This window comes from Halobacteriovorax sp. DPLXC-1, from assembly GCF_036903125.1.
Taxonomy (GTDB): domain Bacteria; phylum Bdellovibrionota; class Bacteriovoracia; order Bacteriovoracales; family Bacteriovoracaceae; genus Halobacteriovorax_A; species Halobacteriovorax_A vibrionivorans.
In genome coordinates this window covers 57,672-173,014 of record NZ_JAYMCO010000001.1, presented here as the reverse complement: position 1 = coordinate 173,014, position 115,343 = coordinate 57,672, and the positions used below count along the sequence as shown (strand labels likewise).

Below are 115,343 nucleotides of genomic sequence, written 5' to 3'. Positions count from 1 at the left end.
ATGGGTGCCATGTATCGAGACATTAGAAAGGTTGTACTCGTAAATCCAATTGGCTTAGAAGCATATCTTGATTATGTCGAATATAAAGACCCTGAATTTTTCTTTAAAAGTGAAATGAATAAAACAGTCGATAAGGCCCGCGCCTATCAGCGAAAAAATTATTATGATGGAGCTTGGTCAGATTCATATGAAGCATTATTAACTCCATTTAAAGGTCAGTTAAATGGACCAGATTATGAAGTTGTTGCATGGAATGCGGCCTTAACTTATGGACCTATATTTGAAGATAATATCGTTGTTAAATTTCCTAAAATTAAGGCCAAAACAGTTTTAATATTAGGTACTCGAGATCGAACAGGTCCTGGACGAGGTTGGAAAAGAAAAGGTGTTAAGAGAAAGTTAGGACAGTATCAAAATTTAGGTCGAGAAATAAAAAAAGAAAACCCTAAGCTTAAGCTCATTGAGCTAAAAGGCTTAGGGCATATGCCTCAGTTTGAAGACTATAATCGTTTCTCTAAAGTGTTCTTTAGAGAGTTTTAATTTCTCTTAGTTAGGCAACGAGTTTAATACCTTGTTGCCTAGCATGATCTGCATACTTCGTATCAATTCCCATAATATGTGTGAATAGCCAGTTTTTAAGGAAGCTTGCAAGTTTATCTTTTTCAACTTGTCCACTCTTGAGCTGCGCTTCAAACTTTGCAACATTTGAAAGAAGCTTCTCGTGTACTCTCTTATGAGATTCATAAGATGGATAGTTTATTGAACGCATATATTCTTCTTCTTCATCAAAGTGAAAGACTACGTATCCTTTTAAATCCTCAAAAGCTTTAGCGATACCTTGTTGAGTATTCATCGCACGGATAAGAGTATTGATTCTTTTTAATAATTCCTCGTGCTCGCTATCTACCTTCGGTATACCAATTGCATATTTTTTATCCCAAGGAATCTCTTCAATTGCTGATGAAGTTACAATATGCTTTTCAGTCTTAGTTTTATGGATTGAGTGTCTTAAATCTTTTAGGTAATCATTAATAGTACTTGCTAGTTTCAGTGTTTGCGAAACGACAAGTGTACTTCTTTGAGTTGAGTTATTGATTAAGTGAATAGCATCTCTTAGTTCAATAACACCATTTTCTTGCTCTCTAGCAGCGACTGTAATTTCTTCGATCTGCTGATTCATTTTTAAAGTTTCTTCATTTGTTTGATTGAAGCTATTTTTAAACTCTAAAAGAGTGTGATCGCAAGAATTGGCCGTTTCATCTAATCTTGTTCCAAGTGATTTACTGCTTTCTTCGATCTTTTCAATAAGTGTATTTAGTTTTGTTTGTGCTTCAGAAAGAGTGTAGTTAATCGCATCCGCACTATCACCACTTGTTGTCGCAAGCTTTCCAATCTCCTCGGCTACAACAGAGAATCCCTTTCCATGCTCTCCTGCTCTGGCCGCCTCTACTGAAGCGTTAAATGATAAGAGCTTAGTCTGGAAAACAATGTCGTTGATAAGTTGTGCCTTACTTTCGACTTCGCTAAAAGTATGTAGAAAGCCATTTAAATTTGTGGCTATATCACTTAGTGACGCATTAATATCACGACTTGTGTCTAGGCTGGCTTCAATATTTTCTTCAAGCCTTTCAAGGGACTTATCACTATTTCCAATAAGTTGATTAATTTCTTTAATATTGCTTTCAAATGATGAAATTGATTCAGTTGTTCTTGTGATCATTGCACTAATTTCGTCACTGGTAGCACTCGTTTCTACGACAGCGCTTGCTTGTTCATTAGTACTATCTTCAAGCTGCTCACATGAATCAAAGAACTGAGAGTTTGTCCCAATGATGTTTCTTTGAAGATAATCAAGTTTCCCCATTAATTCGGTAAGTGAATCCCGATGCTTTTTTTGCATAATGTAGAACATGACCAATGTTGGTATTGTTGCGAGCACAAATGGTAGTGATGCAATGACACCTGAATTAGTTAAGTAACCAATTAAACAAGTAATAGTTAGTGATAAGGTAAATGTAGTGGCGATAATATTGTTAGTTTTCATATTAACAATATCGGGCAAGAATCAGTTTTTTGTTAGAAAAAATTTAATGACCTTCGTCACTTTTCGCTAAGAATTATTGTTTAATTTCAACAACTTCGATGAAAAATATTGAAAATTTTCGACTGTTCTATAGTTCTTGTTGAATATATAGCCCAAGATAATTGCTGCCGCCTTTAATTCTTCCAAATACAGATGAAGATTCGAAGATTGAAGAGCGATGGTGAATCAATAACCCGGCCCAAGAATGCTTGAGGCCAAACTTTTCAAGATTGAAGTCGATAGAGAAGTCGAGGTAGTTCATAAACTTGCTATCACGGTATCCCTTTCCAGCTATATCAATTTCTTCAATATAGGTAATTTCATCAACGTATGAAATACCTTCTGCTAATCCAAGTCGCCATTTTGTTGGCCAATTAAATGGAATGAATATTTTCACAGCGATCACGTATTCATTACTATAACCTTGTACTTCACTCTTTAGATGTCTTACATAATTTGGGAGTAAATATACTGGAATATCCCCACCCATAAATGTGTCTGAAAGAGGGATCCCGTAAGCTAGTGATACCATGTCATTGTTGTATTCATCAGTGGCAGTATGAAATGATAATATGTCGCTTAAGTTTGAAGGTGTTGCTTTGGTGTATGCGGCCCTAATGAACTCTTTGCTTTTAAGCTTTTTTCTTTTTGGAAATTCAATTGCATTACTCTTATGTAGTCTATCTGAAAGAAAAGCGATTCCAAGAAATGTTTCAGTGTTGACTTGGCTGCTTATAGCATCGGTACTAGCAGTGTGATTATCAAGAGTACTTACTTTTGCGTGGGCCAGGAGGTTAAAGTCTCTATGGATATGTATTGTCGTTTCAACACCAGCTCCGACTTCATAACCAGAGCCAGGCTTAGCAGTTCCATTATAGCCATAGTAACGGTTATTAAATTCTGTACTTCTAATTTGGGCATAGGCAAATGGTTCAAAGAAAAGACTCTTCCAACTGAAGCCCGCTTTTGTTTCGAAATTTATATAGGGCCTAGTAGAGCTATCAACTAGGATCTGAGCATTCGATTGCCAAAATGTGTTGTGAATAAATTGAAATTCAAGGCCGTAATCAAAGGCTGAGCCACGAACTTCATTTTGAAACTCTTTGGGAATATCAAAGAAACGATAGGTTGTATAAAGGTTGGCGCGCCATTTTTCATGTTTTATTAGTTTCCCTCTAGCGCTTAATCCATCTAGTTCGAAGTCTCCTCTTTTATAGTAAAATAGAGGAATGATATCTGAGACATATTTGTCATCTGAAGTGTATGGAATTCTAGCATTTCTATACCCAAACCCAATTCCCCAGTAATGAGGCTCCTTGCTTTTTGAAAGTACTTGGGAAGAGAGTATACATATAAATACAATTAGAATATTTTTCATCTAAAAAGCCTATAACCAATCTGTAAATGCGACACCTAATCCAATACGTGTCATCTTATAATTATAATCAATTAACGATTCACCATATCCATCAAAATATTGAACATATCCTTTAAGTCTGGTTTCAGGCAGAGGAAATGACCAAGATAACTCGACAGCACCTTTATTATCGCTTCTAAGATTATTTCTTAACATTAGAGAAAGTGTGTGACCATTAACTTTATGAATCGTAGTTAATTCAAAATTACCCATATACTCATTAATATCGGGATTATCATCACCAGTGTAGTCTGTAGGACTTGTCTTTTTTTCCTCTGGAATTCGATACCACACTTTCAACATGAAAAGTGTTTCACGGTAGTCAAAGAATGTTGTGAAGAAGATTCGATTCCAACTTCTTGATTGTGGGATATCTTTCCCATTAGATTGATGAGCAAAACCAAGGTGATAATAATTTCTAAAGATCGTCCAATTATCTTCAAATGGCATCATGGATAAAAATATCTCTGGTTCGTAATTCGTATCCCTAAATGCTGCTGAGTTTTTCTTGTTAAATAGTTGCCATACGGACTTTTGGGTATAGGCAAAGTTTAAGTCTGTATTTGAATTAAATAATTTTGAAAATACAGTAAATTTAAAGCTTAATTGAAACTTTGTTTCCTCGTTCTTTAATTCGTCGTCATCATTTATCGGAGACTCATTAGGGTCATGCATATAAGTCACAGGCAGGACATAATTTGGTCGATGGGCAGTTACAAGTGAAATGGTATTATTAGAGGCCTCATCTTCTTTTTGTCTCTTTTGTATCGTTTTCTCAAGTGAGTCCTGGGCAAAGATTGAGATCGTGAAATTGAGTAATAAGGCGCAAAAAATGCTTCTTTGAAAAGTCATAGTCGTTGTATATTAAAGGGTTTTTAGTTGAACGTATTGTCTAATGAATAGGGCCTCTCTGACAAATAATTTCCATAGACGAAATACTAGATTGACAATATACGACGTTAGGGGCTATAAATACCCCTACATGCGCACTCGTAGCTCAGCTGGATAGAGTGTCTGACTACGGATCAGAAGGTCGCAGGTTCGACTCCTGCCGAGTGCGCCATGTCTTAAGTATTTGTAATCACAAGCCTATGTCAAATCACGAACAAAGATTTAATGGAATTGCTGCTTTATTAGGGGAGCGAGAATTCTCTATTGTTAAAGACTCTCATATTATGGTCATTGGACTAGGTGGAGTTGGTACGTGGTGTGTCGAGTCCATTGCTCGATTAGGTGTGAATAAGATCACTCTCGTTGATCTTGATGATATCTGTGTTTCAAATACAAACCGACAACTTCATGCCCTTGAAGGAAATTATGGCAAAATGAAGGCCGACGCTTTGGCCGAACGAATTGCAAAGATTAATCCAGACTGTAAGGTTACATGTCATTATTGCTTCTTTAATGAAAAGAATATGGAAAAGATTTTTGCAGAGAAGCCTTCGATTATAATTGATACGATTGATGCCCCTCGTGAAAAAGCGATTCTTATTAATGAATGCTATAGGCGAGAAGTCAAAGTGGTGAGCTCTGGTGCGATCGGTGGAAAAGTCGATCCTACAATGATCACTGTTGCTGAGCTCTCAAAAACTAAGCAAGATATGCTGTATCGAAAAGTAAGGCAGGAGCTAAAGAAAAAACATCTCTATCCTCTAGGCAGATCAAAAGCAAAGGTTCAGTGTGTTTACTCGCCTGAGCCATCAAAGAAGATTAAAAAGTGCGATCTTGAGCAAACATCTAAGGCTTTAAAGTTAGATTGTAATGGTGGACTAGGAACGGCCACTTATATGACAGGAACAGTAGGTTTCTTGCTTTCTCATTTAGCTATCAAAGAGCTTTTAAAGTAATTTTTCATTGATTTAATCTCGTCGTAAAGTAAAATTAGTTGACTTTAAACAATCAAAAAATGGAGATATCTATGATCAGGCTCGCTTGTCTTTTGGCATTATTACTAACAATTACTTCGTGTTCATCTGGCCCTAAAGAGCGTGAATTTGAATTAGATTATAAAGTCATAAATGCTTCACAAAAAGTTGAACCAGTATGGTTAGAAGATATTAAAAAATATGAAGGAGATAGTGGTTATCATTATTTCTTATCTCAATCTGAAAATAGAAATAGAAGACTTTGTATTAAATCAGCTACCGCAAGGTCTACAGCAGTTATCGCAGCTGAAGTCTCTCAAGAAATATCAAATGACTATACTGAAGTAACAAGTCTAGATAATGACTCAGAAGAAGTTAAAACTTTTTATGAGAAGCTTACACAAACTGTTCGCACCAAAGTTTCTGGAGTACGTGTAAAAGAGCAATATTGGGAAAAGCGTCAGAAAAAATCAGGTGAGGAATTAACTGGTTCACCATACTATGCTTGTTTCTCAGTTGTGGGAATAAAAGAGGAGACTTTAGACCGCGCTAAAAAAGCAGCACAGGAAAGTGCAATAGTTTTAGCGCCATCAGATAAGAAAGAAGAGTTGAGAGAGAAGTTTGAAGACTAAATTATCCATTCTCTTATTTTTTGCCTTTTCTGGTTTCGCTCAAGTGAAATCATGTCCAGCTGACTTTTTGTGTGCAAAAGCTTGCAGTTTAAGTGAGGCGGAGGCTGTGGAAGATGCTCGAGTTGAAATTGCAAAAAACTTTCAAGTAAAGGTTAAGGCAAAGTTTCTTTCAATTGAGTCTTCTGATGGAAAGTTGGATGAATCTCAGTATTCTGATTATGTCAGTGAAGAAGTAAGTGAAACTCTCTTCGGTGTAGAAACAATTGAAAGTTTTGTTGATGAAGAAGATTATCATTGTGTTCTACTTGGATTGAATAAAAGTCGTTTTCGTCAAAAGCTTAAGAGTGACATCACTAATCTTAGGGCCGAGAACGAAAGTATCTATAAACAAGGTCATAATCTATCGATATTAAAAATCAATGCGAATAATAATATTATTAAAAAGCTTGATGTTTACTTAGCGGTATTATCAGACAAGTATAAGTCTAATGTTGTTCAATATAAGAAGAGAGCGAAAAAAGAAATTAATATCGCTATTTATTCACAGCCTAAGTTTGAATCAATTGATAAAATGTTGATAAGTGAACTTAATAAGGCAAATGTTTACGATAATAATGACATTGAGAAGAAACTAAACATCGCAATTGCGCTAAAGAACGAATATCTAAATGTTGAAGGCTTCGTAAAAAGAACTCTGGAAGTTAACTTCATTTACGGAAAGACAAATATAACTAAGAGATATACACAAACGGGTCGTACAGAGCAGGATATAATACTTGATTTACAAAAAGAGTTATCTGACGATTTACCAGATGTATTTTTAGAACTTAAAATTTAATAATGGAGGATATATGAAGAACTTACTTCTAATAACGCTTATGCTTTCACTGTTTTCATGTGGAGGGTTTCAGGCACAGAGAGTATCTGGAGATGAGTCTGATGAGAAGTCTCTTGAGATTACAGATGCATGGGTAACTCGTGATACAGAAAATGCTGTTGAAGATATCTTAAAGAAAATGAATGATCACCGTGGATTTAAGAATTATCGACTTAAACTAGGTCGAAGACCAAAAGTTTTTATTGCAGATTTTGGTAACCAAACGGCTGAGCCATATTTTCCAGTTGATGATATTTCAGACGAGTTCCTAACTCAGATCAGTGAAACAGGTGAGTTCATTCTGATTGATGCTGCTGCTAGAGAGTCTCTTTTAAAAGAAATTCAGTATCAAAATGACGGAATGGTAAGTCCTGCAGAAGCGAAGAAGATTGGTAATGCTGCTGGAGCGGATATCATGATCTTTGGAAATGTAAGAATGAACCCACGTAAGAGAAATGGGAAAACATTAAAGGAATATACCGTGAACCTTCGCATGACAGATATCTCAAGAGGGGTTGAGGTTATGAGAACAAGGACTCGTGTAAATAAATATTCGGAGCAATCTAAAGTAGGTTGGTAGATTGCATAAAATATCAAAAAATAAATTCCTAAGTTACACCTTCATCTTAATTAGTCTTGTTAGTATCTTTAGTTGTGCTGCAAGAAGAGTTCGAGATGAAGGTGATATCATTGCTTCTTTATATAAAGAAAAAAAATATCAGACTGTCATTGATCGAATCACTAAAAAAGAAGTTTACGAAAGGCAAGAGGATCGCTTTTTAAAGCAGGCCGAACTTGGAATAGCATATTTTAATCTTAAAGATTATAAAAAGGCCCTCTTTCATCTTAATAAGGCAAAAGAAATAGCTAATAGTTTATATAAGGTGAGCATTTCAAATAAGGTTGAGTCCTTATTTATTGGAGAGGCTACCGATATTTATTATCCAAATCAATTTGAACAAATAAGTATTCGCTTTTATGAAATCTTATCTCACTACATGTTAATTCAATCCTCAGAGTCTTCAAAAGATAAAAGATTTCATCAACAGGCAATGGTCTCGACTCTTAGAGATTGGAGCTCATATATTGATAATTTCAAAGAGCAAAATCGCGGAAGGGCAATATATAAAGGATCGACATTTATCGATTTAATGGGAGTTATTGTTCATGATGTTTATGATCGTTCTAAGGACCGATCTGTAATTAAAAGTTTTAAAAAATTAGGACAAAAAAACTTAGTGGAGCAGATGGGGATTTATCCAAGTTATAATGAATTACATGAGAAATATAAAGATGATTACAACGAGCTTCATCTTCTTTCTCAAAAGAAATTAGCAAACTATATCAGTGAAACACAAACCTCAAACAACATTAAAAAGTTCTTTCAAAATAAAAAGCGCTATAATACCTACATCATAATTTTAGATGGCCATGTTATAAAAAAGACGGCCAATGTATACGAGTTTCCTCTAGGTCTTCCTGTCGGTGTTTATATATATAATGATGAGGGTATGGACGACTTTGTAACCTTCTCTCTTAAAATGCTTTCAATCACAAGAGGAGCAGAGCCAAAGATTAGTTTTGAATTACCAAAAATAGATTCTGTACCGATTACGAATACTGAAAAAGTTACTCTCACAAATGCAGATGGAAATGAAGTTCTATCGGATAATCTAATTCTTATGGCCAATACATCAGAAGTATTAAGTGAATCATTAAAAACAGATGTTAAAACTTTAGAAGCAAAAGTAGGTGCTCGTCTAGCAGCCAAGCATATTGCTTTATTAACCTCTGCATACCAAACTTATCGATCTCTTTATAATAATGGTGCATTTATCGCCTACCTGTCGGCCAGTGCCGCCTACGCTGCCGGCAATAAAGCAATTGCTGAGTCTGAGTTAGCTGACCTACGTTCTTGGTATGGTATTTATGATCATGTGTATATGCTTCCAGTTGATCTTAAGCCAGGTGAATATGAAATAACTTATAAAGGAAAAAAATATAAGTTAACTCGATCAGATTCGCCTAAGCAAATACTGCCACTTGTACTCAATTAATTGTTCTTTATTCCGAATTTGCTTAAAATAAATATATGCTTATAGGAATTAACAAACTATCAATTAAAACAGATTTTAATAAGGCCCAGGCTTTATTTACTCTTCATTTCTTTTTGTTCTTTTTAGCGAAAGGATATGAATTCTTTAAATATCAGTTTAATTTCATAGCGTTATTTGGAATTATCTTCTTCATTTTTTTCTATCGCTTATATTATCGTACACAGAGAAATCTTAAGTATTCATTTTGGTCGCTAACGGCCTTATCTTTTTTTATTATCATTTTTCATATTTTAAGATCTCTTTATCATTATAATGATTTCTCAATTTTCTTTTTATATACAATGTCCTTTTTTATATTAGGGGTCCTTTGTTTCTCTCTATACTCACCTGTTTTTTTCCCGATTATTAATTGGTGGGAATATGACTTCCGTTATCGCAATGACTTAAAAGCAAGCGTGTATCTTGATGATGACAAGAAAGCAGACGCAAGGATTGTTGATCTTAGAAGACGCGCTGGTGGATTAAGTATGTTTGAAGAAGTTGAAATCGGTCAGCGTATTGATATTGAAATAGAATCTTCAGGACTTGATGGACGTTTACAGGTTGAGGTGCTATCAAAAAGACAATACTCAATTGGTCGTCCTTATACTTATGGAGTACGATTCGTCATTACAGATGATGTTGTAAAAAGAAAGTATAACGACTTAGAAAAATATTGGAACTTTGAGCGCAAGGCCAAGAAGAATAAAAAGTTTAAATCATGAAAATGAAGTCACATATATGGAATATGAAACTAGCTTTAGATGAAGCAGAACTGGCATTTAAGGCCGGAGAGGTTCCTGTTGGAGCAATTGTTGTCGATGAAAATGATAATGTTATTGCTAAGGCACATAATTTAAAAGAACAAAATAAAGATACGACAGCTCATGCAGAAATCCTTGCTATTAAAGAAGCAAGTGAGAAGTTAGGTGATTGGCGACTTATTAATTGTACTATTTATATTACGCTTGAGCCTTGTCCAATGTGTTTATATGCAATTTTACAAGCTCGTTTTAAAAATGTTGTTTTTGGTGCTTACGATCATAAAGCAGGAAGTATCTCTTTAGGGTATTCATTTCAAAAGGATAAGCGCTTCAATCATAAATTTTCTGTCATTGGTGGAATTGAACATTTCAAGTGCTCGAAAGTATTATCAGATTTCTTTAAATTGCGTCGAAAAACCTATCGAAAAGTTAAATCCTAACTATCCTATATTTACATTGTTTAAAATATTCTAGATCATTAATATATGATCAAATTACTAATACTATCACTAATCTCAACGATATGTGCCGCTAATTCTATGCTATTTGAAGTAGACTCTTTTGATTTGAAAAGAGAGGTGGGGCAAGAGTTTTTAGCAGGAAGTGCATACGCTCGCGATATTTATATAAAGTATGATGCTGTCGAGTTTGATTTAGCACAAGACGGTGAGCTATTTTTAGTTGATGCAGCTTTATATAATAATAAATTCAACTTCAGAAAAGATAATCTAAATTTAACAACGTATATCCCGCAAATAGATGAGATCGACTTTCTCGATTTTATTTATGCAAATCAAGCTTTAATTGAGTTTACAGAAACAGGATTCAATGCGAATGGACCTCAATTAAGTATCGGTGCTGCAAGCTTCTTGTTTGATATAAGAAATGTCCAAATTAATTGTGCTAGCAATGGCTTTACATTTAGGCTTGATCAAATTTGTTTAAAGAATATGCTCATTAATCCTAGTAAAGGAAGTGAGTTTGCTAAAGTTGAAATAAAGCAAGAAAGCCAAGATACATCTTTTATAAGTATACTTGGTAAGAAAGTTTTATTCACGAATGATCGAATTAATATTGATGCTCAAAGTATTAGTGGAAATATTCTTAATAGTGAAATTGGTCTTAAGGCCATAAATGTTGATTGTTTTAAAGATAGTGAACTTAAAAGTTTTAATCTAGATCTTATTTTTGCTGGTTGTTTAGAAGAGTCTTTAATTGCAGGAAGCGAGATAAGGTTGTTACGTGAAGGTCGCCCTTTTGAAATCTATGATGGTGTTGTTTATTTTAACGAAAATCATGTTGGGGTTGAAGCGGATAAATTATTAGCAGAAACACAAAAAGGTCTTTTTACATTTTTTGATATAGAAGCAAAGTGTTTAAAAACAATCAATGATAAGCGAATGATTTCAGCAGATGCTTTCTATCTTGGTTGTTTAAAAAGCTCTTACTTTAAAATAAATAAAATTAATGAAGATCAAATTGAAAAAGATAGCAATCGTATTAGTGACTTAAATATTCACGTTACTGATGGTGAATTTAAGTTGAATGCAAAGCTTCGTGCGCTATTTACACTGCATTTCAGAGCTAGTGGTACGTTAAATATCAATGAGACTCAAAGAGAAGTTAGGGTACAAGTGGCCAAGGCAAAGGTTGCGGGTATGACTGCTACAAAAATGGTTCTTAAATTTGTGATGAAGTTCATAAACTCTGACTCGGTGAGTCTGGAAAATGATACAATTATCATAAAATACTAGCTTTAATTGACATCATGCTTTGAAAAAAATATATTCATTTCGGTGGCCGGCCAGACAAGCGTAACGAGGTGAACTCCGCCAGGTCGGGAACGAAGCAACGGTAGCTTTTGCTGCGTTGTGTTTGTGTCGGCTGCCCCTTTCCAATGCCTATTATTTTGCCTATAGTTAATAAGTAAAAATTTAAAATCATATAAAGTGATGGTGCTCAATGTCATATCAGGTTCTGGCCAGAAAGTATCGTCCTACAAAGTTTCAAGACTTTGTTGGGCAAGAACATATTGTAAAAACAATAGTTAATTCTTTAAGAGAAGACCGTTTTGGTCATGCTTATATTTTTTCTGGTACACGTGGAATTGGAAAAACAACTATTGCAAGAATTTTTGCAAAGGCACTACGTTGCGAAAACCGTGATGAACAACAGAATCCATGTGGAGAATGTGGTGCTTGTCATGACTTTGATTCAGCTGCTTCAATGAATGTCGTTGAAATTGACGGGGCATCTAATAATAGTGTTGATGATATTAGAGAATTAATTAGTAATATTTCTTATCTTCCATCAAATGGAAAATATAAGGTCTATATTATTGATGAAGTACATATGCTTTCTAACAGCGCTTTCAATGCTCTTTTGAAAACACTAGAAGAGCCGCCTGAGCATGCAATCTTTTTAATGGCCACGACTGAGCCTGAAAAATTATTGGGAACTGTTCTTTCGCGATGTCAGCGATTTGATTTCATCAACGCAACAGTTGAAGAGCTAAAGTCACATATTATTAATATCGCTCAATTAGAGAATATTACTTTCAGTCAAGATGAGCTTATTGAAACACTTGCAAAACTTGGTAATGGATCGTTTAGAGATACTCTTTCTCTTTTTGATCAGGTTTTAAGTTTCTCTTATGGCCAAGATATAACAGAGGATATTTTTGCAAGAGCGTTAGGTATTGCAAAGTTGAGTTCGATTAAATCTTTAATTGATAATATCATTGCAGGTCAAACTCAAGAGTTAACTAATACTTTTAATATGCTTATTTCACAAAACATCGGTTTAAATAATATTGTTAAATCGATGTTAGAGAATCTTTTTTCTATTATTATCGCAAAAGACTTCAACGATAAAAACCGTATTCAATCTAAAGTAGATGGCGATCTTTTTGATAAGACAACTAGAGCAGAGCTTTATTGGATTTATGAAACTCTTGCTAAAGACTTTGCTTGGACAATGGAATCGATTATACCAGCAGATGCTACTCTACTTGCCATGAGAAAGGTAAGCTTAAGACATCAGTTAATAGCTGATACTGCTGAAGTAGCTGCAAATACCTCTACTGTGGAGGATGCTGCGGGAAAGCCTGAGGCCCCAAGGGCCGCTGAAGTTGAAGAAGTGGCCCAAGAAGAAATTATACCAGAGGAAAAACCAGCTCCAACTAAGATTATCTTTGATGAACAAGAGGTTGAGCAGAATACAAATTTCTCTGCTAATGAAAATACACCTGAAGAAGTTGCTATTGAGCCAGCTTCAGAGCCTGAAGAAGTAGTTTCACAAGAAATCACACCAACAATTATTCCTGAAGGGAATAAGACGTGGGATGGTTTCTTAGAGTTCTTATCGAGCTCATCTCCTGTTATGAGTGCGAATATGGAGCAGGGGAATCTCTTAGGGGAACTCGTTGTGGTAGGGAATAAGGCTACCATAGCAATTGGTTATCCTGTTAGTGCAAAAGTTTTCTTTGATCATATGAATAATCAAGAAACAATTGAAAAGGTTAAAGCAGAACTTAGAAATTACTTTTCTGTTGAAGAAATTGATTTAAAACTTGAGTTAGTTGAAAGAGAAAAAGCGCAAGAGACTCAATTTAAATCAAAATTTGACATCAATATTGAAAATGAAAATATTGAAAAAGCAAATATGAGAAAACAAATTGAAGAAGATGAGATGCTCAAAGTTGCAGGATCTCTTTTTAATACAAAAATAGATAAGATCGTTTTAAATAACGACGAATAAACGGAGTATATATGGCAAAAGGTATGCAAGGGCTAATGAAGCAAGCTCAACAAATGCAGCAAAAAATTAGCACTCTTCAAAAAGAATTAGAAAAAAGAGAACTAGAAGTTTCTTCAGGTGGTGGTGCCATTAAAATTACAATCACTGGAAAACAAGAAATACAATCAATTAAAATTGATCCTGAAGCTGTCGATCCATCTGATGTTGAAACATTAGAGGACCTTGTATTAACGGCCGTTAATCAAGCAGTTAAAGAATCACAAGATATGGTTTCAAATGCTATGGGGAAAGTAACTGGTGGTTTAAATATACCAGGCCTTTTCTAGGAAAGATGAATGAAACTACCTGAAAGAATCACAAATTTAATGGACTCCTTTTCAAAAGTTCCAGGAATTGGAGAAAAGAGTGCATTAAGACATGTCTTAAGTCTTACGAAATGGACAGCTGAAGAATTAGGTGACTTTTCAAATGCTCTAAATGATTTGGCAGAACTTAAAAAATGTAAGCAGTGTGGCGTTTTCGCAGATGAGGACATTTGTGATGTTTGTAGTGACATTCATCGTAAAGAATCTACTGAAATCTGTGTTGTGGAATCAATAACAGATTACATGGCAATTGAAAGAAGTGGCCAGTATCGAGGTCTTTATCATGTTTTGGGTGGTGTCCTAAATCCTTTATTAGGAGTTGGGCCAGCAGAACTGAATATCGACAAGTTAAAGAAGAGAGTTACTGAACTTGGAGTTACTTCGATAATTTTAGCGATAGGGCCATCAGTTGAAGGTGATGCAACTTGTAGTTATATCAAATCGACACTTCCTGAAAATGTAATGGTTGATAGAATCGGATTTGGGATTCCTATGGGTGGGAATCTTGATTATTTAGACACAATGACAATCTCTAAAGCTTTAGAGAATAAAACAAAAATGTAAGGAAGCATATGGATAACATCGAATACGTTATTCAAGAATTTTTTAAAGAGTATAGCGGTCTCGATTCTCTTGTGAATAGTGGCCTTGTTGTTTGTAGACAAGATGGTATACCTTTATATTCTTTTAAAAGCACTCAAACTGAATTTGATAGTGATACTGCAGGAGCCTTAATCGCTGGTGTATGGCAAGCTAGCTCTGTTCTATCTCAGTTCATTCCTGATGAAACAGAGGATGATTTCCGATTCAATTATGCGACTTCTTCTAAGGGAATTTATATAACAAAATTATCGGGGCCGTTTGAAGATATTTATCTCAGTCTGATTTATTTTGATGTAGATAACCCTGCTAAGCTTAAATCTCGTGTTAGGCTTATAGAAACAAAGCTAGCTGAGTTCATAGAGGCACATTTAAGTGATGACTTAAACCCAAATGATGTTTTCCTCTTTGATGATATTAGTGACAATGAAGTAGATGATCTATTTTCAGGTGTAATGGGATAGTGGGGGACTTATGTCTTTTGTAAATTATAATACGAAGGAAATTAACTGTAAGATCGTCTACTATGGGCCGGGCCTTGGTGGAAAGACGACTAACATTCAATATATTTATCAAAAAACTGCCGGTGGAAATAAAGGAGAGATGGTAAGTCTCGACTCTGAGAATGAAAGAACAATTTTCTTTGATTTTCTTCCTCTTGATCTTGGAGAAATACGTGGCTACCGTACACGCTTTCACTTATATACTGTGCCAGGTCAGGTCTTCTATGAATCTTCACGTAAGCTAATTCTTCGTGGTGTTGATGGTGTTATTTTTGTTGCAGATTCTCAACTTGAGAGAATGGAAGCAAATATTGAATCTTTAAAAAGTCTTGAGGAAAACCTTAAGGAGCAGGGATATGATATTGATCAAATTCCAATAGTGTTTCAATGGAATAAAAGAGATTTACCAAATGTTACACCAGTCGAAGACTTACAGCAGACATTAAATGCAGATGAGCGACCAGCTTTCGACTCTGTTGCTGTAAAAGGTGTTGGTGTTTTTGAAACACTAAAGGCGATGTCTAAATTAGTTCTTATGAATCTTAAGGGGGGACTAAAAGAGTAGTCCTTTGTATTTTAAGAAATGTATATGAGCTTCAATTAGTGCTTCCTGACAATAGAAGGATGATCTTCTTCCAACAAGATGATGTCCTTCTAGAATTCCTAAACTAATTCCTTTTTGAAAGTAATATGGAAAAAGGGTGCTTTCAGTATCAACGACGCCATCATTTTCATTCTTACTTCTGATGATGAGCTTCATAAGCATCATCCATAAGTGGCTGTCATACCATTTTGATGAAAACCCAATCGATGTATAAAAAAGATTTGGGTTTAGTTTCTCATGATTATTTCTAAGCCATGGCCTACGATAAGTAGATGAGAGTGATTTTTGCATTTCTTTAGCAAGTATATCTCTTCTACTATCAATTAATTTATATAGTTTTGAATCAGAGAAGTTATGAATGAGATTAAGAGTTTTAATTAATTTCTTATTAAAAGAATCTGAACCAAGAATTGGACTAGCAATTGTTGAGAGACCTAATATTGAATCTTGTTCTTCGCTATACTCACTTAAGTAGTGAAGAGTATCAAGACCACCTTTTGAAAATGCTACGAGCCATAATTTTTCATTAGGATGCTCTTTCATGTAGTCGTTGATTTGAATTTTTAAAGACTCTGCATTCTTATTACAATTGTCAAAACCATTAATGCTTGGAGTGAAGTATTTAATACCATAATTCTTTTTTAAATGAAGGCATGCCCTTTCAAAAGAAGGGGTAGAAAATAGTTCATTAAATACTCCTGGAATTAATATGATCGTTGCATTTGTTGTTGGAGCTTCTAAATTTGAAATATAATTTGGATGATATTTTGCATATTCAACTTCGTTGTAAATGATTTTGAAAATTTCATCATCTTCTAAATCAATTTCTTTTTTATTTTTTAGATCATTAAAAAAGCGGTAGTTGATAAAGTTGTAATCAAATTTGTTATCAAAGCTTTTAAAATTAGTTAGAGAGTGTAGGTAGCGTGCCGTTGAAAAACTGATCCACGCTGAAGAATTTAAAAGATTTCTCATTAACTTAAGAGTGTCATTTGGTGAGAGATTTTCTTTTGCCTGTAAAAAACGTTGTCTTATATCAGACTTTGTAAGTTCTTTAGCTGAATCAAGAAAAGTTTTAGAATAATTTTTACGTGCATTATAAGCATTAAAGCGACTTTTTAAGTTTAATACTTTTGATTCTATATATTTGTTTAAAAATAAATCAGTATCTCTCATAGTTCTTTCAAATTCCTTGTGCTAGATGTAAAATTTTGTCATTAGGTGCATGTCCAAGTCAAATAAATGAAAGACAATAAAAGATCGTTCATAAATAAATTAACATCTTTTAAGTAAACAACTGATTAATGCATAAATTGGATATAGATTGGAAGATTATAAAGAACACTATTCAGTATTAAAGAATGAATGCCTCGATTATCTTTATTTAAATAATGAAGATAAAGAAAGTTTAGTATTTGCTGACTGTACTTTTGGTGCGGGTGGTCACTCCATGGCCATCGTAGAGAGGAATCCGAATGCAAAATTGATCTCTTTTGATCAAGATCCAGATGCTCTTGCAAATGGACGAAAGCTTATCGAAAAAAATGGTGTTCAAGATCGACTTTTTCTACATGACTCAAACTTTGTTCACTTTCATGATGTCGTCACTGGAAACCATCAAGAGCTGCTTGATGAGAACGAAGGCCTTGACGGAGTACTTTTAGATTTGGGTGTTTCTTCCCATCATTTTGATGAAGGTTCTCGTGGGTTTTCATTTCGTGTTGATGCACCGCTTGATATGCGAATGGACTACGATAACGATGAGATAGAAACGGCAAAAGATATTATCAATAAGTATTCTAAGCAAGAATTAGCTGATCTATTTAGAGAATATGGTGAAGAGAAATTTGCATGGCGCATTGCGGAGAAGATTGAGGCCAAAAGAGAAAAAGAAGGCCCGATTGAAACAACTTTTCAATTAGCTGAGCTCATCAAAGATTGCTATCCAAAAAAACTACAATTTGGTCGAATTCATCCTGCAACAAAATGCTTCCAAGCACTGCGTATACAAGTAAATAAAGAGCTTGATGTAGTATCAGATGTAATTGCTCAGGTGCTACCATTATTAAAGATTAATGGTAGAATATTAATTATAAGTTTTCATTCTCTTGAAGATAGAATTGTTAAGAGATTGTTTAAAGAGTTTGAAAAAAATGGGCTTGGTGAAATGCTTTTTGAAAATGAAGTTAAAAAGCCAATTATACCAAGTGAAGAAGAGATTTCAGAAAACCCACGTTCAAGAAGTGCTAAGCTTCGAATTTTAAAACGAGTGAGTGAGAAGAAATCAAAGAATAAATACGAAAAGTTTTCGAAAATACAGAATTAAAAACAATAGGAGATTGTTTTATGGCCTCTAGGATGAGTCGATCAAAGTCTAAGAAGGAAAGTATTGGGAATAAAATTAAAGGGGCTCTATTAAGCTCACAAGGTTTACCAATTGTTCTTAGCTTAGTTGTGATTACAGTTTTATTTGTACTTTTTAGAATGAAAGGTATTGAGTTAAACTATGAGATTGCAACTGTAAAAAAAGAAGTTGAGAGAGTAAAAATTGAAGGAAAGGAATTAAAGGCCAAAAAGGCACGCCTTCTTTCAGTTTCAAATTTAAGGAAAATGGCCCGTCGTTATAATTTAGCACAGCCAAAACAACATCAAATTATTGTTGTTCCAGCTAAGAAGTAAATAAAGTGAATGAGAGTAACTTAAAGAATAGATTAAAAATAGTTTATGTCGTCTTTGCATTTGCTTTTGTAGCAATTCTTGTGAAGGCATTCCGCATTCAAGTTGTTGATCGCGGTCATTTATTGTCACAATCAAAAAAACAATTCTTCCGTGAACGCAAGGTTTTCCCAAGACGTGGTCATATCTATGATCGCAATGGGAATCCACTCGCAATTAACATAAGAACATACTCTCTTTTTACCATTCCAAAAAATATTAGAGATAAGAATGTCTTTAAGAAGTTAACGCAAATCATGCCAGAGGCCGAGATTGAAAATATTGGCTCTAAGGCAATGAAGCGAAACCGCTTTACTTGGATTGCAAGAAAGATCAACTTAACAGAAGAACAAGTTCATGCAATTAAAAAGCTCAAGGGTGTCTATATTGAAGAAATCCCAAAGCGTATTTATCCAAATCATGAATTAGCAGCGCAAACACTTGGCTTTGTTGGCCTTGACAATAATGGCCTTGCAGGAATAGAACACCGCTTTGATGATGAGCTTAGAGGTGAGCCACAAATTATAAAATACTTCAAAGACAATAAAGGAAGACCTGTTCGCTATGTGAGTCAAAATATTCCGACGGAAAGATCAAAAGATATCTACCTTTCTATTGATAAAGAAGTTCAGGCCGTTGCTGAGAAGGCCATAAAAGAGGCGGTCGAAAATGTCGAAGCGAAACGTGGTGGCGTTGGGGTTATGGACGCAGAAACTGGAGAAATCATTGCTGTTGCAAATTATCCTACTTTTGATCCAAACGATTTAGATGGATCTAGAAGTATTGACCGTAAGCTCTCTTTCATTTCAGATCCATTTGAGCCAGGTTCAACAATGAAAGTTATTACAGTAGCCTCGGCTCTTGAAAATAATGTTGTACGTCCGGATACAAATTACTACTGTGAACAAGGGCGCCTGAAAGTTGAAGATCATATAATTAAAGAAGCAGAGTCGAGAAAGAAATTTGAATGGTTATCTGTTGAAGAAATACTAATGCACTCTTCAAATATTGGAACGACAAAAATTGCATTTGACCTAACTTTTCCAAAACTAAAGTCAACTCTAACTAAGTTTAGAATTGGTGAGAAAACTGGAATTGAATTGCCTGCTGAGTCCCGTGGTATCTTTACCGACGATAAAAATGTTTCTCCTCTATCCTTAAGTAATATTAGTTTTGGTCAGGGAGTTGCAACGACAGGAATACAGATGCTTGCGGCATTTGCGGCCATCTCAAATGGTGGGAAATATGTTAAGCCTACAATTTTAAAAGTTGATGAATCTAATAAAACTGAAGCTGAACAGATTATCCCAGAAAAAGTTGCAAAATCACTTACGGATATGATGATTAAAACGGTTGAAGACGGAACAGCTCGTAATGGAAAAATTCCATATTTTAAAATTGCGGCCAAAACATCCACGGCACAAAGAGCTGATAATATGGGACGATATACAGGCTACATTCCTGGTTTCTTAGGTTTTCCAGTTGGCGTTAAAAAGAAGTTTGTCGTTTATGCCTATGTAGATAAGCCAGCAAAGGGAAAATCATATTATGGAAACTCTGTCGCTGGACCAGTGTTCAAGAAAGTCACAGAGTATTTATTGTATAAGAATAAAGAGTTTGAAGGTCTTGCAGAGAACGATCTATTTGAAAATGACATGGCCTTTGATTCTGTTAAAAGAGTTCATTCTGCTAAAAGATATACTGGTCGTGGACTAGTTCCTAACTTCGTAGGACTTGATAAGAAATCTGCTATGAAGCTTGCTCGAAAATTAGATATTGATCTTACTCATAGTGGTGTCGGGGTTGTTGATGAGCAATTACCGGAACCTGGAAGTGCATATACAAAAAACACTATCATTAAATTAAGATATGCCCCACCAACATATGAATAGCCTAATTTCAAAATACAACATTGTCACAGATCAATTTATTGATTTAACAGTCAATCTAGATCAAGCCAAAAAAGGTGATATTGTATTTTATCGTCTTTATGAAAACGAAAAATCAATTTCTCTCTTCAAGCAAAGATACGAAAAGGGAAATGCGGGTTTAGTAATAACAAATTTAGAAGTTGAAGGCCTTGATTGTCTTGTTGTTGAACTAGAAGACTTTTATCAATTACAAGAAGAGCTGGTAGAAGTTTTATATCCTTTAGACCGAGAAGTCTCATTAATTGGTGTCACTGGAACAAATGGCAAGTCTTCTGTAACTCACTTATGTCAATTAATCTTAAATCGAAATAATTTTAAAGCGTGTTGTATTGGCACTGTTGGTATCATTCGTGAAGATAAAGAGATTATGCCTTCATTATCAGCGACAACACCATCATATCTTGATTTGAGACGAGTTATATATCGATTAAACGATATTGATTATTTTTGTATTGAAGTTAGTTCTCACGCTCTAGAGCAAGGACGAGTTAAAGGAATGGACTTTAGCTCAATAGGTTGGACTAACCTGACACAAGATCATCTAGACTATCATGGGACAATGGAAGCTTATTTCAATGCTAAGGCAAAGCTTCTTAATTATTGTGAAAATGAAGTAATTATTCCAAGTTCACAGGCGGAATATTTTAAAGATAAAATTAAATATAAAGTTGCTCCCCATGTTGATAATAAATACGGTGAAGAATTTAACCTCAGTTATAATAAAGATAATCTTGATTTAGCTTTTGCCCTTTGTGATGAAGCTGTTGGTGAAGAATTAAATCGAGAAATAAAACTAGAGCTACCTAAAGGTCGTTTTAATTTAATAAGAGACCAGGAAAATATTTATATCATTGATTACGCTCATACACCTGATGCATTAATAAATATTTGTCGTGAGACTAAGTCATTATTTAAGAACCATCATTTAATCACAATTTTTGGATGTGGTGGTGATCGTGATAGAACCAAAAGGCCTCTGATGTTACAAGCGGCTCTCGAGTATAGTGACAGCGTCGTGGTCACTAGTGATAATCCTAGATTTGAAGACCCTGAAAGAATTATTGAAGATATTCTTAAAGATAATAGTAATGATGTTGATGTTATTGTTAGCCGAGAAGATGCAATTAAAAATTATGTAAAAAGATATAAAGATCCTACTGCCGTTATTATTGCAGGTAAAGGTCATGAAGAGTACCAGGATGTAAATGGAGTGAAGTCTTTCTTTAGTGATATTGAAATAGTGAAAAAGGCAATTGAAGTATTATGAAGATAACAGATTTAAAAAACATTAATGGTTTAATAAAAATAATCGGTACGGTAAGTGAAGATGAAATATCTTTATCGACAAATTCTAAGATGCCAAATGGTGAAAACTTATTTGTCGCGCTAAAGGGCGACAGGTTTGATGCTTATAACTTTATTGAGGATGCTATCTCAAATAAGGCAAAGGCTTTTGTCGTTACCAATGAAGAAGGGCGAGAGGAAAAGCTTAAGTCTTTATATGAAAGAGATAATGAGCTTATCTTCTTTCTTGTAAATGATAGCCTTAAATTTCTACAAGAAGCCGCAAAGTTTCGTATTCAAGAATGGAAAAATAAAGATGGTATCGTCTTTGGTCTTACTGGTTCTAATGGTAAGACTACAACAAAAGAGATCCTTTTTTCTTTGGCCAAGAGTTTCTTAAACGATGCTGTTGTTTGTACTCAAGGTAATTTAAATAATCATATTGGAGTACCACTTACAATATTCTCACTAAAAGACGAACATAAGTTTGCCATTATTGAGATGGGGACAAATCACTTTGGTGAGATTGAAACGCTCTGTGAAATTGCACAGCCTGACTTTGGTTATATAACTAATATCGGTCATGCCCATACCGAATTTTTAGAAAATCTTGATGGCGTTTTAAAAGAGAAGTCTGCTTTATATCGTTGGGTTTTAAAAAATGGTGTTAAATTTTATCTGAATTGTGAAGATGCCAAACTAGCAACTCTTGCGCAAGACGATAAAGTTGTGCTCGTAAATAAAGAGGTCGTACATCCTTTTGAAAGTGATATTATTAAAGAGTCATATAATCAATGGAATATTCAGGCTTCAGCTTTCATCCTAGAAAATATCTTTTCAGTGTCTTTGGCCCATGAATTGAAATCAGTACGTCTACCTAAGAATAAAAGAGCACAGTGGATTGATGTTGATAACACAAAGATATATTTAGATGCCTACAATGCAAATCCTACCTCAATGAATCTTGCGATAAGAGAATTTGCAAAAAATGTACCTAGCGATAAGAAGGTTCTTTTTGTTCTGGGTGATATGAATGAATTAGGTAGTGAAACACAAAAACATCACGAAGATATTTCAAATGTATTAAATTCTGTTAACGCAAAGCACGCTTTTTTTATTGGTCAATACTCTCAATATTATAAGAATACCTTTAAAGGTGAGGCTGAAATATATAAAAATCTTGATGATCTTTGCACAAAGTGGTTATCGGTATTAAATTCGTACGATTATATCTTTTTAAAAGCTTCTCGTTCTTTACAACTAGAGAGGCTAATAGATATAACTATGTAATATAATTTAAAACACGGATAATTACATGTTGTATCATTTCCTATATCCCTTAAGGGATGAATTCTTTGCATTTAATATTTTTAAATACATCACATTTAGAACAGTTGTGGCGTTTTTGTTGGCGACGGTGATCTCAATTATTTGGGGGAAGTATTTCATCGGCTTCATGCAGCGAAAACAATTCGGACAAGTTATTCGTGATGATGGGCCAGAATCTCATTTAAAAAAGGCCGGTACTCCAACAATGGGTGGAGTATTTATTTTAGGAACAATTCTTCTAACCCTACTTATAACAGGGAATTTCAATTCAATTCCTGTTCTAATCACTTGCGGAGTTACAGCATCATATTTTGTTTTAGGCTTCATCGATGATTACGCAAAAATTTCTAAAGGAAATACAAAGGGTGTGTCCGCTAAAGGTAAATTACTTTGGCAATTTGTGACAGGCTTAATTGCTGTCTATGCCATGGTTCACTTCGGTGTGATTGATACTCAACTTTTTGTACCATTTGTAAAAGGGCCAGTATTTAACTTAGGCATGTTATTTGTCTTATTTGGTGCAATTGTTATCGTTGGATCTAGTAATGCTGTTAATTTAACAGATGGACTAGATGGATTGGCAATTGGTCCAATTATTACTTCTGCTGCAACTCTAGGATTTATTGGTTATGCCACGGGGCACAGTGAAATCGCTTCATATCTTTTTGTGCCATATGTTGAAAATGTTGGTGAATTGGCCGTAATTGGTGCTGCAATCGTCGGTGCAGGCGTTGGTTTTTTATGGTATAACACATATCCAGCTCAGATATTTATGGGTGACGTGGGGTCCCTTGCCTTAGGTGGTACACTAGGGACGATGGCCGTTTTAACGAGAAGTGAATTACTTTTTGTCATTATTGGTGGTGTTTTTGTTGCTGAAGCTGTTTCAGTAATATTACAAGTTGGTTCTTATAAAACTCGTAAAAAGAGAATTTTTAAGATGGCACCGATCCATCATCATTTTGAGTTGATGGGATGGGCCGAACCGAAAGTTATTGTTAGATTTTGGATTATAAGTATATTTTTAGCGATTCTTGCTATCGCTACTTTAAAAATGAGGTAATAAATGGAGAGATTTAGAAACAAGAATATCCTAATCGTTGGTATTGGAAAAACTGGTTTCAAGCTCATCAATTTCTTTAACCGTCTTGAGTGTAATATTAGAGTTACTGATATCAAGCCGATTTTTGATTTAAATAAGGCCGTAAAAAAGCTACGTAAAATTAAGCCAGCAGTTGAAATGACTTTTGGTGAACATTTAGATGATGACTTTTTAAATGCTGACGTTGTTGTTTATTCAAGTGCAGTAGATCCAAACCTACCTCAGCTTGAATTAGCAAGAAGAGAAGGTAAGCAGGTTTATTCTGAATTTGCACTTGGTAATACTCTTTGTCGCAAGCCTATTATTGCTGTTTGTGGATCACATGGTCGTACAACTGTAGCACATATGATTGGTTTCACACTGAGACAAGATGGTAAAAATGTATTCGTAGGTGGTACAAGTGATAGTCCATTTATTGAATACTCAATGCTACCTAATAAAGATGAAATCGATTACGTTGTTGTTGAGGTTTCTGCCGTTCAAATGAGAAAACTTGATGACTTCCACCCTAAGATGGTTGTCTTTACTGATATTGCTGACACTTATCCACAGAATCATTTCACTTCTATGGGTGAGTATATGGAGACTAAGCTTAGTATTATTAAGACTCTTTCTCCAGATGATACTCTTATTGTTAACTTTGATAAGCTTGCAAATAATAGCTTCTTTAGAAATGCTAATTGCCAAACTTATTGGTACTCAAGAAGATCATTCGTTAAGCTTGGTGTAATGGAAGAGATTCAAGGAACGCATTTCCACGATCGTCGAATCCACTCAAATATTTCATACCATTCAGAATTTACAGTGAAGAAGATGAGAATCATTGGTCAAAATAACCGTGAAAACTTACTTGCTGCAATTACGGCATGTAAGGCCCTTGATCTTTCAGATGAAGCAATTCAAACATGTGTAACAAAGTTCCCAGGAATTCCACATCGAATTGAATTCTTAATGGAAAAGAATGGCGTTAACTTCTATAACGATTCAAAAGCAACTGATATGAAGACTCTTTGTGAAACAACAAAGTCTTTCAAAACTCCTGTGATTCTAATTGCAGGTGGTAAAGACATGGAAGAACTTGAGTACGAGCAATTCAGTGATGAGTTATGTTCAACTACTCGTATTATCGTTCTAGTAGGTGAAGCAAAAGAGCGTATGAATCGTGCTCTTGGCGAGCATCCACAAACTTTCATTGTTGGTTCATTTGAAGAGTCAGTTCTCTTTGCTTATCAAAAATCGAGAACTGGTGATACGATTATTCTTTCACCGGGGAATCCTGCAACAGACTTCTTTAGAGATTATGAGGAAAGAGGAAACTACTTCAAAAAACTAGTATATCAATTATAATTGTTTCAAATGCCTGCTTTATGCAGGCATTTTTTTTAGCACTAATACAGAACAAGTACACAGGCATATGATGACTGCATGAAAGTTGTCTTATTCTTTATCTTCGTCAGTATTATTACCTCTCACATTAAGGCCAATGAGTTCACGCATGATTGTCGTGAAGTCGTTGAGAAACGTTTATCTAAAATGAATCAATACCGCTTTAGAAAGCAGTGTGAACAGATTACTTCTTCCTATCAGCTAAATTGTATTACCGATGTCTTGAATACGAGAAGGGCCATTAGTCTTGTTGAATTTAATGCATGCACTTATGTGAAATCCTCTGTGGGACTTGAGGCCGTACGAGAGATTACAAGTTATTATAATTCACAGGTAAATAGCTTACATGTGACTCTTGCTGCGCTCGTTAAGAATAGAGGAGAGAAAGCATGTCTTTCACATATCGTACATCATGAAGGGATTACGCCACTTAATGTATATAATTGTTTTGAAAATCGAAAGATCGACTCTCTTCGTACTTTTGCTCAAATGTATATAAAGTAGGGTAACGCTGCACAGCTTCTTTATTTTCTAATGCATCGAATAGCAAATTCATATATGATAAATATATGAACTCATTGGAAAACACGGATCGTTTTGGCAAATTCTTCTTAATCATTACTTCAATTATTGTCGCATTTGGCGTGGTAATGGTTTATTCGTCATCGTATATGTTTTCAAAAGAAGTGTATGGAACAAGTTTACACTTTTTCTCAAGGCAAATTTTCTTCGCTCTTTTTGGAATAGGATTGGCCTTTATCGTCTCTAAGACTAAATATCAATTTTGGTATAAATTTTCATTTCATCTCAATATTGTAATCGGTTTTCTACTTATATTAACTTTTATCCCTGGACTTGGTGTTATCGCTAAAGGTGCAAATCGCTGGATCAATATTGGAGTGGGATCACTTCAGCCCGGAGAATTTGCTAAATACTCAACTCTTATGCTTTCTCTCTTTTTCTTTGAAAGTTATGAAAAGCTAGATCTTAAAAACCGTTTAAAATTCGCTGCCAATATTTTCTTCGTTTTATTGCTTCTTATTTTACAACCAGACTTTGGAACATTCTTTATCTGCGCCTTAGGAATCGGTTTTACATGTTTCATTTCAAATTTTAATCGTAAATACTTTTATATCTTGGCCTCAGTCGGAACAGTTCTTTCCGGTCTTATTCTTATTGCGCAACCTTATCGAGTAAAAAGGTTAATGGCCTTTCTTGATCCTTGGGCAAACCCTAGGGGAAGTGGATTTCAGGTTATTCAGTCATGGATTGGTTTTGCCAATGGTGGCTTTTTCGGTAAAGGGATTGGAAATAGTTTAGAAAAATTATTCTTCTTACCAGAGGCGCATAACGATTTTATCTTTTCTGTCATTGGAGAAGAATTTGGTTTTCTAGGTGTTATCGCATTTGTTGGCCTTTTTATGGCCTTTACTCATTTCGGTTTTAGACTTGCTCTTTCATTAAAAGATGTCATTGCAAGAAAGATGGTAACTTCAATTGTTTTCATTATCTGTGTTCAAGCATGTCTAAATATGGGAGTTGTTCTTGGACTACTTCCAACAAAAGGTCTTAACCTTCCGTTTGTAAGTTATGGTGGATCATCACTTCTATCAAACTTAATTGCCATAGGTGTTATTTTCTCTTGTGTGTCACGTCAACACACTGATAATGCTCAAAAGCCGTTTTTTTCTCAACAATAGCTCATAGATAGGCTAAATTTATGAGAGAAATTATTTTAAAGGATTAGAAATGAATATTAATATTCAAGATATCTCAGTTCATTTTATTGGGATTGGTGGTATCGGTATGAGTGGTATCGCTGAGATTTTACTTTCACTTGGCTACAAAGTAACAGGCTCTGATATTAGTGACTCGGCCAATGTTGTTCGTCTAAGAGAGTTGGGAGCACAAGTTTATATTGGTCATAATAGAGAGAACATAACAGATGAAACGACAGTTGTTGTTTATTCTTCAGCGGTAAATGATACTAATCCAGAGATGCAACAGGCCCGCGATAATCAGGTACCAATTATGAGAAGAGCAGAAATGCTAGCAGAGCTCATGAGACTTAAGCGTGGAATTGCAATTGGTGGAACTCACGGGAAGACAACGACAACAAGTTTTCTTGCGACGATTCTTCAAGCAAGTAACTATGAACCTACATATATTATCGGTGGAATTGTATCGAATCTTGCTGGTCATGCAAAAGTTGGTACAGGGGAATATCTTGTAGCAGAAGCAGATGAGTCTGACGGATCTTTTCTAATGCTTAATCCTATTATGTCAGTAGTTACGAATATTGATCTGGATCACATGGATCATTATGGAAGTGAAGACATTCTTATGGCAAGCTTTGAAGAATTCATTAACAAGGTTCCTTTTTATGGACTGTCATCTTTAAATGCAGATGATGATCGCTTAATGAGTCTTGTTCCTTTTATTAAAAAACCAATTGTTACTTTTGGTATTAAAAATGAAGCTGATTATCAAGCAACTAATATAACAATGGATGGTCTAAGTTCAGAGTTTGATTTAATCGTAGGTCCTGAGAACTTAGGACGTATTAAAATTAATCTACCTGGAAAGCATAATATTTTGAATGCTCTAGGTGCAATTTCTATTGCTCATAAAATGGGTGTACCAGTTGAAATGATTCAAAGCTCTATTAGAAGCTTTGAGAATGTTGGACGTCGTTTTCAGCTTCTTTATAAAAATGACAAAATTGAAATCTTAGATGATTACGGACATCACCCAACAGAGATTTCTTCCACACTTGGTACTTTAAAAGAGATTCGAGATCACAAAAAAATTGCAATTTTCGAACCACACCGTTTTTCGCGAACAAAAGATTGTTGGAATGAATTTCTACACTGCTTTAACGATGTTGACGAACTTTACATGTGTCCAATATATCCAGCAAGTGAAGAGCCAATAGCAGGTATTACTTCAGAAAGATTAGTAGAAGATATCAATCGTCTACATCCAGGTCTTGCTAAGAATATAGAATTAAAAGATTTAGATTCAATTATTAAGTCGAATGAAAAAGCAACTATTATGACTCTTGGTGCTGGTTCAATTGGTCGTGTTATCAGAGAGTGGGTTCTTGATAATGACAGAAATGAATAATCTTAAGTTATTACTTAAAGACATTTCAGATATTGAAGTTGAAATCAGAAAGGATCTTTCTCGCTATTCAACGATGAAAGTAAAGTCCTTTGGTAATTTAATTACTATAAAAAGTGTTAACGCCTTAAAGTCTGTTGTTAAAAAATTAAGTGATAATGGTATGACTTATCATTTGCTTGGTTTAGGTGCGAATCAACTATTAAATGAAGAAATAAAGAGGCCAATAATTCATTTAGATTTTTCATATGATAAGACTATATTTGATTCATATCATGACTCTTATATTTTACCCGCATCTATAAAGCTTTCAACTCTAACTTCTCATGCTTCGAAATTTGGAAACAAACGTTGGGAAGTCATTACGGGAATCCCGGCCACTTTAGGGGGCGCTGTTTTTATGAATGCAGGAACAGGTCTGGGCTGGATAAATGAGATCGTAAAGCGCGTCTGGTATATTGATAAAGAAGGCACTGAGCATATCTATGAAGTAGATGAAAGTAGTTTCTCATACAGGCAGAATAATTTTTTAAGGCCAGGTGATGTTGTTTACCAGGTTGAATTAGTTAGTCATGGACAAGATCCGGAACTTGGGAAAAAAATTAGAGATTATTTATTGGTTAGAAATAAAACACAACCTTTACGAGAAAAAACCTGTGGTAGTGTCTTTAAAAACATCACAAATAAAGAGCGAACTTGCACTGCTGGACGATTTGTTGATATACTAAATTTAAAGGGACTACAAGTTGGTGGTGTTAGAGTTAGCAATCTTCATGGAAATTTTATGGAAAATTTTAATGAGGCAAGCGCTTCTGATGTTAAAGAGCTGATAAAACTAGTCCAAGATGAATTACTACTCCAGTATGGATTAAGATTCGAACCAGAAGTCAGGATAGACAACTAATGAAAAAAGTATTTGGTATTATAACTTTCTTAATGATGAGCACGTCGATACTTGCGACATCACGTCCAATGGAGAAAATCAAATACAAAACGGCTTTTGGTAAATGTCCTTCTCGTGCAGCGGGAACCCTAACTCTTAAACTCGTAAAAGATTTCGAAAAAAATAGTTCATTACGAAGTATGAAGAACTTAATTGATCACGATAAGTTAAAAGAAAAACATTTCTTATCTGATTACACTATCAAGTACGATCCACTTCAAGGAATGCTAAATTTTATATACGAATGTCCATCTCCTCTTATGAAAGTACAAATTTATAAAGAGAATGGAATGGAATCTTATGAGGCGATTCTTGTTGAAAATGGTCAACTATTTGACCCAACTTATGAAATACTTCTTAGAACAGAAAAGAAGTTGAGTTACTCACTACCTTATCTTGCTATTCCAGTAGGAGAGATGGATAAGGACGTTCAAAGAAAAATAACGAAGATTGTCTCAGGACTTGATCTAGTATTTAGAAAACTAATTTCAGAAGTTATTGTTAGTGATAATAAAGAATTAACAATGATTTTATCGATTAAAGGCAAGCCATCAAGTGTCTTTATGGGTAAAGATGAATGGCCTCTAAAGGTTGATAAACTTACTCAGATTATTAGTTACATGAATAAGAAAAAGAAAGTTCCATCTGTAATTAATATTACAAATTCCAAAAAAGTTGTTGTCAAGTTCAACGACTAATCCTAAAATTTCATTATACACGGTAAAAATTGCCGTATTATTTCTTGAAAAAAAGCAGAATGATTCTGTAAGAAAAAACTAGAGAAAGGATTCTCAATGAAAGAAAAAAACATCGTAGTCGGTCTAGACGTAGGTACAACTAAAGTTTGTACAATTGTCGGAATTCAAAATAGCTCAAATACACAAACAACTATTTCTAATCCTTGTGAATTAGAAATCATTGGTATTGGTACACATCCAAGCCATGGCCTTAAAAAAGGTAGTGTTGTTAATATCGATAAAACAGTTCGCTCAATTCAAAACTCATTAGAAGAAGCGAGACTTATGGCCGGAGTTGATATCCATAGTGCTACTATTGGTATTGCTGGAAGCCATATTTATAGTTTCAATAGTTCAGGGGTCGTTGCTGTTAAGGGTAATGAAATCTCGGAAGATGATGTTGAAAGAGTATTAGAGGCTGCAAAAGCGGTCGTAATGCCAAGTGATCGTGAGATTATTCACGTTATCGCTCAAGAATACAAAGTAGATAATACAACAGGAATTAAAAACCCTATTGGAATGTGTGGTACTCGCCTAGAGGCACATGTACATATTGTTACGGGATCAATTTCATTAATTCAAAACCTTGTTAAATGTGTTGAGCATACAGGTGTTAAAGTTGAAAACGTAACACTTCAACCGATTGCTTCATCGGAATCAGTTCTTTCTCCTGAAGAAAGAGAAATGGGAACTCTTCTAGTTGATATTGGTGGTGGGACTACAGATCTTGCACTTTGGAAAGATGGTGCTCTTGTTCACACTCAGGTTATTCCAGTTGGCGGTAATCATTTTACTAATGACTTAGCGGTAGCTTTGAAAGTTCCTCACGCAGAAGCAGAAAGAATTAAAATTAATCATGGATCTGTTTTACCAGAACAAGTAAATCAGTCAGCGCATATTACAGTTCAAGGTATCTCTGGAACTAAGCCACGTGAAGTTCAATTAAATACTGTGGCCAATGTTCTTGGAGCTAGAGCTGAAGAATTATTTGATCTAATTAAAAATATTATTAAAGAAAAGAACCTGGGCGAAGACATCAGTGGTGGTGTTGTTCTTACAGGTGGTGGTGCAATGATTAAGGGTATGCCAGAGATTGGTGAGTACCTTCTTGATCGTCCATTAAAAATTGGTTATCCAATCGCATTTGGCGGGATGACAAACATAATGCAAAATCCAAAGTTTTCAACAGTGCTTGGACTTCTTCTTGAAGCTACTAAAGGTAAAGAAGTGGATGCGGAAGTTGAAGAAGATATTAATCAAATCGATATTGTCGGGAAGTTATCCGGATCGATTAAATCAGTATTTAGAGAAATTTTTTAAATAAGGGGGAACTTATGTTCGAAATTTCTGATAACAATGAATTAAAATTAACTGAAGGCGCGAAGATTCGCGTAGTTGGTGTCGGTGGCGGTGGATGTAATGCCGTAAACACTATGATCAAGGCTGGACTTACTGGTGTTGAGTATATTGTTGCCAACACAGATTCGCAGGCTTTATCTGTAAACCTTGCACCAACAAAAGTTCAACTTGGAGTTGAATTAACAAAAGGTCTAGGTGCTGGTGCAAATCCAGAAGTTGGTCGCAAAGCTGCTCTTGATGAGTATGAAATGTTAAGCCAAGTACTAGAAGGTTCAGATATGGTTTTCATTACTGCTGGTATGGGTGGTGGAACAGGTACTGGTGCAGCACCTGTTATTGCAAAACTAGCAAGAGAGCTTGGAGCTTTAACTGTTGGTGTTGTAACTAAGCCATTTATCTTTGAAGGTAGAAAGAGAATGAGACATGCCAAAACTGGTATTCAAACTCTTGAGGAAAATGTTGATTCACTAATCACAATTCCAAATCAAAGACTTCTTCAATTGGCAGGTGAGAGTTTATCTCTTGTTGAGACTTTCATGAAAGCAGATGAAGTACTACTTAATGCGGTTAGAGGTATCTCTGACCTAATTAATACAACAGGACATATTAATGCTGACTTTGCAGACGTGTCGACTGTTATGTCTAATAAAGGTTTAGCACTAATGGGAACAGGGCTATGTTCTGGACCAGATAGAGCAATTAAAGCTGCTAATGAAGCAATTTCTTCACCACTTCTTGAAGATATTTCAATCGATGGTGCAACTGGAATTATCATCAACATTACTGGTGGTTCTGGAATGACTATGCATGAAGTAAATGAAGCAGCTACTTTAATTATGGAAGCAGCTGATGAAGATGCTGAAGTTATCTTTGGATCAGTTGTAGATGAAGAATTAGAAGACGATATCAAGGTTACTGTAATTGCTACAGGTCTTGGTGGTGAAGACTCATCAACTAGAGTTGCTCCTCAACAAGAAATGAGAAGACCTGTTCAAACAGAAGCTCCACAAACATTTGCTAAGCCAATTGTTGAAGAGAGAACTGTTGAAGTAAAGCAAGAACAGAAAGTCGAGCAACCTATTGAGCACAGAACTGAAACAATTTCTCGTCCAGCTTACTATGAATCAACTCCACAACAAGATGAAAATCTTGATGCAATGAGAGAGATTCAAATGGAAGCTCAACGTGAATCAGTTAACTACGAAACTCAAGTTGAAGAAAAACAACAATTGAGATCGAATGGGTTTGATGGAGACACAACTGATACTTCAAGTCGTCCAAGCTTAACAGATTCAATTCGTGAGGCAGCTTCTCAATATGAAGCTTCAAAATCAGAAGTTGATCCTTGGGCAAATGAAAAAGCATTAACTGGTAATAATTCAAATGCTGAAAAGTCAGAGCGTCCTAAGTCAATTGCTGAGAAATTGGGATTTATTAACTTTGATGAAGAAGAACTAGATACTCCATCTTATTTAAGAAAAGATGAAGGTCAAAATACATCAAATGAAACTTTTCGCCAATTAGAGCGATAGGATTCCCCCGAGTATATTGATGGCAACATCAAAAAAAGGGCCCTGAAAAGGGCCCTTTCTTTTTTTCTATATATTAAATTTCTTTAAGATACTAGTTTTGCGATATTTGATTTAAAGGCATCGATTAGCTCGGCCGTATCTATTTTAAAGTCTTCTGGAAGTTTTATTAGTAATTTTGAGTTATCGTGAGGAATATTTCTAAGAACTAGTCGAAAGCTTCCTTCCCAGTCTTGCCAGCTAAGCTCATATTGCCAACGAGCAAATTGTCCAGAGCCAAACTTTTGCTCACGCTTTTGAGGATCAAGAGAGTCAATTGTGTAAGATACTTTTTGCTTAAGTCCAGATGCAGTGAGTTCTTTCTCGCATTCACGAATAACTCTATCGTACTTGGCATCGAAAATAACCTCAGGTTTATTTTCTTCAATGATTTGATTAATTTGACCTCTAAGAATCTCCATGTCTGTCATAATTACCTCTTACTTTTCGAGCTGTAGCCTTTCTCTTAAATCCAGCTCTCTTTCTTTTTGAACATATAACTGTACGTATGTTTCAATAAGATCATTTGTGACATCAATCTTATATTCACATAGTATGAATGTAGGAATTTTATCATCCTTCCAAACTTTTTTCTTAAAGTTATAAATGTAGACACCTTTTTCCGGGGTCTCGCTTGTCGTTCTTTCATTTGTTATGGGGATCCAGTCGCTTGCAGAATATGTGTCGAAGTGCTCACGGCAAAGGTGTAGAGACTCAACATTAAAATAATCGTTTTCAACAAGTTCTTTTTCACAAATACTACATAGTCCCAAGATTCTTTCTTTGGTTTTGTTTTTTTCAAGCATCTGACTTATCTTATTTGTAATATCACCATCTTTTTCTTCTTCATTCTGAAAGTCTCTTTTAAATACTAAATATGCAAAGAAGCCAATAAAGGCAAGTAAGGCCAATACGATGATTGTTAACAACGCTATAATGATGATTGAATTATCCATAATAATATTCTAGATGACTTAACAAATATGAACAATGGCCAGAGGCCTATATCCTAGAATATTTTGAAAATACCGACGTGTCGCAATCCTGATTTTCTCTGATCGTTGATCGAGAGTGCCTTTTTCTTGATAGATGCTAAAGCATAATTCTTTAAGTTGGTTAAGTTGATCTTCTTCGTATGGTATTCCAAGTGCCGTGATATGAACTCTTCCGCTTGCTTTCTTTATACTGTTATTAGCAATTGAAACAAAGACAGAGCCTAGGGTTGCCATCTTTCTTCTTTCTGAGATTTTTTCGCGCTCGATTTCAATTCGATTACCATGAATTAATATTGGTGGTACTTCTTCAGTTTTATTAAGTTTAACTTCTCCATTTGCAAATATCGTTACAACATCACGATTAGCAATCTCAAGAGCTTTAGATTTTGGAAGAATCGTATTTAAAAATTCAATATGCTTTCTTATAAAATAAGTTTCACCGTGAATGGGGATTGCGATCGTTGGCAGATATGCTTCGTAAACGTCTTTTAAGTCTTCTTTTCCAGGGTGACCAGAGGCGTGAATTAAACCATTGGCACTAGTGATAACTTCTGCACCAGAACTTGTTAGTTCGTTATAAAGAAAGGCAAGTTTCTTTTCATTTCCAGGAATTGCTTTTGAACTGAAAATGAATGTATCTTTTTCATTCACTTTAAAAAACTTATCGTTACCACTTGAGATTCGTTTAACAGTACCTCTAAACTCACCTTGGCTACCTGAGCAGATTATAATCTGTTTCTTTGAGAGGTCTTGTACGCTTTCTACTTCTCTAATAAGTCCATGATCATCAAATATCTCACATTCACTAGCAATTCGAGTGTATTTTAATAATGATCGGCCATAAGTGATAACTTTAAGATTCTGTTCTTTGGCGATATCAAATATTGTTTGAATACGATGAATGTTTGAAGCAAAGCAGGTGATAAAGACTCTTCCTGGCGCATCTTTTATAAACTTAGAAAGATCGCTTTTTAACTCAGATTCTGAAGTCGTTCTTAAGGTTGAGCTCGTTATATTTGTAGAATCAAGCATTGAAATTCTATTGGTATACTTTCTTGCTAGTGATTTCATTTGCTCGAGATCAATAGGACCTTCGTATGGGCAGTTGAAGTCACTTTTAAAATCAGAAATAAAAAGAATGCCAGTATCGATCTCTTTTATTCCCAGATGTAGTCCTTTTGTATTTGGAATAGAGTGATTCACATGGACTGCATTTATTTCTATTTTATCAATTATTAATGTGTCATCTAAACGATGGATTTTTTTTGAGAGATCGAGATAATTTAACTTATCTTCTATTAATTCTTTGGCAAATTTTGGTGCGTGTATTTGGGCCTCTGGAAATTTTTCTATATAGTGAGAAATCGCACCAATGTGATCTTCGTGTCCATGTGAAATAATAATATTTGAAATTTTTAATTTTACGTCAGAGAGATCAGGGATTAAATAATTAATGTCAAAGCAATCTTCTGAAGGAAAGAGGATTCCTGCATCAATGATGATATTTGTTTCTTCGTAAGATATCAGAGTTGCATTTGATCCAATTTGTCCAACACCACCAAGTGGAGAGATTGTTAATTTTGACATTAATTGCCTTTTGTCGAATTTAGTAAAAGTTCAAACTCTTTATTTTGATCAATAAATTGTAAGAGGCGTGCAGATAAGATCTCTGATGCAACATCAGTTTCTTCACCGACTATAAAGTCAGCGTGTTGTCGTTGAGGTGCCAGAAACTTTTCATACATTGGCCTAACACTATCGTAGTATTGATTAATAACACTTTCAAGGCTTCTGCCACGTTCCGCTACATCTCGGTTAAGACGACGTGTGAATCTTATATCTGCTTCAACATGTAGAAAGCACTTTATATCTAATTGATCGCGAATGATTTGATTGAAAAGTGTGAAGATACCCTCAAATAAGATAACAGGAGTAGGCGTTAATGTAGTTGTTTTATCAAGTCTTCGACTTGTTTTAAAATCATAGTTTGGAACTTCAATTGATTGTCCTTCTTTTAGTTGGACAATGTGTTCTTGTAAAAGATCCCAATCAAAAGCTTTGGGATGGTCGTAATTTGGACGCCCTGATTTTGTATAATACTCTTTTGGTTGTTCTGGTAAGTAATATGAGTCCATAGACAACATGGATACTTTTTCTTGAGGAAGTTTTGAAATAACTTTAGAGGCAAACGTTGTTTTACCCGAGCCTGATCCGCCTGTGATCCCAATTAGCTTCATAGATTACCTTTTGAATAATGTTTTCAGTAACTTAACACGGATTTATTTCACATCAAATAAAAGAGGTGATAATCTTATAATAATTACATTTCATGCTAGTTTGAGGAATAATTAATGCCAAGATATCTGCTAATATCCCTATTTTTTATCGTAACTTCAGTAGTTTACGCAGACCCATTGAAGATCGCTATTTCCTCTTCTCCAAATAGTTTAAGCCCATTTTTTTCTACTGATGCAAATTCGCAAAACATTAATCGCCTGGTTAATGGTTCATTGATAGATTTTGATATTAATATGAAGCCAATTTGCCAGCTTTGTGAAAGTTACGAAGAATTTAGAACAATCGATAGTTATAAGATCCGTTTTAAGCTCAAGGAAAATATTTATTTCTCAAATGGTGAGAAAATAACGGCAAGAAGTGTTAAGCAATCTCATTACTACTTCACTGAGACTGAAAAAATTAAATCGATATTTCGATTTGCTTTTTCAAATATTACAGAAGTTAAGATTTTAGATAAATATACATTCGAATTAATATACAAATCATATGGCCTTGATCATTTACCAAATCTTGTGCTTTTTAAGATAATACAGATACCTAATTATAAAACCTTAGACCAGGTTGAATTAAACGATATCGTAGGTGCAGGTGATTATCGAATTACCGATATTAAACCACTTCAAATAGACTTAAAGTCGAATATAGAAGGACGCCAAGACTTAAGCTTTGTGGTTGTTAAAGACGAAACAACACTTGCTCTTAAATTAGTAAAGGGTGAAATTGACTTATCTGTATCAAATATTTCACCACGTAAGGTTAATTATTTAATCAATAAAGGTAGTGTGAAGGTTAAAAAGGTTCTAGGTACAGATTATAATTATATTGGTCTAAATCAGCGCAAAGAACAATTACAAAATCTTAAGGTTAGAAAGGCATTAAGCCATTTAATACCTCGTGAAAAGATTATTAAGTATAAGTTTAAAAACTACGCAGTCGCTTCAAATGGTTTATTTGCTAAGTCTTTTGAGAAGTTCTATTTAGATTCTCCTGTTGATAATTATGACCCGGCCAAAGCTAAGTCTTTGTTTATTGAAGCAGGTTATAAGCATAAAAATGGTTTCTGGTATAATGGTGATGGTAAGAAGTTTAAGATTACTTTTAAAACGAGTAGTAATAAGTTTCAACAAGAGTTAGTTACAATCATTAGAAATGAATTCGTCGACTTTGGAATTGATATCCAAATTGTTCCTCAGGAATGGGGGACATTTCTTAGAGGAATAAAACGTGGTGAATACGATCTCTACCTTGGACGTTGGGTCGGATTTACTGGTCAAGATATGCTTAAATTTGCTTTTCACTCTGAAAATATGGCACCGAAAGGTGCAAATCGTGTTTTCTTTGATAATAAAGAGTTCGATAGTTTAATTGCTCAAGCGGAAGATACTATTAATAAAAGCAAAGAAATTGAAATTTATAAGAAAGCAAATTCTGTCGTTAATAGAGAATACCCTTATATAAGTTTATGGCATCCAGACGTTATTTGGGTCATGAATAAGTGTATTCATCTCGATCAGGTATATCCAAACGGAAACTTTCTAGTTCTAAAGGAAATTAAAAATGTCTGTAAAAACTGAAGTTTTTAAAATTGTGACAATTGAGTTTAAAACAAGTTCTCAATGTGAGGAAGTCAACAAAATCGCTCTAAATGATTTCGAAGTTGATGGGATTGAAGAATTCTCAATGGAAGAAGAGAGAGTAGATGAGATTCTAGGGGAAAGAGCATACTCTGGTGGTGATGTACCTGAATCTGTAATTGATGAAGTCGTAGATATTTCTGCAAATGAAGATGTGAAAAAGTTTAATTACTTCTTTTTCCAAGGTGACATCTCTAGAGCAGAGGAGTTTGCAAAAGCTCTAGATCAAATGGACCTTTCTTATGAAATAAAAGAAGAAGAATATTCAGATTGGAATGAAGTTTGGAAAAAGCACTATGCACCGATCGAAGTTACAGATGAGTTGAGTGTCATTCCAGAGTGGTTTAAGGAAGATGATTATAAAACAAATGATAACAATATTTATATAATCCCTGGGATGGGATTTGGTACTGGTGAGCATGAGACGACATATTTATGCTTAAAGCACTATATGGCCGTGAAAGATGATTTCAAAGATAAGGATCTTTGCCTTGATTTTGGTTGTGGTTCAGGGATCTTGGGTATAGGTGCAGTTAAAAAGAATAATATGTTGGTGGACTTTGTGGATATTGATCCAGCGGCCCTCGATAATTGTCATGAAAATTTAAAATTAAATCTCGTTGAAGATCGGTTAAATGGACATCGCCTTATTGCAAGAAAACGTTTTAGTGTAGATGATAAATATAAGCTAGTTTTTGCTAATATTTTAAAACATGTCTTGTTGTCTGAGAAAGATCTCCTTCTGGAGTCTCTTGATGATGGAGCTTATCTAATCTTATCTGGAATTTTAAACGAACAAGTTGATGATATTCTTGAAGAGTACAAGAGCTTGAAAAAAATTGATGTACTTTCTAAAGGGGATTGGTCTGCCATCTTAATGAAAAAAGATTAATCTCAAATATAAAGGAGTCCTTATGCGTGCGATTTACACAAGAGACGATTTATCACCATCTATTGATGGAATATTGAGAATAAATGATGATCGAAGCCATCATTTAATTAAAGTTGCGCGTGTGAAAAATGGGGATGAAGTACTAATCCTTGATGGTCAAGGTGGCCGTTATCTTAGTGAAGTTATTAATTGTACTAAGAGAGAGGTTTCACTTAAGGTGAAGTCTTTTGATAAGGAAGAGAGATATTCAAATATTGATTTGGCCCTTGGCCTACCCAAAAGAGAAGCTTTTGAAAGTGCAATCAAGAATGCTACACAAGTTGGTATTAGTGCAATCTACCCATTTCGTGCAGAGTATTCTCAGTGGTCAATTAAAAACTTTTCTAGAGTTGAAACAGTCATAGAAAGTGCTCTTATACAATCAAATAACTGTTACTTTCCAAAGATAAATGAAGAAGTTAATAGTTTAGATGCGCTATTTGAGATTTTTAGCAGTTATGACTATATCTTTCTGACCACACTTTCTGATGCTGCAAATACAACTAAAGAAGCAACAAATTTAAGGAATAAAAAAATATTAATTATTATTGGTCCAGAAGGTGGACTTTCACCCAAAGAAGAAGAACTTGTATTAAAACAAAGTAATGTTTTTGGTTTAAAGTTGTCGACACCAATTTTAAAAACAGAGACTGCGGTACCAACAATCGTTGGATACATACTCGGAAAATTTGATGTTAAATAAAAAATGTGTCATCCTATTATAAGAGGGATTTGGGATGAATATTGATACTGAACAACTAAATAAAAATAAGTACAACTCAATGAATATAAATAATTTAGATGATATCGATAACTTCGATATAGAAGACATTCCATTTAAACCAATAAATGAAGGCCTCGGTTTTCATCATGGGCAAAAAGAGAAGAGAACTCTTAAGCAAACGCGTGTTGAAGTTACACCTACGCAAGCTCATGTAAACAATTTTAATAAGGTCTTAGGTCGAGAAAAGGAAATGAGTGTTCCATCTGAATTGGAAGCTTTTTACCGTAAAGGACAAGAGTCTGATATCCCTCAAGTTAATCGTGAAATTGAAATTAAAAGTAAATCGAAAGAAGTTTCTATCGTTAGAAGGTTCTTCTCTTATGTAATTGACATGAGTGTATCGACAGTGATCTTTGCTGTTATTATTTCTTCAATGTTCTTCATGACATCAATTCCATTAGAATCTTTTGTTTCATTAACACTTAAAAACTCTAGCTACCGTTATTTGATCGCTCTATTTGTTTTAATTCATTTAATTTATAGAATCACTTCTGTTTATCGACCGACTCTTGGTCAATATATTTGTGGTGTTAAGCCAAAGCAATCAAATGAAGCAGCTTTTAATACGATAATTGAAAGAACGCTATTTGAGTTTTTATCAATACCTCTTCTTGGGATTCCATATATCTTTGGACTGGATAAGAAGTTCTTTGGTAACAACCTAAAGAAGAATAAGTAAGATGAGTTACGAAGACGCTAAAGATTATGTAAATAAACATTTCAAAGACAAGAAGGTTGTTTTCACTAATGGATGTTTCGATATTCTTCATCGAGGTCATTTAATGTATTTAAATGAAGCTCGAGCGCTAGGCGATGAGCTTATTATAGGGTTAAATTCAGATGCTAGTGTAAAACGTCTTAAAGGTGATGATCGTCCTGTTAATAATGAAGATGACCGTCTTTATATGCTTGAAAATCTAAAGGCCGTAAGTAAGGTTTTTATTTTTGAAGAAGATACTCCTTATGATCTCATAAAAGCAGTAGAACCAAATATTTTAGTTAAAGGTGGCGATTGGGCCGTTGATCAAATTGTTGGACACGATATTGTGACTGGCAATGGTGGTAAGGTTCTAAGCTTAAACTTTGAAGATGGTTACTCAACGACTAATCTAATTTCAAGAATTCAAGGCCGCTCATAGGTGTATCTACACAAGTTTACAGACCACTATCTGATATCAAACGAAGTTTCACAAATATTGATTCCCTTTGAACATTTATTAGTCTCAATAAAAGCTTCGTTAAAAACAGGCTTACCTGTAATTATCCTTTATCATCATCATGAATACGATTTAGCAAAACTTAAGAGTAAACATTTTATTCACAATGATAAACTTTCATTTATTAATACTTCTCTAAAAAATCGATTTGAGACACATTGTAAAATCAGTAACCTTAGTGAAATGCTCCAGTATATGCTTGAGTTGAACACTCGGCTATCTTAAAAAAACTTAACTTTTTTTCCACTTTTATCTCAAGAATATTTCCGAGTAACCGTTATGGGTATTACAACCAGTTGGGACTGGTTGTTTGGGATTTAATTGTTGAGACAAGGAGTTTCAACGCAAATTACACAAGGAGGTTGCTTATTCGAGGAGAATAGTAATGGGATTAAGAATTAACACGAACACACAGTCAATTGCAGCACAAAGAAGTTTAGGTCAAGTTAAGAGAGCACAAGGTGAATCTTTAAATAAGTTAGCATCTGGTTCTAGAATTAATAAAGCCTCAGACGATGCTGCAGGACTTGCGATATCTGAAAAGTTAAGAGCAAACATCAGAGGTACTCAACAAGCAGCTCGAAATGCTGGTGATGGTATCTCAATGATTCAGATCGCTGAAGGTGGGATGAACGAAGTATCTAATATTTTAGTTCGTCTAAGAGAGCTTTCAGTACAATCTGCATCGGATACAATTGGTGATACTGAACGTGAATTTACTGATAAAGAATTCCAACAACTAACTAAAGAAGTTGATAGAATTGCAGAGTCAGTACAATTTAACGGTACATCACTAATCAATGGTGAAGGTTCAGAAAAAGAATTCCAAATTGGTCTTAATAATGATGAGACGAATGACAGAATTAAGTATGATCCATCAGCAGTATCAGTAAAAACAGAAGACCTTGGAATTGGAGGACTTTCTGTTGCTACTAAAGGTGATGCTCAATCTAACCTTGAGGCTATCGATAAGGCCATGACATCTGTATCAGGTGGACGAGCGGAGCTAGGGGCTTTACAAAATAGACTACAGTCTACAATTAATAACCTAGAGATCTCTAACGAGAACATGAGTGCCGCAAATTCACGAATCAGAGATACTGATGTAGCAGCTGAATCAGCAAACCTAGCGAAGTCAAATGTACTTACTAGTTCTGCAACTTCAGTTCTAGCTCAAGCTAATACTTCGAGCCAGTCTGCACTTAGACTAATCGGTTAAGAAAAAAACCAAAATCGAATGCAACACTTCAAGGGCCCTCTAACGAGGGCCCTTTTATGTTCAGGATGAACGGTATGTCGGCGGGAGGCAGGAGCCGGAGCCGACCTCAATGCAGTCTAAAAATCTATCTTAAAAACAGCAAAGCCATGCTTTCGCATGGCCCACTAGAATCTTGAAAGAGCTGAATCTCAGGAGAGAGGTTAAGCTCATAAAAAGTATAACTAACAAACCTGTTCATAAATATGAGATAAGTCATAGAATAATGACAAATTTATGAGTCACTTTTCGCGATTATATGCAGTTATATTTATTGAGGTTGTGGTTTTTAAGTACCTGAATTTATAGTAGTGGCCATACTTTTCTCCAAATATTCGAGGGATTTACTAAAGTATTTACCCGAGTGTTCCGAACAGGTATCTGTGAACACGAGTTTCCCTGAATGGTATTTCAGTAGGACGTAGGAAAGGAGAATAACATGGGTTTACGTATTGCTACTAACACTGCAGCTCAAACGGTGCAGAAAAACATTAAACAAACAGGTAAGGCCTCAACAGAAGCCTTGGAAAAATTATCAAGTGGTAAGAGGATTAATAAGTCCGCCGATGATGCTGCCGGTTTAGCAATTGCTAAGAATATGGAAGCACAGGTAAAGGGTTTAAGACAGGCTTCTCGAAACGCAAATGATGGTATCTCAATGGTGCAAACTGCTGAGGGTGCCATGAACGAAACAAGTAATATTCTAGTTCGTCTAAGAGAGCTATCAGTGCAGGCAGCATCGGATACTATCGGTGATACTGAACGTGGTTTCTTGGATAAAGAATATCAGCAATTAGTAGAAGAGGTTGATCGTATTGCAGAGTCAACAAAGTTTGGTTCTATTAGCCTCTTAAATGGATCTGGTTCAGAAATGGATATTCAGGTTGGTACATTTGCTGGAGAAAGTGGTCAGATTCAATACGACCCTTCTCAAACGAATGCAACAGCTTCAGCTCTTAATATCTCAGGGCTAAGTGTTTCATCTAAGGATGATGCTAGATCATCGATGGAAAATGTCGATGAGGCGATTACAAGTCTTTCTGAGCAACGTGCAAATTTAGGTGCGATTCAGTCGAGACTACAGTCGTCAGTTAATAATTTAGAGATTCAATCAACGAATCTAGATGCTTCTAGGTCTGTTATTGAAGATGCTGACGTGGCATATGAGTCATCACAATTAGCGTCGGCTAATATTTCTAAGCAAGCTGGTGTTTCTTCATTAGTACAAGCGAATAACCTAAATTCGCAAGCGCTTAGATTAGTAGGTTAATAATAATTTTGGAGTAGCGTGGGGGAAGATCCCCCCTCCTTTCTTAAATAGGCTCAGGAAAAGTTCTTGGGCCTATTTTAATAGACGGTTTGATATGGATAAAAAGAAGTTTGAACAAGATATTATTGAGTCAATTAACGAGGATAATGAAGTTATTATCTGGGATGTAATTGAAAATAATATTCTTAGACTTCCCGTTAAGTTTAAGAGTCTCAACTCCTTTGCATCTAAATTATTTCTTACAATAGAGGATGGACTTAAAGATAGCTTGGCCCATTTTTTAAGAGGTCCGGGACTACTTAAGTTTTACATACCTGAGCTTCAGTTAGCATTTGTGAGTGAATTAAATGCTGTCCATGGGACATCCTTAGAAGTTTCATATCCAGTAAAAGAAAAACGACTCGAAAGAAGGGAGCATAAGAGGTTTGAGCCCTTAACTCCACATTATGCAAAATTTCAAAACCTTAAATATGAAATATACGACATAAGTAAAGGCGGACTTTCTATTGTATTAGGCTCTTCGCAATATGAACAATTATTTCAATTAAAGAATGATACTTTGAATTTTACAATCGAATTCGCAAAAGAATCAGTTCATGTAAAAGGGAAGGTTGTTGATACGAAGAAGATTAAGCCCTATCAAATTTCACGATTTCCATATGGTGCATATCGTTTAGCTGTTCAAGTTGAGGATAATCCAGGATACAAAAAGGAAGTGAAAAAGCTTCAAGATGGCTGTGATAAGCTTTTAAAAGATCTTCTTTGATTATTGGATGAAATCTTCTATGATTAATTAATATGGCCGATTATGTAATTTCAGATATTCATGTCAAATGGGATATGACCAATTCTGAACCACTTAAAAAATTCTTAGAAATTGACTTTAAACCAGAAGATCGTATTTATTTTCTAGGAGATATATTTGATTTAATGGTGGGAAGCTATGATGAGTATGAGGGACACTATGATTGGTTCTTTACTCGTATAAAAGAATTAGCAAAGGCCGGTCTTAAAATATTCTATATCCAAGGTAATCACGACTTTCATATTGAAGAGCTCTTGGCCAAGAGTGGGATAATAGTAAAATCTAAACCTTTTGTTGAAATTATCAACGGCCAGAAGGTTCTCTTTTGTCATGGTGACGAAATTGAAATTGAAAACTTTAATTACAAAATATGGCGTGCATTTATTAGAAGTTATCCATTGGCCTTAATTTCAAAATATATTTTCAATTATAAAATTGTGAAAAAAATTGGGGATTATTTATCTCAAAAAAGTAGAAATAGAAATGAGAAACGCTACGGAGAAACTCAAAAAAACGATCATATACGTGATAAGTTTCGTCAATCTGCTTTGATTGCCAGTAAAAGTTATAATGTCGACATTATAATATGTGGCCATAGTCACTATATGGATAGTTACCAAGGTGATAGTTTTGAATATTATAATTGTGGTTTTGTACCTGCTACAATGAAATACTTAAAAATTACAGAAAGGTATGAATTATTACCGCTGTAAGCTTTCTAGCGATGTCCATACTTAAACTTTTCTTTTAATGTCCTAAAATAATTTCTTTCTTCATTAGCATAGAAGTTTACATAATGTGTTCTTGATTTTTTAATGACAACTTCATCTTTGGCCTCTAAGCGAAATTCTTCCTGTCCATCAATTGTTAAGTAGATATCGTCATGTCCTCTTGGAATTATGATACTGATTACTTCACTGTCAGGTAAGACCATTGGCCTATGTGTTAAGGCGTGTGGACAAATAGGGGTAAGGACAACTCCTTTTACACTAGGGTGAAGAATTGGCCCGTTGGCCGCTAGTGAATAGGCCGTTGATCCAATTGGTGTGCTCACGATTAGTCCGTCACCTGCAAGATTATAGATACTTTGACCATTGGACTCTAGTTCTAAATTAAACATTCTAGAAATACCCGATTTAGTTATAACGGCATCGTTAAGAAAGTTGAACGTAAACGGTTTCTTACCCTTTCGTTGTATCTGAGCTTGATACATTTGAACTTTTCTTGTCTTAAGTTTGCCCTTTAGCGCAAGCTCTAGTCCATCGTAAAAATCTTGTTTGGAAAACTCTGCAATAAAACCAAGGTTGCCCATATTGATTCCAAAGATATTAACTTTCTTAATGTTTTTACCTCTGGCTATTCCAATGAGTGTGCCATCGCCACCCATTGTTATAATTAGTTTACATTTTTTAGATATTTCATCTCGATGAATATAATTAAAATTCTTAGTTGTTGAGCCTTTGAATATCTTCTCTATCCTGTTTTTTTGAGAGTCTTCAAAGAAAATATCAACCTTTCTTCTCTTAAGCCAATTGGTAAGGTTAGGTAGTACTGTATTAAACTCAGTAATTACTTTTGGTTTTAGAATGATAGCTACTTTATTTATTGTGGCCATGCTTACCTCAGCTTAGAACTTCATTTATAAATTGATTGATATCGTTAAAAGGTTTTTGTATGACCTTACAACCATATAATGAAGCTTTTTGTACAATCTGATCAGAACTATATGCCGTAATAATATAAAATAAATTGGCAATCTCATCTTCGTTATACTTTGTTTTCGATTCTTCTATTATATCAAATCCAGTGATATCTTGAAGCATTAAATCACAAATGATTTTGTCGTATGAATTATTTTTAATTAATTCAATTGCTTCTTTGCCGCTAGCGGTCGATTCAACCTCTGCACCTTTACGCTTTAATAAAGTTGAGATGGTTTTTTGTATTAGTAGTTCGTCTTCAATGACTAATATTTTCAAAACGATACCTTTGGAAGTGTTAATCTAAATTTCGCACCAAAGTCTACATCCATTAGATTAATATCTCCATTAATCTTCTTTAAAAGAGTTTTACATATGGCAAGTCCTAAGCCTGTACCTGTTTCTTTAGTTGTAAAGAAAGGGGTGAAAATCTTATTTTTTATATTCTCAGGAATTCCGTTACCATTATCCATAATGTCGATATGTATATCATTACTATTTTCAATGACTTTAATTTCGATTTTACCATTATCAACATTTTCATTTGTGAGTGCTTGAGAACTGTTAATAAGTAGATTAAATATAACCTGACTTAATAGAGTACCATTGCTTTTTATTTCAATGTCATTTTCCATCTCAAAGACAACTCGATGTGCTCTAGATTCAGACTTAGTTAATGTTATAGTTTCGTTAATTAAACTTTTTAAAGAAATCAGAGCTAGTTTCTCATCGTCTTTATAGAGATTTGAAAATTCTTGTATAATTGCTTGTGATCTTTTTACACTATTAGATATGTGCGACAGCGTATCTTTGACATCAAAGTCATTAGTTTGATCCATTAAGAGAGTGTGTGAAAGATCAATTCCAAACAGAGGATTACTCAATTCGTGTCTGAGAGTATTTAATAATTCACCCATGAGAAGAATTCTTTCATGGTGAAGAGAGCTCGTATCGTGTTGTGCAGCTTCCAAGTCCTCTTCTGTGATTGAATTACCTTCATCGTTAAAGATCACTGTTTTTATGGGGAAGTTATTTATTACATTTGCTTTTTCAAGTTCTACTTTCTTCTTGCTGACACTCGTTATGATTTTAAAAATTTTTGGTATTTGCTTAATTATGTAATTGTTAAACTTAAGGCGGTCATCGTCTGATAAAGGAAAGAGGTCATCTCTTGAGAGTAAAAATATTGTATTAAAGTCTCTAAATGAGAGCTCTTTAGCAAGAAAGTGTCCATCAAGCTTTATATGTTTATTAAGCAGCTCTTTTTGATCAAAAGACTTATTTTTACTTTTTCTAACCTTGGTAAAAAGAGTGTTGAAAAATGCTGGGTCTTCAAAGCTTTCATAATACTCGCTATTTTTATATGAAAGAGAGTAGATATTTGTAGTTCCCTTTTCGTGAATTAGTACCTGTGAAGAAGAAAAGCCTGGAAGCTCTGGTGTATTTGTAAATGATTTAACTAGGGTGCGAAGATTGTCTTTCTTCTTAAATTCGTACTCTTTTGAGAAGTCATTTTCAAGAATAGAGCTTGTATTAATAATTTTAATGAATAAATCATATACGTTTTGTAAGGTGAATTTTTGATCATTTATCTTTGCTACAACTTTATTGTTCTTAGCAGATAAGAGAAGTTGAGAGTTCTTTTTCGCAAGTAAATTAGAAAGTCCATCTTGATTTAAATACTCCAAGATGGACTTTTCTAAATAAATATTTAGATGTTGATTTTCGATTGTTGAATTAGAGGTATTGCTTTTTCTTTCCACTGTTTTAGATTATCCATTAGTTCGTACTCTAGCAAGTCAGAAAGCATAACGATATCGTTCTTCTCTCTAGCTGGAACTAGGGCCTTAATAACTGAAAACAGGTGGATTTCAAGGTTTTTAACCATTTCATTGTCTGCGAAGAATTCTGGATTACCTTTTCTGGCAGTAGCATGAATTCTTGTGATTAAATGGATATATAGCTCTAAAACTTCAATTAGATCAGCAAAGTATAAATTTGCTTCATCTATATTGCCTTTGTTAAATTCTGCAGTTGTAATGATTATCTTATCTAATAATTGATCAATATATCCAAGACAGTCATCAAGCGCTTCAAATGCAATCTCATAAGAGTTTTGAATTCTAAGGCTTGGGTAGTTTAATTCTGCAAGAGTATTATCGAGAACCTCTTCAACGTGATTTAACGCATAAGTTTCTCCATCAATTACAACTGCTGTAATTGATTCATTATTAGACAGTCCTCCGTCACTTTCAACTGCGCTAATCGCTTGGCGTAGCGTGATAATATCCCCATCGAGAGAAAAGCTATCATTTCCTAGTTCTAAAGTAATCATACGTTATCCCTTGCAGCTTCCGGCTGCTTTTTAATAAGAGAGCACTTTTCAAAAAACTCATAGAGCACACTACAAAGTAGTGAGACTTCGTTGTAAGTAAAGAATGCTGACTCTGATAATTTTACTAAATTATGTCCTTGTAGATTGTTTTTCGCTACTTTAGCGTAATCGACAACTGGTGCAAGTAGAGGATATGAGCTTAGTATCATATCACTAAGAGTGTCGACTTCATCAAGCTTTGCAGAAAACTTCTTAATTTCTTCGAGGCTTGGTGTGTTTTTACTGATTTCTTCAATAATGTATCTTGAATACTTTTTACCAAACTCTGAAAGCTCAAATAGTGCCTCAATACCTTTCGTATGAGACATTAACTGTGCTTTAGCTTCACTATTAATAACAGGGATATCCATGCTAATGTTAGCTTCAGTAATAATGCTAGACCACGCAATGTGATAGAAATTTCGCATAATCTCTTTTGCATTTTGTTCCTTATGTAAAAGTTCGTTAATTGTTACATCACCATTTGCAAGCATATCTGTTTTATAGAGATTTAACTTGTTTATAGAAAGTGTAGAGCAGCTATTGTGTAGCTCTTCTATATTAATTAAGTTCTTTTTAAGTAGTTGCTCAATACATTGATAAGTTACGTTATATGGTAATTCATCACTTTTTTGTCTTGGTGCCAGGTTGTAGTTATCAAGTGCATATGGAGTGGTTTCATGAGGCCTAACAGGTCCTAGTGAGATTGTAAGAGACTTTACATTCTTATAGCTTAATAAGTTACCAATCATTGAATCGTGTCCAACGAATAGGTAGTTTTGATCAACTTTTTCATAAAGCTCTTGTAGCTCTAAACCTAACCATTGATCGATTCTATCTTTAAATGAGGATAGAAGTTCTGAGTTTACGATCTCTTCTGTTTTTGTCTTATCTAGAGAACTTCCACAGATAATCACTTTAGTGTCTTTGTTTCTTTTTAAAGTTTGATAGATTACTTCCACCCATCTATTCGAAGTCCATTGTTTAGACTCTTGTGAAGTGAATGGGTGAATAAGAACATGACTTTTTTCTTCATTTGAGTATTCTTTATTGCTCAAGTGAGTCATTTTCTTATTAACACCAATGATATTTGCAAATAAGTCAACAAGGTTAAAAGGGTTGAGATCTCCTCTCATAACTGTTGAGTATAGGTATTGTGACCACTTATCCTGAAGTACTCTTTCATGCATTAGGTTAAAGTATGGTCCAACTTTGTTTTCAGATTTAATAAGAGTGTGAAGATATGTTGATGATTTAGAAAAAGCAAGATTGATAGATACATCAATTCTTTCATCGTTTATTTCGGCCATTTGTTTTTTAAGATTAGATAGAGCGTCTTTCGTACTATCAGCTCCAACCATGGCAGATTTGTGATCAATTTGAATGATCTTATCAAAATACTTATTAAGGATGAATTTAATTGGTTCACTAAACTTCTTTCTTGCAATTAAGATGACTCGAAATTCAGGATGATTTTCTTTCATGAGTCTTATTGCATGTGTTGTTTGTAGAAGATCTCCAATTCTTGTCGTTTGGATAATCGCAATTGTCTTTTTTACTTCATCAGAATGATCATTTTGTGTTTTGATTGCGTTCATAAATACCTCTATTGCTCTTCTTCTAGGATTGAACATAGGTATAAAAAGGCCATGTCGTCCTCTTTTAGCGTCTCACGCTTTATTTGCAGCTCTTTTATTCTTTCTAATTCAGAAAAGAAGTCTTTTTTAAAGTTATTCTGATCTTGATTCATGTATAAAGTCCTTTGCCGATTCTGTACGAATCTTGCTGCGATTTTCTCTTATGAGATTTGAAACTTCTTTGACTTGTTCAAATTGAATTTGTAAGTCGTTTTTAAGTCCAATTAGTGTATTTTCAATTTCTTCTATAGTCGGATTGTCTATATTACTTATTTTTGCTTTATAAAATAAGAAAGGTAGTGAACAGTAGTCAGACGCACTAGCTATATAACGATTCATCTCTAATAACTTCTCATTTAGCTTTTGACTGTCTTTAGCTAAGGCCGTTTTTATTGCTGCTAATACATGACGAGATGATTTGATTAATTCACCTTGTGTTTGCTCTAGCCAGCTTGAAGTGAAGTTCAAGTTAGATTCGATTATCCCATGGCTAGAAAGGCTTTTTCTTTCAACTTTTCTTAAAATAAAGTCTCTTGAAAGATAACGAGAGATTTCAATCTCTGCATCAAAGCGTCCTTCAATATTTTTATAGAAAGTACCAACCTCGTCATTTTCAGGTCGATAGACTGAGATTTCTTTGTTTTCTAACTTTGCATCTGTGAAACCTAGATAATATTTTTCGAGGCCATAAATGATATCATTAGCTTTTATAACTTCGTTACTTCTTACTTGTTTTTCAGTGTGAACACTTGCTGTATATGTGAAATCACGATCTTTTAACCTTGGAGTCATAATAATGCTCTCTGGGTTTACTGTTCCTTGTTTTAAAAATGGTGAAGGACCCATTGATAATTCTATTAAAGGAACATCGAGTATATCAGCGACATGCTTAATAGCTGTATCTGGAGTTACTAAAATATCGCAATTAATTAATACAGAAGGAAGCGCCGTGAAAGGAGCCTCTATCGTTACTGCTTTCTTATCAAGTTCTGAATTAATTTTGTTTGCAAAATTTCTTTCTTCCGACGTTGGAGCAATTAATAGAAGTGGAATAGTATCAACTCGATTATTTAATTCATTAATAAGTTTGATAAGCTCACTTCTTTCGATCATTTTGCTGAGGTTAGATGCCGTAAGCTGTAAACCAATTATTTTAGGATTATTTTTACTCTCTGATTTGCGCATCTTTAGGAAGTTTTGATGGCAAACCTTATTGTATTCATTTGAAACATTTAACGAGTTAAATGAGTTGTTTTCTTTTAAACAGCACATCTTGTGGTAAGTATCGTTAAAGTTTATAGGTGTATATTTTTGTTGAGTTAAAATATCATTAAAAACAATAGACCATTCATTTGAATAATTTACATTACAATGTGTATCAAATTTTATGCCTTTGTATTCCTTTGCTAGGTAAGATGTAAGGCTTGTTGAAATTCGATCATTAGAATAATTGATAACTAAATTCCAACCCTTGTTGATTTCCTTAATCGTTTTACCAAATTCATCAAGAGCAAAGCCATCAGAATATATTTTATTCTTTTTATAACTAACAATTCTTTTGCGATCGAGAGTGAAGATTTGCTTTATGCCACCTAGTGTTTGAGCAGAAGTTTCAAATTCTTTATTTATTAGAATTGAAATATTTGAATCTGGGTGTTTGTATTTTAAAGAAGAGATGAGTCTTCCCATCTGAAAAATGTCACCATGTCGCTTGAAATTTATTATTAGTATATCTTTCATCTTATCCTCGTGCCTTATCCTTGCTTAATGATTGCATCAAAAGCAAGTAGCAAAAAGTCGTTCTTATTTTTAAATTCACTTGTTTGATAAATATTTTCTTCAATATATTCGTCGACGCTCAAGTTTTGATTGCCATTATAAAGTAGGGTCTTAAGCTCTGCTGACTTTATATGTTCAACACATTCAGAGATTCTCTTATCTGCTTCAAAGTCTAGAAATGCCTTGTAGAAATCTGTGTATAAAGAAAATGAAGGAGCATGTGTAAGAATCGTTGGTTTCGACGAAAGGAATGTAACGACGCTTTTTTCTTTATAAATATTTGCAACTGAGTCAGTTGCATAAACTTCGATATTCTTATTTGGAAATAGATTATTTTTAATGCATTCAGAATATGTTTGCTCATTAGGCTCTATAACGATGACCTTATAGTTTTGACCATGATAGCTCTCAAGTAGCTTACACGCTTCATACACATGATAGGCAAAACCTAGCCCTAATATTAGAAGATGATTATTTTCTTTAAGTTGATGTTCGATGTTGGCGATTATCTTTTTAGCTTCTTTAGCTGGGTGATAATTAGAGTGTAGGTGAACACCATTAATTACTGGAACCTTTAAATTACTTCGAGATTGTTTTATCTCGTAACTTTCAATATTTAAAAATGATAAAGACTTTGGATTAATTTCCTGACTTGAATTTTTTGCCAATTCCATAATTTCCTCTTCCTAAGGGATAATGGGTAAATATAGGTGAAGCTCTTTCCTAGAGCTCCACCAGATTATACTATACTTTTGATTAAGCGGGCAAACAGGTCGAGTATTACCTAGTCTTTGTATTATTTAGGTTATAACCCTGAAACTGTTTACGTGTTTTGTAGACGTTAGAGATTTCTCTTGTAGTTGACTCTTTTGCTTGGGATAGTTCTTCGAGACATTGACGATCAAGCTCATCATTTTTTTTAACTATTTCTGTTACATCACTAATCCAGGACTTGAATACATCGATTTCAGAACTAGTATAATGAGTCGAAGCGCTCTGTAATTTACTTTCGATTTCATCTTGAAGTAGCCTAACGATATTGATTAAACGCTCTCGGTTATCAGCGATCTGCTCCACGCTTTCAAAATTGCCTGATTGACTATTCTTTAGCATGGATTGTGTTGCATCCACGAGTACATTCATCAGGTCAAGATGACGCATGATTTTACCAGCGAGGCTATCAAAATTGGCCATTATTTTGCCTTCTGTTCTGCTCTTAATTGCTTGATGGCCTGTTGCCAACCTTCATATAGAGTCGTTAATACATCGAGTACACCTTTTAATGGTTCTTTATCGATCTTGATATTAGCTTGTGTACTTGAATGTAGCATATAGTCATAAAGTGACGACAATTCATTGGCAACATCTCCACCAACTTCAAAGTCTAGACTACTGTTGAGTTCAATAATAATGTCCTGCAGCTTTCCAATGTATTGGCCCTTTTCTGCAATATCCTTTTTTTCAATTGCTTCAATGGCCTTCTTACAATTCTTAATTGCAGCTTGATAAAGCATTAGTAGGATTTGTTCCTTACTTGCTGTTTTTACAGATGTTTGTTTGTAAGCACCTAAACCGTAACTCATTTAATTCTCCTTACTATCCCATTGGCGAAGGTGCGCCACCTAGGCCAGCACCTTGTGCCTTAATTCTTGACATTGTTCCTTCTAATCGAGCGAACTTATCTTTTAAGTTTTTTTCTTTTTGCTGTAGCATATTTTCTCGCTGAGCAATTCTTCGGTCGATTGTTTCAATATTATTATCTAATGAACGTTTTCTTGATGATAATAGACCATTTGGAAATTGTAGAAGCTGACCAACAGTTTCTTTAAGATTATCAATGAAACCATTCGTTTTAGTTCCATCTTCATAGCGTCCAGTTAAAACCTCCGCTACGTGATCATAATCCTTTTCCATCTCACTTTTAAATTTTTCTTGATCAAATTCTAAAAGACCTTCTCTTGTAAATTGAATACCGATATTTCCTATACGGGATGTTCTTCCATCAACTTTAATATCTTTAAAGATTGTATTTCGAATTCTTGATTCAATAGACTGTAGTAGGATATCCCCACCTAGTGTTCTAGATGTATCCGTATTCTCATCCATGGTATTTTGTTGTTTAATAAAAGAAAGAACACCATTGATTTGTTCAATTAGTGAGTTGATCTTTTCACCAACTTTCCCAGCATCCTCACTGATATTTATTGTAAACTCTTCACCTGGCTTCGCTTTTTTTAGATCAATTGTTACACCCGGAATAAGTTCAGCTGCTTTATTTTCAGGGAGTTCAATTTCAAAACCATCAAGGGCAACAATTGCATCTTGGGCCTCTCTTTCAAACTCAATATAAAAGTCTTGCTCTCCATCGACAAAGTAGAAGTATGGAAAGTCAGCCTTATTGATATCTCCAGTGTCTTTAAGGGAGAGAATTAGTCTCCACGGTGTATCTGAGCCGGAGCCATCATTAACAACACTTGCTCTAAGGCCTGCGTCGTCATTTTTATTGATTAGCTTTGCAACAGACTTAAGTGAAGCATTATCTGCATCAATATAAATCTCTTTATTTTCGCCGTTTGGTAATGTGTATTGGATAAATCCTACACCGATATAGCTCTCGTCTGGATCAGCAAATCCAGAGGTCATTGCCGATGACTTTTGTGCAAGCTGTTTAACTTCAAATTGATAGGTCGCAGGCTCTGCGATGTTCTTGTCAGCACTGATTTCTACGATATCATCGTTACCAACAACTTCCAGCTCTCTTAGGGATCTCGCACTACCGTTTTGGAGGAGTGTACCACGCATGGCCTCAACAAGAGATGAGAGTTGCTGAACAAGAGCTTTCTTGTCCTGAATCTTTCCCTTGCGCGCTTCCATATTATTAATAGGTATACGCTCAGCTTTCATGATTTGCTGAACAATATCCTTTGGAAGGCCGGTGTTAATGGAGCCCATTGCTATAGACAAAAAATCCTCCTGATTTTCTACGTGAAATTCCTTTTCACGCAAGTCTCCAACACTGATTTTATCATACTTGAGGTTTTTTTTCCGCTGCATCATTAGTGGAAGAATTTTCTTTGTCTGAGATCTTCGTCAATTGGCATCTTGGAGGTTATAATAGGTAAATCCCTGAAAATAAAAAACCCGCCTGTTAAGACGGGTACTTTTCGAGAAAGTAATTTTGGGATTGGGATTTTGTACTAAATTTATCGGGTATTATGGTGAAAACTTTAGAAAAAAAGTCGGATATTTTCGTTGAAAAAACTAAATTCTTGTCATTTCGGCTAGTTACATACTTTACGTTTCTGCTACTTCCAATTTATTTACAAAAAGAAGTGAACTTAGCACCAATTTGGCAAATTATAGCCATGATCTTCTTTTCTATGTTCATTGTTTCTCAATGGTTCCTTCTAGGTAAGGAAATTGATCATCGTTTAAAAATTTATTTTAAAGTGAACTCCTCAATCGATAGGGTGGTTTATCGTCTCTTTATGGGGATGTTCTTTATGGCCATCTATTTTAACCTACTAAGTCTCCTCCCTCATAAATGGAGTTATAATATATTTTGGGTTACGTGGGTTGTTATGGGCCTATTTTATTCATGGCCCACTCGTGGAAAAATTATTAAAGAGTCTGTTTCGACTAACTTTCATGAGTATCGCTATTTAGATAAATTCGAAAAGACAGTTCTATTTTTAACTGTTGTGATGTTCTTTACATCACTTCCTGAACTACCAAACCTTTTTTCAACTGGCTCACTTCGTTTATTCTTTGACCCAGGTGAAAAAGTATCGGGTGCCTTTTGGAACTTTATTTCTATCAATTACATTCCTTTTAGTAAGTATCCACAACTTCTAAATTTATCTTGGTCTGTTCATTTTTACTTTGTGACAATGTCTTTATTTTTGATGACTTTCTATGCTCTGCTGAGAAACTTTGTCTCTCGTAGGCTTTCGTTACTTGGAGTTTTTGCCTTAGTCTCTTCGTGGTCATTTTCTAAAATCTTGGCCAATAATTTTGGATTTACGCTTCTAACAACTTTCTCTGTTGTGTGGGTATGGTCAACTCTATGGTCGACTAAGAGTTCAACTTATCGCTCTGGTCTCTTTATTGGTCTACTCGGTGCCTGGGGTACTGTTATTGATAAATCCAATATCATCTTATTAGTTGTACAACTTCTGCTAATTCACTTTGTATTCTTAAAAGAAGAGACATACTGGTATCGCAGACAATTTTTCAAATATACTTTATTAGGTGTTTTTCTTTCAATTTCATTATTCTTTTTCTCAACAAGTAACGTTTCTGTACAGATGATTGAGAGTATAAACATTATCTATGCGGAGCTTACGAGACTCTTTTTTAGAAAGTCATTTTTCATACTTTCTATCTTTGGCCTAGGTGTATTTATTTATAAGTTAATTGGGCAAACTAGAAGCGAAAAAAACCAAGTTTTAAATATCTCGCATGATTTATCGATGAAGGTTGCTATATCAATTCTATGCCTTATCTTGATCGATATTCTATTTAGTTCACGAACATTTCAGGACTTTTCTATTTTATGGCCTCTGGCCTTCTTCAGCGTACTCTTAATCGAAGTTATTTTTCAAAAAATTCGCCACCTTAGAAGTCGTCGCAATATGATCTATGCTGTCTATATCATCATTTGCTTATTGGATTCTCACTTTGAGGGACGTGTGAAGATCTTATTGCGTACAATAGGAGCAATTGACTAAATTGCTCACTCTTAAATCGCTATCTTTATTTGAGATTTAATTTATAATTAAGATAACGTTAACGATGAAAGGGAGTTTCATCTGTTTAAATCTCATATAACAAGACAGTTATTTGAAGAGTTTTCTGAGTCCTACAAGATGCGAAGAGAAGCATCTAATTCCAACGAGCCATTTGTTTTAGTTGATCCACTTGATGGTAGCATCAAGCTGATTGCTAGTTCATTCACATATGATGATGGTGAAGAGTACGGTGCTATTTTAGCAAGTACTGATGAGTTGGAATATATGGTAACGTCAGAATAATCTTATGGGCCAGAAATGGCCCTAAGACCTTTAAAATAAGTATTATTGTACATCTCGTACAAGGGGCGTTTATCCCCAAATTTCTTACAATAAAATTCTAAAAATATTGTTGACAAGCTTTGAAAGCACTTTGAAATGTGTATATGTTGATAACTTGGTGTTTTTTGTTGGTAAGTTGGTTCGCAACCTGTCAAAGTATGACATCACTACGCAACATAGATGGTAAAGTATTGAAAATAAGGGATTTCATTAGTAAAAGTAAAGACAGTGAAAAATAACCAACGATTATAGTCAAGTGTGGATAACTCTGTTAATAATGTTAGTAAAAAACCTGAGTCAATAAGTTTTTTCACAAAATAAAAAAATATTTTGCTCTCAGATGTAAGAAAATATAGATGCGCTTACAAATTAGCATGAATTCAGTTCTGCAAATAATGTTTAGCTAATAGTAAGTATAAGGTTGAGGTCATGACGTTTAAAGTTAAGGATTACTATTATAAAAAGGCCAAGAAAGAGAACTTTCTTGCTCGCTCAATTTATAAATTAGAAGAGATTGATAATAAGTATAAAGTTATTAAGAAGGGTAATAATGTTCTTGATTTAGGTTATTTCCCAGGCTCGTGGATGCAGTACACGAGTAAGAAGATTGGGCCAGATGGCTTTGCTGTCGGTATCGATATCAAACCAGTCAATAAGAAACTTTTAGGGGTTAAGAATATTAAACTCTTTGAAAAGAGTATTTTTGATGTAACGACAGTAGAAGAGCTTGATTTTGATGATCGCTTTGATGTTGTTATTTCTGATATGGCCCCTAATACAACGGGTGTTCGATCAGTTGACCAGTTAAGGAGTTTAAACCTTATTGAGCAGGTTTTTCATCACTTACCTGTCTTTTTAAAGCCTGGTGGAAACTTTGTTATTAAAGTATTTGATGGCCATGAGGCGCAAGTCTTTTTAAAATCACAAAAAAACATTTTTAAAGAATTCCATTTTTTAAAGCCAAAATCGACACGATCGGTAAGTAAGGAATTCTTTGTGATTGGTAAAGGCTATAAAGGTGATCAAAAAGTATAAATTTATCTATAAGTATTTACTAATCTTGGCCCCACTTGCCTTGATTGGTTTTTTCTTTTTAGGAAAAGAAGAGAATAAAAAAGCAAAAGTTGAAAGTAAACCAAGTGTTATTAGTGATCAGCAACTAAAGCACTATCTCTCCAGTCAATTATTGGACCCGGTTGAACCATTTCAACAATCAATTCAACACAATGGCAAATTGTATAATATTGAGTACGCAACAGATAAGAAGCTTGAAAAGTTTGTTCGCTGGAGGTTGCGCTACTATCGTCCTGATAAAGCAGCTGTTGTTGTAATGGATAATAATAATGGAAATCTTTTAGTTTCCCTCGGTTTTACTAGAAAAGGGAAAGTCTTTGATTATTTACTACCATTTACTGGGACCCATCCCGCCGCCAGTGTCTTTAAGATTGTAACTAGTGCGGATCTTGTAAATAATGCTGACTTCGATATTCATGATAAATTTAAGTACCGAGGAAGAGGGACAACTCTTTATAAGTACCAGCTAAAAAATAAGAAGACACGTTGGCAGAGGTCGACTTCTTTTGATCGTGCCTTTGCATATTCAAATAATGTAATCTTTGGTAAGGCCGCCATTAACAACACAACTCCACAGGAGCTAGAGCAAATGGCGCAAAAGTTAGGCTTTAATGAAGACCTTATGAGTGAAATCGATTTAGCTCGCTCAACATTTGAAGTTCCAAAAACTGATTACGCCTTGGCCGAGATAGCGTCAGGTTTTAATAAACGCACACAGATGTCACCAGTTCATTGTGCTGTGATTTCAAGCATTGTGGCAAATGAGGGAGAGCTGACTTATCCACGTTTGGCACTGCATTTAAGTGATAATAAGAGCGAGGATGTCTGGACAAACGAAATAAGAAAAGAACGAGTTATAAATAAGAAAGTTGCTGATGAGTTATCTGAACTAATGCAGGGAACGATTAAAAGGGGTACAGCAAGAAGAACCTTTAGACGTTATATGAATCGTCGCCTTTCAAGCAAGCTTGAAATGGGAGGTAAAACAGGTTCTATTACAGGTGGATTCCCCTATGGAAAACGAGACTGGTTTACTTCTTATGCAAAACCTAAAAAGGATAATAATGACAAGGGCATCTCTGTTTGTGTTATGATTATTAACTATGAAAAGTGGTATGTTAAATCCACAAAATTAGCACAGGAAATAATCTCAAGATACTATAGAGGGCTTAAGTAAGTGAGTGAATTGATAGAAGAGAAGATTTTAAATCGTAAGAAGACATTTATTAAGATGACTCGCGATTCATTCATTATAATCATTTCACTTTTAATCTTTCGCTCAGTTTTATTTGAACCATATAGAATCCCTTCTGGGTCAATGATACCAACCTTAGAAATTGGAGATTTCATCCTTGTAAAAAAGTTTCAATATGGATTGAAAGTTCCATTTTCTGATATCGCTCTTGGAAATATTAATTTAACACCTACTTATCTCTTTCGTACTAATGAAGTTGAAAGAGGGGATATCATTGTATTCAAGTATCCAAATGACTTGAAAATAAATTACATAAAAAGAGTTATTGGCCTACCAGGTGAGACTATTGAAATTAAAAATAAGGAAGTCCTCATTAATGGTCAAAAAATGTCTGAGAAATTAATTGCTACAAAAAATAATGATAATTATGAATATTTTCAAACAACAGTTAATGATAAAGAATTTGTTGTTAAAAAGGATATGGATAATATCTATAAATTAAATTTCAAAAAAACTAAAATCCCTGAAGGCCACTATTTTGTAATGGGTGATAATCGCGACAATTCCTCAGATTCTCGTGCTTGGGGTTTTGTACCATTTGAAAATATAAGAGGTCGCGCCTTCTTTGTGTGGTTTTCGATGAAACAAGATAGTTATTCAGGACAAATGACAATAAACTTTGATCGAATCTTCAAATCAATAAATTAATTATTGTTTACCAAGTCAATTCTCGTTGCGCCGTCATTGCCTTCATCAGGTGTCCAAGTTAAGTCTTTGTGCCTTCTCATCTCATTTCTAAGCCATTTCTTAAGTGTTCCATCACCATGGCCATGGACAATGATTAGATATGGTATATGACCCATTCTTAAATCATCAATACAAGAGAAGACTTTTTGCTGAAACTCACTTAGTCTCATTCCACGACAATTAACTTCAGTTGTATAATTAATTGTTTTGAAGACATTGATTTGTACTTCTTTCTTAGGCTTTGCCTTTTTATTGCGATCAATACCTTGTTGATCAAAGAGAGAATTTTTAGGAACTGTTATTTTTTTACCATTGACCTCGACAATACAATTCTTACCCTTAATCTCAGAGACTACACATGTTGTATTTAGGCGATCGCAAAAATAGCGGTGCCCCTGTTTGATCTCTTTTGCTACGGTACGTACTTCTTCTTTCGCTTTCTTCTCGTCATGATCAGGCTTTAGCTTTTCAAACTGTTTACTTAGATGTGTAATTTCATTACTTAGGCTTTTAGCCTTAACGTCATTTAGGCCTTTAATGATTTTTCGTATCTCTTTTTCATAATTATCAAAAGCTCTTTGCTTTTCGAGAAAGAGAATACCTTCTTGAGACTTCTTTTGATTTTTTAATTCAAAGTTGAGCTGTTTATTCTCACGTAGTGTTTTATCGATTTTTTCTTGTTTCCGAGATAAATCCTGTAATAACTTTTCATATGTTACATATTTTGTATCTAACATCTTCTTAGCATTATCGAGAATTTTTGTAGGGATTGAATGTTCATGACTTAAGCGTTTGAAGATTTCAAGGGCCATTGATGAGCCAGGGGTCCCCATAGCAAGTTTATATGTCGGACAATTCTTTTCAAAGTCATAACCAACATGGGCCGAAAGGAAGTCTGGATTGTCTTGCATTTTGGTTTTTAAAAGTTGGTGGTGAGTTGAAATAAGTACATCACATCCAAGCTCATGTGTAACATAGTTAATTATAGAGTATGCAAGAGAAGATGCTTCATCTGAAGATGTTGAATTAAATATCTCATCAGCGGCAATAAGTGAGTTATTTTGAATATTTTCAAGCATACCGAGAATGACTTTAACTTCACCAGCAAAAGAACTAAGTCCCATCTCAAGATCTTGATAGTCGCTATCAAAATAGAAGATATCTGTTTTGTACTGTAATTTTGCCTTTTGTGCAGGAATGAAAAGCCCAAGTTTAAAAAATAGATGAGATATGACAATACTCTTTATACTTACTGTCTTTCCACCTGTATTAGGCCCAGAAATAATTATGCCTTTATGATTACTTTCTAGTTCAATACTATTTGTGACACACTCATCGATTAAAGGATGATAGAAGTCTGTAATGATGGTTTCACCATCAGCACTGATTTCTGGATAGCAGAAGTTTTTTGCATGTGAATAACTTGCTAATGTATTTGTATAATCAAGTGAAATATAGAAAGAATAAATATCTTTCATTACTTGAATATCATTACTAATTTGTTCAGAGTAGCCTTTACAGATCTGAGATAGTGCATAATCTATCTTGGAATTTATTTCGATTAATTCGTTGGCCATTTTTCTCGTCGATACAGGTTCGACAAAAAGTGTATTTCCAGTTGATGATCGAGCGACAATGCTTCCAAGATCACTTCGGTAAGAATCACTTCTAATAGGAATGACAAATCTTTCATTTATGATGTCAAATGTATCCATTTGTAGACGTTTAGAGATATCTTCATCTTTTAATAAAAAGTTAATCGTCTCACGTATTCTTCTTTCAAGTGATATTTGTTCCTGAATCAAAGGTGCAATAATTGGATGTTTTTCAAGGTGTACGCTTCCATCGGCATCAACAAACTTTCTAAATGGGTTGATGAATTTACTTTTTAGGCGTTGAGTTTTATTAATGAAATCTTCAAGGATTTCTCTATAGTCTCCAAAGTTAAGTGTTCGCTTAATTGGAAAAAGATTCTCAATAAGATTTGCTAAAAAGTTAAGTTGATCTATTGTTGCAACGCCGCCTTTAGAGATGTAGTTAAGCGCGTTATGATTTTCTTGATTATCTCTTAGATTGCTAAAGAATATCTCATGTAAACTTCCTATCTCATCAATCTTTTTAATTAATTCGTTTAAATTAGAAAAGTGAGAAGCTAAGGATTCAAATTCGTAAACCTTTGGGTTTTGTTCTATAATACTTTTATTGGTATCAAATTTCGCATACGTTGTAATTTCTGAAGCAATTTTACTCCAGTCAATATTACTAAGCGTTTGTGACAAAATAGTTGGATTATTCATGAATTTAAATTTCTCAGAGCTTGGACAAAATGTCGATAAAATTAACAAGCAAATTATGGAAAATGGGGAATCAACATGTCCTAAAATCCAAAAGATTTTTTCATCAGGCAAGTTGCTATTACTTCAACTTAGGCTTAGGGGAAAAAACCTTTGTATAACGATTGGCAGAGGTGGAGAATACTGTGGGGTTTGGGATACGATTCAAACTATACCTTCAGAATATCGTATCCAAAGAGATCAGTTCCTCGAGTTTTTAAGATCAAATATAAGAAATGCGAGACTCGTTAAAATAGAAGCAGATACACTTGATAAGTGTTTATCCTTTCAGTTTCTAGATAAATCTAGGCTATTGTTATTTTGGAAAGGCCGACAGCTATATTTCTCATATATTTATCAATCTAATAACAAATGGATGCACTTCTCTCCATGGATTTCACAAAAGAAACTTGAGTTTAATGAAGAGTCTGATTTTGATTTATTTGATGAAATAGGGCGTAAACAATTAGATATAAAGAATATTAAAGAATCAAAACTTGTTCTAGAGGCGAATGATGTCTTTAATAAAAAAGTTGAAACTGGTTACAATAAGAAACTACTACGTAAAAAGTCTCTTATCTCTAAAGACCTAGAGAATTGTAAGATTAGACATGAAATCGAAGAGAAATTAATTAAGGATGACTTAGATTTATCAGGTCACGTTTTTAAATATAAGAACTTCAAAGTTAAATTTGATTATAGTGCAAATTATTATCAAAAAAAGAATAGTGTTTTCACTAAGATAAAGAAATTAAAAAAAGGTGAGGAGTTTCTCACTAAGAGATTACAAGATGTGATCGAAGAATTAGAGAATAAAAAACAAACCTTTGTTCAGGAAAAAGTAAATACTCCAATATGGAAGAAAGTAGCACAAAGTAGTAATGAACCTAAAAAGTCGGATGATCATGTCATTGTAAAATGGGGCGAAATCTCAATCGCCATTGGCCTAAATACGAGAGGAAATGATTATATCAGAAGTAAATGGTCAACTAAGGGAGATATGTGGTTTCACCTAGATGGTGATAAAAGTGCACACCTAATTGCGAAAAATGCTGATACCTTTGATTTTGATACTTATAGTGTCCTTGCTTCAATGCTTGCTGAGTACAGTGAATTTGGTGCGGATCAAATACCTGTGATTTTTACTCAGGTAGAAAACTTGAAAGGAGTCAAGGGAGCACAAGGTAAGGTCATTTATAAGAAAGAAAAGCATTTAATACTTCCAAAAGTCAATTGGAAGGAAATAATTTCAACTAGTTGGTAATGCTGTATGTCCCTTTTAAAATAGCTTAAAAGGACGTTTTATGCTTAAATTTAATATTTCGCTAATTGTTGTATTACTTCTATCTGTATCTTCAGTTTTTTCAAATAACGAAAAAATTTTTGAAGACCATAAATTAAGAACCTACACACCACTAGCAGGTGAAATTAAAGATCTATTCTTTGATATTAGGGAACCTAACTTGGAAAGTTACGTTAAGTCGAATACGGCATTGGTACCGGATGATGTCTACTATCGAGTGTATTGGTCATTTCCAAATAACATACGTGTTCGAGTCGAAGGACTACCTGAGAAAGGATTTGATTTATTAAAGCAAACACTAATTGCTAAGGTTAAGCCATATGTTGAGTTGATTTTAGCTAAAGATTTAACAACTGCTTTAGAATCAAGTGTTTATAAAAAAGATACAAAAGAGTCGGCCCGATATATTAGGGTGAAATCAAAGAAAGAATTACTAGACTTATCTGTATCGTTCTATTCAAGTGGTCATATTAAATCAATTGAAACAAAGAGCCCAAACCTTATCACTACAACCGCTTTTTCATACTCTAAAAAGTCGTGGGCCAAAGGCAAGAGTGTTGTTTCTCAAATCGTTATTAGTGAAGGTCGTGGGGTGTCTTCAGTTAAAAAAGAAATTGAAATTGAATACGATAAAGTGAATACGTTTGGTCTTCCAAGTGAAATTAATACAGTCTCTTATGCCATGAATGGTGATAAGAAGATTGATCTTGGAAAAATGAATTTGAAGGTGAATAATTATCATATCAATACAGGCAAAGCTAAGAAGTTTATGGGTATTGAATAATGAGAACAATAAATATAAAGAAGAAAATAAATCTTCGGTTTGAAGAAAAAGTAATACTGCTTTCTGAAAATGATATTGAAGATAGTTTGAAATCTTATCGACCTGGTGAATGGTGCTTCTTTGAATTTAATAAAGCTAAGCACATAGGCTTTGTTAATCCAAATTCTTCTCGTAAAAAAAATATATGTGTTTATAAGTATTCACAAGATGACCCCTTATCCTTAATTAAGAACTTAATTAAAAATGCAGTTTCTTATAGAAAAGAGATTGGCTATGCTCTAGATTCGAGACTCATTTACGGAGAAGCGGACGGTCTGCCTGGTGTTATTGTCGACTCATATGAAAACTGTGCTATTTTACAAATTAACTCAGCAGGTATGGATCAGTTTCGAAATGATATAAAGGCATATCTCAATGAATTGATTGATAAAGATGTTTTACTTCTAGATAACGAAACATATCGAAAAATTGAAGAACTTCCCACTTTTAAAAAAGATGAATTACCTGAAGTTATAAGTGTGACTGAAAATGGATTCAAATATAAAATCGATCGAGAGTTGATGCAAAAAGTAGGTTACTACTACGATCATAGAGAAAATCGTCGTAAATTTGAAGAGCTAACGATAAGAACTGGGCAATCATTTAAGAAAGGCTTAGATCTGTTTACATATGTTGGTTCTTGGGGACTGCATCTACTTAGAGCAAATGTTTCAAAAGTCGATTTTGTTGATCAGGCAAATATGCAAGGTGTCGTCGATGAGCATCTCAGTCTTAATAATTTTTCGGGCAAGGGAACATTTATTAGAAGTGATGTATTTAAGTTTCTTGATGGTGCAATAAATAGCGGTAATGAATATGATATTATCGTTTGTGATCCTCCAGCATTTAGTAAGAACTATAAAGATAAGAAAGCTGCACTTAAAGGTTATGAAAAATTATATAACAAAATTTTTCAAATAATTGAAAACGGTGGCCTTCTTGCCGCTGCATCATGTACCCAAAATATTAGTATGAGTGAATTAGATCAATGTGTTCTTAAAGCTGCTAATAAAATAGGGGTAAGTGTAAAATTAATTGATACAGGTATTCAAGGGCTTGATCACCCAATATCAAATTTAGATTCAAGATCAAATTACATAAAATATTTAGCTTATAAGGTGGATAGAAATGACTGATAATTCAAGACAAAAAGTACTAAGTGTCTTAGACAGAGCAAAACGTATTGTTTATGGACAAGATGAAATGCTTGATAGCATTATCGCAGCTCTTGTTTGTGAAGGACATTTACTAATTGAAGGTATGCCTGGGCTTGGTAAAACTCTTTCTGTTTCTACAATGAGTAAGCTCTGTGATTTAACCTTTAAAAGAGTCCAATTTACACCAGACTTACTTCCATCGGACTTAGTAGGGACTATGGTCTACTCTCAACAAAAAGAAGAGTTTTCTACTAAGTTTGGCCCAATCTTTACACAACTTTTACTCGCAGATGAGATAAACCGTTCCCCTGCTAAGGTACAATCGGCTTTATTAGAGGCCATGGCAGAAAAACAAGTAACAATTGGAGATTCTACACATAAGCTATCGAGCCCATTTGTCGTTCTTGCTACGCAAAACCCGATAGAGCAAGAGGGTACATATCCTCTTCCTGAAGCACAGCTTGATCGTTTTATGATGAAGGTACAAGTGAATTATCCAGACTTTGAAGCTGAAAAATCAATTCTTGATATGGAAAAAATTAAAGATGAAATGGCTTCTATTCTTTCAACAGATGACATTCTTTCAATAAGAGATGAAGTCGAAAAAGTATATGTTGATGATAAAATGAAAGACTTAATTGTAAAGATTGTAAGAGCAACAAGACCTGGTGATCAGCACTTTTCTCCTGACTTTAAAGGGTTGGTTCAAGCAGGTGCTTCTCCACGTGCAGCAATTTGGCTACACAAGCTTGGAAGATTTAATGCCTTTATGGCCCAAAGAGACTACGTTTCACCAGATGATATTATGAAAGTTGTTGCCTCTGTCCTAGGGCATAGAATTATTCTTACTTATGAAGCCACTATTGATGGCCAAAACGCAAGGGATATTGCAGTTAAGATCGCACAAAAGATGATTTAATATGAAATCAGTTGAAGTACATAAAATTGTCCAAGGAATGAAGAATAGTCTTTTTAAAAGGGCCAATTCTTTTTCTATTGGAATGCTTAAGTCTCACTTTAGAGGCACGGGGCTTAAGTTTAAAGAACATCAAGTATATGTTCATGGTGATGATGTACGTTTTATAGACTGGAAGATGGTGGCAAAAACGAATACACCATATATTAAGACATTTGAAGAAGAAAGAAATGTTGAAATAACAATATTATTAGATTGTAGTCCCGGAATGGTAATTGGTCATAATGGCGTCTCTAAAATACAGGCGGCTTTTGAAATTATCAGTCTTTTATACTTACTTTCAGAAAAAACACATGACTATATTGAAACAATAATTTGTTTAAACGATAAGGTTGTAAGAGTTCAAAAGAAAAGAGGAGAAGCGGGCCTCGTCGCATTTGTCGACAGCTTGAGAAAATCTAAAGTTATTGATGAAAATGGTGAGGTAAATACAGAGTTCCTCGTAAATCAAAAAGAAAGAAATTTCGCAAAATTCGATAAAGAGCTAGTAAGAGAGTTTTATAAAAAAAGAGAGGTCGTTATATTAAGTGACTTCTATGAATTTCTTTCTCCTGAGACCTTAAAAAGGTTAACGGTTAGAAGACATGTTCATGCCTTCAGGCTGTTAACTCCCTTAGATACTTCTGATGAGTTTAAATTTACTCTAGTTGGACGAATCGCAGGAAAGGGGAGTGGACGAGTTAATACTCGTTTTAAAGGGAAAAATGAAAAACTAGATTATGATTTTCGTTTGAAAGATATTGATGTTAGTGATCGTTATTTAGATGTTTTTGTAAAGGAGATGCTATGAGGTTTCTTTTACTTATTATTTCTATTCTGTCTCTGTCTACGTTTGCACTTGATACAAAGCTAACACTTGAGCTTATCGATAAAGAGAATTCATGGGATGTTGGAGAAATAAAAGACTTTAAAATCATGCTACATCCAATTAGTGAAGTAAGTGATCAGGATATAAAAAAATCATTACTTTCTAGAAACTTTGTGGACATGATTAAAATCCTAAAAATAAAGAAGCAATTTATTTTAAAAGAAAACCCAGAGTATTATATTGTTGAAGCTAGAGGTGTGCTAATAAGCGAACCTAAGCCTAACTTTCCAAAGATTTGGGATTATCGCGGTATGGCAGTCGCTGTGGATTATTCTGCTATATCATTTTCTAATACTCCGGTTTCAAGACAGGACTTCTTTGTTTTTGATAAGAGTGTACCTGGCCAGTTAAGTCCTTTAATGATTCTGCTAATTTCTATAACGGCAATTGTTGTTCTTATTTTAATCTATATATTCTTTCGTAAGATTCAAACAAAGAATGCTCAAAAGAAACATTGGCAGAATATTGTCGATGAATTTAAAAAGGTATCAGATCGTAAAGGTCACGAGTATATATACTCAAATCGTCATAAGTTTTATGAAATATTTTCTAATAAAGATGCTTATGTCGAATATTTAAACTTAACTAATAAAGTCCAATATAAGAAGGATTGGGATCAGAGCGATTTAATAGCATTAGAGGAGGCACATCGTAAGGCCAAGGAGAATATTGTTGTTAGATAGTTACGTGTTTCAAAATAAATATTTATTTATTGCTGGTCTAGTAGGACTACTTTTTTGGACCTTAGACTTCTTCAGTGTCATGAGAAAAGGGGAGTTAATTCTACCTCCGAAATATCGTACGCAAAATGCCTTCTCAATTATGCGAGGAATCCTATTTGTTTTTGGTGTCATCTCTTGGCTTCTTATTAGCTTCGCTCTAATGGGGCCAAAAACCCCGATGGGTAAGAGTAATGTGAAAAAAGAAATTAATGACATCTATTTTGTTGTGGATGTTTCACGTTCGATGCTCGCAGAAGACTTTCCTCCAAATCGCCTGGAAGCAGCTAAGGAACAGATACGAAAGTTCGTTGAGCTCTCGCCAGTAGATCGAATTGGAATTATTATGTTTGGAGATAAGGTCTTTACTCTAATTCCTGTTACAACTGACTTAAAGCTTGTGGAGCAATCAATAGAACAAATTAAAATTGGTTTTTTAGGTTCTGGTACAAATATTGGAGACGCTTTAGGTCTGGCACTTGCAAGATCTGAGACGAGTATAGCGGCGAATAAGTCAATTGTTCTTCTAACAGACGGTAGTGCTAATGCTGGTCTAATGTCACCTATGCAGGCCGCTGAAAAAGCAAAAGAGCTTGGAATTAAGATCTATACAATTGGTATTGGTGGTGATCCTAATGCAAAACTACCTGTTGGTAGAGATGCATATGGACGAAAACGTTATCAAAATATGCCAGGCCAAAGCATGGACTTTGAAACTCTTCGCAAGATTGCACAAGAGTCTGGTGGAAAAGACTTTGTGGCATCAGACAATGACTCTCTTAATGAAGTTTTATCTGAAATTAATAAGCTTGAAAGGAAAGGCCTCGAAATTAAAGGACGAATAATCTATAAAGAGGACTACTATAAATATCTGATGGCCGGATTCTTCTTATTAGTTTTTGTTGAAACCATTCGACGTATTGGATATAGGGAAGTTGCGTAATGGAATTTGTTAATATTAAATTATTAGTGATTTCAGTTGTGGTTGTAGCAATTTTTTCATTGATTTCACTACGAATTAGAAATAAGTTTTCTAAACTAGTGCAGTCTATTTGGTCATTGAAAATCAAGAAAAGACAAAAAATTTCAATTATTTTCTATTTCTTATCATTTTTTATTTTTGCTTTTGCTGTAGGAGATCTTAGAGGTCCTGAAGAAGTCGTTGAATCTAATATACCAAATCAACGAACACTCATACTTATTGATAATTCTATGAGTATGCTTGTAGAGGATGTAAGGCCGAATCGAATTTCTAAGGCAGCTATTATTGCAAAACATTTTGTTAAGAATGCCTTTGGCCACCAAGTATCATTGAGTATATTCTCTGATATTCAAAGAAAAATTGTTCCATTTACTGATGATTTAGACATACTTGAGTCGCGTCTAGAAACAATGTTGTCGGCAGCACCAGATGGGGGCTCAAATGTTAGTTTAGCTCTAAAGGAAGCATTTCAATACTTTAAAACTTCTAATGGGTACACAAAGGGAAATATCCTCTTAATTACTGATGGAGAAGAACATGGAAGCATTGATGTCGAAATCCCTGAAGAAATTAGTCTTGGAATTGTAGGTGTCGGAACACCGGATGGTGGTAAAATTCCTGTTCGTGATAAGCGTGGAAACTTTAGACGATATAAAAAACATAACAATGTTGAAATCGTATCAAAATTAAATAAAACTTTCTTTGAGGATTTAGTAGAGAAATCAAAGTATTCAAAAGTATGGTTTATCGAATCATACAGTTTACCAACTCAAGAGATATTGGACTTTTTTAAAAATGTACATTTAAATGCCTTTTCTAAAGGAAGTTTCAGATCTCGTCCTGTATTGGGGTATTGGATTATTATTAGCGCTATTATCTCATACGTTATCTTCGTGATACTAAGTCGCTTTAAAATGTTTAATGCAATGACAGCAATCTTCATAATGTTAATTGTTGTTGGCCCGAAAGATAAAGCGTTTGCAAATCAAGAAGATCTAGCAGCGCAGCCGAACCCCTATCAAGATGAGCTAGTTGAAAAAATGCGTAGAGGAGAAATTACTCATAACGAAAAGTTAAAGCTAGCAGAACTATATTTAAAGCAGAAGAATGGTCAAGAGCAGTCCGTAGAAATTTATAGTGAAACATTAAGTAATTATGAGAATGAGAAGGATGAAGACCTTTTTAACTACGCTACAGCTTTACTCAAAAACAATCGACTCGAGGACTCTTTAAACTTATTTGATTATATAAGTACACGTACTCAAAACAATGATTTAAAAAAGAAAATTACTGAGCAAATTAAGTTGGCCTTGAAGAAACAAGAACAAAAGAAGAAACAAGATAAGAAAAACAAGAAAGATAAAAAGAACAAGGATCAAAAAGATAAGAATAAGGATCAGAATAAAGACAATAACGGGAACTCTGAGCAGAAGAAAAAGCAGGGGCAAAATAAAGACGATAAAGGTCAAGAGAAGAAAAAAAAGAAGTCTGGTCAAGGTAAAGAGGATCAAGAAAAAAAGCAGCAGAGTCAAAAGAAAGATTCTAAAAATGGTAATAAAAAAGAACAAAAAACTAAGCAGCAGCAATGGAAGCAGATTGAGAGTCAGGCAAAACGTAAAAAGAAGATGCGTAAGGCCAATGGTGTTTTTAAGCAAATTATGAATGATGACGCTCAGTTGCAACAGAAATTTATAGATACTTCATCTGAAGGTGATAATAATCGTAAGGACTGGTAATGATAAAATGGATTTTAATTTCACTTCTTGGTTTATCTACTTTTGCACAAACAATTACAGCAAAAGTAAATTCAAGTCAGGTAGCATTAGAAGATTCCTTCAAGTTAACGATTTCTTTTGAAAGTCAAAGTAATGTTGAGCCATATGTAAGTTTCAAACTTAATAATGGAGAGATAATTTCTGATAACACTAATGATGCAAGCCGTATGATGGTTAAGGGGATTTTTGCTGGCGGTAAAATGATCCAGAAGAAGATCTATAATTATGTCTACGAAATAAGAGCGAGAAAGCCTGGTACTACTGTTGTAAAAGATATTGAAGTCGACTTAGGTGGAAGCGTTGTAAAGCATCGCTCACTCTCTGTACGAATTTTAAGGCAAAGAGCGGCCCTACAAGATTATTTTGTTAGAGCGGAGGTTGATAAGTCACAAGCCTATGTTGGTGAGCGCATTGATTTAAATTACTATGTATATTTTAAGGGTGAGATTACAAACCCTGAATTTGTAAAGTTCCCAGTACAAAAAGGTTTTTTAAAGAGATTCGAATTACCTCGCACTAATGTAGAAAGAGTCAGTATACAAGGTGAAGTATATAAAAGGTTACTAGTCTATAAGTCAGTATTGTATCCAGAAAAAACAGGTGATCTTTCAATTGATCCAATTGAGTTAAGAATTCAATATCCTGATTATAAAAGTAGAAGAAGAAATGCTTTTGGAATGTCATTTTCTTTTTCAAGCGCAACTTATAAAACAAAGGTTATACGAAGTGATCGCGTTAAAATTAAATCGATCCCAATACCTACAGAAAATATGCCAAAATCATTTACTGGCCTTGTTGGACAACATCGCTTTGAACTGAGCTTTAATAAGTCTAAGGTTGTTGTAAATGATGTTTTAGAGGCTAGGTTAAACGTTGTCGGTGACGGTGCGTTGGAGAAATTTGAAGCACCTCGTTTAATTAGCTCAGATGCTTTTGAAGTATTTGAGGCCCGTGCAGAAATGATTGAGAAAACACCTCTTGATAAGAATAAACGTTTTGATTACACATATCTTGCAAAATATTCCGAAGATATTCCAAAAAACTCATTGGAATTATCTATTTTTAATCCACTAACACATCAATTTGAAACGACGAAGTTAGAAATTGATGCTCTTTCTATTATTGGTTCGGGAACATCTTCTTCAAATATTTCTTCAAAAGAAGCTACAACTGTAGCCAAAGAAGCAAAAGAAAATATTAGAAGCACTGTCGAAAAGAATATTCAACAAAATGTTATGGCACCTGTCTTTAAACCATCACAAAAACGCAACATTTGGACAATTATAAATTATTCACTCGGTGCGATTGCTGTGTTTATACTTGCCTTAACCGCTTTTCCATATATTAGATTATTTAAGAGAGATCCTCTTAATGATCTTAAGAAAAACTTTGTTTATTCTCAAATCTTTCACTATATCTGTACCTATTCAAATAATAAGTCAGGTGATAGTCTGGGAGATAAGATTGAAAACTCAAACTTAAGCAGTGAAGCTCGTACTTATTTTAGTAATTTAGTTGAGAACGCAAGTAAAAACGAATACAAGGGTGCAAAGCTTCCATTGAAGTTCGAAAAGAAATATTGGAACGAACTAATAAGAGAATCAAATGAAAGTAATTAAATCTTTGAATGAGTTAAATGAACTCGACTATGCTGTCACTATTGGTAATTTTGACGGTGTCCACTGTGGCCATCAGAAAGTTATAAGAAATATTAAGGACGAGTGCGAAAACTCCAACTTAAAATTAGTTGTTGTTACATTCACACCTCACCCAATTCAGATCCTAAATCCCAAGGAGCATTATCTAATTAATAGTTATTCAGAAAGGCGTGAACTTTTATCTGAATTAGGAATTGATTATTTATTTGAAATTGAATTTAATCGAGATATTTCTCTAATGCCACCAAAGGACTTTTTGGATGAGTTTATTTTTAATGCAAAGGCCCCTGCTAAGTTTTATCTTGGACACGATTTTGCATTTGGTGCACAAAAAAAGGGTAATCATAGTTTTGTAAAAAAATACTGTGAAGATATTAATACAGAAGTGATAGTTTTGTGCTCTTTTGATGTTGAGGGGGGAAAGGTCTCAAGTACAATTGTAAGAGAGGCCCTTGCTGATGGAGATGTTGAATCAGTTAGAAAGTATCTAAAACGCGACTATTTTATAAGAGGACGCGTCATTAAAGGTGCTGGACGAGGACGTCAAATCGGCATTCCTACAGCTAATCTCGATCTTGATAGATATCGTCGATATCCAAAAAACGGTGTCTATATAACAAAGACAAAATTTGGTGAGTCAACTTGGTATTCCGTTACTAATATTGGTCATAATCCAACTTTTACTGATGGTATGGGGGTTTTTGTCGAAACTCATATCCTTGACTTTGATAATGATATTTATGGTAACGAGATCGAGGTATCTTTTATTAAAAGGCTTCGCGATGAAAAGAAGTTTGATTCTGTTAACGATCTCATTGAGCAAATTAATTTAGATGTTGATAAAACAAGAGAATATTTCAATGATTAAACTCGCTCTCTTAGGAAAAAGTATTCATCATTCTAAATCTCCGGATATTTATGCTGAACTTTTTAATAATGAAGTCGAATATACTCTTCTCGATATAGCAAAGCCTCAATCAATTCCTTCTCTTGATGAAATTTTTAAAGAGCAGATGGGCCTATCTATTACTGCACCCTATAAAACTCATTTCATTAATACTGTGGAAATGGATAATACCGTTAGAAAGATTGGCGGTATAAATTGCATTAAAAAAGAAGGAAGTCAGTATATTGCTACAAATACTGACTATTTAGCGGCAAAAGAAATTTTTTTAAGAGAAAACTATAATGAGAGAGAAGTTGTTGTTCTTGGAAGTGGAACAATGGCAAAGATGTTTAATGTTTTATTTGATGAATTAAATATAGATTATGTTCAGTACTCTAGAAGTGTTGATGGAAACTTGAATGATATCAATTTTGAACAAGAGTTTAACCTCGATAAATTGTTGATAATTAATTGTTGTGCACGAGCATTTCATTTTAATTTATCATTATCAAAAAATACTATTTTCTGGGATATGAATTATAAACATTCATTCCATGAGTCTTCCCTGACAAATAAACTCACTTATATTGATGGAAGTGAACTTCTTTACCTACAGGCAGTGGCCGCAAAAAAATTTTGGAACTTTACGTTATAATATAAACAAATAGTTAATAATTATTTGTTTGTAAGTAGTTAATTTTCAAAGAAATTTATACTGGGTAAAGTAAAGTGATAAGAAAAGAATTCCTCGAAGTTATTGCAAAAACTGGAATGGTTCCAAGAAAAGACTTGGTTCCTCTTTCAGCAAATAAGAATCCTGGCGTTGTTTCTGAGTTAGATTTATTAAAGTTTAACTTCTTTGATGATGTGAAGTTTGCAAAGGCCGTTGCAGAAAATAGTGGCCTTACATATGTTGACCTTTCAGAGACGAAGGTTCCGGACTCAACTCTTCAAATGATTAAGAAGGGTGTTGCAACAAAGTATAGAATTGTTCCTTTAAAAAGACAGGCCGGCTCTCTTGTTGTTGCTATTTTTGATCCTTCATTAATAGAAGTTAGAGCAGAAATTCAAAAAGATATTCAATCCAATGTCGAGTTTGTCCTTACCTCATTATCAGCATGGAAAGCTCTTTACCAAAATATTACCGCATCAATTGATGAAATTCTTGAAACAGTTAGAGAAGTTAGGGCCGATCAAGCTCAAGGTGATGAGAATGTTAAAGAAGAAGATATTGGTGAAGATGTAATTTCATTTGTTAATAAGATCTTAGCAGAGGCATATCTTAAAAAGGTTTCAGACATTCACGTAGAGCCTTATGAGAATAATTTTAGAATTAGATTCCGTCTTGATGGTTCTCTAATTGAATACGCACAGCCTCCAAAGTCGATGCTTATGCCACTGGTTTCAAGAATGAAAATTCTAAGTCAGTTAGATATTTCTGAAAGAAGAATTCCTCAAGATGGACGTATTAAATTAGAGATCGATGGGAACCCAATCGATTATCGTGTTTCAACGCTTCCAACTTTATTTGGAGAGAAAGTTGTAATGCGACTTCTCGATCAATCAAACCTTCAGCTTGATATGACAAAACTCGGATTTGAGCCAAAGCAATTAGAAGTTTTTCTTGAGGGGATTAGGCAGCCATATGGGATGTGTTTAGTAACAGGGCCAACTGGTTCAGGTAAGACAACAACTCTTTATTCGGCACTATCAGAACTTAATAGTATTGAGAAAAATATTTCAACAGCTGAAGATCCTTGTGAGTTCAACTTAGAGGGGATTAATCAGGTTAACGTTCGAAAAGATATCGGTTTAGACTTTGCTAGAGCTCTTAAGGCCTTCCTTAGACAAGACCCTGACATTATCATGGTTGGGGAGATTCGAGATGAAGAAGTTGGTGAGATTGCTATTGAAGCAGCACTAACTGGGCACATGGTTCTTTCTACTCTACACACAAACGATGCACCATCTACTGTTACAAGACTTTTAAATATGGGACTTGAGCCTTTTCTTATTACAGGCTCATTGAATGTGGTTGTTGCCCAAAGACTTTGTCGAAAGATTTGTGAAAATTGCAAAGCTGTTGATGAATCAGTCGGCGTTGAAGAAATTATAGCCTGTGGTGTTACCCCGAACTCTGCAAAGAATTTAAAAGTCTACAAAGGTAAAGGCTGTGAGTTCTGTGATGGTAGTGGATATAAGGGGCGTGTCGCAATATATGAAGTCTTAGAAATGACTCCTGGTGCACGTGAGCTAGTTTTAAAAAACTGTTCATCTGATGACTTAAAAAAACAGGCCATTGCTGACGGTATGAAAACACTTCGAATGTCGGCTCTCACTAAAGTTGCTGAGGGTGTTACGACATTGGAAGAAGCAGTTAAAAACTCAAGTATCGATAAACTATAGTAGGAACTACAGGAACCAAAAGATGAGTAACGATAGTACACAAACAAAAACTCAGACCGAAACACATGCAGGTGGTGCTGCAATTACAGAATCGCTAAAGATTCAGCAACTATTTAAGTTAATGGTCGATAACGGTGGCTCTGATTTACACCTTACACCGGGAACGGCTCCAGCAATGAGAGTAAATGGTGATATTGTTAGGGTAAAGCTTCCGGCGCTAGATGCCTCGACAAGTAAAGCTTTGATTTATCAAATCTTATCAGAAGAGCAAAGAAACGAATTTGAAAAGAACTTAGAACTCGACTTGGCCTTTGGGATTAAAGGATTAGCTCGATTTCGTGCGAATATATTTTATTCTAAAGGTGGTGTAGCGGCCGTTTTTAGGTTAATTCCAAGTGCTGTACCAGATTTTAAAGCACTTAATCTTCCAAATGTTTTAATGGAGATGACAGATGTAACTAATGGTCTTTTCCTAGTTACTGGTCCAACTGGTTCCGGGAAGTCAACAACACTTGCGGCACTGATTAATCGTCTCAATGAAATTGAGCCTGCACATATTGTTACACTTGAGGATCCTGTTGAATTTGTTCACCCACATAAAATGAGTATTGTGAACCAAAGAGAAATTGGTCGAGATACACATTCATTTGAAAATGCATTAAAGGGTTTATTGAGACAAGATCCGGATATTGTGCTCGTTGGTGAGATGCGTGATGTTGAAACAATTGAAGCGGCTTTAACAATTGCAGAAACTGGTCACTTAGTTTTTGGTACTCTTCACACAAACTCATGTGTTCAAACAATGAATCGTCTTGTTAACGTTTTCCCATCTGATCAACAAGATCAGGTTCGAACTCTTTTATCTTTTGTTCTCCAAGGGATTGTTTCTCAGCAGCTGATTCCAAAAACATATGAGCCAGGTCGAGTGGCCTGCCTTGAAATCTTAAGACCAACTTCTGCCATTAGAAATCTAATTAGAGAAGATAAGATGCACCAAATTTATTCTCAGATGCAAATTGGACAGGATAAAACGGGAATGACAACCATGAATCAGGCCATAAAGAAGCATGTCGATTCAGGTGCCATTGATGTTGAAACAGCAATGTCTTATTCAACAAACCCAGAAGAGCTAGGTCCACAACTTGGTATTAAGGAGAGATAGAGTAAGTTATGCCACTATATAAATGGGAAGGACTCGATAAAAATGGAAAGAAAGCTAATGGTCAAATTCAGGCCAATAGCGAGAAAGATGCAAAGAAGCGTTTGCGCGCTCAAGGTAATCGTGTCCGAAAAATTATTCCACCATCAATTCTTGAATTTGATATCAATGCTTGGCTAATCGAAAAGGGAATAGGCTCGGCCTTTGGTGCAGCAGAATTAATGAATTTCACTAAGCGTTTATCAATTATGATTAATGCAGGTGTACCGATAATTTTATCATTAGAAATTATCTACAAATCTGAAAAAAATCCCGCTCTTAAAAATGCTATTAAAAATATTGCAACGGATGTTGCTGAAGGTAATACTCTTGCTGAAAGTATGCGTAAGCAGCAAGGATTTGATAATCTCTACTGTAACCTCGTTAAGGCAGGTGAAGTTGGTGGTATTTTAGATGAGATCTTATCAAAGCTAACTGAACATTTAGAAAAACAAGAGAAGATTAAAAAGCAGATTAAATCTGCTATGAGTTATCCATTAATTGTTTCTGGCATCGGTGCTCTCGTTGTTTGGGGTCTTATTACTTATGTTGTTCCTCAATTTACTTCGATGCTAACAGATACTGGTCAGGCCCTTCCCTGGATTACTCAATTTGTCATCGACACCTCTGATTTCTTCGGAGAATATTCTGGAAAAATGATTTTATTTGGAATTGCTGCTTCAATGTTTTTTACCTACTTTGTGAAAACACCACAAGGTAAGATTCTATTTGATAAGTTCTCCATGAATGTTCCAGCTTTTGGAAATGTAATTATTAAAGGAAGTCTTGCTCAGTTTTCAAGAACGCTTGCAACTTTACTTGGTTCAGGTGTGGCCCTTATTGATGCCTTAGAAATTTGTATTGAAACGATTGATAATAGTGTTATCTCAAATGATATCAAAACAGTACGAAAAAAGGTTGTTGAAGGTAAGACGTTAACTGAACCATTAAGTAAGATTGACTACTTTCCAGAAATGGTTGCTCAAATGATTAAAGTTGGTGAATCGACAGGTTCAATTGATCAAATGTTAGCAAAAATTTCTGATGTTTTTGAGGACGAGGTTAATGAGGCCATCACTGGAGCAACAAAGATGCTTGAGCCATTAGTGCTTGTTGTCTTAGGTGGGATTATTGGTGGAATTATGATCGCAATCTACTTGCCAATGTTTATGTCAGCAGGAGCTTAGTAAAAGACAAGAATTGTGGGCAAATTAGTTAATATTTATTGGTATGTTAACTATTTAAGTTGTTGATATTATATAAAATTAAGATTTTTTTTAGTTATACCGTAAAGTTATACTGAGGGATAAAATGGGTCTAAATTCCATTCATGAACTCAATAAACATTATTAATCTATCTAAATTAGATTAACGAGGAGAACAGAAATGAAATTTACACAGGAATTAAAAAACTCGAAGGGGTTTACCCTGGTTGAGTTGATGGTCGTTGTTGCCATCATCGGAATTCTATCTGCGGTAGCAATTCCAAACTTTAAGAAGTACCAAGCAAAAACAAAAACTTCAGAGGCTAAGCTTCAACTAGCAGCAATTTATTCAGCGCTTACATCACTTCAAACTGATTATGATGCATTCGCAGAATGTCTTGATTACGCAGGTTATGTTCCACCAACTCAAGGTAACTATTATGCAGTAGGTTTTGATTCAGCTGATGATGATAGAGGTGGACGTGCAATTGTTGATGCCAACTCTGGTACTGGTGATTGTACAGCTGATGCTATTTCAGGTGTTGCACAGAGAAAAAGTGTTGCCGGTAATAGTGCAACTCAGGCAAACTTAAGTGAAGTGACAGCTGTTGTATCTGCGGATGGTTCGACATTTGTAGCCGGTGCAATTGGTTATATCTCAGCCGACTCCGCTGCAGACATTACTGAAGCTGATAGTTGGACAATTAACGAAAACAAGTCTTTAATTCATACCAATACTGGTTACTAATTAAATAAATGTAAGGGGCCATCTAAGGCCCCTTTTTTATTTTAAGTTTTCTTCTTATTGCCTCTTTTAATTCTTCGTCTTTAGTTTCACGATAAATTTTTAAAAGTGCTTCTCTTTTCATATTGATATTACTTTTTCTTAATTTGGCATCTGTAATAAGACTGTCGATATTCTTAACTTTGTATGGATCAATTTCTTTGAGTTTTTTAAATTGCTCTAAGGACTTCTCATAGTTATTCAACTCAAAATGATAATTAAATGCAGAGTAGTACAGGAGGGAGGTATCATTTGAAAAATATGTTAAACCTTTATCAAAGAGAATTCTAGCTCCTTCAATATCATCTTTGATAATTGATAAATATATACCGCCCTGTAAGTAATTTTCGTAAAAAGTCGGATCAAGACTGGATATGAGCTTAAATCGATAAAAAAGCCAAGATCTTCTATCTCTCGGTGTATGAGAGGTATCTGCATCGAGTAGTGTTTTAGTCCAAATGAAACTAGAAATAAATCGGTAGTTTCCAAAGGAAAATATTTTGGTAATGGGTGCTGAAAACGTAGTGAATGACTCGGGATTATGTGGTTTCTTAAACTGAAGATAATTATTAATTGTTACAAGACAAATGATAAGTATTGTTGAAAAGATAAAGTTTGATATTACTGTTTTTTTCATATGCATTAATGATTATACTATTATTATAAAAATAAGAAAGGTTTCAAATGTTACAATGTACTAATATATCTAAATCATTCAAAAGAGACTTTTGGGCCAAAGAGTTTATTGCTCTTCGAAGTATTAACTTTGAGTTATCTCAAGGGAAGATCGTTGGATTTCTTGGAGCAAATGGAGCAGGAAAAACTACTCTGATAAAGATTATTTTAGGCTTTATTCGCCCAGACTCTGGAAGTATTAATATATTAAACAAAGATTGGCTTGATGAGTCAGTACATGCTCAAATCGGATATATGCCAGAGCGGCCTTTTTACTATCAAAACTTAACGGGTCTTGAATTTTTAGAATATTGTGGAAAGCTACAGAATATAAACAAGAACGATCTCGAAAAAAGTATTGATAAGTGGACAACAAAATTTAGAATTAAGTTTGCTCTTGATAGACAAATTAAAGGTTATTCTAAGGGGATGCTTCAAAGACTAGGCTTTGCTTCAGTTCTTCTCCATAATCCAAAGTTAATTATTCTAGATGAGCCGTTGTCAGGCCTTGATCCAGTAGGAAGAAAAGAGTTTAAAGATGTAATTAGGGAAGTTAATAAAGATGGCGTAAGTGTTTTCTTTTCCTCTCATATCGTTTCAGATGTTGAGGAGGTATGTGACGATGTCGTTGTTTTAGAAGATGGCGTGATTGTATATAATGGACCAATCAAGAAACTTGTTGAAGAAAACACAAGTAATGAATTTATCATAAAATACTATAATGAAGATAATTTAGAGAGTTTAGTAGTAAGTAGTACAGATAAGGATAAGAAAATGTATGAACTACTTAAACAAGGCATGAAAATCGAAAGAATTGAAAGAGTCTCTTCTTCACTAGAAGAAATTATTTATAGGTTAAATAAATGAGAAATATCATAACAATTTCTAAGTTTACTTTTAAAGATATTATTAAAAGTAGAGTGTTATATTTAACTTTATGGATCTCACTATTTATTTTGGTAATGAGCTATGTAACTTCTGAGTTTGCATATGGAAATATATTACGCGTTTCTATCGACTTTGGACTTGGTGGAGCTTCTTTAGCCGCAAATATTTTAGCAGTTTTTGTAGGTGTAAATATTCTCTCTGATGAAATAGAATCCCGAACAGTATATATTTCTCTGTCTCGTCCTGTTTCACGTGTAAGCTTCTTGATTGGTAAAATGGCCGGTGTTTCATCTGTCCTTGTTTTAGCTTCACTTCTTATTTTTAGTGTTTCTTTGATCCCATTCCTCTCAAGAGGCGGGGTAATTGATTATATGATAGTTCACTCATTGTTACTTGGTATTATTGAATCATTATTATTGTTTTTGATTGTATTATTCTTTAGTTTGATTACTTCAAAAGCTTTGAGTGTTATTAATACTGTAGTGATATATTTTATAGGACATGCTGTTACACATATATCGGAATTAACGTTTGTTAAAAGCAGGGAAGGGCTTAATTTCATCATTAAGATCTATAAGTTATTTCTTCCAGACTTAAACTTATTAAATTATAAACCATTTGTTTTTAATTCTGAGCTAGTTTCAAATAATATTCTTTTAAAAAGTTATGCCTATGGAATCTCTTATGTCCTAATTTTAGCTTTCATTAATTCCTTAGTCTTTAAAAACAAAGAGTTAGCATAATGATCCTCTTATATAAGATTTATGCTTTTATTTTTGGTGCAATGGTTGGAAGTTTCCTTAATGTGCTTATTTTAAGATTGCCTAAAGGTGAGAAATTCTTCGTTGATCGCTCAAGATGTCCAAAATGTGGATTTCAGTTAAAGTGGTATCATAATATTCCAATCATAAGCTATATTTTACTGAGAGGTAAGTGTGCAAGATGTAAATCAAGGATAAGTTTACAGTATCCAGTAATAGAATTATTAACAGCTGTGATATCTTTATTACTATTTGGAAATGAGATCTCACTCCATACAATTACATCCTATCTATTCTTTTTTACTATAGCTTGTTGCCTGCTAGTACATTTTGTAATTGATATCAGACATCAGATTTTACCTGATTCAATCAATATCTACTTGGGTGTAATTTTCTTTATACATGCAATATTTTTCTTTCCTATTCAGCATTGGCTTCTTGGAGGAATAATAGGTTTTGCAATACCTTACTTAATTACTTTTGTATTCTATAAGTTAAGAGGTGTTGTCGGTCTTGGTGGTGGTGATATCAAGCTATTTGGGGTTTTAGGAATTTATCTAGGTCCTTTGGGAATCATTCACAATATGTTATTTGCCTGTGTTTTTGGAAGTGTACTAATGCTACCTCTTTTAATCTTTAAAATTATTAAAAGAGACCAAGCGATTGCTTTTGGCCCATTTATAATTCTTGTTGCAGTGATACAAATATTCCTTCCGCACATTTTTGAAATGATGCTAAGAGTCGTACTCTTTTAAATAACTTCTTGAAATGACTGGACTGTGCAGAGTATAATAAAATAATACTTTTATAGGTCATGGATGAATAAAAATATAGAGATACAGGATGTTATATTCAAAATACGCGAGGCGGTCGGTTTAGTTCCAAAGGAATTAATAGGTGTCGATATTGGTCAAAGTTCAGTTAAGGTAAGTAAAATTACGACAAAGAACGATACTTATACCTTAACTAAATACGCGTCAGTTCCTCTTCCTGAAGCAACGATTATTGAAGATGAAATTCAAGATGAAGAAGCATTAAAAGATGCTTTAAGTGAAGCATTTGCAGAAGCAAAGATCACTGAGCCATATATCTGCCTCGGCCTATCTGGTCCAAATACAGTTATTAAAAAACTTCAGCTTGCCGGGGGCGAGGATGAAGAGCTAGAGGATCAAGTTACATGGGAAGCAGAACAGTATCTACCTTTTCCTGTCGAAGATTGTAATATCGATTGGTACGTAATTGGTGAGAATAGAGGTGGTGGTTTAGATGTAATTGTCTGCGCCATTAAAAAAGATGTGCTTGAATCATTTCGTTCCATTTTAACCTCTTTAGGTAAAGTCGTTAAAGTTGTCGATCTATGTCCTCTTGCAATTACTAATATATTTGAATTGGCCGGTGAGGAAAGTGAAGTTGATGATGAAGATGAAGATGAGGATGTGGAATCTGAAGTATTTGAAGGTACTTCAGCTGGAACATCTACTAAAATATTAATCCCATCACGACTGTTAATTGATATTGGGTCTCAAGCAACTATTTTTACAGTTTTGAAAAATGGTGTCCCAGTATTTGTAAAAGAGATTATTCTCGGTGGTGCAAGTATTACTGAAGAAATACAAAGACAGTTAGGTGTAAAATTTGCTGAAGCTGAAGACTTGAAAAAGATGTCAGCTGGAGGCGGAGTACCAGATGATGTCTTAATGATTATTAATGAAATTAATTCGTCTATTGTAAATGAACTTAAGAAAGCTCATGATTTCTACATAAATGCAACTTCTGATGATTCTTTAAAAGATATTACTGTCACAGGTGGATCCGTAAGGCTACCTAATCTATTGGAAGAAATACGAACTTCTTTTGGAGTCGATGTTAATGTATTAAACCCTTTTAATGAAATTGAATTTGATGAAAGTAAGTTCTCTGATGAGGAGTTAACTGATATGGCCCATGAAGGGGTTGTTTCGTTTGGTTTAGCAATAAGGGAGTTTCCTAAATGATAGAAATTAACTTATTAGAGAAAAAGAAACCATTCGAACTACCGGTTGTTCTAGGTGTTGACTTAAATCAAGTTAATAAGAAATCTCTAGTTATTGGCTATTTAATTTATTATATCCTAACGGGATATGTTGTACCTGGTTTCAAAGACGAGAACAAAGAGTTTCGTGCGCAGATTTCACAAGCTCGTAGTGAATATAATAAAGTTAAAAAAGAAGTGGATTCATATGGTTCCTTAAATGAAGTAATGAATGCATTTTCAAAAAGAATTGAAGAGCTGAAGTCTCGTGAAGAGCTTGTTGCGAAAGTTATGTCTAAAAAGTCTAACCCTTATAAGGTGTTAAGAGGATTATCTAGTTCGTTAAATGATGATATTTGGTTTAATCAACTATCGATAGATAAAGATCGTGTTATTAAAATTGAAGGAGAATCTATTTCATTCTCTTCAGTTGGTGACTTTGTTAATAATGTGAAGGAGTTAGAATACTTTATATCTAGAGGGAACTTTACTGGTGAAACTTTTGGAATGAAGGAACTTAAAGAAGTTCAAGACGAATTATATGGTGAAACAGTTACACTTCAGAGCTTTACAATTGAGGGTAAAATACAATCTTATGGGGATCTAAATTAATGCTATCAATTGTTAATAAGTTATATTTGTTATTAATTCTTTATGGTTGTTTCTTAACATATGAAGCATATAGTGAAATACAAATAGAAAGAGAAGCGTTGCAAAATGAAGCACAAAGTTTTGAAGCTAGGATTAATAAGAAAAAAAGAGAGCTCAAAAAGCTTAAAGATTATGAGAAGGATGTAGAGCGTAAAAAAGAAGAAATCGAGATAGTCGCTCAGAAGCTTGAAGAGACACAAAGAAGATTACCTAAAGATATTAGTGATAACGAGAGTATTAATTTAATTAAAAAAATTGGGGAGTCTCTAAAGATAAAAGAAGTACAGATTATCCCAAGTGGCCAAGAAGAGAATGGTTTTTATATTACAAAATTCTATACTTTCTCAGGAAAGGGGACATATCTTCAATTTTTATTACTTTTAGAAAATATTTCAAAACAGGAAAGAATTTTAAATGTTAGAGATATTAATCTAAGTAAAATATCAAAAACAAATAAGTCGAGATATGAAATTATTAATCTAGCAGCTACGATTGAAAGTTATATCTATAATTCTAATCACCGTGAAAATCGTGGAATTGAAGAGATTGAACGTCGTATTGAAGAAGAGAGTTCAAAAAAGAAAGTAAAACCTAAACGTAAAAAGAGGAAGAAATGATTAAAGTTTTAATGATAGCATTTCTATTCGCTCTACCTATAGTTGAGATATGTGCTCAATCTTTAGACCTGAATTCAGCTCGTAGTATTAGGGATCCCTTTAAAGTTAAATATCGTAAAAAGTTTGGACAAAAAAGAACTCGACGAGAGAAGTTTAAAGGCTTTACTAATAAATTATCAACAGACAATCTTCGAATTGATCGACTTCGTGTAACTGGGATCTTTATGGGTAAAAACCCAAGAGCAATAGTTACTGAAGTAGATGAGAAAGCGAATGAGAATAATGGTGCTGCTGCAGAGAAGCGTGAAGTTGTAATTATAAAAGAGGGAATGAAGATAGGACCAGACCAAGTAGAGGTTAAGGCAATTCTTCCTGGTGGTGTGGTATTAGTTGAGAAAATTATTAATGTATATGATGAGGAAGAATATTTAGAAACGATTCTACCACTATCGGATTGATATAACTTTTTAAAATTCAAAAATATGATAAGATAATTATATAACTATTTTACTTAGGATGAGTAAAAATGAAGAAAATAATATATGTAATAGTAGTCTTGTTTTCATTTGCAGCATTTGGTGCAAATTTAAATATGATAGACTTTCAACAAAAGAACGATCTCAGTTATCTAAATTTTAATTTTGATAATTCAGACTTCAAAATCAAAAAGTTTCAGATTGTAAAAGACAAGCAAGTTGTAATAGACATTGAAAATGCTGTTTCGACAGACCGTGTACTTAGAGCATTTGATACTTCTGAATTCTCCGGTAGTGTAGTTTTTGTTTCAGCCTTCAAGCAACCAGGAAATAAAAAACAAATACGAGTGATTGTTCAGTTACGAGATAATGTAAGGTCAAAGACTCAAACTTCGGGAAATACTGCTAGCGTAATATTTGAAAATCGTTATGGTGCTTTTGCTAGTACTTCTACAGAAGATAACAGTGTTGCAAGACTTGAAGACGATAAGGAAAACGAATCGGCCAAGGTTCTTAAACCGAAGTCGACAAGCTTAGAAGATATTCTAGAGAATCTAACTCTTTCTGGGCAAAAAAAGTATGTTGGAAATAAAATTACATTAAACGTAAAGGATATGAAGGTAAATGATATCTTAGATCTTATTGCAGATGCATCTGGATTTAATATCATAATGACAAATGAAGTTGCTGAGCTTCATCCACTTTCGTTAAATCTTGTAAATGTACCATGGGATCAAGCCTTAGATACCGTTCTTTCAATTAATAAATTGGTTGCAGAGAAGAACGGAGCTATCTTAACAATCAAAACGTTGGCACAAGCAACAGAAGAAAGAAGAAAAGAAAGAGATGCAAATCAGGTGAAAGCAGTAGCAGAGCCTCTTGTAACTAAAGTTCTACCGATCTCCTACTCAAAAGCTAAAGATCTTACTGGACTATTAAAGGATTATGTAACAGTAAATAGAGGATCTATTATAGCTGACGATAGAACTAATAATTTGATTATAAATGATACTCTAGAAGTAACAGAAAAAATCGCTAAGATAGTAAGTTTACTTGATCGACAAACTCCACAGGTTTTAATTGAATCAAAAATTGTTGAAGTAAACGAGGGATATCAGAAACAAATTGGTCTTCAAAATGGTCTTAACTTTGGTTATGATCCAGTTGGGCAAATACCACAGGCTACAGAGTTAACAGGAACCCCGAGTACAACAGCAATCTCTGGTCCTGGGTTAAGCTTTTCTAGTGCTCCTGCAGCAGGGGAAAATGCGAGAAACCTTTTGGGATTAAGCATTTCAAGATTTGGAAGATTATTCAATTTAGACTTTCAATTACAATTACTTGAAAGTGAATCGAAAGGGAAAATTATTGCAACTCCTAGAGTTGTAGCAAAAAATAATGTTAAAGCAGAAATTATTTCAACTGATACGACATCATTTGAAGAGCGACAAGGTACAGGTGAAGACGTTGTTATTACTTTCAAGGAAACATCTGTAGAGCTAAGTTTAGCAGTAACTCCTCAGGTTTCAAATGATGGTGCAATTGATCTTACTGTCGAATTATCAAAAGAACAATTTGGGACTGCGCCGGCCGCTGGAGCACCGCCTGATAAAGCGAAAAGAGAAGTTAAAACAAATGTACTTGTTGAAAATGGATCAACGATTGTACTAGGTGGTTTATATAGTTATTCAAAACTAGAAACACATTCAGGGGTACCTTATTTAAAAGACATGCCAATTGTTGGTTGGTTATTTAGAACTCCTTATAATCCACAAGTTTCAAAAACAGAGCTTGTTATATTCATGACTCCTCGTATTATCAATCAGGATCGTGCAGGACTTACAAGTAGTTTATAAATGAAAAACTATAAAACTCTTATAACAAAATATAAAACTCAATTAGATAAAGACCCTCGTTCGAGGGCCTTTGCTCCTCTTGCTGAAATCTATCGAAAAGTTGGAATGACTGATGAAGCATTACGAATCTTAAAAAGAGGAATTTCTTTTCATCCTAATTTCGGTGCAGCGATCATTATTTATGGTCAAATCCTACTTGAAGAAAATGAACTTGAAGAAGCTTATACAACACTAAAGCCTCAGTTGAATCTTAATGGTGACAACTTAAAGTTCTTAAAAACTTTTGCACAAGTTTGTTTTCGTAGAAATTTCATTCTTGAAGCTTTAAATACCTATAAGCGCGTTTTATTTATCTCTCCAAGAGATGAGGAAGCTAGTGAATTTGTTTCAAAATATGACAACTTTGATAGTCTAGAAGAAGAGGATCTTACTCAGCAGACTTTTGATATTTCCAATCTCGATAATGAAATCGAAAGCTGGAATACTTTAAGTCTTGTACCTAAAGAAGAACCAGAAGTTGAAGAAGTTATTGAGGAAGTACAAGAAACAAATACTCCTCAATTCTTTAGCCACACTTTAGTTGATCTGTACTTGAAGCAAGGTGCAAAACAAAAAGCAATTGAAGTCTTAAGTTCAGCACTGCAAGAAAATCCAGATGACCAAAAAATCAAGATGCGACTTGATGAGCTTCAGCATGAAAACGATGCTAGCACTGGCCATGATAGTTTAATGGCCGCTTTTGAAGCAAGTGCGAAAAAATTAGAAAGTAAGCCAAAGCAAGAGTTAGATAAACTCACAATGGCCTTTGATCTTTTTGATTCATATATCAAAAAAAGAAGTAGTGAAGTATTAAATGGATAAGTTTTTAGTAATAAATGGACCTAATCTGAACCTTCTCGGATCTAGAGAACCTGATATATATGGTAAGTATAGTCTTTCAGAAATTGAAGACTTAACTAATAAGAGACTTGAAAATGCTGGCCACAAGGTTGATGTCGAATGGTTTCAGAGTAATGGTGAAAAAGAGATTATTGAAAAAATCCAAGCAGCATCAAATGCTTCATACAAAGCAGTAATCATTAATCCAGCTGCTTTTTCTCATACAAGTATCGCAATCTTAGACGCGTTGCGCGTTCTCTCGTGCCCGGTTGTTGAAGTACATTTGTCTAATACTAATCAACGAGAGGAGTTTAGAAGTAATAAAATTACTGCAAAATCCTCAACAGCTGTGATAGAAGGTTTAAAAGAAAAAGGTTATTTTCTCGCTATTTTATCTCAACTAATTTAAAGGGTTTTTATGGAGTATCAAACTACTGATTTTAGAAAAGGTTTAAAAATGGAAATCGACGGCAAACCATATGTTTGCATCAAGTGTGATTTCACAAATCCAGGTAAAGGTTCAGCTTTTTATAAGTTAAGAATTAAGAATCTTGAAACTGGTGCAGTAATTGAGAGAACTTTTAAATCAGGTGTTGCTACTGGAGCACTAAAGCCAGATCTAGATGAAAAAGAAGTAGAATATCTTTATGCAGATCCAGATGGATTCAATTTCATGGATCAATCTACATATGAAACTATTCATGTAGCTAGTGAATATATCGATGATTCCGCTAATTATTTACAAGAAGGTATCAAAGTAGGACTACTTTATTATAAAGGTAAGCCTATTTCTGTTGAATTACCGAATTTTGTTGAATTAAAAGTTACAGAAACAGACCCTGGTCTTAAAGGTGATACAGCTCAAGGTGGACTTAAAAAGGCCGTTATGGAAACAGGTCTTCAAGTAAATGTTCCTCTGTTTATCAAAGAAGGAGAGATCCTAAAAATTGATACGAGAAGCGGAGATTACGTGGAAAGAGTAAACAAATAATTATCTTATAAAGGGCCATAAAAATGGCCCTTTTTTCTTAGATTTCCCCCCCATTTTTAAAAGGTAAAAAGTACGCTTAATATTATTAAATTTTATAATTTGATATAATAATTTTAGGTAGTTAGTAAAACTTTTGGCCGAGGTAGAGTGTCTAAATTAACGGAATTTCACATTCAATTGAATGAGAGTCTTCTATTGAAAAATTCGATTGAATTTAATTCATGGATCGATTCAATTTTAAAATACTATAAAAAGATTCCAATAGAAGAATTCAATATCTATAAGAATTTTTACTTAAAGAGTTTAGTTGAAATTATTTATGCAAATCAATTAGGCAAACTACATCGCTTAGATAAATTACAAGAAAAATTATTCCATAAACTATTTAATCAAAAAAAAGTTAATCGTCTCATTGAGTTAAAAGAATTATTTCAAAGGGTTGGTATTTCAACTACTGTTGAACTAGAGAATTTGATAAATAGTTTAATCTTTTTAAAATTTGATAATGAAGACAGATTAAGTACTTCAATTAATACTGCAATTTCAAATCCTGAAGTATATTTAAAATTTGAAAATATTAGAAAAACTCTTGTGGACAAGGTCGAACTACTTGATCCTTTAAACTTCATTGAAAATATCTTTAAAGTTATTCCAGTGATTTTTGAATCTAATGAGTGGAAGGATTTATTTTATAATTATGCACTTAATACTAATGATCAAGAGTTTGTAGACTCATTCAATTCAATTTTAGAAGATCACGAAGTTTATAAGAAGATAACGAAAAAAGAAAATAATACAAAGAAATCAACAACAGAAGTGAATATACATATGGACTCTTCTGATAAAGACAAGAAAGACTTTCTTGGAAGTATTGCCACTCTTCGCGAGAAATTGGTTGAAGGATGTGAAACCAAGCAGGAATATGTAAATACACTCTATGAGATTTCGTATAATTATAAAAAAATTGGTGCATTTGAAAGGTCTTACTTCTTTGCCGTAATCGTTAACCGTCTCCATCCTGGTTATCGCAATGTAGGAGATCTTCTAAAATAATGAAAGTAATGAATAAATTCCTCATTGTCTTTACCATTGTTTTCACGATTATTGGTGTCGGTGCTTGGAACTTTATTCAGTCTCAATATGTTTCCACTATCTTGAGTGAGTATATAAATAATAATCTAATCTCTAATGAAAATATCCAGTTGAAATTCTCAAAGGTTTCAGGGGGCTTCTTTCCTCCGCGTACAATACTAAACAATGTAAATCTAGTCGTTAAAGATGAAGTTGAGATACAGGTTAAGGATGTGTCAGCTGTTTTTTCTATTATGAGTTTATTCTCATCTGAGATTAAGTTTAGTCGTGTGTCTTTCGATGATGGGTATATTGTCTTAAATCAAATTAATACAGAAAAAGAAAATGACGAAAAAGATGACATTGGCCATTTTGAAAGATTAACTCAGATCACGAAGAAGCTTCCTTTTCAAATTAATCAAGTTCAAATCATGAACTCTGATTTTTATCTTGAACAAGCTGATGTGAATATTCCTATAAGCTTTCTTTCAATAAGTCCTTATGAGAGCAGTTTTGATATTGTTCTTGATATTGAGCGTTTTTATTGGAACGGCCTTACTGTCGATAACCTTTTTCTTGATGCCGAGATTGTTGAAGAAAGTATTAGGCTAAGGAATGCATACGTATTTGTTAAGGACTCAAAAATTACTGGTACAGGTAAGTATGAATTTAAATCGCGAAAGATAGATGCAGATATTGAATATCGTGTAAACTTTGATAGTTTCTATTCTTTACTTAAAAAACATAATTTAAATCTAAATGGGCTAGCTGAAGGGAAAGCAGACCTAACGGGTGATTTAAGTCTTCAAGGGCTGTACGTTAACGGTAATGTCGTTGGTGACAACATTAGCTCTGATTACGCTATTGCTGAGAAAGTAAATACGTATTTCACTTATCATAATAAATCTCTTGTGCTTAGAAAGTTAAAAGGTTCAGTGAATAAAGGAACATTCAAGTTATTAAATGATCTCACCTTAGACTTTAAATCAAAGAAAGTTGTGGCAACGAATACAAGTGTTGAATTAAGTAATCTTCATCTCAACGATATTCTATATTTTTTAGGTGATGATCTGGAAATGTTAAAAGGTCGAATTAACGGTGTTGTAAATTTAAAGATGAATGGTGGTGGCGACTTATTTATTACAGCAGATTCTTCAAGGCGCTTAAGTTTTACTAATCTTTCATTGAGGCCATCGAATACAAATATTCTTAATATGAAAGAAGGGAAAATTAATTCTTTATCAATTATTATTGATAATCGTTTTGCAATAGAAATTGATGCAAATATTAATAAATCGCACCTCTTAGCGAATGGAACTATTAAAGGAAAAGCTGTCGACTTTAATGTTGAGGGACGAGGGCTTGAATTATCAGACCTCGGTGGTGAGGTCGGCGCAATTGGTAGTGGCCGCGGTGATATTGATATAAGAATAAGCGGTAAAGACGAAGTCTTTATTGATGTCACATCTGAAGATGTTAATAACCTAAAAGTATATGACTATTTATTTGAAGGAGCATCAAGTGTTAAAGCTCGTTATTCAATAAATAGCAATAAGATATTCATTGATAGTATTTCAAATAATGTCAGTGGAAAAACTGATTTAAATGGTTTTGTCGATATTTCAAAAGGCTTACTTAATCTTGATTTGAAGTTTACAGAATTAGATATCGCTACTTCTAAAAGAAGATTAGATCCAATCTGGAAAGATATAAAACTATATGTAGAACCATTTGCTGGAATTTTTAATGGTAATGCAAATATCAGTGGTAGCTTCAATAATATTAAAACTACTGCAAATCTAACTTCTTCAAAAGTGAGCTTATATAACGAAGCAATGGATAATTTCGCGATAGAAATAGCCGTTGATAAAAATCAAATTGATGTTAAAAACTTATTCCTAAAGAAAGGGGTATCGAGTTTGTCATCTGATTTTGCCTATCGTTATGATAAAGGTTTTGATCGAGTCAATCTTGTAACTACTCCTATTAAGTTAAATGACTTCTTCAGATATAGAGATATCGGTCTAGGATATAATGGCTATTTTTCAATTAATTTAAATGCCAAAAGAGGTAAGAACTTTAAAGGGAATGGATCGGCATATTTAACTAGAACTAAAATTGGTAACGAGGAGATTGGATCTTCAGAGCTGGAATTTAAATTCACAGATAGTGTTATTGATTTTGATTCTCAGTTTTTAAATGGAGAAATTGATCTAGAAGGAATATTAGACCTTAGTAAACAATACCCTAAAGTTGATCTTAACTACGACGTCGATATTCCAAATTTAAGAACTTTTCTAAGTGTTATTTCTGAACATAATGCATTTAACAATCAACTAAATGGTTTTATGCAAATGGCCGGTCAAATTTCATACGACTTCAACTCTGATATGCCAGTTAGTGCAACTTCTATAATTAATCAATTTCATCTGAATAATTACGGAAGAGATCTTACCTTAAGAAGACCGACGCAAATTGAAATTGAACAATCAGAAATTAAAAAGTTAAACTTTCTACTAGAAGGTTCGGGGGGACGCTACTATGTCACAGGAACAGGTAACGTTGACAGTCGATTTGAACTTATACAAGAACTTGATATAAATTTAAGCTATTTAACATTACTCACAAGTGAGATTGAGCGAATACTAGGTAATATTAAAGGAAGGGGTATTATTTATGGTAATCGAAGAAATTACGATATCTCTCATTCTTTTTCTACTTCTGGATTTGGACTAAAGTTAAAATCCATCCCATTAGAGATAGCCAATGCAAATGGTATTGGTGCATATCGTGATAAGAAGATCCTAATAAATTCATTAAGTGGTGAATTAGGTTCAGGACGATTTGATCTTTCAGGTTATATTAAGGCGAATTTCCCGTTCCCTGAAGTTTATTTAAATGCTGACTATAGTGATGTTGGTTATCAAGTTGAATCTCGATCTCTCATAAATACAGACGGAAAGTTAAGCTTTTCAGGTAAAAGTTTTCCATACCTTGTTAAGGGAGATGTATTTGTAAACGGTGGTCTTGTTGAAAATGAGTTCAATGACTTTAAATCCACATCTGAATATAACAAAAGCTTAAATAAGTATATTACCCAAACAAAGAGGGGTATTCCCGACTTGATTAACTTAGATATCGATCTAAAGATCAAAGAAACTGTGCGTGTACGTAATCGACTTGCTGACCTTTTAGTTGCAGGTGATCTTTCCATAAAAGGACAATTCAATAATCCTGAAATGCAAGGACAGCTAATTATAGTTCCTGGAGTCAGTAAGTTTAAATTTAGAGGCAATGACTTTATCCTATCGGAAGGCGTAGTCTATTTTACAAGACAAGAAAATCTCGATCCAATAACTTTAAATCTTTTGGCAAACTCTACAATTGGACAATATGATATTGAGATGGGAATTACCGGTTCTGTCGAAGATATTTCAATTAACCTAGAGTCTAATCCATATTTAACTCGCGATAATATATTCTCGCTTCTCACTTTAGGAGTAACTTCAGACTTTTCGAAGAACTTAGAGGATAGTCAACGAACTAACTTAACAACGATTGGTATTGGAACCTTCTTAGTGGATCAATTAAATATTAATGAAGGACTTGACTCTGCTCTTGGATTAAAACTTAGTGTTCTTCCTGAATTTTCTGAAAGCTCTGATAGCCCGATTGAGGAAGCTACAAAGTCTGAACAATCTGTTAAAACTGCTACTAAGTTACAGATTACTAAAAAGGTTAACGAAAATATTGACTTAAAGTTTTCAAATACCTTTGATAGTGAGAATACAAGACAGTCTATTAATGTTGATTATAGTATAAGTGATAAGCTTTCGATTGAAGGTATTTTTGAAAGTGAAGATGATACAAATAATAAAGAAAGGACAGATGGTTCAGCTGGAGCCGATATAAAATATAAATGGTCATTTTAAAATTATTCATATTCACATTGTTTTGTTTTAGCACTTTTGCTGCTAAGACGATTCATATTGACAATGTCGATGTTGATTGTACTGGTCGCGAGGAATGTCTATTTATTATTGAAAGCTTCAAGAAATACGAAGGTAAAGACTTAACTCGTTCGGAGATTGAGTCAGCGGTACGCTTTGAGTTGAGCAAACCATATTATAAGTCTTTCTTTTATGAAATAAAAAATAACAATCTGAAAATTGTCGCAGTGACTAAGCCTAAAATATCTAAACTAAACGTTGTTGGAACTGATTCTGTCCTTAATCGTCGTATAAAAAATGAATTTACACTAAAAGAAGGTGATTACTACGATGCTATTAAAGTCGAAGAGGGACTTGAAAAAATTGGTGAGTCGTTCTTTAAGAAAGATGCAAAAGTTGGAACAGTTAAAACTAAACTTACAGAAGATGGGTTAAATTTAGAAATTACTTTAAATAAGAGTGGAATAAGGCTTTTAGAAATAATTAGTCTTGAGGGGATTGATGGTGCAAATCTTGATCAAGCTAAAAAGTTTTGGAATAGGATTAAAGGATCCTCTCTAGACTTCACAAATTATAAGAAGATGTTACAGGAGTACCGAAACCTTTTAATCACTGAAGGCTTTTGGTTATCAAATGTAAAAGAAGAATTACATGTCTTAAATACTGGAAACTATAAATTAGTTTTTAAAATAAAATTAGGCCATCGTTTTGGGATTAGTTTTTATAATAATAAACGCTTAAGTCACAATGAACTTTTTAATCATGTTAAGAAGTATATTCAGAATAATAAAGGCCGATTTGATGACATTTCATTGAATCGCCACTTAGTTAATTTTTATCGTGAGAATGGATACTATTATGCTAAATCTCAAATTAACGAAGCTAGAGGTAAGGACAGATTTGGTAATAGTGTTATAAACTTTTACATTACAATAGATGAAGGCCGAAAAGTTGAAATAACTAAAGTTAATTTCACTGGCAATAATTTCAAAAGTCTCGATGAATTAGAAAAAGCTTATTCTGAGAGTAATTCTGATTTATTAAAAGCCGATTATTTACATGAGAAAGGTCTTGAAGATGCTTCTGAAAAAATTAAAGAGATCTATGTTAAAGATGGGTTTATATTTGTAAATATTGAAAAACCTAAAATTGACTTCATTGATGGTGGTGATTCGGCCATTGTGTCCTTTTCAATTTCAGAGTCAGCACAATATAGACTGAGTAAAATAAATATTGAAGGTGTTGATGACAAAGAAGCAGTCTATTTTATTAAGGATGCACTTAAAAATAAGATTGGAAAACCATTTAATGTTGTTCATATCGATGAGGATCTCAAAGCTGCAATTAATACACTAAAGAGTCGAGGATTTTATTTCAGCTCATATTTAGAAAAGCGTCCTAAGAAGATTGTGACCGTAAATTCCGCTACTAATGAGATTGAGCTTAACTTAAAGTTCTCACTTGGAGTTAAAACATATCTTGGAAATGTTATCGTTACAGGTAATTCGAAGACAAAGGATGTTGTCGTTAGAAGAGAGCTACCTCTTAAAAGAGGGGATCTCGTCACACCAAGGGCGATGAATGAGTTTGTTAATCGCTTACGAGAGCTTGGCCTATTTTCAAATGTTAATATCTCATCATTTGTTGGTGAAGAAGTTTCGGAAAGTGAAAAGTATTTAAATTTTGTTATAAAAGTTACTGAAAAGGACTTTGGACAAGCAGAAATTGCTCCTGGGTTCCGAACAGATCTCGGTTTTAAATTTTCGACAATGATTGCCTACAATAATATCCAAGGGATGAATCGATCTGTTATTTTCAAAGCACAAACAAACTGGAGAACAGATTTTGACTATTTAGATGAGAGAAGATTTGATGAGTCAAAGAAGTTACTTGAGGGACTCGTGCAGTTTCAATTCATCGAACCATATCTCTTCTATGATTGGCTGGGCTCCAAACTAACTTTTAAAACAACAGTTAAGTTTGAAAGAAAGCGCTATTCAGATTTTGATGCTGATATTTACAGTATTGCCCCTCAACTTTATAAACAATTCTCTGATGTGCTCTCTACTAGTCTCACATACGAGTTTGATAATGTTAGGCAATTTGATGCCACAGATGAGATTGATGAAGATAAGTACTATATTGGGGCCATAAGACCTGAAGTCACTCTAGACTTTAGAGATAACTCATCAATGCCTAGAAAAGGTTCTTGGTTTAACTTCTCATGGGAGTTTGCAAATCCGTATCTTGGCTCTCAAAAAGAAAATGATCTAACAATCAACTATAATAAGGCGGTTATTAGAAATTATAACTATATCCCGTTGGGTGATATTACTCTAGCGACATCAATTACCCTTGGATATGAACATAACTTTTCAGATGATCTTATTACTGATGATAGTGGAAATATAATTATCGATGCTGATGGTAAGCCACAAACTTCAGGTTATATTCCACCTTTAAAAGTTTTTAGACTAATTGGACGAGACTTTCTGAGAGGATATAGTGATTTTGAAAGTGGACGATTATCAGATAATTCTTATATTACAGATACCACTGTAAGAGGTAATGCTTATTTATTTAATTTTAGAGTAGAGCCTCGTTATTATCTTGGTGACTATTCTGCTATTGCTATCTTCTTTGACGCAGGTCGCGTATTTGTTGATAAAATAGATGAATTTGAATTATTAAAATCTGTTGGCCTAAGTTTCAAATTATTCACCCCAATTGGTTCACTAGATTTTGATTACGGTGTTAAATTAGATCGAATCGGTGGAGATTCATTTGGCCGTTTTCACATAACAATTGGCCAATTCTAGCCATTCATTTAAAATCAGTAACTTATAGCCGAAGAAAATATTACGCATGGCCAAAAAAAATAACATTTACCCATTGTATTATTGGTCTAAATTGTTTAATATCTGCCGAAACCCGTTACCCCACAAACAACGGAATTATGGGCCTTTATAGGTCCTAAGTGTTGTAAACAAATCATTTTATTCTGATGATGCGTTTACGTTTTATTGATTTTTAACATTATTAAAGTGGAAGGTTACTATGTACACTGAGAAATCATTTGTGTTAAAGCCAGCAGATGCTGACAAAAAATGGCACTTAATTGATGCTACTGATAAGGTAGTTGGACGTTTAGCAACTGAAATCGCTAATGTATTAAGAGGGAAGAACTCACCGAAGTACACTCCTCATACAGATTCTGGTGATTTTGTTGTTGTTATCAACGCAGAAAAAGTTAAATTTACTGGGAATAAGTGGAACGATAAAGTTTACTACAGACATACAGGTTATGCTGGTGGACTTAGAGAAAGAACTGCTAAAGAGCAACTTGAAAGAAAACCAGAAGCGATTCTTATGAACGCTGTTAAAGGTATGCTTCCAAAGAACTCACTTGGTAGAAAACAACTAACAAAACTTAAGGTTTTTGCTGGATCTGAGCACGCACATAGCGCTCAAAACCCAGTAGAATACAAATTCTAGTAAGAGGTTATTATTATGGCTAAAGGAAAAACTTGGGATTCACAAGCAGTTGGTAGAAGAAAATCTTCAGTTGCTAGAGTTTATATGGCTGCAGGAACTGGTAAAGTTGTTGTTAATAATAGAGATATCAAAGAGTACTTCACAAAAGGTACTGACAGATATGTTGTTAATCAACCACTAAACCTACTTAAACTTGCAGATAAGTATGATGTTAAAATTAACGTAACTGGTGGTGGAACTACTGGTCAAGCCGGTGCTGTTCGTCTTGGTATTGCAAGAGCAATCCTTAAGATTGATGCAGAGCTTAGAGGCGAGCTTAAATCAGCAGGATTTCTTACAAGAGATCCAAGAAAAGTTGAAAGACAAAAAGCTGGTCAGAAAGGTGCAAGAGCAAAGTACCAATTCTCGAAGCGTTAAGATTTATCTTACAAATTTTCGAATATACAGAAGGCCCTCTTATTCAGAGGGCCTTTCTTTTTTATAGTTAACTGTATAATATTCAAAAAGAACTCAAATATGCTATAAGTCCATATGGCAAAATCAATTAAACTCAAAGGTGTACGTACAAATAATCTTAAAAATATAGATGTCGAGTTTCCTATTAATAAGATTACTTGTGTATCAGGTGTTTCTGGCTCAGGAAAATCATCACTTGTATTCAATACGCTGGCCAATGAGTCTAAAAGACGATTTTTAAATTCAATGCCATCTTCAATGAACTTTTTTGAAAGAGTTCCAACAAGTGCTGAAGTCGATTTAATTGAGCCAGTATTGCCAGTGTGGAGTCTTGCTCAAAATAATCCTATCGTGGGTTCAAGACTCAACTTGGCCGATCAACTTGAAATCAGCTACGAACTAGCACAACTATATTTTGATCAACAATCTTCAAAGTGTTTAATTCATAATGAAGAATTTATTGATGGGCTAGATTTAGCCATACGAGAGATTGAATCAATAATTTCAGATAAGACAAAAGTCTTACATATCCTTATCGGTAAGGATCATTATCAAGAGTGTATATCAGGAATGCCTGCTAGAAGTTTTAATTCTAATGAGCAGTTAATTCGTGAATTTAATGAAGAGGATGCCCAATGGGAAATCTTTCGTCTTAAGCCCAATAAAATATCGAATTTTAAAAAGAAATGGCTTGAGCTTATTAAAAACTCGGCAGTTATGCAATTAAGTGTTTACTTCACTGGAGATGATCAATTACATCACTTCAGCTTAAACGCAAAAGAGTTTTGCCCAAAATGTGATGAAGAGGGATTACAGAGTGCAAGACAGATTAGTGACCTCCTTCCTTACAATGGAATAGGTGCCTGTACTGAATGTAAGGGTTATGGATCTACACTAAGTTATGATGTTAATAAAATTGTAAAGTATCCCAAAAAGAAGATAAAAGACGGTGCAATTACTTTCTTAGATTATTCTAAATATAGTGCCTACTACAAGACTTTTATAACTGAAATGAAGAAGCTTGGTGTTAGTGATAATGAACGTTATTGTGATGTAAGTGATCAGGTTGAAGATCTTCTTCTAAATGGTGGTGGAAGATTCTATGGCGTTCTAAACTTTCTTTATGCTTTAGAGGAAAAACGTTATAAGCGATCTGCTAGAATTTTTCTTCGAAAGATGCAAAGTGAAAAAGTCTGTCATATTTGTTATGGGAGAAGACTTTCTCAAAGTGCAATGGCCCACTGTGGACAAGTTGAGAATATATCTACTTATGGTGATTTATTATCTCTTACAGTCGAGGGATTATTAATCGAATTAAATCATCTTAATGAAAATAATATTATTAAAAAAGTTAAAGATAAATTGGCCGTTGCAGTTGAATTAGGTCTGGGGGATTTTCCCTTAATGACAAAATTAAAGTCATTAGAAACAAGTGAATATCAAAAATCATTACTCGTTCGTTATTTAAGTTTTAAAGGAAGTGGCTCTTTATTTGTACTTGATGAGCCGAGTCTTGGGATGACTATTGAAGAACAAAAAGTTCTCTTAAAATATCTAAAAAATCTTTCAAAAAATAATACTGTAGTAATGGTTGAACATAGTACTTATTTACAAAATGGAAGTGATAAGACGATTCATATTGGTCCAGGAGCAGGGCACCTTGGCGGTGAAGTTGTAGAGATTAAAGGTAAACCAAAGAAACAAAAAGAATTAGTCTTAAAGAAGACGAAACCGAGTGGAAAGCTTACTTTTAAAGATATTGAGTTTGAGGACAAAAAGTATAAAAAGATAGAATTCAAATTAGGCACAATCAATCAGGTTTTAACGAATGTTGAATCTTTCGATAAAAGACTAATTATAAATGCACTATTTAATGAATTAAACGAAGAGTTATTTAAAGAAAAATATAATTTTGAGACTGATTATGAGATCGGTTCAATTGATATCACAAATGAAGTTCAAGATATTCATATCTATGAAACTCGAATTGAAAAATCTACAAGTCGCTCAACGGTGGGAACGACATTAGATCTAACTGGCAATGTTCGAAACTATTTCACTAAACTTCCTGTTTCAAAGTCCTTAGGTCTAGAAAAAGGGCATTTTTCTAAGAATTCTAAACTTGGTCAATGTAGTGTTTGTGAAGGAAAAGGTGTTCAAGAGATTGATATGCAATACCTTGAAGATGTGAGCTTTCCTTGTGATGAGTGTGGTGGAACTGGTTTAAAGAAGTTTTACGCCTCAATTACAGATGGTAAATATACAATCATTGAAGCGAGTGAAACTCCTGTATCAACTTTATTTGAGACAATACCAGCTACACCAAAAATAAAAAGAACACTTGGTTATTTGAAATTACTAAATCTTGATTATCTAACATTAGATCGAACAATACCCTCGCTATCAGGTGGTGAACGTTTAAGAGTGAAGCTATTAAAGGCCATTGATAAGAAGGTTAGTGATTCGATTATCGTACTAACAAATATTTCATATGGTTTATCAATGAATGAGCTAACTTCTATTTGTGAACTTCTTCAAGGACTTACAGATCAAGGAAATACATTAATTATTTTAGATAACCACGAAATCTTCAGTAATTTCAACCAGATAAAGCTTGATTAAAAGGTTAAAGTATTAGGCTTAATAACCGATAAGATTGGTATGATAAAGGCCTTTGTGACTCTATTTCTTACTATCTTTTCTCTGACATCATATGGTGCAGAGTTATTTGAAATTCCTTTAAGTAAACAACTATCTGAATCAAATGCCATTATCATGGGCGTTTATCAAGATAGCTACGTGAAAAAGCTAAATAATGGAAAAATTGTTACCAATGTTACATTCAAGCTTGAAAAGTCTGTTGGGCTTGGAAATAGAAAACAATTGAGTAAGAATTCTTTTAATTTTGTCTACAATGGTGGCCAGTGGCAAGGAATCAACTATCCAAATGAAAATATGCCTCGATTTGTAAAAGGTCGTCGTTATATAGTTCTTCTCGTAAAAGGTGAGCAAGAGTTCTATCCTTTCTATGATCGCCTCGGTGTCTATACTGTCATAGGGCGAGAAGGTGAGGAAGAGGTTGTCTCACAGGCGTTTCCAGCAAATGATACATTTGGTGCAAACTCTTTAAGTACCTTCAGTTTATGGGTAAGTACAGTCTTTGGAGAGAGCTTAGAAGGGCTTGGTTCTGATAAGGATATTTATAAGAATAAAAAGTCAGGCCGTCGAATCGCCTCAATCAATGAAGAGAAATCAAAGAATACCGCATATAAAATTCCTGTATATTGGCTTGTTATTATTTTTGGATTGCTTGGTGCAGCACACTTAAGAAAAACAAAAGCCTAATTCTGAAATTTACTATTCTTTTTTCACGACCAATTTAGTAAAATTTTAAGTAGTTATCCCATGGAAGGTAAATATGATGAATATTTTAAAAGTACTTTTACTAATTTCAATTTTTTCAATCTCAAACACGGCAAACTCACAAGACCTATTAAATGAGAGAATTCGAAAAATTCCTGAAAAGAAGAGATCAATCTTCTTTAAGAAAGGAATTTTCCATTCAACAAATAGCAATACGAGTTCTGTTCTAAAATCAATTAGACATGGAAATGGTTCAAGTCGAGGTTATGAAAGACTTGTTTTTGATTTTAAAACGAAAGAGGCCCCTCGTGTATATGGTTACAAGAGTGAGAAAGAAAATAAAATCTATATTGATTTCTTTAAAACTAAACTAGATAAGAAAGTTGGCTCTTTTGGAACATCTAAGCTTGTTAAGAAAGTTGATTTCTACCCAGTGGGAGATGATACTCTTTCAGCAGAGCTCGTTATTAGTGGCCAACATTCAATTGATGTATTTACCTTAACTAATCCAGGTCGTCTGGTTATTGATATTAAAAAATAAATGGTGTGAAAAAATATGAATGAATACGAAGAATATAATGTACAAATAAAAGACTCTTCAGGAGAGGAAAAGTTTCCAGAAGATGTTGTGATTATCCCAATTATGAATAGTCCAATCTTTCCTGGAATGATTGCACCGATTATTTTAACAGAAGATAAATTCACTGCAGAGTTAGATGAGTATCTTATTAAAAGTGGATATCTTGCTCTAAACCTTGTTAAGAATGATCTTAAAAATGATGATGGCGAAATAGATCCAACAATTCAGGATGAAATTGATACTCGTGAAATTACTTCAAAGGACATCTATAAAGTAGGTGTGCTTTGTAAGGTTGTTAAGCGATTAAAACTTCCTGATGGTTCAGTTAATGTCCTGGTTCATGGTATCAAACGCTATCGTGCTTCAGATATTTATGAAGAGTCACCATTACTTAGAGCTAAGTATGAAGTCTTTGATGACATCTTAGAAGAGGATGAGGAACTTGATGCATATACTCGTTCTATCATTAATCAGGTTAAGAAACTTAGTGAAGTAAATGCTTACTTCAATGAAGAAATGAAGTTAGCAATGATTAACTCATCTTCACCGGGGGCGCTTGCTGACCTCGTTGCATTTGCCTTATCTCTTGATATTCCTGAAGCTCAAGATTTTTTAGAAACTCTGGTTGTTAAGAAACGTTTTGGTAAGTTACTTGTTTATTTAAAACGTGAGAAAGATGTTGCAGATATTCAAAAGAAAATTTCTGATGAAGTTAACGACAAAGTTAATAAGTATCAACGTGAATATTTCCTAAGAGAGCAGCTAAAAGTAATTAAGGCGGAGCTAGGTCTTGAAGAAGATGATAAAGCACGTGATATTAGTAAACTTAAAGAGAGAATAATCGAAGCAAAGCTTCCTGAAGATGTACTAAAGTCTGTTAATGAAGAGATTGAAAGATTAGAGGTTATTCCTGATTCATCTCCAGAATATAACGTAACTCGTACATATTTAAATTGGATTGTTGATTTACCATGGTCAAAGTCGACAAATGACCATGTGGATATGCCAAAGGCCCAAAAGATTCTTGAAAAAGATCACTATGGACTAGAAAAAGCGAAAGAAAGAATCATGGAGTTCTTAGCTGTTCGTAAGCTTAAGCCTCAATTTGATGGTACTATTCTGTGCTTAGCAGGTCCTCCAGGTGTTGGTAAAACATCAATGGGAAGAAGTATTGCAGAATCATTAGGACGTAAGTTTTATCGCTTCTCTTTAGGTGGTATGCGTGATGAAGCAGAAATTAAGGGACATAGACGTACATACGTTGGTGCAATGCCTGGTCGTTTAATTCAAGCGATGAAGCGTGTTGAAGTGAATAATCCTGTTATTATGCTAGATGAGATCGATAAGCTTGGACAATCATTCCAAGGTGATCCAGCGTCAGCTCTTTTAGAAGTTCTAGACCCTGAGCAGAACCATACATTCATTGATCATTACTTAGATGTGCCTTTTGATTTATCAAAGGTTTTATTTATCGCTACTGCAAATTATATCGGTGATATTCCTGAGCCATTATTGGATCGTATGGAAATCATTGAGCTTAGTGGTTATACAATGGAAGAGAAGCTCTCCATTGCAACTAAGTGGGTAATTCCAAAGCAGATCAAGAAACATGGACTTGAGAAGAAAGATATCAACTTAAGTAAAGCAACACTTAAGAAGGTTATTGAAGATTATGCCCGCGAGCCTGGTGTTCGTGTTATGGAGCAAATGGTTGCTAAACTTTGTCGACGTGCAGCTTTAGAAAAAGTAAATGCAAAGAGAAAGAAGGTATTTGCACCTAAGCCAGCTGAACTTGAAGATATTTTAGGAACAGCAAGATATCAGAGTGAAAAGGCCCTAAAGAAATTATCTCCAGGTATGACGACTGGACTTGCGTGGACAGGTTATGGTGGTGATATTCTTTATATTGAAACACTTTCTTTAAATGGAAAAGGTTTCAAGTTAACAGGCCAGCTTGGTGATGTTATGAATGAGTCTGCTAACCTAGCTTATAGTTATGTTAAACAACTTCTTCAAAATGAAATGGATGAATTTTTTAAGATGAAGCCTAAGAGAAAGGCATCCGATGAAAATGAAGAAGAGTTAGAAGACTTTTTATCTGAAAGAGAAGTTCACCTACACTTACCTGCCGGTGCAACACCAAAAGATGGACCAAGTGCTGGTATAACAATGGCCTTAGCTCTTTATACACTTGCTCATAATGTGAAAGTGAAAAGTAACTTGGCCATGACTGGAGAGTTATCTCTTACTGGTAAAGTACTTCCAGTTGGTGGGATTAAAGAAAAAGTTCTTGCTGCAAAAAGAGCAGGGATTACAAATATTATTTTACCAATTGATAATGAAAAGGATTTAAAAGAAGTTCCTGAAAGACATAGAAAAGGAATGAAGTTTTATCCAGTAGCGCACTTTGATGAAGTATTGAAGATCGCACTCCCAAAATTTAAACCTAAGTTTAAGAAATAAAAAAAGCCTCTCGCATGAGAGGCTTTTTTTTTATGAAATTTAAATATAAATTAAAATTCGTCTGAATCGTATTCACTTACTGGAGCATGCTTAACTTTTCCAGCTGCAATTTCTCTAAGTGCTGTTACAACATCTTTGTTTTTGCTCTTAACAAGTTGGTCTGCACCATCTCTTAATTGCTTAACACGCTTTGCTGCTAAGTGAACTAACTCGTAACGGTTCTCAACTTTTTCTAAACAGTCTTCAATTGTAATTCTTGCCATTTGTGCACTCCGAAAAATTAAATGTGACTTAAGTTATTTTTATAGGACAAAGCGCTGTTTTTGTCTAGATACTGGACGTAAATATTTAAAATATTTAAAGTATTATTACGATGCGCTACGTGATTTCAGTGGCTTATGTTGGTTGTGAAATATCGTCCTTTTGCATATCAATTGGGTATGAACAATCAAATATTTATATTTACAGAAAATATAAGGGTGAGACCATCTGCGTTGTTTTTCAAACAGAAATTCAATGGCGTGTGCTGTGGCCATAAATTGAAACGAATCGAGCTGAGTTTTAAAGATGAAAAAGTTAATTTGGCAATCGGCTATTATATTTTTAAGATTGTGGTGAATAGGATAGACTCTCATATACTTTATGGCGATATTGTCAGTTATAAGTTTTTTAAAGAGTAGATATGGATGAAAATACAGTTTTAGAACTTGCCCTTGAAGAAAGAAAGTTCTTACATGAGATATCAAATAAGTTAGCTGTTGCAGATGGAATGGCCGCAAAGGTTCTAAGGCTTATGGAATCTTCTAATGCAGATGAAGACTTAATCCGTCGTCAAAAGAAAGCTTTAAAGGCCATTAAAGATCAAATTGAATTGGTTAAAAAACGTCGTTTTATCCTTCATGAGAGATCAAACGTTAAAAGCATTTAATTCAGATTCACACTTACTTGGTCGCCAACCATAAATGAAGATATTTCCAGTATAGGGCGCTTCTCTTCGCTATTGAAATTCTTTGTAATTGCAATTGAAGTATCTCCATCATGATGGATGACTTCGAGTTGACCTACTTTCATTTTGTGACGATAGCGTCTTTCTTTATCATAAGGATCGTTGAGAATAATAATTCTGTAAACGTCTAAGAGAGTACCGTTTTTGATACCTTGTTTCTCTCCGATATTAACATAATAATTTTTTTGAATTTCAGACACATCGTTGGTCATTGGTAATTCGTGCTCAACAGAGTAGATCATATAATCATTGGCACAGACTTGGATTTGTAGAGTTAATCCAATGACGACAAGTATGAAATGAGCAAGAGTCTTCATAACTAATTATCCTTTGTTGTTGCAGTCATATACTTTTTTACAAGCATACTGATCTACTATTCGGAAATTAGAGGAAAAAAATGATAGTGAAGGGAAGGAGAAGGACCGGGGGAAATATATTCCCCCGAAATTATGTCGAACTTAATTATTTCAATCTTAAGTATTTAACTTTATTAACCACGAGATCATTATATCTGAAGTTATTTAGTCGGTTATGATAAACAATATAGTCTCTCGAGTAGTAGAGAAGTACCCATGGTAAGTCCTCGAGGACAATTTCTTCAACCTCGGCCATCAAGTGATACTTTTGATCATTGTCAGAGAGTACCTTTATTTTTTCAAACTTCTTATCAAACTCTTTATTTGAATAATTAGATACATTTGGCCCTGGTGCTTGGTTTTGTGTTGTTAGTAATTGAAGAACATTTTCACTATCTGGGTAATCGAGAGTCCAACCATCAAGCCAAATTTGGAGTTTCCCCTCTTTGGCCTTTTTTAGGAAAGCAGGAAATGTATTGAGTTTGATTTCAATTTTTATCCCAATTGCTTCCAGATCTTGTTTCAATAATTCGGCCCTTTGTCTTTGAGTCGTTGAAGAGGCCCTCGTGTCGTAAACAAGTGTTGGAAGACCTTTTCCGTTTGGATAGCCAGCCTTTTTTAAGTATTCTTTAGCTTTTTCAATATTGTAACTATAAGGAAGCTTACGAGATGGATCGTATCCTGGAATACCTGGAGGATAGATCGAGTTAGCTTTCAGTCCGATATTATTAGTAAATGTTTTAATATATTTTTCAATATTTACAGCATGAGCAATGGCCAAGCGAAGATTCTTATTAGTTCCTACGATAGGGTCTTTCATATTGAAAGAAAACCACCAGTAAGTGAAAGAAGAGAAGATGTCGAGTGTGATATCTTTATCCTTGTATTCTTCAGTTAGCTCTCCACTAGGTGATACTAGTGAATGATAGTTATCTTTTGGAACTCTTAGGAAGTCGAGATTACCAGACATAAATTGTAACCATCGAGTTTGTGCTTCTTTAATTATATGAAATTCAATTTTATCGATAAACGGAAGACGTTTTCCGGCATCTTCTAATAATTCTTTACTGTGGGCGAAGCGATCACCTTTTCCAGGGTAGAATTCCTTATGGTAATTTTTGAATCGACTCATGAATAACTTTGAGCCGCGAAACCACTTATCTAATTTATAAGGGCCAGTACCAATAAGTTCATCAATAAAAGTTTCTTCTTTCATTGCTTCAGCTGGCATTGGGGAAGTAAAACTCATGGCCAATGCATTTAACATTTGTGGATATGGCTCTACTAATTTGATTTGAAGAGTGCGCTCATCCAATGCCTTCAATCCTTCAACATCTGTTGAGAGGAGTTTACTAAAATCACTTCCGACCTCTTCTCTAAATTTATTAAGGCCAACGACACGGCCATCAAATAACCACCAACCATTACTACGGTATGGCCTAAAGGCTAGTCGCTTAATCTGGTTAATAAAGTCTTCTGCTTTAACAAACCTTGGTTTTTTAAAAGCTGGATGATCGTGATACTGGATATTTTCTTTGATCTTTATTGTATAAGTGAGGCCATCTTCAGAAACTTGAGGCATATCTTCAGCAAGAAGAGGAACTAGCTTTAAGGGTTTTCTGAGATAGTGGTATTCATATAATTGTTCATAACCTTGATAAACCACTGACATTGAAACAGAGTCATATGCGTTTACGGGGTCAATTGTAGAGATAGATTCTGTAAGTGGGAATCTAAGTGTATTCTTATCAGTTTTTGAAACACGACATGATGTAAGAGTGAGTGTTACAAGTATTAGTAATGTACTAAATAGGGTAATCTTGCGCATTGCTTTCCTCGTTTTGGACATAATTTATTTCTGTTTTTATTTTGTCGTATGAATGCCCTTTTGACAAAAGAAAGCGTATCAGCTTTTGTTTAAAATTAAAATCTTCCAAGGCTTCAATGCCTTTAGATCGAATCTTTTTATGGATTAATTCTCGAAGCTGATTATTTTCTGTGTATCGATATTCTTCGAATATTTCCTCGATGATATGACCTTCTACGTTTAATCTTTCCGCTCTTAGCTTATTGATTATATTTCTCTTAGATTGACCTTTGTACATGAAGGTTTTGATACGGGTACGGATATATTGTTCTTCTTGTAGGTATTTGGCCTCTTCAAGGAAGTCGAGGAGTTCGTCTACATATGGAGTGTACTTTTTTTCGTATAATTTACGGGAAAGTTTAAAGCGGGAATAGTCTCTTTTTGAAAGTAACCAGATGCAGTAATGATAAGCTCTTTTAAATGAACGAGTTAAATCAGCCTTGCTTTCATCTTCTGCAAGAATATAATCTTCATTATTAAAGGGAAGCTTTTCGATGGTTTCTTTTAGAGTCATTTAAAAAGTTGCCCCTTAGGTCACTGTCTACAATTCTGTAGGATAGAAATCTAAGAGGCTATATTTTAATTATTGAACAACTTTTTTTGACTTAGACTTTGATTTAGTCTTTTTCTCTTCTACTGGAGTTTCTTCAATAATCTCACCAGTTGCTTCATCAACTACTGAGTTATCTTTAATCAGTCCATGTAGAACAAGAATTTTATTTTTAATTTCTTGAGCAATCTCTGGATTGTCGGCTAAGTACTGCTTCGAGTTCTCACGACCTTGACCAATTTTTGCATCATTGTAAGAGAACCATGCACCTGCTTTTCCAACGATATTATTCGCTACGGCCAGATCTAATAGGTCACCCATTTGAGAAATACCTTGTCCGTACATAATATCGAATTCAACGATTTTAAATGGAGGTGCAACTTTATTTTTTACAACTTTTACTTTCGTTCTGTTACCAATAACCTCATCACCATTTTTGATAGCACCAGTTCTTCTGATATCTAGTCTTACTGAAGAGTAGAATTTAAGAGCGTTACCACCAGTTGTTGTTTCTGGGTTACCGAACATAACACCGATCTTCATACGAAGCTGATTAATAAAGATTACTGTCGTATTTGAGCGATTAATTGATCCTGTTAGTTTTCTTAGTGCTTGAGACATTAGTCTAGCTTGAAGACCCATGTGTGAATCTCCCATATCTCCTTCAAGTTCTGCACGTGGAGTAAGGGCCGCAACAGAGTCAACAATTAGAAGATCAACTGCACCTGAGCGAACTAGCATATCTGTGATTTCTAAAGCTTGCTCACCACTATCCGGTTGAGAGATTAATGTATTTGGAATATCAACACCTAGATTCTGAGCGTATACTGTATCAAGTGCGTGTTCAGCATCAATGAATGCAACTGTTCCACCTTGCTTCTGTGCTTCTGCAGCAATATGTAGAGTAAGAGTTGTTTTACCTGATGACTCAGGTCCATAAATCTCAATGATACGTCCTTTAGGTACACCACCAACACCTAGTGCAAGGTCTAGTCCTAGACAGCTTGTAGGAATTGCAGGAACTTTCTCTGGTCCGTTTTCACTATCAAGTTTCATGATGGCACCTTTACCAAATTGCTTCTCAATAGTTGAAAGTGCTAGATCTAGTGCTTTTTGCTTGTTCTTGTCAGTTGATGTTGTCGCCATAAGCTCTCCGTGTTTTTGTATTTAGAATTATTTCTACCAAATTAATCTGCTATCAGCTAATGCAAAAGTTGCTTGTTTTAACTTTCTTTTAAGTTGATGAAATCAAAACAATTCCAAAAAGCTAATTCTAGTTTTTTACATTTTGCTTATTTATATTTTTAGCGTAAGTTTTGCGTAAGTCAAGCGTAAATTTCTAACAATTTGAAAGTAAGAATATAGAGAATACCCGCCATTAGACCTGCTGCGACATCGTCAAGAATAGTTCCTAGAGCGTCTTTACGATCATCGAAGACTCTGACTGGCCAAGGTTTCCAAATATCAAATATACGAAAGAAGATAAAAATAAATGCGTAACTTACAAAAGTTGGCTCAAGAATAAATAATGACGCAATCCAAATACCAATAACTTCATCAATAACAATCCATGATGGGTCAATGCAGTCATATTCTTTTTCAATTACTGATGTAATAAAGACGGCACCAATTGTAAGCAGTATAAGAAATGGAATAAAGAAAAAGAAAGGTGCATTTAATTTCCCAACAAAATATAATGGGATAATAGTTGCTAGGCTTCCTACTGTACCAGGTGCTTTTGGAGCGAGTCCAGTTCCAAAGAATGTAAGAAATACGATTCTAAGATCAGTTAGTGACTTAAATGTCAGTTTTTTTGTATTTTTTAGCTGATTTTCTGTATTCATGGCCTTATGGTAGCATTACTCAACACTTAGAGAAAAGAAACTTTATGAATCGACCAGATTATTTGAAAAATTATATTTTTGATTGGGATGTCTTCGACGTTGTCGTTGGTGGCCGTTCTGCTCTTGATTCAAATTTCTTTGTAGCGAAGCTAGATGATATTACTGAAGTTAATAAATTCTTAAAAGGTTATGGGCTAGATCCTGATAATCCTGTCGCACGTGCTGAGTTATTTGGTAACTTTCAAGAGGCGATTCAATTTATAAAGCGCTACTTCCTAAAAGATGGCAGCCCTGACGGCCTAGATCTTGAAATTCCAACATCACTTTTTACAGTTACTGATATTAGTGGTCTCTTCTTAATGGCCACAGGTAATTCTGAGCATACAGTTGAAGAACAGTTATGGGCTGAAATTGTTTTAAAAGTGATGCACACAATACTTCATGCTGACAAAGATTTACGTTCAAATTACTTCAACCAAATTCAAACACAAATCTTTGATAAGTTTTATCGCTATTTACATCGTGATAACGACAACAACCTTTACTTAAAGTCCGGTGAGATTTCGATCCCACTTGTAGACTTTGAAACTAAGTCAAAGAAATCTCGTGATAGTGTTATTATCAAGTTGCTTCATAAAGCAGAAAATGTTGCAGAAGAACTTTTTGATAGAGTTGGAGTAAGACTTGTTACGAAGAATAAATTAGATATTATTAAGGTTCTTCAGTTTTTAATTAGAAATTACATCATTACACCACATAATATTAAGCCTTCTCGATCTCTAAATACTATTTTTGATATCAGTTTATTTAGATCAAAATATTCAAGCTTAGTAAAAATGGCCCTTAGGAATAATCTTTCAGAGGAGCGCTTTGTTTCTGCTGTAAATCGAGAAATTGATGAATGCAGCTTTGAGAATATTGAAAGTGAGCATAATCTTCACTCATCTGCTAAGTATCGTTCAGTACAATTCACTTGTCGCCAATTGATCAAGTACAAGAATCCTTTCCTTGCGGAGTTTTTTAAATTAAGAAAAATGGCCAAGGACGAAGACTCTGCAGTTGCTAAAGAACTATTAGGTTTAGACTTTTCATCTCTTTCTCGAGATGTACGTTTCTTTTATCCATTTGAAGTTCAGGTCGTAGATGAAGCATCTTATAAAATTAATTCAGAAGGGGAAGCATCTCATTCTGAATATAAGAAAGCTCAAAAAATCTATGCAATGAATCGAGTATTTAAAAAGCTTTTATTACATAAAGGCTTAATCCAAGAATAATTCTATTCTCTCATTTATAAATCCTGGGAAGTCTACTTGCGGCACATGGCTTCCATTTTTAATGATATATAATTCAGAATTCGCTAGGCCCTTGTGTAGAATTTGTTGAAGGTAATTTGGGATGACTTTATCTTTATCTCCACCAATTATTAGGGCAGGAGTCTTAATTTGTTCAAGATCCTTAATAACTCTCTGTTCTCTCATTTCATCAAGTAATTGAAAGAAGATATCTGGTGAAAGCTGCCCCAATTTCTTCATATAGTACTGAACGAAGTCGAGATTCGTTTTCTTTGTGTTAAATCCTCCGCGCCAAACCATAAATTTTGCGAGGGGATTGAGATATGCATTTTTCCAAATAAGTTTGAATTGGTTTTCCCATTTATCTTTAATCTCTTTAATATATGGCTCTGATATATCAACGAGATTTGAATCAAACATAACATCTTGTGGAGGAAAGATTGTTCCTGAAATTAAAATCATCTTTCTAACTTCTGCAGGGTACTTGAATGCATATTCAATTGTTACATTCACACCCATTGAGTGTCCGATATGAATTGTCGTTTCAATATTTAGATGATTAATCAATGTATTTAAGTCACTAATAATATTTTCGAATGTAATTGTTTCGATACCTTCTTTCGTCTCTGATTCGTAATGACCGCGATAATCATGTAATAGGATCTTATATCCTTTATTGTGAAAGAAATCGATTTGATATTCAAAATGACGAATGTTACAGACAAGGCCATAATTGAAGACTATGACATCTTGGTATTTTTCTCCTTCTACTGGTTCAAAATTTGTCCAATATTGAATCTTTGTACTTTCATCAATATTTAGAAATTTAGATTTATTCATCCAAGAGGTCATTATCGTATTGTCCTGTTAACTTTATGTAGTGTTGTTCAAGTGCTTGTATCAACTTATACTTTTTTGGATCCTTGTGCTTAATATCTTCTAAGTATTGATAATAATCTTCGTGGTCATTATGTTTATTCTCATCAAAGTCGACTATTTTAAATTTTAGATTTTGAACTTCAATAATGTCATTCTTATTTAATTTAACAATGCCTTCAATTCGTTTCTCATTTAATTTAAAAGGTTGCGCACAAACAAATGTAAGTGAGTTTGCCATATGTTTTATGACGCCAACGTAGAGATCTAGTGTAGTGTCTTCGATGGGAATATTATTATGAATTGAGCTTCCAATAAAAACACGTGGTAGATTCAATGTATAATGGCCAATTGATAGTAAGTCTTGGCTATCAAGGACTTGGATATGTATCATAAAAGTATTTTATCCTGTAACGTGAAAAAATGCGAAAATTAAATTGTAGTAAAGACTTTCTCGTCAACTTCAATTGAGTTAAGTACTCCATTGAATTCATCTGGATACTTCTTAATATCCTCAATTGCCTCATAGAGAATATCTTGATTGAGAACAATATTTGCTAATTTCTTTTGAGTGACCACTCCGGATTGTTCCTGTCCAAAAAGATCGCCCTCTCCTCGGATCTTTAAGTCTTCTTCAGCTATCTTAAAACCGTCGGTATACTTTTCAATGACTTGAAGTCTTTGCATACTTTCAGGTGATACTTCACGATCTGTAACAAGAAAGCAGAATCCTGGTTTATCTCCACGTCCGACTCTTCCCCTCATTTGGTGTAGGCTACTTAATCCGAAACGTTCTGGACTTAAGATTGCCATAATCGTTGAGTTGATAATATTAATTCCAACCTCAATAACAGATGTCGCAATTAAAATATCAATTTCATGTTTTTTAAACTTTGTTATGGCCTCTTCTTTTTCATCAGGTGACATACGTCCATGTAGTGGAGTAATTCGAAAATCTGGAAAATATTTTTTATAAAGTTCAAAAGTATGTTCCAGGTTTCTTATATCTTCATTTTCTGATTCTTCGATGGCCGGAACAACAACATAGACTTGTTCTTTCATTTCAAGTCTCGTTTTTACAAAGCTTAAATAATTTTTGAGGTTTTCATTTGTCACGATTCTTGTTTTTTGACCTTTTCGACCTTTTGGCATGGTCTTAATTATTGAGATATCGAGGTCACCATATTTTGTTAGGCTCAATGATCTCGGGATAGGTGTTGCTGACATGATTATACAATGTGGATTTTCACCTTTTTTCATTAATTTAATACGTTGTTCAACACCGAATTTATGTTGTTCATCAATAATAGCTAATTCAAGATTCGCAAAGCTTACACTATCTTGAAAGAGAGAGTGTGTACCAATAACAATATCAATATCGCCATCTGCTAGTTTTTGATTGATAATTTTTTTCTTACTGGCCTTAGTGCTTCCAACTAATAACTCAACATTAAACTCACTGCCTAGGATTTCTTCTATTTCACGAAAGTGTTGAAGAGCGAGGGTTTCTGTAGGACACATTAATGCGACTTGACCACCTGACTTTAAGATTAAAAATGCACTGGCCACCGCTACGGTCGTCTTACCACAACCTACATCCCCTTGGATGAGTCTCATCGACGGCGTTGAATTTTTAAAGTCTACTATAATATCATTCAATGCTTTTGTTTGGTCTTCAGTAAACTGGTACGGATAAAGGCTTTTCGCCTTTTCAATATCTTCTTTTGAAATATCTATGTATTCACGACTTAGCTGATCTCTCTTATTTTTTCTTAATTTAATTTTCAATTGATCATAAATAAACTCTTCATAGATGATAGATCTTTTTGCGCGATCAAAATCTTCTTGGCTCCACTCGTTTGGAGGAACTCTTCCATGAAGATATTTAAAAGCCTGGCTACGAGAGAGTAGTCCTTTTTTATCTCGAATTGAACTTGGAATAATTTCTGGTATTTTATCCCAGAAACCTTTTGGTATTTTATCAAATACTTTTTGAATATGGTGTGACTTTATACTGTCAATTGTCGGATATGTAATTCTAAGACCAGTTTCGGAATCAGACTTTCCAATATCAAATATTTCAGGATTAACGATTTGTAAGCTTTCATTAAAAACTGAAACAACACCTAAGAATTCAAAATGTTTTAATGACTCGATTTTCTTTTGGATTGATTGATATGCATTAAACCATTTCAAGGTAATAAAGTTTTCACTGAGGTCATCTTTAACAGTTACAGTAATATTTAATAAAACAGCGCGACCTTTTCCACGTGCTTTAAAGTTTGGTCTGGCCTGTATTGAGACAACTTCACCACGACCTCGAAAGAAGTCACCGATATTCGCATATTGAAACTTAGCGAGGTCAGGTAATTTGACGATCCGCCTTGGCAGAAGCCAAAGCAAATCGTTTATTGTGGTAATATTTTTCTTATTAAGCGCTTCGAGTGTTTTAGTCGGCTTGCTATAGAGGTCGGCAATCTTCGTATAGAGTGAGTTATTACTTATACTCAATTGACTCCACCTCGTATTCGATATTTCCCTTTGGTGCACGAACTACGACTTCATCGCCTTCTTCTTTACCGATAAGGGCCTTACCAAGTGGACTGTTGTATGAGATTAGGCCTTTCTTCATATCTGATTCTGGCTCTCCAACAATTTTATAAGTAACAGTTTCATCAGTATCAATATTTAGGATTGTTACTGTCGCACCAAATACAATTTTATCTGAATTTACATTACTTGGATCAATCACTTCGCTACTTGCAAGGATCCCTTGAAGTTGAGAGATACGACCTTCAACAACACCCTGCTTTTCTTTTGCTGCATGATATTCTGCATTTTCTTTAAGGTCTCCAAGTTCACGAGCTTCTGCAATTGTTGTTTTTAGCTCTTCTCTTTCAACCTTAATAAGTTGATCAAGCTCTGCTTGAATTGCATCGTATCCTTGTTTAGTAATTGGTTGTTGATTGGCCATTAGTTAATCCTTTATTTAAATAATGCATTTGCAGCAGCAAGGAGATCATCTTTTCCATCTCCGTTATCGCTACCACCTTTTAAAATGAAGTAGTCACAGAAGTTTGCTTTTTCTTTTTCTACAATACGGTCTGCGCTTGATTCACGACATTCATTATATGCTGATTTGTCATAGAACTTGCACATTTTACAACAATGTAGGCTTGCGTAGCAATACGGGCATTCTTCCTTGAGTGAGATTTTTTGTCCCGCTTCAAGTCCTGTTACTTTTTGACACGCATAGCAAGTTACTTCATTACTATTAGTTAACATTTAAAAGCTCCAGCTTTTCTCTATATATACGTCAGGTGAATTGATTTGATCATCTGACTTTAAATAAATTTTAGGCTCTTGTCTTTTATTGTATTCGTCTATACTGCGATACAGAAGCTCTTCATTACCAGTTTGAATGGTCTTTGATAAGAGATAGTTTAACATAAGTATGACAGTTCCAGAAGCAATGAGACTACGCCTT

The 115,343-nt window shown here is 34.2% G+C and carries 111 protein-coding genes, 1 tRNA gene, 1 other RNA gene and 1 pseudogene (2 of these 114 cut by a window edge); 81 read left to right on the top strand and 33 right to left on the bottom strand.

All coding sequences use genetic code 11. The features are described from left to right. Window positions 1-540: the 3' portion of an alpha/beta fold hydrolase gene (locus VCM44_RS00870; RefSeq protein ID WP_120403985.1), read on the top strand. Its footprint begins 441 nt before the window's first position; only the last 540 of its 981 coding nucleotides appear in the window; its start codon lies off the left edge, out of view; the stop codon is at window positions 538-540. 10 nt (window positions 541-550) lie between these two features. Here the strand turns inward: VCM44_RS00870 and VCM44_RS00865 are convergent, their stop codons facing one another. From VCM44_RS00865 to VCM44_RS00855, 3 genes are all read right to left on the bottom strand, one after another. Next, window positions 551-2,044, bottom strand: a complete 1,494-nt coding sequence (locus VCM44_RS00865; protein WP_120403986.1) for a bacteriohemerythrin — start codon at window positions 2,042-2,044, stop codon at window positions 551-553. Between the two features lie 127 nt (window positions 2,045-2,171). Further along, on the bottom strand, window positions 2,172-3,461 hold the full coding sequence (locus tag VCM44_RS00860; RefSeq protein WP_114706061.1) for a MipA/OmpV family protein: 1,290 nt from the start codon (window positions 3,459-3,461) through the stop codon (window positions 2,172-2,174). A 9-nt stretch (window positions 3,462-3,470) separates the two neighbouring features. Further along, entirely contained in the window at window positions 3,471-4,352 is an 882-nt protein-coding gene (locus VCM44_RS00855; protein ID WP_334677778.1) for a phospholipase A, read from the bottom strand. Window positions 4,353-4,486: 134 nt separating this feature from the next. Here VCM44_RS00855 and VCM44_RS00850 point away from each other — a divergent pair. From VCM44_RS00850 to VCM44_RS00780, 15 genes are all read left to right on the top strand, one after another. After that, a tRNA-Arg gene (locus VCM44_RS00850) sits at window positions 4,487-4,563 on the top strand. 28 nt (window positions 4,564-4,591) lie between these two features. Next, window positions 4,592-5,347 (top strand): tRNA threonylcarbamoyladenosine dehydratase, encoded by a 756-nt coding sequence (locus VCM44_RS00845; RefSeq protein WP_334677777.1) that lies wholly within the window; start codon window positions 4,592-4,594, stop codon window positions 5,345-5,347. A gap of 71 nt (window positions 5,348-5,418) precedes the next feature. Continuing rightward, the gene (locus tag VCM44_RS00840; protein ID WP_114706064.1) at window positions 5,419-5,997 is read left to right on the top strand and encodes a hypothetical protein; all 579 of its coding nucleotides are present in this window, start codon (window positions 5,419-5,421) and stop codon (window positions 5,995-5,997) included. Then, window positions 5,987-6,835, top strand: a complete 849-nt coding sequence (locus VCM44_RS00835) for a hypothetical protein (protein WP_334677776.1) — start codon at window positions 5,987-5,989, stop codon at window positions 6,833-6,835. The genes VCM44_RS00840 and VCM44_RS00835 overlap by 11 nt, the downstream gene beginning before the upstream one ends. Before the next feature lie 13 nt (window positions 6,836-6,848). Further along, complete coding sequence (locus VCM44_RS00830; RefSeq protein WP_114706066.1) at window positions 6,849-7,454, top strand: hypothetical protein; 606 nt, start codon at window positions 6,849-6,851, stop codon at window positions 7,452-7,454. A gap of 1 nt (window position 7,455) precedes the next feature. Continuing rightward, window positions 7,456-8,931: a tetratricopeptide repeat protein gene (locus tag VCM44_RS00825; protein WP_334677775.1), complete on the top strand. Its 1,476-nt coding sequence runs from the start codon at window positions 7,456-7,458 to the stop codon at window positions 8,929-8,931. Window positions 8,932-8,966: 35 nt separating this feature from the next. After that, window positions 8,967-9,695, top strand: a complete 729-nt coding sequence (locus VCM44_RS00820; RefSeq protein WP_114706068.1) for a PilZ domain-containing protein — start codon at window positions 8,967-8,969, stop codon at window positions 9,693-9,695. Continuing rightward, on the top strand, window positions 9,692-10,174 hold the full coding sequence (locus VCM44_RS00815; protein WP_334677774.1) for a nucleoside deaminase: 483 nt from the start codon (window positions 9,692-9,694) through the stop codon (window positions 10,172-10,174). The genes VCM44_RS00820 and VCM44_RS00815 overlap by 4 nt, the downstream gene beginning before the upstream one ends. Window positions 10,175-10,219: 45 nt before the next feature. Then, window positions 10,220-11,488, top strand: a complete 1,269-nt coding sequence (locus VCM44_RS00810) for a hypothetical protein (RefSeq protein ID WP_334677773.1) — start codon at window positions 10,220-10,222, stop codon at window positions 11,486-11,488. A 40-nt stretch (window positions 11,489-11,528) separates the two neighbouring features. Beyond that, an RNA gene (gene ffs / locus VCM44_RS00805) (signal recognition particle sRNA small type) lies at window positions 11,529-11,627 on the top strand. Between the two features lie 69 nt (window positions 11,628-11,696). After that, window positions 11,697-13,493 carry a DNA polymerase III subunit gamma/tau gene (dnaX, locus tag VCM44_RS00800; RefSeq protein WP_334677772.1) on the top strand — a complete coding sequence of 599 codons (1,797 nt, stop codon included), beginning with the start codon at window positions 11,697-11,699 and terminating at the stop codon, window positions 13,491-13,493. An 11-nt stretch (window positions 13,494-13,504) separates the two neighbouring features. Beyond that, window positions 13,505-13,819: a YbaB/EbfC family nucleoid-associated protein gene (locus VCM44_RS00795; RefSeq protein ID WP_114706071.1), complete on the top strand. Its 315-nt coding sequence runs from the start codon at window positions 13,505-13,507 to the stop codon at window positions 13,817-13,819. Between the two features lie 9 nt (window positions 13,820-13,828). Continuing rightward, window positions 13,829-14,422, top strand: coding sequence for a recombination mediator RecR (gene recR / locus VCM44_RS00790; RefSeq protein ID WP_114706072.1), 594 nt, complete (start codon window positions 13,829-13,831; stop codon window positions 14,420-14,422). 8 nt (window positions 14,423-14,430) lie between these two features. After that, entirely contained in the window at window positions 14,431-14,922 is a 492-nt protein-coding gene (locus VCM44_RS00785; protein ID WP_114706073.1) for a hypothetical protein, read from the top strand. Window positions 14,923-14,932: 10 nt separating this feature from the next. Continuing rightward, window positions 14,933-15,526 carry a GTP-binding protein gene (locus VCM44_RS00780; protein ID WP_114706074.1) on the top strand — a complete coding sequence of 198 codons (594 nt, stop codon included), beginning with the start codon at window positions 14,933-14,935 and terminating at the stop codon, window positions 15,524-15,526. On the opposite strand, the gene VCM44_RS00775 is transcribed toward VCM44_RS00780, so the two are convergent. Further along, window positions 15,515-16,741: an esterase/lipase family protein gene (locus tag VCM44_RS00775; protein ID WP_120403995.1), complete on the bottom strand. Its 1,227-nt coding sequence runs from the start codon at window positions 16,739-16,741 to the stop codon at window positions 15,515-15,517. The genes VCM44_RS00780 and VCM44_RS00775 overlap by 12 nt on opposite strands. Window positions 16,742-16,889: 148 nt before the next feature. Here VCM44_RS00775 and rsmH point away from each other — a divergent pair, with 148 nt between their 5' ends. The 14 genes and pseudogenes from rsmH to ftsZ form a co-directional block, all read left to right on the top strand. Next, window positions 16,890-17,891: a 16S rRNA (cytosine(1402)-N(4))-methyltransferase RsmH gene (gene rsmH / locus VCM44_RS00770; protein WP_114706076.1), complete on the top strand. Its 1,002-nt coding sequence runs from the start codon at window positions 16,890-16,892 to the stop codon at window positions 17,889-17,891. A gap of 20 nt (window positions 17,892-17,911) precedes the next feature. After that, entirely contained in the window at window positions 17,912-18,244 is a 333-nt protein-coding gene (locus VCM44_RS00765) for a hypothetical protein (RefSeq protein ID WP_114706077.1), read from the top strand. A 5-nt stretch (window positions 18,245-18,249) separates the two neighbouring features. After that, window positions 18,250-20,172 carry a penicillin-binding protein gene (locus tag VCM44_RS00760; RefSeq protein WP_334677771.1) on the top strand — a complete coding sequence of 641 codons (1,923 nt, stop codon included), beginning with the start codon at window positions 18,250-18,252 and terminating at the stop codon, window positions 20,170-20,172. Next, window positions 20,165-21,478 carry a Mur ligase family protein gene (locus VCM44_RS00755; protein ID WP_334677770.1) on the top strand — a complete coding sequence of 438 codons (1,314 nt, stop codon included), beginning with the start codon at window positions 20,165-20,167 and terminating at the stop codon, window positions 21,476-21,478. Before VCM44_RS00760 ends, VCM44_RS00755 begins: the two co-directional genes overlap by 8 nt. Next, window positions 21,475-22,785 (top strand): UDP-N-acetylmuramoyl-tripeptide--D-alanyl-D-alanine ligase, encoded by a 1,311-nt coding sequence (locus VCM44_RS00750; RefSeq protein ID WP_334677769.1) that lies wholly within the window; start codon window positions 21,475-21,477, stop codon window positions 22,783-22,785. Before VCM44_RS00755 ends, VCM44_RS00750 begins: the two co-directional genes overlap by 4 nt. 25 nt (window positions 22,786-22,810) lie before the next feature. After that, the gene (mraY, locus tag VCM44_RS00745; protein ID WP_114706081.1) at window positions 22,811-23,887 is read left to right on the top strand and encodes a phospho-N-acetylmuramoyl-pentapeptide-transferase; all 1,077 of its coding nucleotides are present in this window, start codon (window positions 22,811-22,813) and stop codon (window positions 23,885-23,887) included. Window positions 23,888-23,890: 3 nt separating this feature from the next. Beyond that, window positions 23,891-25,273 (top strand): UDP-N-acetylmuramoyl-L-alanine--D-glutamate ligase, encoded by a 1,383-nt coding sequence (gene murD, locus VCM44_RS00740; protein ID WP_114706082.1) that lies wholly within the window; start codon window positions 23,891-23,893, stop codon window positions 25,271-25,273. Window positions 25,274-25,351: 78 nt separating this feature from the next. After that, window positions 25,352-25,816, top strand: coding sequence for a hypothetical protein (locus tag VCM44_RS00735; protein WP_114706083.1), 465 nt, complete (start codon window positions 25,352-25,354; stop codon window positions 25,814-25,816). Between the two features lie 65 nt (window positions 25,817-25,881). Further along, on the top strand, window positions 25,882-27,012 hold the full coding sequence (gene ftsW / locus VCM44_RS00730) for a putative lipid II flippase FtsW (protein ID WP_114706084.1): 1,131 nt from the start codon (window positions 25,882-25,884) through the stop codon (window positions 27,010-27,012). Window positions 27,013-27,061: 49 nt separating this feature from the next. Continuing rightward, entirely contained in the window at window positions 27,062-28,438 is a 1,377-nt protein-coding gene (gene murC / locus VCM44_RS00725) for a UDP-N-acetylmuramate--L-alanine ligase (RefSeq protein ID WP_114706085.1), read from the top strand. Beyond that, window positions 28,431-29,339 carry a UDP-N-acetylmuramate dehydrogenase gene (gene murB / locus VCM44_RS00720; protein WP_158536792.1) on the top strand — a complete coding sequence of 303 codons (909 nt, stop codon included), beginning with the start codon at window positions 28,431-28,433 and terminating at the stop codon, window positions 29,337-29,339. The genes murC and murB overlap by 8 nt, the downstream gene beginning before the upstream one ends. Next, entirely contained in the window at window positions 29,339-30,076 is a 738-nt protein-coding gene (locus VCM44_RS00715; RefSeq protein ID WP_114706087.1) for a hypothetical protein, read from the top strand. Before murB ends, VCM44_RS00715 begins: the two co-directional genes overlap by 1 nt. Window positions 30,077-30,172: 96 nt before the next feature. Continuing rightward, window positions 30,173-31,435 (top strand): cell division protein FtsA, encoded by a 1,263-nt coding sequence (ftsA, locus tag VCM44_RS00710; RefSeq protein ID WP_114706088.1) that lies wholly within the window; start codon window positions 30,173-30,175, stop codon window positions 31,433-31,435. Window positions 31,436-31,449: 14 nt separating this feature from the next. Next, window positions 31,450-32,580, top strand: a pseudogene (ftsZ, locus tag VCM44_RS00705) (cell division protein FtsZ); the annotation flags it as partial. Between the two features lie 509 nt (window positions 32,581-33,089). On the opposite strand, the gene VCM44_RS00700 reads toward ftsZ, so the two are convergent. From VCM44_RS00700 to udk, 4 genes are read right to left on the bottom strand one after another with little or no spacing between them, the layout of a single operon-like run. After that, window positions 33,090-33,473 (bottom strand): hypothetical protein, encoded by a 384-nt coding sequence (locus VCM44_RS00700; RefSeq protein ID WP_114706090.1) that lies wholly within the window; start codon window positions 33,471-33,473, stop codon window positions 33,090-33,092. A gap of 9 nt (window positions 33,474-33,482) precedes the next feature. Further along, window positions 33,483-33,998: a hypothetical protein gene (locus tag VCM44_RS00695; protein ID WP_114706091.1), complete on the bottom strand. Its 516-nt coding sequence runs from the start codon at window positions 33,996-33,998 to the stop codon at window positions 33,483-33,485. An 18-nt stretch (window positions 33,999-34,016) separates the two neighbouring features. After that, on the bottom strand, window positions 34,017-35,624 hold the full coding sequence (locus VCM44_RS00690; protein WP_334677764.1) for a ribonuclease J: 1,608 nt from the start codon (window positions 35,622-35,624) through the stop codon (window positions 34,017-34,019). Further along, the gene (gene udk / locus VCM44_RS00685; protein ID WP_114706093.1) at window positions 35,624-36,274 is read right to left on the bottom strand and encodes a uridine kinase; all 651 of its coding nucleotides are present in this window, start codon (window positions 36,272-36,274) and stop codon (window positions 35,624-35,626) included. Before udk ends, VCM44_RS00690 begins: the two co-directional genes overlap by 1 nt. 114 nt (window positions 36,275-36,388) lie before the next feature. Here udk and VCM44_RS00680 point away from each other — a divergent pair, with 114 nt between their 5' ends. The 9 genes from VCM44_RS00680 to VCM44_RS00640 all read left to right on the top strand — a co-directional run bounded on the left by VCM44_RS00680 (window position 36,389) and on the right by VCM44_RS00640 (window position 44,944). Beyond that, window positions 36,389-37,909, top strand: coding sequence for an ABC transporter substrate-binding protein (locus VCM44_RS00680; protein WP_334677763.1), 1,521 nt, complete (start codon window positions 36,389-36,391; stop codon window positions 37,907-37,909). Beyond that, window positions 37,893-38,861 carry a 50S ribosomal protein L11 methyltransferase gene (locus VCM44_RS00675; protein WP_114706095.1) on the top strand — a complete coding sequence of 323 codons (969 nt, stop codon included), beginning with the start codon at window positions 37,893-37,895 and terminating at the stop codon, window positions 38,859-38,861. The genes VCM44_RS00680 and VCM44_RS00675 overlap by 17 nt, the downstream gene beginning before the upstream one ends. 22 nt (window positions 38,862-38,883) lie before the next feature. Continuing rightward, complete coding sequence (locus VCM44_RS00670) at window positions 38,884-39,603, top strand: RsmE family RNA methyltransferase (protein ID WP_114706096.1); 720 nt, start codon at window positions 38,884-38,886, stop codon at window positions 39,601-39,603. Between the two features lie 34 nt (window positions 39,604-39,637). After that, complete coding sequence (locus tag VCM44_RS00665; RefSeq protein ID WP_334677761.1) at window positions 39,638-40,363, top strand: hypothetical protein; 726 nt, start codon at window positions 39,638-39,640, stop codon at window positions 40,361-40,363. A 1-nt stretch (window position 40,364) separates the two neighbouring features. Then, window positions 40,365-40,823, top strand: coding sequence for a D-glycero-beta-D-manno-heptose 1-phosphate adenylyltransferase (rfaE2, locus tag VCM44_RS00660; RefSeq protein WP_114706098.1), 459 nt, complete (start codon window positions 40,365-40,367; stop codon window positions 40,821-40,823). Window positions 40,824-41,286: 463 nt separating this feature from the next. Further along, on the top strand, window positions 41,287-42,120 hold the full coding sequence (locus VCM44_RS00655; protein WP_120404010.1) for a flagellin N-terminal helical domain-containing protein: 834 nt from the start codon (window positions 41,287-41,289) through the stop codon (window positions 42,118-42,120). A 475-nt stretch (window positions 42,121-42,595) separates the two neighbouring features. Beyond that, window positions 42,596-43,426: a flagellin N-terminal helical domain-containing protein gene (locus VCM44_RS00650; RefSeq protein WP_114706101.1), complete on the top strand. Its 831-nt coding sequence runs from the start codon at window positions 42,596-42,598 to the stop codon at window positions 43,424-43,426. 94 nt (window positions 43,427-43,520) lie between these two features. Further along, entirely contained in the window at window positions 43,521-44,192 is a 672-nt protein-coding gene (locus VCM44_RS00645; protein WP_120404011.1) for a PilZ domain-containing protein, read from the top strand. A 32-nt stretch (window positions 44,193-44,224) separates the two neighbouring features. Continuing rightward, complete coding sequence (locus VCM44_RS00640) at window positions 44,225-44,944, top strand: UDP-2,3-diacylglucosamine diphosphatase (RefSeq protein ID WP_120404012.1); 720 nt, start codon at window positions 44,225-44,227, stop codon at window positions 44,942-44,944. Between the two features lie 5 nt (window positions 44,945-44,949). Here VCM44_RS00640 and VCM44_RS00635 read toward each other — a convergent pair whose 3' ends face one another. The 11 genes from VCM44_RS00635 to fliD all read right to left on the bottom strand — a co-directional run bounded on the left by VCM44_RS00635 (window position 44,950) and on the right by fliD (window position 54,685). Beyond that, window positions 44,950-45,846, bottom strand: coding sequence for an NAD(+)/NADH kinase (locus tag VCM44_RS00635; protein ID WP_120404013.1), 897 nt, complete (start codon window positions 45,844-45,846; stop codon window positions 44,950-44,952). A 7-nt stretch (window positions 45,847-45,853) separates the two neighbouring features. Then, the gene (locus VCM44_RS00630) at window positions 45,854-46,210 is read right to left on the bottom strand and encodes a response regulator (protein WP_162929473.1); all 357 of its coding nucleotides are present in this window, start codon (window positions 46,208-46,210) and stop codon (window positions 45,854-45,856) included. After that, window positions 46,207-47,694, bottom strand: a complete 1,488-nt coding sequence (locus VCM44_RS00625) for a sensor histidine kinase (protein WP_334677757.1) — start codon at window positions 47,692-47,694, stop codon at window positions 46,207-46,209. Before VCM44_RS00625 ends, VCM44_RS00630 begins: the two co-directional genes overlap by 4 nt. Continuing rightward, window positions 47,643-48,266, bottom strand: a complete 624-nt coding sequence (locus VCM44_RS00620) for a hypothetical protein (RefSeq protein ID WP_114706107.1) — start codon at window positions 48,264-48,266, stop codon at window positions 47,643-47,645. The genes VCM44_RS00625 and VCM44_RS00620 overlap by 52 nt, the downstream gene beginning before the upstream one ends. Further along, window positions 48,263-49,903 (bottom strand): glycosyltransferase family 9 protein, encoded by a 1,641-nt coding sequence (locus tag VCM44_RS00615; protein ID WP_334677756.1) that lies wholly within the window; start codon window positions 49,901-49,903, stop codon window positions 48,263-48,265. Before VCM44_RS00615 ends, VCM44_RS00620 begins: the two co-directional genes overlap by 4 nt. Before the next feature lie 8 nt (window positions 49,904-49,911). Further along, the gene (locus VCM44_RS00610) at window positions 49,912-50,055 is read right to left on the bottom strand and encodes a hypothetical protein (protein ID WP_158536796.1); all 144 of its coding nucleotides are present in this window, start codon (window positions 50,053-50,055) and stop codon (window positions 49,912-49,914) included. Beyond that, window positions 50,036-51,682 (bottom strand): glycosyltransferase family 9 protein, encoded by a 1,647-nt coding sequence (locus VCM44_RS00605; RefSeq protein ID WP_334677755.1) that lies wholly within the window; start codon window positions 51,680-51,682, stop codon window positions 50,036-50,038. The genes VCM44_RS00610 and VCM44_RS00605 overlap by 20 nt, the downstream gene beginning before the upstream one ends. 14 nt (window positions 51,683-51,696) lie before the next feature. Continuing rightward, on the bottom strand, window positions 51,697-52,395 hold the full coding sequence (locus tag VCM44_RS00600) for a hypothetical protein (RefSeq protein ID WP_114706110.1): 699 nt from the start codon (window positions 52,393-52,395) through the stop codon (window positions 51,697-51,699). 106 nt (window positions 52,396-52,501) lie between these two features. Next, a complete protein-coding gene (locus VCM44_RS00595) occupies window positions 52,502-52,882 on the bottom strand; it encodes a hypothetical protein (protein WP_334677754.1) in 381 nt (126 codons plus the stop codon). Window positions 52,883-52,914: 32 nt separating this feature from the next. After that, window positions 52,915-53,304 carry a flagellar export chaperone FliS gene (gene fliS / locus VCM44_RS00590; protein WP_114706112.1) on the bottom strand — a complete coding sequence of 130 codons (390 nt, stop codon included), beginning with the start codon at window positions 53,302-53,304 and terminating at the stop codon, window positions 52,915-52,917. Window positions 53,305-53,317: 13 nt separating this feature from the next. Continuing rightward, window positions 53,318-54,685, bottom strand: coding sequence for a flagellar filament capping protein FliD (fliD, locus tag VCM44_RS00585; protein WP_158536797.1), 1,368 nt, complete (start codon window positions 54,683-54,685; stop codon window positions 53,318-53,320). Window positions 54,686-54,939: 254 nt separating this feature from the next. On the opposite strand from fliD, the gene VCM44_RS00580 reads away from it, so the two are divergent. The 5 genes from VCM44_RS00580 to lepB all read left to right on the top strand — a co-directional run bounded on the left by VCM44_RS00580 (window position 54,940) and on the right by lepB (window position 59,770). Further along, entirely contained in the window at window positions 54,940-56,451 is a 1,512-nt protein-coding gene (locus VCM44_RS00580) for a hypothetical protein (RefSeq protein ID WP_133296889.1), read from the top strand. Window positions 56,452-56,589: 138 nt separating this feature from the next. Beyond that, the gene (locus VCM44_RS00575) at window positions 56,590-56,754 is read left to right on the top strand and encodes a hypothetical protein (protein ID WP_158536798.1); all 165 of its coding nucleotides are present in this window, start codon (window positions 56,590-56,592) and stop codon (window positions 56,752-56,754) included. Between the two features lie 468 nt (window positions 56,755-57,222). Continuing rightward, window positions 57,223-57,828, top strand: a complete 606-nt coding sequence (locus VCM44_RS00570; protein WP_114706115.1) for an SAM-dependent methyltransferase — start codon at window positions 57,223-57,225, stop codon at window positions 57,826-57,828. Then, a complete protein-coding gene (locus VCM44_RS00565; protein WP_114706116.1) occupies window positions 57,812-59,044 on the top strand; it encodes a penicillin-binding transpeptidase domain-containing protein in 1,233 nt (410 codons plus the stop codon). Before VCM44_RS00570 ends, VCM44_RS00565 begins: the two co-directional genes overlap by 17 nt. Beyond that, entirely contained in the window at window positions 59,045-59,770 is a 726-nt protein-coding gene (lepB, locus tag VCM44_RS00560; protein ID WP_114706117.1) for a signal peptidase I, read from the top strand. On the opposite strand, the gene VCM44_RS00555 is transcribed toward lepB, so the two are convergent. Continuing rightward, entirely contained in the window at window positions 59,767-62,106 is a 2,340-nt protein-coding gene (locus VCM44_RS00555; protein ID WP_334677752.1) for an endonuclease MutS2, read from the bottom strand. The genes lepB and VCM44_RS00555 overlap by 4 nt on opposite strands. On the opposite strand from VCM44_RS00555, the gene VCM44_RS00550 reads away from it, so the two are divergent. The 15 genes from VCM44_RS00550 (at window position 62,105) to VCM44_RS00480 (ending at window position 78,846) form a co-directional block, all read left to right on the top strand. Then, window positions 62,105-63,406: a hypothetical protein gene (locus VCM44_RS00550; RefSeq protein WP_334677750.1), complete on the top strand. Its 1,302-nt coding sequence runs from the start codon at window positions 62,105-62,107 to the stop codon at window positions 63,404-63,406. The two genes, VCM44_RS00555 and VCM44_RS00550, sit on opposite strands and share 2 nt — an antisense overlap. Before the next feature lie 40 nt (window positions 63,407-63,446). Next, window positions 63,447-64,229, top strand: a complete 783-nt coding sequence (locus VCM44_RS00545) for a hypothetical protein (protein ID WP_334677749.1) — start codon at window positions 63,447-63,449, stop codon at window positions 64,227-64,229. Further along, window positions 64,229-65,404, top strand: a complete 1,176-nt coding sequence (locus VCM44_RS00540; protein ID WP_334677748.1) for a class I SAM-dependent rRNA methyltransferase — start codon at window positions 64,229-64,231, stop codon at window positions 65,402-65,404. Before VCM44_RS00545 ends, VCM44_RS00540 begins: the two co-directional genes overlap by 1 nt. Then, complete coding sequence (locus tag VCM44_RS00535; RefSeq protein ID WP_114706122.1) at window positions 65,397-66,344, top strand: AAA family ATPase; 948 nt, start codon at window positions 65,397-65,399, stop codon at window positions 66,342-66,344. Before VCM44_RS00540 ends, VCM44_RS00535 begins: the two co-directional genes overlap by 8 nt. A 1-nt stretch (window position 66,345) precedes the next feature. Then, the gene (locus VCM44_RS00530; protein WP_334677747.1) at window positions 66,346-67,191 is read left to right on the top strand and encodes a DUF58 domain-containing protein; all 846 of its coding nucleotides are present in this window, start codon (window positions 66,346-66,348) and stop codon (window positions 67,189-67,191) included. Beyond that, window positions 67,188-67,952, top strand: coding sequence for a hypothetical protein (locus VCM44_RS00525; RefSeq protein ID WP_334677746.1), 765 nt, complete (start codon window positions 67,188-67,190; stop codon window positions 67,950-67,952). Before VCM44_RS00530 ends, VCM44_RS00525 begins: the two co-directional genes overlap by 4 nt. Further along, window positions 67,942-68,931: a VWA domain-containing protein gene (locus tag VCM44_RS00520; RefSeq protein WP_334677745.1), complete on the top strand. Its 990-nt coding sequence runs from the start codon at window positions 67,942-67,944 to the stop codon at window positions 68,929-68,931. Before VCM44_RS00525 ends, VCM44_RS00520 begins: the two co-directional genes overlap by 11 nt. Beyond that, window positions 68,931-70,706: a VWA domain-containing protein gene (locus VCM44_RS00515; RefSeq protein WP_334677744.1), complete on the top strand. Its 1,776-nt coding sequence runs from the start codon at window positions 68,931-68,933 to the stop codon at window positions 70,704-70,706. Before VCM44_RS00520 ends, VCM44_RS00515 begins: the two co-directional genes overlap by 1 nt. Continuing rightward, complete coding sequence (locus VCM44_RS00510; protein ID WP_114706127.1) at window positions 70,706-72,364, top strand: BatD family protein; 1,659 nt, start codon at window positions 70,706-70,708, stop codon at window positions 72,362-72,364. The genes VCM44_RS00515 and VCM44_RS00510 overlap by 1 nt, the downstream gene beginning before the upstream one ends. Continuing rightward, the gene (locus VCM44_RS00505; RefSeq protein ID WP_114706128.1) at window positions 72,351-73,271 is read left to right on the top strand and encodes a bifunctional riboflavin kinase/FAD synthetase; all 921 of its coding nucleotides are present in this window, start codon (window positions 72,351-72,353) and stop codon (window positions 73,269-73,271) included. Before VCM44_RS00510 ends, VCM44_RS00505 begins: the two co-directional genes overlap by 14 nt. Next, entirely contained in the window at window positions 73,264-73,944 is a 681-nt protein-coding gene (locus VCM44_RS00500) for a hypothetical protein (RefSeq protein ID WP_334677743.1), read from the top strand. The genes VCM44_RS00505 and VCM44_RS00500 overlap by 8 nt, the downstream gene beginning before the upstream one ends. A gap of 74 nt (window positions 73,945-74,018) precedes the next feature. Further along, complete coding sequence (locus VCM44_RS00495; protein ID WP_199506614.1) at window positions 74,019-75,695, top strand: GspE/PulE family protein; 1,677 nt, start codon at window positions 74,019-74,021, stop codon at window positions 75,693-75,695. A 22-nt stretch (window positions 75,696-75,717) separates the two neighbouring features. Next, window positions 75,718-76,857, top strand: coding sequence for a type IV pilus twitching motility protein PilT (locus VCM44_RS00490; RefSeq protein ID WP_120404032.1), 1,140 nt, complete (start codon window positions 75,718-75,720; stop codon window positions 76,855-76,857). Between the two features lie 8 nt (window positions 76,858-76,865). Next, a complete protein-coding gene (locus VCM44_RS00485) occupies window positions 76,866-78,080 on the top strand; it encodes a type II secretion system F family protein (RefSeq protein ID WP_120404033.1) in 1,215 nt (404 codons plus the stop codon). Between the two features lie 199 nt (window positions 78,081-78,279). Further along, window positions 78,280-78,846, top strand: a complete 567-nt coding sequence (locus VCM44_RS00480; RefSeq protein ID WP_120404034.1) for a prepilin-type N-terminal cleavage/methylation domain-containing protein — start codon at window positions 78,280-78,282, stop codon at window positions 78,844-78,846. A 22-nt stretch (window positions 78,847-78,868) separates the two neighbouring features. On the opposite strand, the gene VCM44_RS00475 is transcribed toward VCM44_RS00480, so the two are convergent. Then, window positions 78,869-79,519: a hypothetical protein gene (locus VCM44_RS00475; RefSeq protein ID WP_334677742.1), complete on the bottom strand. Its 651-nt coding sequence runs from the start codon at window positions 79,517-79,519 to the stop codon at window positions 78,869-78,871. A 47-nt stretch (window positions 79,520-79,566) separates the two neighbouring features. On the opposite strand from VCM44_RS00475, the gene VCM44_RS00470 reads away from it, so the two are divergent. The 20 genes from VCM44_RS00470 to lon all read left to right on the top strand — a co-directional run bounded on the left by VCM44_RS00470 (window position 79,567) and on the right by lon (window position 104,065). Then, complete coding sequence (locus VCM44_RS00470) at window positions 79,567-80,424, top strand: ABC transporter ATP-binding protein (RefSeq protein WP_120404036.1); 858 nt, start codon at window positions 79,567-79,569, stop codon at window positions 80,422-80,424. After that, the gene (locus VCM44_RS00465; RefSeq protein WP_120404037.1) at window positions 80,421-81,188 is read left to right on the top strand and encodes an ABC transporter permease; all 768 of its coding nucleotides are present in this window, start codon (window positions 80,421-80,423) and stop codon (window positions 81,186-81,188) included. The genes VCM44_RS00470 and VCM44_RS00465 overlap by 4 nt, the downstream gene beginning before the upstream one ends. Beyond that, window positions 81,188-81,961: a prepilin peptidase gene (locus VCM44_RS00460; protein ID WP_334677741.1), complete on the top strand. Its 774-nt coding sequence runs from the start codon at window positions 81,188-81,190 to the stop codon at window positions 81,959-81,961. Before VCM44_RS00465 ends, VCM44_RS00460 begins: the two co-directional genes overlap by 1 nt. A gap of 63 nt (window positions 81,962-82,024) precedes the next feature. Further along, complete coding sequence (gene pilM / locus VCM44_RS00455) at window positions 82,025-83,200, top strand: type IV pilus assembly protein PilM (protein WP_334677740.1); 1,176 nt, start codon at window positions 82,025-82,027, stop codon at window positions 83,198-83,200. Continuing rightward, window positions 83,197-83,829 (top strand): PilN domain-containing protein, encoded by a 633-nt coding sequence (locus tag VCM44_RS00450; RefSeq protein ID WP_120404040.1) that lies wholly within the window; start codon window positions 83,197-83,199, stop codon window positions 83,827-83,829. Before pilM ends, VCM44_RS00450 begins: the two co-directional genes overlap by 4 nt. Then, window positions 83,829-84,485, top strand: coding sequence for a type 4a pilus biogenesis protein PilO (gene pilO, locus VCM44_RS00445; RefSeq protein WP_334677739.1), 657 nt, complete (start codon window positions 83,829-83,831; stop codon window positions 84,483-84,485). The genes VCM44_RS00450 and pilO overlap by 1 nt, the downstream gene beginning before the upstream one ends. Then, complete coding sequence (locus tag VCM44_RS00440; protein ID WP_334677738.1) at window positions 84,482-84,943, top strand: hypothetical protein; 462 nt, start codon at window positions 84,482-84,484, stop codon at window positions 84,941-84,943. Before pilO ends, VCM44_RS00440 begins: the two co-directional genes overlap by 4 nt. Before the next feature lie 68 nt (window positions 84,944-85,011). Further along, window positions 85,012-86,817 (top strand): type IV pilus secretin PilQ, encoded by a 1,806-nt coding sequence (pilQ, locus tag VCM44_RS00435; protein ID WP_334677737.1) that lies wholly within the window; start codon window positions 85,012-85,014, stop codon window positions 86,815-86,817. Beyond that, complete coding sequence (locus VCM44_RS00430) at window positions 86,818-87,678, top strand: tetratricopeptide repeat protein (protein WP_114706142.1); 861 nt, start codon at window positions 86,818-86,820, stop codon at window positions 87,676-87,678. It begins immediately after the preceding gene. Continuing rightward, a complete protein-coding gene (locus tag VCM44_RS00425) occupies window positions 87,671-88,105 on the top strand; it encodes a type II 3-dehydroquinate dehydratase (protein ID WP_334677736.1) in 435 nt (144 codons plus the stop codon). Before VCM44_RS00430 ends, VCM44_RS00425 begins: the two co-directional genes overlap by 8 nt. Window positions 88,106-88,114: 9 nt before the next feature. Next, the gene (efp, locus tag VCM44_RS00420) at window positions 88,115-88,687 is read left to right on the top strand and encodes an elongation factor P (protein ID WP_114706144.1); all 573 of its coding nucleotides are present in this window, start codon (window positions 88,115-88,117) and stop codon (window positions 88,685-88,687) included. Between the two features lie 195 nt (window positions 88,688-88,882). Continuing rightward, the gene (locus VCM44_RS00415) at window positions 88,883-89,740 is read left to right on the top strand and encodes a hypothetical protein (protein WP_334677734.1); all 858 of its coding nucleotides are present in this window, start codon (window positions 88,883-88,885) and stop codon (window positions 89,738-89,740) included. Next, complete coding sequence (locus tag VCM44_RS00410) at window positions 89,740-93,690, top strand: translocation/assembly module TamB domain-containing protein (protein ID WP_334677733.1); 3,951 nt, start codon at window positions 89,740-89,742, stop codon at window positions 93,688-93,690. Before VCM44_RS00415 ends, VCM44_RS00410 begins: the two co-directional genes overlap by 1 nt. Further along, the gene (locus VCM44_RS00405; RefSeq protein ID WP_334677731.1) at window positions 93,678-96,527 is read left to right on the top strand and encodes a BamA/OMP85 family outer membrane protein; all 2,850 of its coding nucleotides are present in this window, start codon (window positions 93,678-93,680) and stop codon (window positions 96,525-96,527) included. The genes VCM44_RS00410 and VCM44_RS00405 overlap by 13 nt, the downstream gene beginning before the upstream one ends. Window positions 96,528-96,765: 238 nt before the next feature. Beyond that, complete coding sequence (gene rplM / locus VCM44_RS00400) at window positions 96,766-97,203, top strand: 50S ribosomal protein L13 (RefSeq protein ID WP_114706148.1); 438 nt, start codon at window positions 96,766-96,768, stop codon at window positions 97,201-97,203. Window positions 97,204-97,218: 15 nt separating this feature from the next. Beyond that, a complete protein-coding gene (gene rpsI / locus VCM44_RS00395; protein WP_114706149.1) occupies window positions 97,219-97,620 on the top strand; it encodes a 30S ribosomal protein S9 in 402 nt (133 codons plus the stop codon). A 114-nt stretch (window positions 97,621-97,734) separates the two neighbouring features. After that, the gene (locus tag VCM44_RS00390; RefSeq protein ID WP_334677729.1) at window positions 97,735-100,281 is read left to right on the top strand and encodes a hypothetical protein; all 2,547 of its coding nucleotides are present in this window, start codon (window positions 97,735-97,737) and stop codon (window positions 100,279-100,281) included. A gap of 39 nt (window positions 100,282-100,320) precedes the next feature. Beyond that, on the top strand, window positions 100,321-101,004 hold the full coding sequence (locus VCM44_RS00385) for a hypothetical protein (protein WP_114706151.1): 684 nt from the start codon (window positions 100,321-100,323) through the stop codon (window positions 101,002-101,004). Between the two features lie 73 nt (window positions 101,005-101,077). Beyond that, a complete protein-coding gene (locus VCM44_RS00380; RefSeq protein ID WP_114706152.1) occupies window positions 101,078-101,563 on the top strand; it encodes a hypothetical protein in 486 nt (161 codons plus the stop codon). 15 nt (window positions 101,564-101,578) lie between these two features. Beyond that, window positions 101,579-104,065, top strand: a complete 2,487-nt coding sequence (gene lon, locus VCM44_RS00375) for an endopeptidase La (protein WP_120404050.1) — start codon at window positions 101,579-101,581, stop codon at window positions 104,063-104,065. A gap of 50 nt (window positions 104,066-104,115) precedes the next feature. Here the strand turns inward: lon and rpoZ are convergent, their stop codons facing one another. Continuing rightward, window positions 104,116-104,328, bottom strand: a complete 213-nt coding sequence (gene rpoZ, locus VCM44_RS00370) for a DNA-directed RNA polymerase subunit omega (RefSeq protein ID WP_021267614.1) — start codon at window positions 104,326-104,328, stop codon at window positions 104,116-104,118. A 419-nt stretch (window positions 104,329-104,747) separates the two neighbouring features. Between rpoZ and VCM44_RS00365 the strand changes: the two genes are divergently transcribed. Further along, window positions 104,748-104,993: a hypothetical protein gene (locus tag VCM44_RS00365; RefSeq protein WP_120404052.1), complete on the top strand. Its 246-nt coding sequence runs from the start codon at window positions 104,748-104,750 to the stop codon at window positions 104,991-104,993. Here the strand turns inward: VCM44_RS00365 and VCM44_RS00360 are convergent. The 5 genes from VCM44_RS00360 to VCM44_RS00340 form a co-directional block, all read right to left on the bottom strand. After that, a complete protein-coding gene (locus VCM44_RS00360) occupies window positions 104,990-105,388 on the bottom strand; it encodes a hypothetical protein (RefSeq protein ID WP_114706156.1) in 399 nt (132 codons plus the stop codon). The genes VCM44_RS00365 and VCM44_RS00360 overlap by 4 nt on opposite strands. 145 nt (window positions 105,389-105,533) lie before the next feature. Further along, window positions 105,534-107,255: an ABC transporter substrate-binding protein gene (locus tag VCM44_RS00355; protein ID WP_334677727.1), complete on the bottom strand. Its 1,722-nt coding sequence runs from the start codon at window positions 107,253-107,255 to the stop codon at window positions 105,534-105,536. Then, window positions 107,233-107,808 carry a regulatory protein RecX gene (locus tag VCM44_RS00350; protein ID WP_334677725.1) on the bottom strand — a complete coding sequence of 192 codons (576 nt, stop codon included), beginning with the start codon at window positions 107,806-107,808 and terminating at the stop codon, window positions 107,233-107,235. The genes VCM44_RS00355 and VCM44_RS00350 overlap by 23 nt, the downstream gene beginning before the upstream one ends. A gap of 69 nt (window positions 107,809-107,877) precedes the next feature. After that, window positions 107,878-108,990, bottom strand: coding sequence for a recombinase RecA (recA, locus tag VCM44_RS00345; protein ID WP_114706159.1), 1,113 nt, complete (start codon window positions 108,988-108,990; stop codon window positions 107,878-107,880). A gap of 179 nt (window positions 108,991-109,169) precedes the next feature. After that, entirely contained in the window at window positions 109,170-109,688 is a 519-nt protein-coding gene (locus VCM44_RS00340) for a phosphatidylglycerophosphatase A family protein (RefSeq protein ID WP_120405629.1), read from the bottom strand. A 44-nt stretch (window positions 109,689-109,732) separates the two neighbouring features. Between VCM44_RS00340 and VCM44_RS00335 the strand changes: the two genes are divergently transcribed. After that, window positions 109,733-110,962 (top strand): TIGR04552 family protein, encoded by a 1,230-nt coding sequence (locus tag VCM44_RS00335; RefSeq protein WP_158536803.1) that lies wholly within the window; start codon window positions 109,733-109,735, stop codon window positions 110,960-110,962. Here the strand turns inward: VCM44_RS00335 and VCM44_RS00330 are convergent. The 6 genes in view from VCM44_RS00330 to VCM44_RS00305 are tightly spaced (at most 38 nt apart) and all read right to left on the bottom strand, a layout consistent with a single transcriptional unit that may run on beyond the window. Further along, window positions 110,948-111,820 (bottom strand): alpha/beta fold hydrolase, encoded by an 873-nt coding sequence (locus tag VCM44_RS00330; RefSeq protein WP_334677722.1) that lies wholly within the window; start codon window positions 111,818-111,820, stop codon window positions 110,948-110,950. The two genes, VCM44_RS00335 and VCM44_RS00330, sit on opposite strands and share 15 nt — an antisense overlap. After that, complete coding sequence (locus VCM44_RS00325) at window positions 111,813-112,250, bottom strand: hypothetical protein (protein WP_114706162.1); 438 nt, start codon at window positions 112,248-112,250, stop codon at window positions 111,813-111,815. The genes VCM44_RS00330 and VCM44_RS00325 overlap by 8 nt, the downstream gene beginning before the upstream one ends. A 38-nt stretch (window positions 112,251-112,288) precedes the next feature. Next, complete coding sequence (locus VCM44_RS00320; RefSeq protein ID WP_334677721.1) at window positions 112,289-114,367, bottom strand: ATP-dependent DNA helicase RecG; 2,079 nt, start codon at window positions 114,365-114,367, stop codon at window positions 112,289-112,291. Next, complete coding sequence (gene greA / locus VCM44_RS00315) at window positions 114,354-114,830, bottom strand: transcription elongation factor GreA (RefSeq protein WP_120404057.1); 477 nt, start codon at window positions 114,828-114,830, stop codon at window positions 114,354-114,356. The genes VCM44_RS00320 and greA overlap by 14 nt, the downstream gene beginning before the upstream one ends. Before the next feature lie 11 nt (window positions 114,831-114,841). After that, window positions 114,842-115,141, bottom strand: coding sequence for a hypothetical protein (locus VCM44_RS00310; RefSeq protein ID WP_199506615.1), 300 nt, complete (start codon window positions 115,139-115,141; stop codon window positions 114,842-114,844). Beyond that, on the bottom strand, window positions 115,142-115,343 hold the 3' portion of the coding sequence (locus VCM44_RS00305; protein ID WP_114706165.1) for a hypothetical protein. Its footprint extends 290 nt past the window's final position; 202 of the gene's 492 nt are visible here — the last part of the coding sequence; its start codon lies off the right edge, out of view; its stop codon occupies window positions 115,142-115,144.

Excerpts from the sequence above, each read along its gene's own strand:
- VCM44_RS00865 (WP_120403986.1), bottom strand. The coding sequence starts at position 2,044 with ATGAAAACTAACAATATTATCGCCACTACATTTACCTTATCACTAACT.
- VCM44_RS00860 (WP_114706061.1), bottom strand. The coding sequence starts at position 3,461 with ATGAAAAATATTCTAATTGTATTTATATGTATACTCTCTTCCCAAGTA.
- VCM44_RS00855 (WP_334677778.1), bottom strand. The coding sequence starts at position 4,352 with ATGACTTTTCAAAGAAGCATTTTTTGCGCCTTATTACTCAATTTCACG.
- VCM44_RS00845 (WP_334677777.1), top strand. The coding sequence starts at position 4,592 with ATGTCAAATCACGAACAAAGATTTAATGGAATTGCTGCTTTATTAGGG.
- VCM44_RS00840 (WP_114706064.1), top strand. The coding sequence starts at position 5,419 with ATGATCAGGCTCGCTTGTCTTTTGGCATTATTACTAACAATTACTTCG.
- VCM44_RS00830 (WP_114706066.1), top strand. The coding sequence starts at position 6,849 with ATGAAGAACTTACTTCTAATAACGCTTATGCTTTCACTGTTTTCATGT.
- VCM44_RS00820 (WP_114706068.1), top strand. The coding sequence starts at position 8,967 with ATGCTTATAGGAATTAACAAACTATCAATTAAAACAGATTTTAATAAG.
- VCM44_RS00815 (WP_334677774.1), top strand. The coding sequence starts at position 9,692 with ATGAAAATGAAGTCACATATATGGAATATGAAACTAGCTTTAGATGAA.
- VCM44_RS00810 (WP_334677773.1), top strand. The coding sequence starts at position 10,220 with ATGATCAAATTACTAATACTATCACTAATCTCAACGATATGTGCCGCT.
- dnaX (WP_334677772.1), top strand. The coding sequence starts at position 11,697 with ATGTCATATCAGGTTCTGGCCAGAAAGTATCGTCCTACAAAGTTTCAA.
- VCM44_RS00795 (WP_114706071.1), top strand. The coding sequence starts at position 13,505 with ATGGCAAAAGGTATGCAAGGGCTAATGAAGCAAGCTCAACAAATGCAG.
- recR (WP_114706072.1), top strand. The coding sequence starts at position 13,829 with ATGAAACTACCTGAAAGAATCACAAATTTAATGGACTCCTTTTCAAAA.
- VCM44_RS00785 (WP_114706073.1), top strand. The coding sequence starts at position 14,431 with ATGGATAACATCGAATACGTTATTCAAGAATTTTTTAAAGAGTATAGC.
- VCM44_RS00780 (WP_114706074.1), top strand. The coding sequence starts at position 14,933 with ATGTCTTTTGTAAATTATAATACGAAGGAAATTAACTGTAAGATCGTC.
- VCM44_RS00775 (WP_120403995.1), bottom strand. The coding sequence starts at position 16,741 with ATGAGAGATACTGATTTATTTTTAAACAAATATATAGAATCAAAAGTA.
- VCM44_RS00765 (WP_114706077.1), top strand. The coding sequence starts at position 17,912 with ATGGCCTCTAGGATGAGTCGATCAAAGTCTAAGAAGGAAAGTATTGGG.
- VCM44_RS00755 (WP_334677770.1), top strand. The coding sequence starts at position 20,165 with ATGAATAGCCTAATTTCAAAATACAACATTGTCACAGATCAATTTATT.
- VCM44_RS00750 (WP_334677769.1), top strand. The coding sequence starts at position 21,475 with ATGAAGATAACAGATTTAAAAAACATTAATGGTTTAATAAAAATAATC.
- mraY (WP_114706081.1), top strand. The coding sequence starts at position 22,811 with ATGTTGTATCATTTCCTATATCCCTTAAGGGATGAATTCTTTGCATTT.
- murD (WP_114706082.1), top strand. The coding sequence starts at position 23,891 with ATGGAGAGATTTAGAAACAAGAATATCCTAATCGTTGGTATTGGAAAA.
- VCM44_RS00735 (WP_114706083.1), top strand. The coding sequence starts at position 25,352 with ATGAAAGTTGTCTTATTCTTTATCTTCGTCAGTATTATTACCTCTCAC.
- ftsW (WP_114706084.1), top strand. The coding sequence starts at position 25,882 with ATGAACTCATTGGAAAACACGGATCGTTTTGGCAAATTCTTCTTAATC.
- murC (WP_114706085.1), top strand. The coding sequence starts at position 27,062 with ATGAATATTAATATTCAAGATATCTCAGTTCATTTTATTGGGATTGGT.
- murB (WP_158536792.1), top strand. The coding sequence starts at position 28,431 with ATGAATAATCTTAAGTTATTACTTAAAGACATTTCAGATATTGAAGTT.
- VCM44_RS00715 (WP_114706087.1), top strand. The coding sequence starts at position 29,339 with ATGAAAAAAGTATTTGGTATTATAACTTTCTTAATGATGAGCACGTCG.
- ftsA (WP_114706088.1), top strand. The coding sequence starts at position 30,173 with ATGAAAGAAAAAAACATCGTAGTCGGTCTAGACGTAGGTACAACTAAA.
- VCM44_RS00700 (WP_114706090.1), bottom strand. The coding sequence starts at position 33,473 with ATGACAGACATGGAGATTCTTAGAGGTCAAATTAATCAAATCATTGAA.
- VCM44_RS00695 (WP_114706091.1), bottom strand. The coding sequence starts at position 33,998 with ATGGATAATTCAATCATCATTATAGCGTTGTTAACAATCATCGTATTG.
- VCM44_RS00690 (WP_334677764.1), bottom strand. The coding sequence starts at position 35,624 with ATGTCAAAATTAACAATCTCTCCACTTGGTGGTGTTGGACAAATTGGA.
- udk (WP_114706093.1), bottom strand. The coding sequence starts at position 36,274 with ATGAAGCTAATTGGGATCACAGGCGGATCAGGCTCGGGTAAAACAACG.
- VCM44_RS00680 (WP_334677763.1), top strand. The coding sequence starts at position 36,389 with ATGCCAAGATATCTGCTAATATCCCTATTTTTTATCGTAACTTCAGTA.
- VCM44_RS00675 (WP_114706095.1), top strand. The coding sequence starts at position 37,893 with ATGTCTGTAAAAACTGAAGTTTTTAAAATTGTGACAATTGAGTTTAAA.
- VCM44_RS00670 (WP_114706096.1), top strand. The coding sequence starts at position 38,884 with ATGCGTGCGATTTACACAAGAGACGATTTATCACCATCTATTGATGGA.
- VCM44_RS00665 (WP_334677761.1), top strand. The coding sequence starts at position 39,638 with ATGAATATTGATACTGAACAACTAAATAAAAATAAGTACAACTCAATG.
- rfaE2 (WP_114706098.1), top strand. The coding sequence starts at position 40,365 with ATGAGTTACGAAGACGCTAAAGATTATGTAAATAAACATTTCAAAGAC.
- VCM44_RS00655 (WP_120404010.1), top strand. The coding sequence starts at position 41,287 with ATGGGATTAAGAATTAACACGAACACACAGTCAATTGCAGCACAAAGA.
- VCM44_RS00650 (WP_114706101.1), top strand. The coding sequence starts at position 42,596 with ATGGGTTTACGTATTGCTACTAACACTGCAGCTCAAACGGTGCAGAAA.
- VCM44_RS00645 (WP_120404011.1), top strand. The coding sequence starts at position 43,521 with ATGGATAAAAAGAAGTTTGAACAAGATATTATTGAGTCAATTAACGAG.
- VCM44_RS00640 (WP_120404012.1), top strand. The coding sequence starts at position 44,225 with ATGGCCGATTATGTAATTTCAGATATTCATGTCAAATGGGATATGACC.
- VCM44_RS00635 (WP_120404013.1), bottom strand. The coding sequence starts at position 45,846 with ATGGCCACAATAAATAAAGTAGCTATCATTCTAAAACCAAAAGTAATT.
- VCM44_RS00620 (WP_114706107.1), bottom strand. The coding sequence starts at position 48,266 with ATGATTACTTTAGAACTAGGAAATGATAGCTTTTCTCTCGATGGGGAT.
- VCM44_RS00615 (WP_334677756.1), bottom strand. The coding sequence starts at position 49,903 with ATGAACGCAATCAAAACACAAAATGATCATTCTGATGAAGTAAAAAAG.
- VCM44_RS00610 (WP_158536796.1), bottom strand. The coding sequence starts at position 50,055 with ATGAATCAAGATCAGAATAACTTTAAAAAAGACTTCTTTTCTGAATTA.
- VCM44_RS00605 (WP_334677755.1), bottom strand. The coding sequence starts at position 51,682 with ATGAAAGATATACTAATAATAAATTTCAAGCGACATGGTGACATTTTT.
- VCM44_RS00600 (WP_114706110.1), bottom strand. The coding sequence starts at position 52,395 with ATGGAATTGGCAAAAAATTCAAGTCAGGAAATTAATCCAAAGTCTTTA.
- VCM44_RS00595 (WP_334677754.1), bottom strand. The coding sequence starts at position 52,882 with ATGCGTCATCTTGACCTGATGAATGTACTCGTGGATGCAACACAATCC.
- fliS (WP_114706112.1), bottom strand. The coding sequence starts at position 53,304 with ATGAGTTACGGTTTAGGTGCTTACAAACAAACATCTGTAAAAACAGCA.
- VCM44_RS00575 (WP_158536798.1), top strand. The coding sequence starts at position 56,590 with ATGCGAAGAGAAGCATCTAATTCCAACGAGCCATTTGTTTTAGTTGAT.
- VCM44_RS00570 (WP_114706115.1), top strand. The coding sequence starts at position 57,223 with ATGACGTTTAAAGTTAAGGATTACTATTATAAAAAGGCCAAGAAAGAG.
- VCM44_RS00550 (WP_334677750.1), top strand. The coding sequence starts at position 62,105 with ATGAATTTAAATTTCTCAGAGCTTGGACAAAATGTCGATAAAATTAAC.
- VCM44_RS00555 (WP_334677752.1), bottom strand. The coding sequence starts at position 62,106 with ATGAATAATCCAACTATTTTGTCACAAACGCTTAGTAATATTGACTGG.
- VCM44_RS00545 (WP_334677749.1), top strand. The coding sequence starts at position 63,447 with ATGCTTAAATTTAATATTTCGCTAATTGTTGTATTACTTCTATCTGTA.
- VCM44_RS00540 (WP_334677748.1), top strand. The coding sequence starts at position 64,229 with ATGAGAACAATAAATATAAAGAAGAAAATAAATCTTCGGTTTGAAGAA.
- VCM44_RS00535 (WP_114706122.1), top strand. The coding sequence starts at position 65,397 with ATGACTGATAATTCAAGACAAAAAGTACTAAGTGTCTTAGACAGAGCA.
- VCM44_RS00530 (WP_334677747.1), top strand. The coding sequence starts at position 66,346 with ATGAAATCAGTTGAAGTACATAAAATTGTCCAAGGAATGAAGAATAGT.
- VCM44_RS00525 (WP_334677746.1), top strand. The coding sequence starts at position 67,188 with ATGAGGTTTCTTTTACTTATTATTTCTATTCTGTCTCTGTCTACGTTT.
- VCM44_RS00515 (WP_334677744.1), top strand. The coding sequence starts at position 68,931 with ATGGAATTTGTTAATATTAAATTATTAGTGATTTCAGTTGTGGTTGTA.
- VCM44_RS00510 (WP_114706127.1), top strand. The coding sequence starts at position 70,706 with ATGATAAAATGGATTTTAATTTCACTTCTTGGTTTATCTACTTTTGCA.
- VCM44_RS00505 (WP_114706128.1), top strand. The coding sequence starts at position 72,351 with ATGAAAGTAATTAAATCTTTGAATGAGTTAAATGAACTCGACTATGCT.
- VCM44_RS00500 (WP_334677743.1), top strand. The coding sequence starts at position 73,264 with ATGATTAAACTCGCTCTCTTAGGAAAAAGTATTCATCATTCTAAATCT.
- VCM44_RS00490 (WP_120404032.1), top strand. The coding sequence starts at position 75,718 with ATGAGTAACGATAGTACACAAACAAAAACTCAGACCGAAACACATGCA.
- VCM44_RS00485 (WP_120404033.1), top strand. The coding sequence starts at position 76,866 with ATGCCACTATATAAATGGGAAGGACTCGATAAAAATGGAAAGAAAGCT.
- VCM44_RS00480 (WP_120404034.1), top strand. The coding sequence starts at position 78,280 with ATGAAATTTACACAGGAATTAAAAAACTCGAAGGGGTTTACCCTGGTT.
- VCM44_RS00475 (WP_334677742.1), bottom strand. The coding sequence starts at position 79,519 with ATGAAAAAAACAGTAATATCAAACTTTATCTTTTCAACAATACTTATC.
- VCM44_RS00470 (WP_120404036.1), top strand. The coding sequence starts at position 79,567 with ATGTTACAATGTACTAATATATCTAAATCATTCAAAAGAGACTTTTGG.
- VCM44_RS00465 (WP_120404037.1), top strand. The coding sequence starts at position 80,421 with ATGAGAAATATCATAACAATTTCTAAGTTTACTTTTAAAGATATTATT.
- VCM44_RS00460 (WP_334677741.1), top strand. The coding sequence starts at position 81,188 with ATGATCCTCTTATATAAGATTTATGCTTTTATTTTTGGTGCAATGGTT.
- pilM (WP_334677740.1), top strand. The coding sequence starts at position 82,025 with ATGAATAAAAATATAGAGATACAGGATGTTATATTCAAAATACGCGAG.
- VCM44_RS00450 (WP_120404040.1), top strand. The coding sequence starts at position 83,197 with ATGATAGAAATTAACTTATTAGAGAAAAAGAAACCATTCGAACTACCG.
- pilO (WP_334677739.1), top strand. The coding sequence starts at position 83,829 with ATGCTATCAATTGTTAATAAGTTATATTTGTTATTAATTCTTTATGGT.
- VCM44_RS00440 (WP_334677738.1), top strand. The coding sequence starts at position 84,482 with ATGATTAAAGTTTTAATGATAGCATTTCTATTCGCTCTACCTATAGTT.
- pilQ (WP_334677737.1), top strand. The coding sequence starts at position 85,012 with ATGAAGAAAATAATATATGTAATAGTAGTCTTGTTTTCATTTGCAGCA.
- VCM44_RS00430 (WP_114706142.1), top strand. The coding sequence starts at position 86,818 with ATGAAAAACTATAAAACTCTTATAACAAAATATAAAACTCAATTAGAT.
- VCM44_RS00425 (WP_334677736.1), top strand. The coding sequence starts at position 87,671 with ATGGATAAGTTTTTAGTAATAAATGGACCTAATCTGAACCTTCTCGGA.
- efp (WP_114706144.1), top strand. The coding sequence starts at position 88,115 with ATGGAGTATCAAACTACTGATTTTAGAAAAGGTTTAAAAATGGAAATC.
- VCM44_RS00410 (WP_334677733.1), top strand. The coding sequence starts at position 89,740 with ATGAAAGTAATGAATAAATTCCTCATTGTCTTTACCATTGTTTTCACG.
- VCM44_RS00405 (WP_334677731.1), top strand. The coding sequence starts at position 93,678 with ATGGTCATTTTAAAATTATTCATATTCACATTGTTTTGTTTTAGCACT.
- rplM (WP_114706148.1), top strand. The coding sequence starts at position 96,766 with ATGTACACTGAGAAATCATTTGTGTTAAAGCCAGCAGATGCTGACAAA.
- rpsI (WP_114706149.1), top strand. The coding sequence starts at position 97,219 with ATGGCTAAAGGAAAAACTTGGGATTCACAAGCAGTTGGTAGAAGAAAA.
- VCM44_RS00390 (WP_334677729.1), top strand. The coding sequence starts at position 97,735 with ATGGCAAAATCAATTAAACTCAAAGGTGTACGTACAAATAATCTTAAA.
- VCM44_RS00385 (WP_114706151.1), top strand. The coding sequence starts at position 100,321 with ATGATAAAGGCCTTTGTGACTCTATTTCTTACTATCTTTTCTCTGACA.
- VCM44_RS00380 (WP_114706152.1), top strand. The coding sequence starts at position 101,078 with ATGATGAATATTTTAAAAGTACTTTTACTAATTTCAATTTTTTCAATC.
- lon (WP_120404050.1), top strand. The coding sequence starts at position 101,579 with ATGAATGAATACGAAGAATATAATGTACAAATAAAAGACTCTTCAGGA.
- rpoZ (WP_021267614.1), bottom strand. The coding sequence starts at position 104,328 with ATGGCAAGAATTACAATTGAAGACTGTTTAGAAAAAGTTGAGAACCGT.
- VCM44_RS00365 (WP_120404052.1), top strand. The coding sequence starts at position 104,748 with ATGGATGAAAATACAGTTTTAGAACTTGCCCTTGAAGAAAGAAAGTTC.
- VCM44_RS00360 (WP_114706156.1), bottom strand. The coding sequence starts at position 105,388 with ATGAAGACTCTTGCTCATTTCATACTTGTCGTCATTGGATTAACTCTA.
- VCM44_RS00355 (WP_334677727.1), bottom strand. The coding sequence starts at position 107,255 with ATGCGCAAGATTACCCTATTTAGTACATTACTAATACTTGTAACACTC.
- VCM44_RS00350 (WP_334677725.1), bottom strand. The coding sequence starts at position 107,808 with ATGACTCTAAAAGAAACCATCGAAAAGCTTCCCTTTAATAATGAAGAT.
- recA (WP_114706159.1), bottom strand. The coding sequence starts at position 108,990 with ATGGCGACAACATCAACTGACAAGAACAAGCAAAAAGCACTAGATCTA.
- VCM44_RS00340 (WP_120405629.1), bottom strand. The coding sequence starts at position 109,688 with ATGAATACAGAAAATCAGCTAAAAAATACAAAAAAACTGACATTTAAG.
- VCM44_RS00335 (WP_158536803.1), top strand. The coding sequence starts at position 109,733 with ATGAATCGACCAGATTATTTGAAAAATTATATTTTTGATTGGGATGTC.
- VCM44_RS00330 (WP_334677722.1), bottom strand. The coding sequence starts at position 111,820 with ATGAATAAATCTAAATTTCTAAATATTGATGAAAGTACAAAGATTCAA.
- VCM44_RS00325 (WP_114706162.1), bottom strand. The coding sequence starts at position 112,250 with ATGATACATATCCAAGTCCTTGATAGCCAAGACTTACTATCAATTGGC.
- greA (WP_120404057.1), bottom strand. The coding sequence starts at position 114,830 with ATGGCCAATCAACAACCAATTACTAAACAAGGATACGATGCAATTCAA.
- VCM44_RS00310 (WP_199506615.1), bottom strand. The coding sequence starts at position 115,141 with ATGTTAACTAATAGTAATGAAGTAACTTGCTATGCGTGTCAAAAAGTA.